106 protein-coding genes (1 of these 106 running past the window's edge) are annotated in these 112,990 nt (G+C 64.1%); 85 read left to right on the forward strand and 21 right to left on the reverse strand.

The window, feature by feature from the left end; translation table 11 throughout:
• The 27 genes from HGI30_RS10115 to HGI30_RS10245 all read left to right on the forward strand — a co-directional run.
• Positions 1 to 313: the 3' portion of a UbiX family flavin prenyltransferase gene (locus HGI30_RS10115; RefSeq protein ID WP_407945022.1), read on the forward strand. 317 nt of this gene lie to the left of the window's left edge; 313 of the gene's 630 nt are visible here — the last part of the coding sequence; its start codon lies beyond the left edge, outside the window; the stop codon is at positions 311 to 313.
• Positions 300 to 1,154 (forward strand): menaquinone biosynthesis protein, encoded by an 855-nt coding sequence (locus HGI30_RS10120; protein WP_168909820.1) that lies wholly within the window; start codon positions 300 to 302, stop codon positions 1,152 to 1,154. The genes HGI30_RS10115 and HGI30_RS10120 overlap by 14 nt, the downstream gene beginning before the upstream one ends.
• Before the next feature lie 4 nt (positions 1,155 to 1,158).
• Positions 1,159 to 2,133, forward strand: coding sequence for a polyprenyl synthetase family protein (locus HGI30_RS10125; protein ID WP_168907448.1), 975 nt, complete (start codon positions 1,159 to 1,161; stop codon positions 2,131 to 2,133).
• A gap of 62 nt (positions 2,134 to 2,195) precedes the next feature.
• Positions 2,196 to 2,639 (forward strand): nucleoside-diphosphate kinase, encoded by a 444-nt coding sequence (gene ndk, locus HGI30_RS10130; RefSeq protein ID WP_168907449.1) that lies wholly within the window; start codon positions 2,196 to 2,198, stop codon positions 2,637 to 2,639.
• Positions 2,611 to 3,432: a CheR family methyltransferase gene (locus HGI30_RS10135; RefSeq protein ID WP_168907450.1), complete on the forward strand. Its 822-nt coding sequence runs from the start codon at positions 2,611 to 2,613 to the stop codon at positions 3,430 to 3,432. Before ndk ends, HGI30_RS10135 begins: the two co-directional genes overlap by 29 nt.
• A gap of 254 nt (positions 3,433 to 3,686) precedes the next feature.
• Positions 3,687 to 4,856, forward strand: a complete 1,170-nt coding sequence (aroC, locus tag HGI30_RS10140) for a chorismate synthase (protein ID WP_168907451.1) — start codon at positions 3,687 to 3,689, stop codon at positions 4,854 to 4,856.
• Position 4,857: 1 nt separating this feature from the next.
• Positions 4,858 to 5,961, forward strand: coding sequence for a 3-dehydroquinate synthase (aroB, locus tag HGI30_RS10145; protein ID WP_168907452.1), 1,104 nt, complete (start codon positions 4,858 to 4,860; stop codon positions 5,959 to 5,961).
• Complete coding sequence (gene aroH, locus HGI30_RS10150) at positions 5,958 to 6,332, forward strand: chorismate mutase (RefSeq protein ID WP_168907453.1); 375 nt, start codon at positions 5,958 to 5,960, stop codon at positions 6,330 to 6,332. Before aroB ends, aroH begins: the two co-directional genes overlap by 4 nt.
• Positions 6,333 to 6,677: 345 nt before the next feature.
• Positions 6,678 to 8,252: an anthranilate synthase component I gene (gene trpE / locus HGI30_RS10155; protein ID WP_168907454.1), complete on the forward strand. Its 1,575-nt coding sequence runs from the start codon at positions 6,678 to 6,680 to the stop codon at positions 8,250 to 8,252.
• Entirely contained in the window at positions 8,249 to 9,304 is a 1,056-nt protein-coding gene (gene trpD / locus HGI30_RS10160) for an anthranilate phosphoribosyltransferase (RefSeq protein WP_407945023.1), read from the forward strand. The genes trpE and trpD overlap by 4 nt, the downstream gene beginning before the upstream one ends.
• Complete coding sequence (gene trpC, locus HGI30_RS10165; protein ID WP_168907455.1) at positions 9,294 to 10,091, forward strand: indole-3-glycerol phosphate synthase TrpC; 798 nt, start codon at positions 9,294 to 9,296, stop codon at positions 10,089 to 10,091. The genes trpD and trpC overlap by 11 nt, the downstream gene beginning before the upstream one ends.
• Positions 10,088 to 10,825 carry a phosphoribosylanthranilate isomerase gene (locus HGI30_RS10170; protein ID WP_168907456.1) on the forward strand — a complete coding sequence of 246 codons (738 nt, stop codon included), beginning with the start codon at positions 10,088 to 10,090 and terminating at the stop codon, positions 10,823 to 10,825. The genes trpC and HGI30_RS10170 overlap by 4 nt, the downstream gene beginning before the upstream one ends.
• A complete protein-coding gene (trpB, locus tag HGI30_RS10175; RefSeq protein WP_168907457.1) occupies positions 10,822 to 12,027 on the forward strand; it encodes a tryptophan synthase subunit beta in 1,206 nt (401 codons plus the stop codon). Before HGI30_RS10170 ends, trpB begins: the two co-directional genes overlap by 4 nt.
• Positions 12,014 to 12,820, forward strand: a complete 807-nt coding sequence (gene trpA / locus HGI30_RS10180; RefSeq protein WP_168907458.1) for a tryptophan synthase subunit alpha — start codon at positions 12,014 to 12,016, stop codon at positions 12,818 to 12,820. The genes trpB and trpA overlap by 14 nt, the downstream gene beginning before the upstream one ends.
• A gap of 99 nt (positions 12,821 to 12,919) precedes the next feature.
• Positions 12,920 to 14,017 (forward strand): histidinol-phosphate transaminase, encoded by a 1,098-nt coding sequence (hisC, locus tag HGI30_RS10185; RefSeq protein WP_168907459.1) that lies wholly within the window; start codon positions 12,920 to 12,922, stop codon positions 14,015 to 14,017.
• Positions 14,018 to 14,021: 4 nt separating this feature from the next.
• Positions 14,022 to 15,113 carry a prephenate dehydrogenase gene (locus tag HGI30_RS10190; RefSeq protein WP_168907460.1) on the forward strand — a complete coding sequence of 364 codons (1,092 nt, stop codon included), beginning with the start codon at positions 14,022 to 14,024 and terminating at the stop codon, positions 15,111 to 15,113.
• Between the two features lie 677 nt (positions 15,114 to 15,790).
• Positions 15,791 to 16,384 (forward strand): RNA polymerase sigma factor, encoded by a 594-nt coding sequence (locus HGI30_RS10195; protein WP_168909822.1) that lies wholly within the window; start codon positions 15,791 to 15,793, stop codon positions 16,382 to 16,384.
• On the forward strand, positions 16,381 to 16,971 hold the full coding sequence (locus HGI30_RS10200; protein WP_168907461.1) for an anti-sigma factor: 591 nt from the start codon (positions 16,381 to 16,383) through the stop codon (positions 16,969 to 16,971). Before HGI30_RS10195 ends, HGI30_RS10200 begins: the two co-directional genes overlap by 4 nt.
• Positions 16,972 to 17,048: 77 nt before the next feature.
• Positions 17,049 to 17,636, forward strand: a complete 588-nt coding sequence (locus tag HGI30_RS10205) for a histidine phosphatase family protein (RefSeq protein WP_168907462.1) — start codon at positions 17,049 to 17,051, stop codon at positions 17,634 to 17,636.
• Positions 17,637 to 17,766: 130 nt separating this feature from the next.
• Positions 17,767 to 18,951 (forward strand): hypothetical protein, encoded by a 1,185-nt coding sequence (locus HGI30_RS10210; protein WP_168907463.1) that lies wholly within the window; start codon positions 17,767 to 17,769, stop codon positions 18,949 to 18,951.
• A gap of 186 nt (positions 18,952 to 19,137) precedes the next feature.
• Positions 19,138 to 19,320 carry an IDEAL domain-containing protein gene (locus tag HGI30_RS10215; protein WP_168907464.1) on the forward strand — a complete coding sequence of 61 codons (183 nt, stop codon included), beginning with the start codon at positions 19,138 to 19,140 and terminating at the stop codon, positions 19,318 to 19,320.
• Positions 19,321 to 19,444: 124 nt separating this feature from the next.
• On the forward strand, positions 19,445 to 19,849 hold the full coding sequence (locus HGI30_RS10220) for a DUF2487 family protein (RefSeq protein WP_168907465.1): 405 nt from the start codon (positions 19,445 to 19,447) through the stop codon (positions 19,847 to 19,849).
• A 266-nt stretch (positions 19,850 to 20,115) separates the two neighbouring features.
• Positions 20,116 to 20,649, forward strand: a complete 534-nt coding sequence (locus HGI30_RS10225) for a ubiquinol-cytochrome c reductase iron-sulfur subunit (RefSeq protein WP_168907466.1) — start codon at positions 20,116 to 20,118, stop codon at positions 20,647 to 20,649.
• An 18-nt stretch (positions 20,650 to 20,667) separates the two neighbouring features.
• The gene (gene qcrB / locus HGI30_RS10230; RefSeq protein ID WP_028599752.1) at positions 20,668 to 21,339 is read left to right on the forward strand and encodes a menaquinol-cytochrome c reductase cytochrome b subunit; all 672 of its coding nucleotides are present in this window, start codon (positions 20,668 to 20,670) and stop codon (positions 21,337 to 21,339) included.
• A gap of 18 nt (positions 21,340 to 21,357) precedes the next feature.
• Entirely contained in the window at positions 21,358 to 22,236 is an 879-nt protein-coding gene (locus HGI30_RS10235) for a menaquinol-cytochrome c reductase cytochrome b/c subunit (RefSeq protein ID WP_168907467.1), read from the forward strand.
• Positions 22,237 to 22,320: 84 nt separating this feature from the next.
• The gene (locus HGI30_RS10240; RefSeq protein ID WP_168907468.1) at positions 22,321 to 22,968 is read left to right on the forward strand and encodes a DUF1405 domain-containing protein; all 648 of its coding nucleotides are present in this window, start codon (positions 22,321 to 22,323) and stop codon (positions 22,966 to 22,968) included.
• A gap of 79 nt (positions 22,969 to 23,047) precedes the next feature.
• Positions 23,048 to 23,959 (forward strand): sporulation protein YpjB, encoded by a 912-nt coding sequence (locus HGI30_RS10245; protein WP_168907469.1) that lies wholly within the window; start codon positions 23,048 to 23,050, stop codon positions 23,957 to 23,959.
• Positions 23,960 to 24,039: 80 nt separating this feature from the next.
• Here the strand turns inward: HGI30_RS10245 and HGI30_RS10250 are convergent, their stop codons facing one another.
• Complete coding sequence (locus HGI30_RS10250) at positions 24,040 to 24,912, reverse strand: YitT family protein (protein WP_168907470.1); 873 nt, start codon at positions 24,910 to 24,912, stop codon at positions 24,040 to 24,042.
• 123 nt (positions 24,913 to 25,035) lie between these two features.
• On the opposite strand from HGI30_RS10250, the gene HGI30_RS10255 reads away from it, so the two are divergent.
• The 24 genes from HGI30_RS10255 (at position 25,036) to HGI30_RS10370 (ending at position 47,822) form a co-directional block, all read left to right on the forward strand.
• A complete protein-coding gene (locus HGI30_RS10255; protein ID WP_168907471.1) occupies positions 25,036 to 25,374 on the forward strand; it encodes a nucleotide pyrophosphohydrolase in 339 nt (112 codons plus the stop codon).
• 51 nt (positions 25,375 to 25,425) lie between these two features.
• The gene (locus tag HGI30_RS10260) at positions 25,426 to 25,941 is read left to right on the forward strand and encodes a tetratricopeptide repeat protein (RefSeq protein WP_168907472.1); all 516 of its coding nucleotides are present in this window, start codon (positions 25,426 to 25,428) and stop codon (positions 25,939 to 25,941) included.
• A gap of 42 nt (positions 25,942 to 25,983) precedes the next feature.
• A complete protein-coding gene (gene dapB / locus HGI30_RS10265; RefSeq protein ID WP_168907473.1) occupies positions 25,984 to 26,790 on the forward strand; it encodes a 4-hydroxy-tetrahydrodipicolinate reductase in 807 nt (268 codons plus the stop codon).
• A 64-nt stretch (positions 26,791 to 26,854) separates the two neighbouring features.
• On the forward strand, positions 26,855 to 27,268 hold the full coding sequence (mgsA, locus tag HGI30_RS10270) for a methylglyoxal synthase (protein WP_168907474.1): 414 nt from the start codon (positions 26,855 to 26,857) through the stop codon (positions 27,266 to 27,268).
• Between the two features lie 4 nt (positions 27,269 to 27,272).
• The gene (gene bshB1 / locus HGI30_RS10275) at positions 27,273 to 27,980 is read left to right on the forward strand and encodes a bacillithiol biosynthesis deacetylase BshB1 (protein ID WP_168907475.1); all 708 of its coding nucleotides are present in this window, start codon (positions 27,273 to 27,275) and stop codon (positions 27,978 to 27,980) included.
• 180 nt (positions 27,981 to 28,160) lie between these two features.
• Entirely contained in the window at positions 28,161 to 29,327 is a 1,167-nt protein-coding gene (gene bshA, locus HGI30_RS10280) for an N-acetyl-alpha-D-glucosaminyl L-malate synthase BshA (protein WP_206110059.1), read from the forward strand.
• A complete protein-coding gene (locus HGI30_RS10285) occupies positions 29,315 to 30,622 on the forward strand; it encodes a CCA tRNA nucleotidyltransferase (protein ID WP_168907476.1) in 1,308 nt (435 codons plus the stop codon). The genes bshA and HGI30_RS10285 overlap by 13 nt, the downstream gene beginning before the upstream one ends.
• Before the next feature lie 5 nt (positions 30,623 to 30,627).
• Positions 30,628 to 31,608: a biotin--[acetyl-CoA-carboxylase] ligase gene (locus HGI30_RS10290; RefSeq protein ID WP_168907477.1), complete on the forward strand. Its 981-nt coding sequence runs from the start codon at positions 30,628 to 30,630 to the stop codon at positions 31,606 to 31,608.
• 319 nt (positions 31,609 to 31,927) lie between these two features.
• Positions 31,928 to 32,779, forward strand: coding sequence for a 3-methyl-2-oxobutanoate hydroxymethyltransferase (panB, locus tag HGI30_RS10295; RefSeq protein ID WP_168907478.1), 852 nt, complete (start codon positions 31,928 to 31,930; stop codon positions 32,777 to 32,779).
• A complete protein-coding gene (gene panC / locus HGI30_RS10300; protein WP_168907479.1) occupies positions 32,776 to 33,693 on the forward strand; it encodes a pantoate--beta-alanine ligase in 918 nt (305 codons plus the stop codon). The genes panB and panC overlap by 4 nt, the downstream gene beginning before the upstream one ends.
• 5 nt (positions 33,694 to 33,698) lie before the next feature.
• Positions 33,699 to 34,082 (forward strand): aspartate 1-decarboxylase, encoded by a 384-nt coding sequence (gene panD / locus HGI30_RS10305; RefSeq protein ID WP_168907480.1) that lies wholly within the window; start codon positions 33,699 to 33,701, stop codon positions 34,080 to 34,082.
• 150 nt (positions 34,083 to 34,232) lie between these two features.
• Complete coding sequence (locus tag HGI30_RS10310) at positions 34,233 to 35,078, forward strand: tetratricopeptide repeat protein (protein WP_168907481.1); 846 nt, start codon at positions 34,233 to 34,235, stop codon at positions 35,076 to 35,078.
• Positions 35,079 to 35,101: 23 nt separating this feature from the next.
• Positions 35,102 to 37,969, forward strand: a complete 2,868-nt coding sequence (gene dinG, locus HGI30_RS10315) for an ATP-dependent DNA helicase DinG (RefSeq protein WP_168907482.1) — start codon at positions 35,102 to 35,104, stop codon at positions 37,967 to 37,969.
• Entirely contained in the window at positions 37,966 to 38,628 is a 663-nt protein-coding gene (locus HGI30_RS10320) for a redox-sensing transcriptional repressor Rex (protein ID WP_168907483.1), read from the forward strand. The genes dinG and HGI30_RS10320 overlap by 4 nt, the downstream gene beginning before the upstream one ends.
• Entirely contained in the window at positions 38,603 to 39,907 is a 1,305-nt protein-coding gene (locus HGI30_RS10325) for an amidohydrolase (protein ID WP_168907484.1), read from the forward strand. Before HGI30_RS10320 ends, HGI30_RS10325 begins: the two co-directional genes overlap by 26 nt.
• Complete coding sequence (locus HGI30_RS10330) at positions 39,907 to 40,434, forward strand: cell wall elongation regulator TseB-like domain-containing protein (protein ID WP_168907485.1); 528 nt, start codon at positions 39,907 to 39,909, stop codon at positions 40,432 to 40,434. The genes HGI30_RS10325 and HGI30_RS10330 overlap by 1 nt, the downstream gene beginning before the upstream one ends.
• 151 nt (positions 40,435 to 40,585) lie before the next feature.
• Positions 40,586 to 41,122, forward strand: coding sequence for a hypothetical protein (locus tag HGI30_RS10335; protein ID WP_168907486.1), 537 nt, complete (start codon positions 40,586 to 40,588; stop codon positions 41,120 to 41,122).
• Positions 41,115 to 42,617 (forward strand): AAA family ATPase, encoded by a 1,503-nt coding sequence (locus HGI30_RS10340; protein WP_168907487.1) that lies wholly within the window; start codon positions 41,115 to 41,117, stop codon positions 42,615 to 42,617. Before HGI30_RS10335 ends, HGI30_RS10340 begins: the two co-directional genes overlap by 8 nt.
• Positions 42,618 to 42,943: 326 nt before the next feature.
• Entirely contained in the window at positions 42,944 to 43,816 is an 873-nt protein-coding gene (locus HGI30_RS10345) for a 3-hydroxyacyl-CoA dehydrogenase family protein (protein ID WP_168907488.1), read from the forward strand.
• A complete protein-coding gene (locus HGI30_RS10350) occupies positions 43,813 to 45,030 on the forward strand; it encodes an acetate kinase (protein ID WP_168907489.1) in 1,218 nt (405 codons plus the stop codon). Before HGI30_RS10345 ends, HGI30_RS10350 begins: the two co-directional genes overlap by 4 nt.
• 42 nt (positions 45,031 to 45,072) lie before the next feature.
• Positions 45,073 to 46,371, forward strand: coding sequence for an asparagine--tRNA ligase (gene asnS / locus HGI30_RS10355; RefSeq protein WP_168907490.1), 1,299 nt, complete (start codon positions 45,073 to 45,075; stop codon positions 46,369 to 46,371).
• Positions 46,371 to 47,063 (forward strand): DnaD domain-containing protein, encoded by a 693-nt coding sequence (locus HGI30_RS10360; RefSeq protein WP_168907491.1) that lies wholly within the window; start codon positions 46,371 to 46,373, stop codon positions 47,061 to 47,063. Before asnS ends, HGI30_RS10360 begins: the two co-directional genes overlap by 1 nt.
• The gene (locus HGI30_RS10365) at positions 47,060 to 47,290 is read left to right on the forward strand and encodes a DUF1450 domain-containing protein (protein ID WP_168907492.1); all 231 of its coding nucleotides are present in this window, start codon (positions 47,060 to 47,062) and stop codon (positions 47,288 to 47,290) included. Before HGI30_RS10360 ends, HGI30_RS10365 begins: the two co-directional genes overlap by 4 nt.
• Positions 47,291 to 47,318: 28 nt before the next feature.
• Complete coding sequence (locus tag HGI30_RS10370; protein ID WP_168907493.1) at positions 47,319 to 47,822, forward strand: ferritin; 504 nt, start codon at positions 47,319 to 47,321, stop codon at positions 47,820 to 47,822.
• A gap of 156 nt (positions 47,823 to 47,978) precedes the next feature.
• Here the strand turns inward: HGI30_RS10370 and HGI30_RS10375 are convergent, their stop codons facing one another.
• Entirely contained in the window at positions 47,979 to 48,947 is a 969-nt protein-coding gene (locus tag HGI30_RS10375; protein ID WP_168907494.1) for an AraC family transcriptional regulator, read from the reverse strand.
• 107 nt (positions 48,948 to 49,054) lie between these two features.
• Here HGI30_RS10375 and HGI30_RS10380 point away from each other — a divergent pair, with 107 nt between their 5' ends.
• From HGI30_RS10380 to HGI30_RS10430, 11 genes are all read left to right on the forward strand, one after another.
• Positions 49,055 to 49,906: a sugar phosphate isomerase/epimerase family protein gene (locus HGI30_RS10380; protein WP_168907495.1), complete on the forward strand. Its 852-nt coding sequence runs from the start codon at positions 49,055 to 49,057 to the stop codon at positions 49,904 to 49,906.
• Positions 49,903 to 50,922 carry a Gfo/Idh/MocA family protein gene (locus HGI30_RS10385; RefSeq protein ID WP_168907496.1) on the forward strand — a complete coding sequence of 340 codons (1,020 nt, stop codon included), beginning with the start codon at positions 49,903 to 49,905 and terminating at the stop codon, positions 50,920 to 50,922. Before HGI30_RS10380 ends, HGI30_RS10385 begins: the two co-directional genes overlap by 4 nt.
• A 133-nt stretch (positions 50,923 to 51,055) precedes the next feature.
• Positions 51,056 to 51,943, forward strand: coding sequence for a sugar phosphate isomerase/epimerase family protein (locus HGI30_RS10390; protein ID WP_168909824.1), 888 nt, complete (start codon positions 51,056 to 51,058; stop codon positions 51,941 to 51,943).
• Positions 51,944 to 52,205: 262 nt separating this feature from the next.
• Entirely contained in the window at positions 52,206 to 54,428 is a 2,223-nt protein-coding gene (locus HGI30_RS10395) for a helix-turn-helix domain-containing protein (RefSeq protein WP_168907497.1), read from the forward strand.
• A gap of 264 nt (positions 54,429 to 54,692) precedes the next feature.
• Positions 54,693 to 55,553, forward strand: coding sequence for an ABC transporter permease (locus tag HGI30_RS10400; RefSeq protein ID WP_168909825.1), 861 nt, complete (start codon positions 54,693 to 54,695; stop codon positions 55,551 to 55,553).
• Between the two features lie 16 nt (positions 55,554 to 55,569).
• The gene (locus HGI30_RS10405) at positions 55,570 to 56,430 is read left to right on the forward strand and encodes a carbohydrate ABC transporter permease (RefSeq protein ID WP_168907498.1); all 861 of its coding nucleotides are present in this window, start codon (positions 55,570 to 55,572) and stop codon (positions 56,428 to 56,430) included.
• A 27-nt stretch (positions 56,431 to 56,457) separates the two neighbouring features.
• Positions 56,458 to 57,996, forward strand: coding sequence for an extracellular solute-binding protein (locus tag HGI30_RS10410; RefSeq protein ID WP_168907499.1), 1,539 nt, complete (start codon positions 56,458 to 56,460; stop codon positions 57,994 to 57,996).
• A 3-nt stretch (positions 57,997 to 57,999) separates the two neighbouring features.
• A complete protein-coding gene (locus tag HGI30_RS10415) occupies positions 58,000 to 59,064 on the forward strand; it encodes an amidohydrolase family protein (protein ID WP_168907500.1) in 1,065 nt (354 codons plus the stop codon).
• A 25-nt stretch (positions 59,065 to 59,089) separates the two neighbouring features.
• The gene (locus HGI30_RS10420) at positions 59,090 to 59,440 is read left to right on the forward strand and encodes a Rieske (2Fe-2S) protein (protein ID WP_168907501.1); all 351 of its coding nucleotides are present in this window, start codon (positions 59,090 to 59,092) and stop codon (positions 59,438 to 59,440) included.
• 165 nt (positions 59,441 to 59,605) lie between these two features.
• Entirely contained in the window at positions 59,606 to 59,902 is a 297-nt protein-coding gene (locus tag HGI30_RS10425) for a PNPOx family protein (protein ID WP_168907502.1), read from the forward strand.
• Between the two features lie 53 nt (positions 59,903 to 59,955).
• Entirely contained in the window at positions 59,956 to 60,339 is a 384-nt protein-coding gene (locus HGI30_RS10430) for a winged helix-turn-helix transcriptional regulator (RefSeq protein ID WP_168907503.1), read from the forward strand.
• Here HGI30_RS10430 and HGI30_RS10435 read toward each other — a convergent pair.
• Positions 60,334 to 60,897: an NAD(P)H-dependent oxidoreductase gene (locus tag HGI30_RS10435; RefSeq protein ID WP_168907504.1), complete on the reverse strand. Its 564-nt coding sequence runs from the start codon at positions 60,895 to 60,897 to the stop codon at positions 60,334 to 60,336. The two genes, HGI30_RS10430 and HGI30_RS10435, sit on opposite strands and share 6 nt — an antisense overlap.
• A 190-nt stretch (positions 60,898 to 61,087) precedes the next feature.
• Positions 61,088 to 62,011 (reverse strand): DMT family transporter, encoded by a 924-nt coding sequence (locus HGI30_RS10440; RefSeq protein ID WP_168907505.1) that lies wholly within the window; start codon positions 62,009 to 62,011, stop codon positions 61,088 to 61,090.
• 97 nt (positions 62,012 to 62,108) lie between these two features.
• On the opposite strand from HGI30_RS10440, the gene HGI30_RS10445 reads away from it, so the two are divergent.
• Positions 62,109 to 63,548 (forward strand): aminotransferase-like domain-containing protein, encoded by a 1,440-nt coding sequence (locus HGI30_RS10445; protein WP_168907506.1) that lies wholly within the window; start codon positions 62,109 to 62,111, stop codon positions 63,546 to 63,548.
• Between the two features lie 243 nt (positions 63,549 to 63,791).
• Here the strand turns inward: HGI30_RS10445 and mtnB are convergent, their stop codons facing one another.
• From mtnB to HGI30_RS10485, 8 genes are all read right to left on the reverse strand, one after another.
• A complete protein-coding gene (gene mtnB / locus HGI30_RS10450) occupies positions 63,792 to 64,454 on the reverse strand; it encodes a methylthioribulose 1-phosphate dehydratase (RefSeq protein ID WP_168907507.1) in 663 nt (220 codons plus the stop codon).
• A complete protein-coding gene (locus HGI30_RS10455) occupies positions 64,451 to 65,146 on the reverse strand; it encodes a 2-hydroxy-3-keto-5-methylthiopentenyl-1-phosphate phosphatase (protein ID WP_168907508.1) in 696 nt (231 codons plus the stop codon). The genes mtnB and HGI30_RS10455 overlap by 4 nt, the downstream gene beginning before the upstream one ends.
• A 54-nt stretch (positions 65,147 to 65,200) precedes the next feature.
• Positions 65,201 to 66,421 carry a 2,3-diketo-5-methylthiopentyl-1-phosphate enolase gene (locus HGI30_RS10460; protein ID WP_168909826.1) on the reverse strand — a complete coding sequence of 407 codons (1,221 nt, stop codon included), beginning with the start codon at positions 66,419 to 66,421 and terminating at the stop codon, positions 65,201 to 65,203.
• Between the two features lie 19 nt (positions 66,422 to 66,440).
• Entirely contained in the window at positions 66,441 to 67,340 is a 900-nt protein-coding gene (proC, locus tag HGI30_RS10465; protein ID WP_235680377.1) for a pyrroline-5-carboxylate reductase, read from the reverse strand.
• A 31-nt stretch (positions 67,341 to 67,371) separates the two neighbouring features.
• Positions 67,372 to 68,655 carry a glutamate-5-semialdehyde dehydrogenase gene (locus tag HGI30_RS10470; RefSeq protein ID WP_328805264.1) on the reverse strand — a complete coding sequence of 428 codons (1,284 nt, stop codon included), beginning with the start codon at positions 68,653 to 68,655 and terminating at the stop codon, positions 67,372 to 67,374.
• Between the two features lie 59 nt (positions 68,656 to 68,714).
• Positions 68,715 to 69,818 (reverse strand): glutamate 5-kinase, encoded by a 1,104-nt coding sequence (gene proB / locus HGI30_RS10475; protein WP_168907509.1) that lies wholly within the window; start codon positions 69,816 to 69,818, stop codon positions 68,715 to 68,717.
• Positions 69,819 to 70,217: 399 nt separating this feature from the next.
• Positions 70,218 to 71,420, reverse strand: coding sequence for a pyridoxal phosphate-dependent aminotransferase (locus tag HGI30_RS10480; RefSeq protein WP_168907510.1), 1,203 nt, complete (start codon positions 71,418 to 71,420; stop codon positions 70,218 to 70,220).
• Between the two features lie 126 nt (positions 71,421 to 71,546).
• Complete coding sequence (locus HGI30_RS10485) at positions 71,547 to 72,110, reverse strand: hypothetical protein (RefSeq protein ID WP_235680378.1); 564 nt, start codon at positions 72,108 to 72,110, stop codon at positions 71,547 to 71,549.
• Between the two features lie 146 nt (positions 72,111 to 72,256).
• Between HGI30_RS10485 and HGI30_RS10490 the strand changes: the two genes are divergently transcribed.
• Positions 72,257 to 73,066 carry a carbon-nitrogen family hydrolase gene (locus HGI30_RS10490; protein WP_168907511.1) on the forward strand — a complete coding sequence of 270 codons (810 nt, stop codon included), beginning with the start codon at positions 72,257 to 72,259 and terminating at the stop codon, positions 73,064 to 73,066.
• 165 nt (positions 73,067 to 73,231) lie between these two features.
• Here HGI30_RS10490 and HGI30_RS10495 read toward each other — a convergent pair whose 3' ends face one another.
• Positions 73,232 to 74,137 (reverse strand): LysR family transcriptional regulator, encoded by a 906-nt coding sequence (locus tag HGI30_RS10495; RefSeq protein ID WP_168907512.1) that lies wholly within the window; start codon positions 74,135 to 74,137, stop codon positions 73,232 to 73,234.
• Between the two features lie 151 nt (positions 74,138 to 74,288).
• Between HGI30_RS10495 and leuC the strand changes: the two genes are divergently transcribed.
• From leuC to HGI30_RS10545, 11 genes are all read left to right on the forward strand, one after another.
• Positions 74,289 to 75,710 (forward strand): 3-isopropylmalate dehydratase large subunit, encoded by a 1,422-nt coding sequence (leuC, locus tag HGI30_RS10500; protein WP_168907513.1) that lies wholly within the window; start codon positions 74,289 to 74,291, stop codon positions 75,708 to 75,710.
• A 46-nt stretch (positions 75,711 to 75,756) separates the two neighbouring features.
• Entirely contained in the window at positions 75,757 to 76,356 is a 600-nt protein-coding gene (leuD, locus tag HGI30_RS10505; RefSeq protein ID WP_168907514.1) for a 3-isopropylmalate dehydratase small subunit, read from the forward strand.
• Between the two features lie 1,636 nt (positions 76,357 to 77,992).
• Entirely contained in the window at positions 77,993 to 79,459 is a 1,467-nt protein-coding gene (locus tag HGI30_RS10510) for an N-acetylmuramoyl-L-alanine amidase (RefSeq protein ID WP_168907515.1), read from the forward strand.
• Positions 79,460 to 79,474: 15 nt separating this feature from the next.
• A complete protein-coding gene (locus HGI30_RS10515; protein ID WP_168907516.1) occupies positions 79,475 to 80,119 on the forward strand; it encodes a GerMN domain-containing protein in 645 nt (214 codons plus the stop codon).
• Between the two features lie 45 nt (positions 80,120 to 80,164).
• Entirely contained in the window at positions 80,165 to 82,870 is a 2,706-nt protein-coding gene (locus HGI30_RS10520; RefSeq protein WP_168907517.1) for an S-layer homology domain-containing protein, read from the forward strand.
• A 131-nt stretch (positions 82,871 to 83,001) separates the two neighbouring features.
• The gene (nth, locus tag HGI30_RS10525) at positions 83,002 to 83,709 is read left to right on the forward strand and encodes an endonuclease III (protein WP_168907518.1); all 708 of its coding nucleotides are present in this window, start codon (positions 83,002 to 83,004) and stop codon (positions 83,707 to 83,709) included.
• Positions 83,710 to 83,726: 17 nt separating this feature from the next.
• The gene (locus HGI30_RS10530) at positions 83,727 to 84,008 is read left to right on the forward strand and encodes an NAD/NADP transhydrogenase alpha subunit (protein WP_168907519.1); all 282 of its coding nucleotides are present in this window, start codon (positions 83,727 to 83,729) and stop codon (positions 84,006 to 84,008) included.
• Between the two features lie 135 nt (positions 84,009 to 84,143).
• Positions 84,144 to 86,240 carry a dynamin family protein gene (locus HGI30_RS23575; protein ID WP_168907520.1) on the forward strand — a complete coding sequence of 699 codons (2,097 nt, stop codon included), beginning with the start codon at positions 84,144 to 84,146 and terminating at the stop codon, positions 86,238 to 86,240.
• Positions 86,132 to 87,838 carry a dynamin family protein gene (locus HGI30_RS23225; protein ID WP_328805285.1) on the forward strand — a complete coding sequence of 569 codons (1,707 nt, stop codon included), beginning with the start codon at positions 86,132 to 86,134 and terminating at the stop codon, positions 87,836 to 87,838. The genes HGI30_RS23575 and HGI30_RS23225 overlap by 109 nt, the downstream gene beginning before the upstream one ends.
• Positions 87,839 to 88,202: 364 nt before the next feature.
• Complete coding sequence (locus HGI30_RS10540) at positions 88,203 to 89,978, forward strand: ABC transporter ATP-binding protein (RefSeq protein ID WP_168907521.1); 1,776 nt, start codon at positions 88,203 to 88,205, stop codon at positions 89,976 to 89,978.
• Between the two features lie 47 nt (positions 89,979 to 90,025).
• Positions 90,026 to 91,837, forward strand: coding sequence for an ABC transporter ATP-binding protein (locus tag HGI30_RS10545; RefSeq protein WP_235680428.1), 1,812 nt, complete (start codon positions 90,026 to 90,028; stop codon positions 91,835 to 91,837).
• 167 nt (positions 91,838 to 92,004) lie between these two features.
• Here HGI30_RS10545 and HGI30_RS10550 read toward each other — a convergent pair whose 3' ends face one another.
• The gene (locus HGI30_RS10550) at positions 92,005 to 92,439 is read right to left on the reverse strand and encodes an SRPBCC family protein (RefSeq protein WP_168907523.1); all 435 of its coding nucleotides are present in this window, start codon (positions 92,437 to 92,439) and stop codon (positions 92,005 to 92,007) included.
• A gap of 52 nt (positions 92,440 to 92,491) precedes the next feature.
• Positions 92,492 to 92,809: an ArsR/SmtB family transcription factor gene (locus tag HGI30_RS10555; protein WP_168907524.1), complete on the reverse strand. Its 318-nt coding sequence runs from the start codon at positions 92,807 to 92,809 to the stop codon at positions 92,492 to 92,494.
• Between the two features lie 127 nt (positions 92,810 to 92,936).
• Here HGI30_RS10555 and purT point away from each other — a divergent pair, with 127 nt between their 5' ends.
• The 6 genes from purT to gyrA all read left to right on the forward strand — a co-directional run bounded on the left by purT (position 92,937) and on the right by gyrA (position 101,738).
• Entirely contained in the window at positions 92,937 to 94,121 is a 1,185-nt protein-coding gene (gene purT, locus HGI30_RS10560) for a formate-dependent phosphoribosylglycinamide formyltransferase (protein WP_168907525.1), read from the forward strand.
• 218 nt (positions 94,122 to 94,339) lie between these two features.
• Positions 94,340 to 95,161, forward strand: coding sequence for a GDSL-type esterase/lipase family protein (locus HGI30_RS10565; protein ID WP_168907526.1), 822 nt, complete (start codon positions 94,340 to 94,342; stop codon positions 95,159 to 95,161).
• A 55-nt stretch (positions 95,162 to 95,216) separates the two neighbouring features.
• Positions 95,217 to 96,254, forward strand: a complete 1,038-nt coding sequence (locus tag HGI30_RS10570; RefSeq protein WP_235680379.1) for an ABC transporter ATP-binding protein — start codon at positions 95,217 to 95,219, stop codon at positions 96,252 to 96,254.
• Positions 96,251 to 97,237 (forward strand): ABC transporter permease, encoded by a 987-nt coding sequence (locus HGI30_RS10575; RefSeq protein ID WP_168907528.1) that lies wholly within the window; start codon positions 96,251 to 96,253, stop codon positions 97,235 to 97,237. Before HGI30_RS10570 ends, HGI30_RS10575 begins: the two co-directional genes overlap by 4 nt.
• 52 nt (positions 97,238 to 97,289) lie before the next feature.
• Positions 97,290 to 99,269 (forward strand): DNA topoisomerase IV subunit B, encoded by a 1,980-nt coding sequence (parE, locus tag HGI30_RS10580; RefSeq protein WP_168907529.1) that lies wholly within the window; start codon positions 97,290 to 97,292, stop codon positions 99,267 to 99,269.
• 12 nt (positions 99,270 to 99,281) lie between these two features.
• Positions 99,282 to 101,738, forward strand: coding sequence for a DNA gyrase subunit A (gene gyrA / locus HGI30_RS10585; RefSeq protein ID WP_168907530.1), 2,457 nt, complete (start codon positions 99,282 to 99,284; stop codon positions 101,736 to 101,738).
• Positions 101,739 to 101,878: 140 nt separating this feature from the next.
• Here gyrA and asd read toward each other — a convergent pair whose 3' ends face one another.
• Both asd and HGI30_RS10595 read right to left on the reverse strand, forming a co-directional pair.
• Positions 101,879 to 102,970 carry an aspartate-semialdehyde dehydrogenase gene (gene asd / locus HGI30_RS10590; protein ID WP_168907531.1) on the reverse strand — a complete coding sequence of 364 codons (1,092 nt, stop codon included), beginning with the start codon at positions 102,968 to 102,970 and terminating at the stop codon, positions 101,879 to 101,881.
• A gap of 107 nt (positions 102,971 to 103,077) precedes the next feature.
• Complete coding sequence (locus HGI30_RS10595; RefSeq protein ID WP_168905837.1) at positions 103,078 to 103,257, reverse strand: hypothetical protein; 180 nt, start codon at positions 103,255 to 103,257, stop codon at positions 103,078 to 103,080.
• 197 nt (positions 103,258 to 103,454) lie between these two features.
• Here HGI30_RS10595 and HGI30_RS10600 point away from each other — a divergent pair, with 197 nt between their 5' ends.
• Positions 103,455 to 103,865 (forward strand): MarR family winged helix-turn-helix transcriptional regulator, encoded by a 411-nt coding sequence (locus HGI30_RS10600; RefSeq protein ID WP_168907532.1) that lies wholly within the window; start codon positions 103,455 to 103,457, stop codon positions 103,863 to 103,865.
• 175 nt (positions 103,866 to 104,040) lie between these two features.
• On the opposite strand, the gene HGI30_RS10605 is transcribed toward HGI30_RS10600, so the two are convergent.
• The 3 genes from HGI30_RS10605 to HGI30_RS10615 form a co-directional block, all read right to left on the reverse strand.
• On the reverse strand, positions 104,041 to 104,799 hold the full coding sequence (locus HGI30_RS10605) for an RluA family pseudouridine synthase (RefSeq protein WP_168907533.1): 759 nt from the start codon (positions 104,797 to 104,799) through the stop codon (positions 104,041 to 104,043).
• Between the two features lie 4 nt (positions 104,800 to 104,803).
• Complete coding sequence (locus tag HGI30_RS10610; protein WP_168907534.1) at positions 104,804 to 105,667, reverse strand: class I SAM-dependent methyltransferase; 864 nt, start codon at positions 105,665 to 105,667, stop codon at positions 104,804 to 104,806.
• Between the two features lie 244 nt (positions 105,668 to 105,911).
• Complete coding sequence (locus tag HGI30_RS10615) at positions 105,912 to 106,253, reverse strand: helix-turn-helix domain-containing protein (RefSeq protein ID WP_328805265.1); 342 nt, start codon at positions 106,251 to 106,253, stop codon at positions 105,912 to 105,914.
• Positions 106,254 to 106,444: 191 nt separating this feature from the next.
• Here HGI30_RS10615 and HGI30_RS10620 point away from each other — a divergent pair, with 191 nt between their 5' ends.
• The 3 genes from HGI30_RS10620 (at position 106,445) to odhB (ending at position 112,360) form a co-directional block, all read left to right on the forward strand.
• Complete coding sequence (locus HGI30_RS10620) at positions 106,445 to 107,893, forward strand: aldehyde dehydrogenase family protein (RefSeq protein WP_407945024.1); 1,449 nt, start codon at positions 106,445 to 106,447, stop codon at positions 107,891 to 107,893.
• 336 nt (positions 107,894 to 108,229) lie between these two features.
• Positions 108,230 to 111,082, forward strand: coding sequence for a 2-oxoglutarate dehydrogenase E1 component (locus HGI30_RS10625; protein ID WP_168907535.1), 2,853 nt, complete (start codon positions 108,230 to 108,232; stop codon positions 111,080 to 111,082).
• A 6-nt stretch (positions 111,083 to 111,088) separates the two neighbouring features.
• The gene (gene odhB / locus HGI30_RS10630) at positions 111,089 to 112,360 is read left to right on the forward strand and encodes a 2-oxoglutarate dehydrogenase complex dihydrolipoyllysine-residue succinyltransferase (protein ID WP_168907536.1); all 1,272 of its coding nucleotides are present in this window, start codon (positions 111,089 to 111,091) and stop codon (positions 112,358 to 112,360) included.
• A gap of 117 nt (positions 112,361 to 112,477) precedes the next feature.
• Here the strand turns inward: odhB and HGI30_RS10635 are convergent, their stop codons facing one another.
• Positions 112,478 to 112,750 carry an exonuclease gene (locus tag HGI30_RS10635; RefSeq protein WP_168907537.1) on the reverse strand — a complete coding sequence of 91 codons (273 nt, stop codon included), beginning with the start codon at positions 112,748 to 112,750 and terminating at the stop codon, positions 112,478 to 112,480.
• Between the last annotated feature and the right edge of the window lie 240 nt (positions 112,751 to 112,990).

The raw sequence follows: 112,990 nt of genomic DNA on the forward strand, positions 1-112,990 counted from the left end.
CTCGATGGGGACACTGTCGGCGGTCGCCCACGGCTCCTCGGACAATCTGATGACCCGCGCCGCGGACGTCATGCTCAAGGAGGGGAGGCGGCTGCTGCTCGTCCCCCGCGAAACGCCGCTGCATGCCATCCACCTGGAGAACATGCTCAAGCTGTCGAGGCTCGGCGTCTCGATCGTGCCGGCGATGCCGGCGTTCTACTACGGACCTCGAACGATGGAGGACCTGATCGATTTTCTGGTGGGCAAGCTGCTGGATCTGATGGGCTTCGAGCATGACTTGTTCCGTCGGTGGGGAGATGATGGGCGTGCCTGACAACAGACCGATCGGCGTCGGCAGAATCGACTACACGAACGCCTGGCCGCTGTTCCACTATGTGCCTGAGGAGACCGAGGACTACCGCATCGTCCGCCGCGTCCCGTCAGGGCTGAACCGCATGCTGCAGGAGGGGGAGCTCGCCGTTTCGGCCGTCTCCTCCTTTATTTACGGGATGGACCCCCAGAGCTACGCGCTGCTGCCCGGACTGTCGGTCGGCACAGTCGGCCCTGTGCGCTCCATTCTGCTGTTCCTCAAAAAGCCGCTCCGCGAAGCGCTGCGGGGAAGGATCGCGCTGACGGACACGTCGGCGACGTCGATCAATCTGCTCAAGATGATCCTCGCGCTGCGGTACGACGGGAATCCTGACTATACGGTCATGCAGCCGGATCTCCGGGCGATGCTCCAGGACAACGACGCGGCGCTGCTCATCGGAGACAGCGCCATCCGCGCCAGCTGGGAAGAGCATGGCCTGGAGGTCATGGACCTCGGGGAGGAATGGCATCGGTGGACGGGACTCGGCATGACCTATGCGGTCGTCGCCGCGAGGCGGGACGCGCTCGCCTCCCGTCCGGCCGAGGTGCTGCATCTGCATCGCGACCTGCTGGAGAGCCGCCGCCGCAGCGTCGCCGATCCCGAGCCGCTCGTCGAGCGCGCGACCGCTTCGGTCGGCGGCAAGGCCGCTTACTGGAGAGAGTATTTCGGCGCTCTGCGCTACGACTTCGGTCCGGAGCTGCGCGAAGGATTGGAACTGTACTACCGCTACGCGCATCAGCTCGGACTTATCGGCGAGCCGGCGTCGCTCGCATTCATGGATCCGCAATTATCGACAGGCAGGTGAACGAATGAAACTGCTAGACCTGTATGCCAAAATGAAAGGCGAGCTGAACGGCATCGAGCGCCAGCTCGAGGCGGCCGTAGCCGATGACGACAGCCTGCTGGGCGAGTCTTCCCTGCACCTGCTGCAGGCGGGCGGCAAGCGCATCCGTCCGGTATTCGTGCTGCTTGCCGGCCGCTTTGGAGAGTATCGGCTGGAGGAGCTCCAGCGCGTCGCGGTCTCGCTGGAGCTGATCCATAGCGCGAGCCTCGTCCATGACGACGTCATCGACAACGCGCGCACCCGGCGCGGCCAGCCGACGGTCGGAGCGAAGTGGGACAACCGCATCGCGATGTACACGGGAGACTTCATCTATGCCAAGGCGCTTGGACTGATGACCGAAGCGCGGGAGCCGGAGCTGCACCGCATCCTCGCGCGGGCGATGGTGCAGATGTGCATCGGAGAGATGGAGCAGGTGCGAGACTTCTTCCATACGGAGCAGTCCGTCCGAAATTATTTGCGGCGCATCCGGCGCAAGACCGCTTTGCTCATCGCCATCAGCTGCGAGATGGGCGCGGTCGCGGCGGGAGCGGACCGCTGGACGAGCAGCCTTCTCTATCGGTTCGGGTACAATACGGGCATGGCGTTCCAGATCCGCGACGATCTGCTCGACCTGCTCGGCACGGAGAAGCAGATCGGCAAGCCGCCTGGTTCGGACATCCGCCAAGGCAACATGACGCTGCCGGTGCTGCTGGCGCTCCAGGAGCAGGACCGCCGGGAGCCGCTGCTGCATGAAATCCGCGCCATCCGCGAAAGCGAGGGACGCGCCGACACGCATGCGGCCATCCAGCTCATCCGCGGCAGCCGGGGCGTCGCCACCGCGGAACAGATGGCGGAGACGTTCACGGCAAAAGCTTTGTCCGCGCTGGCAGGACTTCCGGATCTTCCGGCGAAAAAGAACTTGACCGACATCGCACATTTCATCAATAAACGCAGCTATTGACGCGAACAGGCCGCAGTCGGACCGAAAGCATCGGCAGCCGCATCGATCCAGGAGGGAAGCGCATGGAAAGAACGCTCATCATGGTCAAGCCGGATGGCGTGCAGAGAGGGCTGGTCGGCGAGATCATGTCCCGCTTCGAAAAAAAAGGACTGCAGCTCGCAGCCGCCAAGTTCATGAAGGTGAGCCAGGAGCTCGCGGAGACGCATTACGCCGAGCACAAGGGCAAGCCGTTCTACGACAAGCTGATCGTATTCATTACCGCAGGTCCTGTCTTCGCCATGGTATGGGAGGCGGACAACGCCATCGCCCTCACGCGCGCGATGATCGGCAAGACCGACGCCGTCGAGGCGGCGCCCGGCACGATCCGCTCCGATTACGCCGTACATACGAACCTCAATCTCGTGCACGGCTCCGATTCCGCCGAAAATGCCGAGAGGGAGATCGCACTTTGGTTCGCGCCGGAGGAGATCGTCGACTATGACCGGACCATCGCACGCTGGATCTGATTCCGCGGCGGCGCTGGCGGACCCGGACTTCGCCCGCTTCATCGAGCAGATCCGCGCTCATACCCGCATCGACCTGTCGCAATATAAGGAAAACCAAATGAAACGGCGGCTCACGACGCTGCGGCTCCGCCACGGCTTCACCACTTTCGACGCCTATTGGCAGGCGCTCAGCCGCTCGTCGGAGCTGATGGACGAGTTTCTGGACCGGATGACGATCAACGTCTCCGAATTCTGGCGCAATCCCGGTCGATGGGAGGTGCTAGGCAGCCGCTTCCTGCCGGAGCTGCTCGGGCAGAGCTCCCGCTTGCGCTGCTGGAGCGCCGCCTGCTCTACGGGAGAGGAGCCCTATACGCTATCGATTCTGCTGGAGGAGCTGGGGGCTGCCGGACGCTCCGAGATCGCGGCGACCGACCTTGACCGAGGCGTGCTCGCCAAGGCGGAGGCGGGCGAATACCATTCCCGTTCGGTCAAGGATGTGCCGAGGCGTCTGCTGGACAAGCATTTTGCCGCCATTCCAGGCGGCTATGCCGTTCGCCCGGAGCTGCGCCGCATCATCCGCTTCCGCCAGCATAATCTGCTGGACGACCGCTTCGACGGGCCTTATGATCTCATCATCTGCCGCAACGTCATGATTTATTTCACGGAAGAGGCCAAGACGCTCCTCTATCGCAAGTTCGCGGAAGCGCTGCGCCCGGGAGGCATCCTGTTCGTCGGGAGCACGGAGCAAATCTTCTCTCCGAGCGACTATGGACTGGAGTCGGCCGACACGTTCTTCTACCGCCGCAAAGCCTGACCATCGCCAAGCCCGGCCGCCTTCGGCCGGGCTTGTTTCTTGTCAAACGGACAAACCTTATACTATAATGGGCAAAGAAACTGGGACGGGACGGCCTTCAAGCCGATCAGGGCTGCACGCGCCGAAGCGGGAATCATCCCCTGCCGGCTGGTCGCCAGCCCACCTTGACGCAGCATGGCGCTTGTGTTCTTAAAAGCGTCGCTGTGGTAAAGCGATCGCAAATCCGGGCCTGAATACGAGGGGGAAGATCTGGCATGAGTTTACGTTATTTGACAGCGGGAGAGACGCACGGCCCCCAGCTGACGGCGATTATCGAAGGGCTTCCGAGCAATCTCCAGCTTGATTTCGAGGAGTTGAACTTCCAGCTGCACCGCCGCCAGAAGGGCTATGGCCGCGGCCGCCGGATGCAGATCGAGAAGGATACGGCGCAGATCGTCGGCGGCGTGCGCCACGGACGGACGACCGGGGCGCCGGTGGCGCTCGTCGTCGCCAACAACGATTGGAAGCATTGGACGTCGGTCATGAACATCGAGCCGATCGAGGGCGGAGACGAGGCCAAGCGGCGCGTGCACCGTCCGCGTCCCGGCCATGCCGATCTGAACGGAGGACTCAAATACGATCTGAAGGACCTGCGCAACGTGCTCGAGCGCTCCAGCGCCCGCGAGACGGCGGCGCGCGTCGCCGTCGGCGCGATGGCCAGGCAGCTTCTGGCCGCCTTCGGCATCAAGGTCGCCGGTCAGGTCATCCGCATCGGGGAGATCGAGGCTCCGCCCAACCGCTTGCCGGCCGAGGAGCTCGCGCGCTTGACCGAGGCGTCCTCGGTCCGCGTCGTGGACAAGGAAACCGAAGCCCGGATGGAAGCTTACATCGACCAGATCAAGGCGGACGGAGATTCCATCGGAGGCATCGTCGAATGCGTCGTCGAGGGCGTGCCGGTCGGTCTCGGTTCTCATGTGCAGTGGGACCGCAAGCTGGACTCCCGCATCGCCGGAGCCGTCGTCAGCATCAACGCCTTCAAGGGCTGCGAGGTCGGCATCGGCTTCGAGGCCGGCATCCTCCGCGGCTCCCAGGTCCATGATCCGATCCTGTACAGCGAGGAACGCGGCTACCACCGCGCCTCCAACAACGCAGGTGGCTTCGAGGGCGGCATGACGACCGGCGAGCCGATCGTCGTGCGCGGCGTCATGAAGCCGATTCCGACGCTGTACAAGCCGCTCGCCAGCGTCGACATCGACACGCGCGAGCCGTTCACGGCGCAGGTCGAGCGCTCCGACAGCTGCGCCGTGCCGGCCGCCAGCGTCGTGATGGAGCATGTCGTCGCCTGGGAAGTGGCCAAGGCGTTCCTGGAGAAGTTCGGCGGGGACTCGATGGAGGAGATCCGCCGCAACTACGACAGCTACCTCGAGCAAGTCCGGAGCTACTGACATGCGCGAGCTCATGGTGAATCTCGGAGAGCGCTCGTATCCGATCCGCATCGGATCGGGCCTGCTCGCCCGCGCCGGGGAGCAGCTGCTCCAGGCCGGCCTCAGCGTCAAGTCGCCGCTGCTCGTCGTAAGCGACGATGCGGTAGCGCCGCTTTATCTGGACGGGCTGCTGGAGCAGCTTCGCTCCTCGGGCTTCCGCGCCGCGTCCTGCATCGTGCCGGCCGGCGAGCCGTCCAAGTCGCTCGCCCGCTTCGAGGAGATCATGACGAAGGCGCTCGAGCATGGGCTCGACCGCAAGTCCGCGATCGTCGCGCTCGGCGGCGGCGTCGTAGGGGATCTGGCGGGCTATGCCGCCGCTTCCTACATGCGGGGGATTCGGTTCGTCCAGATGCCGACGACGATCCTCGCCCATGACAGCAGCGTCGGCGGCAAGGTGGCGGTCAACCATCCGATGGCCAAAAACATCATCGGCGCGTTCCATCAGCCCTCGCTTGTGCTGTATGATCTGGACACGCTAAAGACGCTACCTCGGCGCGAAGTCAGCTCGGGGCTGGCGGAGGTCGTCAAGCACGGCCTCATCCGCGACGCCACCTTCGTCGACTGGTGCATCGACAACGCGGAACGGCTGCTCGCGCTCGACGCCGAAGCGCTCGGCTATGCGCTTTACAAGGGCTGCGCCGTCAAGGCGGACATCGTATCCTCCGACGAGACGGAGCAGGGCGTGCGGGCGATCCTCAATCTGGGCCATACGATCGGGCACGCGCTCGAGGCGGTGGCCGGCTACAACGAGCTTCATCACGGCGAAGCGATCTCGATCGGCATGATCGGCTCGGCGATGCTCGGCGTGCAGCTCGGCGCGCCGCAGGAAGTGTACCTCCGGACGCGCGAGGCGCTTGGCAAGGCTGGGCTTCCGGTCTCCTTGCCGGAGCATTTCGATACCGATCGGATCATGGAAGCGATGATGCACGACAAGAAATTCGGTGAAGGCAAGATGGTGTTCATCGTGCCGACTGCCATCGGAGAGGTCGAGATTCGCCAAGACATCCGCCAGCAGTGGGTCCGGGACATCGTCGAACGGCTGAAACGGGAGGCGAGCTGGCCATGAGCGTAAGGGGAATACGCGGCGCCATCACGGTGGACCGCAACGAAGAGCAGGAAATCCTGCAGGCGACGTCGGAGATGCTGCGGGCGATCGTCGCGGAGAACGGATTCGATCCGGAGGACATCTGCAGCGTGCTCATCACGGTGACGACGGATCTGGACGCGGCTTTTCCGGCTAGGGCGATCCGCGGCCTCCAGGGCTGGGACCTCGTGCCGCTCATGTGCGCGGTCGAGGTGCCCGTCAAAGGCAGCCTGGAGCGTTGCATCCGGCTCATGGTCACGGTCAACACGGAGCTGACGCAGAAGGAGATCAAGCATGTCTATCTGCGCGGAGCGGGCGTGCTGCGTCCCGATCTGAGCGGTTCCAAGGGTTGACGGCTCGCCGGAGCCCTTGTATAGTGAGGGTAATGTATAGTGCTAGCGCCTATTGAGGGCGGAGCAGGCAGTCCCCGATCATGTCCGGCGGCAAGAGGGCTTGGAGTGGCGGGGAGCCTGAGAGAGATGAGTCGAGATGAGCTTAGCTGAGTTTGAGGAGCCTGCTTCGCCGCAGAGGATTGTGCCGCGCATCGCCAATAGGGCGGCGTAGACGGCCGATGTCCTGCGCGTCATGCAGCTGCTGCTCATTAAGCCTATTCCTTTCATCGCTCTCGTCCAGCTCCCGCCTATGGCGGGAGCTTTTTGCTTGGAGCTTATCCATCTGATGCCAAGGAGACGATGAAGATGAATCGAGAGCTGCAGTCCGTGCTCCGCCTCGCGGGACGGTACAACCTGATTCCGATCGCGCGCTATTTGCTCGCGGACACCGAGACGCCGATTCGGCTGTTCCAGCATTTCGCCGGCGAGAAGAGGGCTTTCCTGCTGGAGAGCGTCGAGGGCGGAGCGAAATGGGCCCGCCATTCCTTCATCGGCATGGATCCGTTCATGATGCTCTACGGCAAGAACGGACGTATGGTGCTGGAGAAGCGCGGAGAGCGGATCGAGCTGGACGAGAGCCGTCCGCTGGAGCTGCTGAAGGCTCATCTGCGGGCGTACCGCAGTCCGGAGCTTCCGGGCATCCCTTCGTTCAGCGGGGGCGCCGTCGGCTTCTTCGGCTACGATCTGCTGCAATACTACGAGAGCTTGCCGAAGCATCGCCATGACGATCTGCAGATGAACGACCTTCAGTTCATGTTTTGCGACTCGATGATCGTGTTCGACCACTTCAAGCAGCAGATCGGCGTCATCGGCAACGTGCATGTGCCGGACGCCGCGACCGACCGCGAGATCGAGCAGGCATACGAGGCGACGGTGGAGCGGATCGAGCGCACGCTCGAGAAGCTGCGCCAGCCGGTGCCGCTGCTGACGACGGCGGGCGATCCGCTGCCGGACGATCCGGAGCTCGGCGACATCCGCTCCAACCTGACCCGAGACCAGTTCATCGCCAACGTCAATTCGGCCAAGGAGTTCATCCGCGCCGGAGACATCTTCCAGGTCGTGCTGTCGCAGCGGTTCCACATCGAGACGGATGTCGATCCCCTCCACGTGTATCGGATCTTGAGGACGCTCAACCCGTCTCCTTATATGTACTATCTGAAAATGGACGACGAGGTCATCGTAGGCACCTCCCCCGAGGCCTTGGTCAAGGTGTCCGACGGCAAGGTCGAGACGAGGCCGATCGCCGGGACGAGGCCGCGCGGCCGCACCGAGGAAGAGGACCGCGAGCTCGAGGCGGACCTGCTCGCGGACGAGAAGGAGCGCGCCGAGCATCTGATGCTCGTCGACCTCGGCCGCAACGACATCGGCCGGGTAGCCGAGTTCGGCAGCGTCCGCTGCGATTCGTTCATGGAGATCGAGCGCTACTCCCATGTCATGCACATCGTCTCCAACGTGACAGGCGCGATGCGCGAGGACAAGGATTTCTTCGACGCCTTCATCAGCTGCCTGCCGGCCGGCACCGTGTCGGGCGCGCCGAAGCTGCGGGCGATGGAGATCATCGCGGAGCTCGAGACGGAGGCGAGAGGGGCTTACGCCGGCGCGATCGGCTACTTCGGCTTCAGCGGACGCAGCATGGATACCTGCATCACGATCCGCACGATTATCTTCAAGAACGGCAAAGCCTACGTGCAGGCGGGCGCAGGCGTCGTATGGGATTCCGTCCCGGACAAGGAATACGAGGAGACGGTCAACAAGGCCAAGGGCATGCTGAAGGCCATCCGCACGGCCGAAGCGGCTTTTCCGCGGCGCGCCCGCGAGGCCGTTACGGCTGCGATCAACAGCGACTATTTCGTACCGGCAGGAAAGGAGGAGCGGGCATGATGGAAGCGATTCGCACGACGACGATGCAGGGAGCGCTCGACAAGCTGATCGGAGGAGGCCATCTGACGCGCGCGGAAGCGGGCGACGTCATGCGCCTCATCATGGACGGAGCGGCGACGCCGGCTCAGATCGCCGGCGTGGCGACGGCGCTGCGGATGAAGGGCGAGACGATCGACGAGATCAGCGGCTTCGCCGAGACGATGCGCGGCTTTTCCCGGCGCGTGGAAACGGTGCAGGAGGGGCTGCTCGACACCTGCGGCACGGGAGGCTCGGGCATCCACAAATTCAACATCTCCACGGCGTCCTCCATCATCGCCGCCGCCTCCGGCGTGCGGGTCGCCAAGCACGGCAACCGCGCGATGAGCGGCAAGGCCGGCAGCGCGGACGTGCTCGAGGCGCTCGGCGTGTCGATCTCGCTGGATGAGCGCCAGGCGGCGGCATGCTTGCAGGAGATCGGCATTTGCTTCATGTTCGCCCAGCTCTACCATCCTTCTCTCCGCCATGCGGCGGCTCCTCGCCGGGAGCTCGGCGTGCGCACCATCTTCAACATGCTCGGACCGCTCGCGAATCCGGCCGGAGCCGACCGGCAGCTGCTCGGCCTGTACGACCGCGCGCGCACCGAGACGGTGGCGAGCGTCCTTCATACGCTCGGACTCAAGCGGGCGCTCGTCGTCTCCAGCCATGACGGCCTCGACGAGATCAGCATCAGCGCGGCGACGACCGTGTCGGAGCTCGGCGAGGACGGACAGGTGCGCACATACGATTTGACGCCGGAGGAGATGGGCATCCGGCGGCAGCCGCTGTCGGCGATCCAGGGCGGCTCGCCGGAGGACAATGCGGCCATCATCCGCCGCATCTTCGCCGGGACGGAGGACGGGGCCTATCGCGACATCGTGCTGCTCAATGCCGGCGCCTGCATCTATACCGCAGGCGCAGCCTTGACGCTTCAAGGCGGCGTCGAAGCCGCCCGTCATGCCGTCGACAGCGGCGCCGCGGGCGCCAAGCTGGAGCAATTGATCCAAAAGACAGGAGAGCTGTCCCATGTTTCTTGACCGAATCGTCCATACGAAAAAAAGCGAGGTCGAGGCGCTTGCGAGCCGCTTCAGCCTGTCCGCTTACGAAAGAGAAATTTCCGGCATGGAGCCGTGCCGCGGATTCGTCGGCGCCGTCACCGAGCGCCGACGGCGCGAAGTCGGCCTGATCGCGGAGGTGAAGAAGGCCTCCCCTTCAAAAGGGCTGATCCGTCCGGATTTTCATCCGGTCGACCTCGCCCGGACGTACGAGCAGGCCGGAGCGGACTGCATCTCGGTGCTGACCGACCGCGAATATTTCCAGGGAGCGCCGGAATTCTTGACTGCGATCCGCGAGGCGGCAAGCGTGCCGCTGCTGCGCAAGGACTTTCTCGTCGACTATCGTCAGGTCTACGAGGCGCGCGTCATCGGAGCGGACGCCGTGCTGCTCATCGCAGCGATTCTCGACCGCGCCAGGCTCAAGGAGCTGCATGAGATCGCCGAGGCGCTCGGCATGGACGTGCTCGTCGAGGTGCATGACGAGCGCGAGCTGGACGGAGTGCTGGACGCGGGCATCGCCAAGCTGATCGGCATCAACAACCGCAATCTGCATACGTTCGAGACGAGCCTGGAGACGACGGAGCGGCTGATGCGGATGGTGCCGGCCGGTACGCCGGTCATCAGCGAAAGCTCGATCTCCTCTCCGGCCGACGTCGCCTACGTCCGCGCGGCGGGCGCGGCCGGGGTGCTCGTCGGCGAGCATTTCATGCGCCAGCCGGAGCCGGGAGAGGCGGTCGAGCAGCTGCTCGGTCCGGTGTCCGTCCGATGAGCGGCCATGCGCAACGCGGTCCAGGAGCCGGTGCCGGCTCGCAGGATAGGCTGACCGGCACGTCGGCTCCGCTGCTCAAGATTTGCGGCGTGCGGGACGAGGCCACGGCCAGGCTGCTCGGGCAGCTGCCGGTCGATTACGCCGGCTTCGTATTCGCGCCGAGCCGGCGCCAGGTCGCTCCGGCGGAGGCGGCCCGGCTCATTGCCGCGATGAAGGCGGCGGCTCAGGAGGCGGGCCGTCCCGCGCCGCTGGCTGCCGGGGTGTTCGTGGACCTGCCGGCAGCGGAGCTGGCGGCGGCGGCGGCCGAGGGCGGACTCGACCTCGTGCAGCTGCACGGATCGGAAAGCCCGGAGGATTGCCGCGCGGCGGCGGTGGCGACCGGACTCCCCGTCTGGAAGGCGCTGCACGCGGGCCGCGCGGCGGACGGACCGGCAGCTCCGGACGCCGAAGTCGCACGCTATGCGGCCGCCGGCGTCGCCGGGCTGCTGCTCGATACGGCGGGCGGAGGCACCGGCCGCACGTTCGACTGGGAGATGATTCCCGGCTACAAGGCTGCGGCGGCGGCAGCGGGCCTGCCGCTGCTCGCCGCAGGCGGCCTGCATCCGGACAACGTGCGGGAGCTGATCGACGGCTATTCGCCGGACGGGATTGACGTTTCGAGCGGAGTGGAGCACGATGGACAGAAGTCGCCGGAACGGATCCGGTCATTTACGGAAAGGGTGAAGCAGCGATGAATCAGGTTCCAGACGAGAACGGACGCTTCGGCAAGTTCGGGGGGCGGTATGTGCCCGAGACGCTGATGAACGCGCTCTTCGAGCTGGAGGAGGCTTACAAGCGCTACTCCAAGGACGCCGACTTCCAGGAGGAGGTGCGTTACCTGCTCCATAAATATTCGGGAAGGCCGACGTCGCTGTACTACGCGGAGCGCCTGACGAGCCATCTCGGCGGCGCCAAGATCCTGCTCAAGCGAGAGGATCTCAACCATACCGGCGCCCACAAGATCAACAATACGATCGGCCAAGGCGTGCTGGCCAAGCGCATGGGCAAGAAGAAGATCATCGCCGAAACGGGAGCGGGCCAGCACGGTGTCGCCTCGGCGACGATCGCCGCGCTGCTCGGCCTCGAGTGCAAGGTGTTCATGGGCGAGGAGGATACGAAGCGACAGCAGCTCAACGTGTTCCGCATGCAGCTGCTCGGCGCCGAGGTCGTGCCGGTCCTGTCGGGCACGCGCACGCTCAAGGACGCCTGTAACGAGACGCTCCGCTACTGGGTGAGCCATGTCGACGATACCTACTACATCCTCGGCTCCGTCACCGGTCCGCATCCGTATCCGATGATGGTGCGCGACTTCCAGCGCATCATCGGCGACGAGGCCCGCGAGCAGGTGCTTCGGGACGAAGGGCGGCTGCCGGACTACGTCGTCGCGGCGGTCGGAGGCGGCAGCAACGCGATGGGCATCTTCTATCCGTTCGTCGGCGACGAATCGGTCAAGCTGGTCGGCGTCGAGGCGGCGGGAAGAGGCGTCGACACGGACGAGCATGCGGCGACGATGACGCTCGGCCGCCATGGCGTCTTCCAGGGCTCGATGAGCTATGTGCTGCAGGACGACAGCGGCCAGGTGCTGCCGGCCCACTCGATCTCCGCTGGCCTCGATTATCCGGGCGTCGGACCGGAGCACTCCTATCTCAGGGACTCCGGCCGGGCGGAATACGTCCCGATCACGGATGCGGAGGCGCTCGAGGCGCTGCAGCTGCTCAGCCGCACGGAAGGCATCATCCCGGCGCTGGAATCGGCTCATGCGATCGCGCAGGTGATGAAGCTTGCCCCGACGCTGCCGAAAGACAAGACGATCGTCGTCTCGCTGTCGGGCCGCGGCGACAAGGACGTCGAGGCAATCATGGGATATTTGGGGGTGAAGCCGCATGAATCGCATTGACGAGACGTTCGCGGCGCTGAAGGCCGAGGGCCGCGCGGCCCTCATTCCGTTCGTCACCACGGGCGATCCGAGCCTGGACGCGACGGTCGACATCGTCCTGGAGCTGGAGCGCAGCGGCGCCGACATGGTCGAGCTCGGCGTTCCTTACTCCGACCCGCTGGCCGACGGTCCCGTCATCCAGCAGGCATCGGAGCGTGCGCTGCGCGGACCGGTGACGCTCGAAGCCTGCGTCTTGGTGGCGGAGCGCGCCCGCGCGGCCGGCTGCCGCATGCCGTTCATCCTGTTCAGCTATTTCAACCCGGTGCTGCAGTACGGGCTGGAGCGCTTCTTCACGCTCATCCATGAGAAGGGCATCAGCGGCCTCATCATCCCGGATCTGCCCATCGAGGAGGATGGAGAGGTGCGCGAGATGGCCGCCGAGGCCGGCATCCACCTCATTCCGCTCGTCGCGCCGACGTCCAAAGCGCGCGTGCAGCGCATCGCGTCGACCGCGCAAGGCTTCGTCTACTGCGTCAGCTCGCTCGGCGTGACGGGCATGCGCAGCGAGTTCCACAGCGGCATCGAGGAGTTCCTGCAGTCGGTGCGCGAGGCGGCGCCGGTGCCGATCGCGGTCGGCTTCGGCATCAGCAGCCGCGACCAGGTCGAGCGGATGAGCCGCCATGCCGACGGCGTCATCGTCGGGAGCGCGATCGTGCGCCAAGTCGAGGAGGCGCTGCCGCTGCTGGCAGAGCCGTCGACCTATCGCGACGGCATCGCGCAGATCGGCCGCTTTGTCGCCTCCCTGCGAGTCTGACTTGGTGCACCGCTTTAAAGTGCTTTCAACTTCCCTGAAACTGTGAGACAATAGAGGGCATGACGCGGGAAGCGGACTTTACTTTTTATGAGGTGAACCATGAATACAAAACGCCATATCGTGGACCTGCCCGTCTACCAGCCGGGCAAGCCGGTGGACGACGTCAAGCGCGAGCTCGGCCTCAGCGAGGTCATCAAGCTCGCCTCCAACGAAAACCCATACGGAAGCTCGCCGCTTGCCAAGCAGGCGATCCTGACCGAGATCGAGAACAGCAACATCTACCCGGACGGCGCGAGCGTCGAGCTGACGGCCGCGACAGCAGGCCATCTCGGCGTCCGTCCCGAGCAGCTGATTTGGGGCAACGGCGCCGACGAAATCATTCTCATGCTCGCCCGCTCGTTCCTGGAGCCGGGCGACGAGACGATCATGGCCGACCTGACGTTCTCGCAGTACCGCCACAACGCGGTCGTCGAGAACGCGGCCATCGTCGAGGTGCCGCTCGCAGACGGCAAGCAGGATCTGCCGGCGATGCTGGCGGCGGTCACCGATCGCACCAAAATCGTCTGGATCTGCTCGCCGAACAATCCGACCGGCACGATCGTGACCGAGCGGGAGCTCGTTTCCTTCCTGGACGCATTGCCGAAGTCTGTTCTCTGCGTGCTCGACGAGGCCTACTGCCACTTCGTGGACGACCCGGACTATCCGGACAGCATCCGGCTGCTGGACCGCTATCCGAACCTCGTTTCGCTGCGGACATTCTCCAAAATCTACGGACTTGCCGCGCTGCGGATCGGCTACGGCATCGCCCATCCGGACGTCATCCATGCCATCAACCTCGTGCGCGAGCCGTTCAATACGGCACGCGTGTCGCAAGCCGCGGCCAAGGCCGCCCTGTCCGACCAGGCGTTCGTCGACAGCTGCCGCGAGAACAACTTGCTCCAGCGCGACTATTTGCAGGGCGAGTTCGACCGGCTCGGACTGGCTTACTTCCCGACGCAGGCCAACTTCATCCTCGTGGATGTCGGCATGCCTTCCCGCGAGGCGTTCGACCGGCTGCTGCGCCGGGGCTTCATCACTCGGGCCGGCTGGTCCAAGTATCCGAACCGCTTGCGGGTATCCATCGGCACGGCGGAGGACAACATCAAGTTCGTCGCCGCCCTGGAGGAAGTGCTGAAGGAAGCGACGGTGCGAAAGTAGATCGATGACCAAAATCGCCATTATCGGAGCGGGCCTCATCGGGGGCTCGCTCGCGTTGTGCTTCAAGGGACAGCCCGGTCTTTTCGTAACGGGCTACTCCTATCGCCAGGAATCCGCCGACAAATACGTCCAGCTCGGCGTCGTCGACGAAGCGACGACCTCGCTCGAGGATGCCGTGCGCGGAGCGAATTTCATCTTCCTGTGCGTGCCGGTCGGCCTGCTCGCTGATTACGCGCGCCGCATCAGCCTCCTGCCGCTCGCGCCGGGCTGCGTCGTCACCGATGTCGGCAGCACGAAGTCCGGCGTCGCCGAAGCTGTATCGGGCATCGATTGGCAAGGCGCTGTCTTCATCGGCGGCCACCCGATGGCGGGCTCGGAGCGGGCGGGAGTAGAGGCGGCCAGCGCCATCCTGTTCGAGAACGCCTACTACGTGCTTACGCCGGAGGCGGGCACGCCGACGGATGCCTTGGAGCGGCTGACCGAGCTGCTCGGCCACACCCGCGCCAAGATCGTGCATATGGATCCTTCGGAGCATGACGAGATCGTCGGCGCGATCAGCCATCTGCCGCATCTGATCGCGGCCGGGCTCGTCAACCAGGTGCGCCGCTACAACGAGTCCAACGACGCTTATGCGATGCTGGCCGCCGGCGGCTTCCGCGACATCACGCGGATCGCCTCGAGCGATCCGGTCGTCTGGCGGGACATCCTGCTGGCGAACCGCGAGATCGTGCTGCGGCTGTTGGGGGAGTGGGGGGCAGAGCTGGACCGGCTCGCCGACATCCTGCGCAAGCAGGACGGCGAGGCGATCAGCGATGCGTTCCGCGCTGCGGGAGCGTTCCGAAGCAGCTTGCCGGAACGCCGCAAGGGCGTGCTCCAGTCCATCTACGAATGCTATATGGACGTGCCCGATCATCCCGGCATCATCGGTAAGATCGCGACGGAGCTCGGCAACCGCCGCATCAACTTGAGCAACCTGCAGATCATCGAGAGCCGGATGGACGCACCCGGCGTGCTCCGCCTCAGCTTCCGCACGCAAGGCGATCTCGACCAGGCGCTTGAAGCGCTGGAGCAGCTCGGATATGCCGTGAAGAGCTGAACTGCGACGCATCAAACGCCTCCCGGATGCAATCCGTCCAGCGATGGCCAGAGCTTCCGCCACGCGAGGCGTCTTCTTCGGCTCCGTGCAGCCCCTTGCCTTTTTTTGGCGAGGGGCTTTGCTTTAGCCGAAACCACGCGCCTTGAGACCGCTTCAATCTTTTTAAAGGGAAAATGAAAACGCTTATTGACAGATTGAAAACGGATACATATAATAAAAGTACAGTATGGTTTCTCTCCACTCCTATCCAACTATAGCGCTCATCATGAACGCTGCCACCCTTCGGGGTGGTTTTTTTTTTTTGGCGCATGGTTGAAACAAAACCACTCCCCGTCGGGGAGTGGTTTTTGTTTGAGACGACAGAGATGAACATGCGGCAGGTTTCTTAGAACTTCCTCATATTCGCTCCCTCTCGCATCCCCCATGATACAATACGGGGAGTTTGCGGCCATCCAGCTTTTGGGTAATTCTCCATGATGTCGAAGCAAGCAGGAATTTGGCGCCGGCTGGCGAATAAGTATTCTTCAGAATGGTTGGCAGGATGCCGAAATACACTTTATCGTCGTTCATTCTTTCTTCAGTCTTTTTTGCGCGGCAGCGCAACTTTCTGCATCCGTTCCGGTACAACTATTTACCGGACGGAAATCGCTGCAGGTGAGGAGGTAAAGCCGCCTGTCATGGATGATTCCGATCTGATCCGGCAAATCAAACATGGAAATGTAGAGCTCTATTCCGAACTCATGAGGCGTTACCAGCGTAAAATCATGGCCTTTATCCTTCACATGCTCCGAAGCACCAAGATGGAGCTCGTCGCAGAGGATCTCTGCTCCGAGACCTTCTACAAAGCTTACCGCAGCCTGCACTCGTTCCGCGAGGTGGACGCGCAGTTCTCCACCTGGCTGTATACGATTGCGCGCAACACGGTGCTGAGCGAGCTTCGCAAGCAGCGGAGCGTACATATTCCCCTTGAGGAGAGCGGCGTCATGCCGATGGCTCCGATGGACGCCGCTCCGGAGCAGAGGCTGCTGCAGGGTGAGCGGATGGCGCTTGTCCGGGACGCGATCAACGCTCTCCCCGAGAAGCAGCGGTCCGCGCTCATTCTGCGCGAGTATGAAGGATTGGACTATCAGGAGATTGCCGATGTACTGGGCGGGACCGTCAGTTCGGTCAAATCGCTGTTGTTCCGCGCCCGGGGCAGCGTCAAGGTCCAGCTGGAACCCTACTTCGAAGAAACGGAGAGCGAAGCGTTCGAAGGGATGAAGCTGCGATGAAATGCGAAGAAGTGCAGGATGCGCTCGCGCTTTATTGGGATGTGCCTGAAGGCGATCCTTTGAAGCAGTCTGTCGACCTGCATTTGAAGCATTGCATAGCCTGCAGACAGGAATACGAGCTTTGGGAGGAGAGCGAGCGCCTCATCCAAGAGCTGTCCGGTGCGGAAGCATACGAATTGGCCGAGAGGGCCGAGGAAGTGAACCGCACCGTCATGGATCGAATTCATGCCGAGGACCATCTGGATTGGACGCTGAGGAGAAGGTTCTCGCTGAACCGCGCTCTCGGAGCGAGGCTGTCCGCCGCTGTGGCGGCGTGCCTGGCGATGTTTTGCACAAGCTTGCTCTACGTTCTTTTTGGCCGGAGCGGCGGAGCCGACGAGTCCAAAGGAATGATGGATACGGCAAGCGCGTCTTCGTCTCCCGTATTCAAAGCGTCGATCTCGGGCGACATTCCCGTCGCCACGGTCAGCGACCCGCTGCTGCTCAGCCTCGTCCCCCGCGAGCCTCAATACTGGATCATTCTTTCCGTGCTTGGGCTCGTCATGACGATGCTCATGACGGGATGGCTGTCCCGCATTCGAAAATAACGCTCTCCGGCTGCCTCGCGGCCGGTTTTTTGTTATACTCGGACCTAACGACTTGAAGCAGGAAGGAAGGCAGGACGATGAAACTGGGTCTGATCCGGCATGGCCGGACCGATTGGAATGCGCTTGGCCGCATTCAAGGGATCACCGACATCCCCCTGAACGAAGAAGGAAAACGCCAGGCGCTGCTGCTCGCAAGCCGGCTTGCGGGAGAGGAGCAGCGCTGGGACGCGGTCGTCACGAGCGGCCTGTCGCGCGCGGTCGAGACGGGGAAAATCATCGCGGACAAGCTCGGCGTTCCGCTGCTGGAGCCGGAGCCGCTGCTCGTCGAACGCAGCTTCGGCAAAATCGAGGGCACTTCGGAGGAAGAGCGGCTGGCGACGTGGGGCCAAGGCTGGCGGACAAATCCCGAAGCCGGGGTGGAGAGCGACGAAAGCGTCCGCCTGCGTGCAGCCCGATTCCTTGAAACGTATACGGCCAAGATGCCCCGCAGCAATCTTCTTGCCGTGACGCATGGGAGCTTTCTCGCTCAAATGCTTGGCGTCATGGTCGAAGGGCTGGATCAGCCCTATTTGCACAATATGTGCTATTCCGTGCTGGAGCATGGACCGGGCGGCTGGCAGTCCCTGCTGCATAACTGCACGCTCCATCTGCAAGAAATCTCATGAACCGAACCGACCCGCCGATCCGGCGGGTTTTTTTGTTGCCCGGCATGTCTTAAATCTTTTGGATCGTCCCATAATGGTAGTACAAAAAAGCAGCTAGAAGGGAACAGGCCGATAGAAGGAGGGAAGAGAGATGAATTTCTCGGATATGCTGGGTTATGCGGACATCGCCCAGCTGAGCCGGATCGCGCAAGGATATGATTGCCGCTGCAACGGCAATTCCAAGCATGAGCTGATTCAAGCCATTCTTTCCAAAGCCGGATCGCGTGAAGGCTTCGAGGCTCGAATCGGAGCCATGAAGCTGGAGGAATTGAGGTTCATGAACGCCTTGATTTTCGACAGCCGGGAGCTGTTCAGCCTCGAGGAGCTGGTAGCCCGGGCGCAATCGAGCCGGTCCGAACCCGGGCCCGAGCCCGACCCGGTGAAAGCGAAGGCGAAGGCGCGCGGCAAAAAAGGAAAGCAGCCGGAGGCGGCGGAAAGCCCGCGGGACATGATCGTGCGCTTCAAGCATTACGGCTGGCTGTTCAACGGCATCTCAGGCCCCGACCGGTACCTGTTCCGCATGCCTCGGGATCTCAAGCTTCGCTTTCGCGAGACGCTCAAGCGGAAGTTCAGCGAACGGCTTGTCTTCACGGACGAGCCGCCCGTGTACCGCGACGAGCAGGAGCTGCTCGCGGGCGACGTCAAAGCGCTGCTGTCCTACGTACGGCATCACGAGGTGCCGCTGACGCGAGAGGGCTTCATGCACCGGCGCAGCATGCTGCAGGCAATGGAAAGCTTCGGCGTACGCGAGGAGCCGCCGGCCAAAGCGGCATGGAGGTTCGGCTACGGGCGCCGCTTCCGCGATTATCCGGAGCGATTTTCGCTCGTCTACGATTTTTGCTTCTATAATAAGTGGCTGGAGGAGACGGAGAGCGAGCTGCTGCTTACGACGCTGGGCGAAGCCGCCCTGTTGGGAGGGCAGCCGTACGGCACGGAGCAGCTGTATCGGTTCTGGCTGCGGCTGTACAAAGGCCCGGTGCCGAATCTTGCCTCGCTGGTCCATTGGGTGGACGAGCTGGCCGACCGCTGGGTGACGGCGGACTCCCTCCGCGAGGTTCTGATGCCTTACGTGAAGCCTTATTTCTATGACACGGCAGAAGCGGTCCTGGATACGCGAATTCTCATGATGATGCTGCATCTCGGCTTGCTGAGAATCGGAGAAGAAGAGCATCGGGGAACGGTGCTGCGGATGACGCGGCTCGGTCGGGCGGTCATCGCCGGGGTGAGCGTGGAGCACGGAGACGTGCTGCGGATCGAGGAGGTCCGCCAAGTCTAGCGCGGCGCAGGCAGGAGCATATTATTCTAGCTGGCAGGTCAGCCGCCTCTCCCAGCAGCCGCTAGGGCGAATACAATAGATGGAGATCGCGGCGACAGGTTGGCGTCGATTCTATACCTGGCGGCACTACCGGCACGAACTGCAGCAAGAAAGGTATAGGTGCACAAATTAGCGGAGGTGCATCCAATGGACAAAATGAAGGCGAATTACGAGGTCATGCTCGGACTGGCCGCGGAGATGCTTCTCGATGAAGCTCTGATCCGGTTCCGGAAGGAAAAAATCTATGCGGCCATCGACGATGCCTTGGAATCAGGCGACAAGGAAAGCTTCGAGAAGCTGGCCGCCCAATGGAATACGCTGCAGCGCTGACGATGTCGGCGCATCCTATGCCCCCCGCCGAACCGGTACGCCGGTTCGGCGGGGGGTTCGTGCTTGGCAAACGTGCCGCTAAAAGGTACCATAGTAAAGGTTATGGCGCTAAAGGAGGTGCGAGATGAAATTCAGCGAAATCGAGGAATCGCGCTGGCCCGAGCTGCAGCCGTTCGTCGATACTTGCCTGCTGCCGGTAACAGGTTTGAGCGGAGCCGAAAACCCGTGGCAGGCCGCAGCCGCGCTTGAAAGGCTGCGCGATGTGATGGATGCGATCGAGATTCCGTTCCGGGGACGGATCGTCGCGTATCCGGCCGTCCAGTACGGCAGCGAGGAGACGGCGGCGGCGCTCGGTCCGCTTGTCCACAACTTGAAAAAAGCGGGCTTTCGCTATGTGGTCGCGGCTTCGGCCGCGCTGAGACTGGACGGGCTGACCGAGGCGGATCTGACGATCGGTCCCGGCGAGGATGGCGTTCTTCCGGATGCGGAGCGGATCCGCGGCGAGATCCGCCGGCTCTGGAACGCCTGAGCTGGAGGCATGCAAGCCGCGGGGAAAGCGTATAGAGTCGGCCCGTTTGGGGGAAACCATGTCTCAGGGAATGATTGTTAACTGCACGTGTCGAAAGCAGGGGCAATTGTGACAAATTAGCAACAAACATGGGAGCGATTTTTGAACATTGAACTTCCAAATTCTTGACGCTCCTATACGACTGACGTATGATAGGAATTGCTTGGTTCGACACGGAATGTCTGGCGGACAAGGCATCCGAAATGGTTGCAAAGGGGGTTGAACAGATGAGTAATCACGAGTATCAGGAGACCGCGCATACTCCCGTAAAACGCAAGGAAATGTCCCGCAGGCAGTTTCTCGCGTACACCCTCGGAGGAGCAACTGCCTTCATGGCAGGCGGCGCCGTGCTGCCGATGATCCGGTTCGCCGTTGATCCCCTCTTGGAGAAGCGCGCGGGCGGCAGTTTCGTGAAGGTCGTGGAAGAGAGCAAGGTGAAGGTCGGAGAGCCGACCGAATTCAAGTTCAAGATCCATCAGGTGGATGCTTGGTATGTAAGCGATCCCGAGCAGGCGGCCTGGATCATGAAGGACGACAACGGCAAGATTTTCGCCCTTTCGCCGGTGTGCAAGCACCTCGGCTGCACGATCGGATGGAACACGACGACTGCTAATCAATATGTGTGTCCTTGCCACGGCGCGCATTACACGGTAGATGGCAAAAACCTGAGCGTGGCGCCGGCTCCGCTTGACGAGTACCAGGTCAAGGTCGAGAACGGGTTCGTCTACTTGGGCGATATCATCCCCAACACGCGGGTTTAATGGGAGGCGTTAGTTCCAATGTTTAAAAGCGTATACAACTGGATCGACGAGCGTCTTGACGTTACGCCGCTGTGGCGGGATGTAGCGGACCATGAAGTGCCGGAGCATGTCAACCCGGCGCATCACTTTTCCGCGTTCGTCTATTGCTTCGGAGGACTGACGTTCTTCATCACGGTCATCCAGATTCTATCCGGCATGTTCTTGACGATGTATTATGTGCCGGACATCATCAATGCCTATGCCAGCGTCGACTACCTGCAGCACAAGGTGCCGTTCGGCTCGATCGTCCGCGGCATGCACCACTGGGGCGCGAGCCTCGTCATCGTCATGATGTTCCTACATACGCTGCGTGTCTTCTTTACGGGCTCCTACAAGGCGCCTCGCGAGATGAACTGGGTCGTAGGCGTGCTGATCTTCTTCATCATGCTCGGCCTCGGCTTTACGGGCTACCTGCTGCCGTGGGACAACAAGGCTTACTTCGCGACCAAGGTCGGCATCCAGATCGCGGACTCCGTCCCGTATATCGGGGAGTATATCAAAATCTTCCTGCAAGGCGGCGAGATCGTTGGCGCGACGACGCTGACGCGCTTCTTCGCAATCCACGTGTTCTTCCTGCCAGGCGCCCTGCTGGCTCTGCTGGCCGCGCACTTCCTGATGATCCGCAAGCAAGGTATCGCGGGTCCTCTATAACCGAGAGGAGGGACCTAAATGGCTCACGGAAACAAAAACGAAAAGGTCGTTTATGTCGGCGACTCCCGGGTGCGCAAGCCTTCTGGAGTCGTATCGGTGCCGCCGGACTACACGTCCTTCCCAGGCCGTTCGGAGGCGTTCATCCCGAACTTCCTGCTCAAGGAATGGATGGTCGGCTGCGTCGTCCTGGTCGGATTCCTCGTCCTGACGATCGCACACCCGGCTCCGCTCGGCTATCCGGCGGACCCGACTAACTCGGCGTTCATTCCGATTCCGGACTGGTACTTCCTGTTCCTGTACCAGCTGCTCAAGTATCCTTGGGTATCCGGCGATTATGTCGCTTGGGGCGTCGTCGGCATTCCCGGCGTCGCATTCGGCTCGCTCATGCTGGCTCCGTTCCTGGACACCGGCAAAGAGCGTCGCTTCTACCGCCGTCCGATCGCGAGCGCGCTCATGCTGCTCTCGCTCGTCGCGTGCTTCTATCTGACCAAGGTGAGCTGGGACTTCTACCAGCATGAGCTTGAAGTCACGGGTACGGTGCCGGAGCATCTCACCCGCGAGGAAGAGGCGCGCGAGGCGGCCATGTCCGGCAAGGAACCGCCTTCGGCGACGAAGCCGGTCGAGGAGGTCGCCCTGGTCGATGCGGACAACGCGGACATCAAGGCAATCATGGAAAAGGCCGGCTGCCTGCAATGCCACGGCACCGACCTGAAAGGCCAAGCCGGAGCGAAGATTCCTTCGCTGCGTGGCGTCGGCGACCTGCTGACGAAGGAAGAGCTGGCTGACATCGTCACGAACGGCAAAGGTTCGATGCCGGCGTTCGGCGAGCAGCTCTCCTCCGAAGAGATCAATACGCTGGCCGACTGGCTGGCGAAGCAAAAAGCTGCCGGCGAATAAGCCTCGGCTATGCGATAGGCCTGACTGTCCAACGGCAGTCAGGTCTTTTCTGCATCGATTTCCGCACCAAAGGAGGAACTTACGATGGGATTCAAGCTGGACCGCAGCCTCCTGCTGTACCGGCCGTTCCTGTGGACGCTGTTCATCGTCAATGCGCTCGGGACCGTCTACGGCTATTATTGGTATGCCTATCAGCTTGAGCAGACCGTCAGCGACGGGCACCCCTGGTGGCAAATCGTCTTTGTGCCCGACAGTCCGACCGCGAGCCTGTTCTTCACGCTGGCGCTGCTCTACCTGCTGTTCCCGCCTGCATCGCCCGGACGCGGCGCGCGGCTGCTGCGGTCGGGGATCGAGGCGCTCGGCGTCGTCACCTCGATCAAATACGGCATCTGGGCGGTCGCGATGATATTGGCCGGCGCTTCCCAAGGGGAGCCGCTGGAGCCGCAGCACTACATGCTAATGGCCTCGCATCTCGGCATGGCGGTCCAAGCGCTGCTCTACCTGCCTTTTTTCCGGTTCCGCAAAGCTGCCGCTGCTTTCGCGCTGCTCTGGCTGCTGTTCAACGACTACAACGATTACGCCTTCGGCATTTTCCCTTATTTGCCGTCGCCTTTGTACGACCATGTGCCCGAGGTACGGACGTTTACGGTCGGGCTGACCGTATTCAGCTTCCTCGTCACGCTGCTCGGACTGGCCTTATTGAGGCGGGGAAGCGACGGCCGCGACCGCTGACGAGCTTCGGAACGCCTGGATTGGCCATCATAAACCTGCCTGTCCCCGCATAAAGTAGGACAGACAGGGAGGGATAAGCATGTCGAGACGATGGTGGGCGGCGTTGACAGCGGGCTTGGCGGCTGCCCTTCTGCTGCACGGGGCCGCGCTGGCGGCCGCGGCAAGCCGGGAGTATGCCGCGAGCGAGGACGAGCTGCGCCTTCGCGCCAAGCAGGAGAGCTTCCGAGCTGCCGCCGACCAGCTCTATGAATCCGTCATGGCGGCGGACCGCAACGGCATTTTCTATACGCTCCGAGATGCGGAGGCGGCAGCCGGCGACGAGACGTTGCGGTCGAGCGGCGGAGAGCTCGGCTGGATCGCCGTGGATGAGGCGCTCCGGCAAGCTTCCGCAGCGGCAAGCCGGCAGTCGGATACGGACGGGCTGCTGGCGGCAGCGTCCAAGGTGCGGCTGGCAGCCGACAGCCTGACCGGAGGCGACGATGCCCTATGGCTGCAATATCGTCCGATCCTCAAGGAGGACGCGCGTCAGCTCATTATCGCTTGGACGACGTCCGGCGCGTCCGACAACGGGACGGCGGAGGCTCGGATGAAGACGCTTCAGCAGCACTGGGAGCTGATCGAGCCCTCCGCGCTGCTCATGCGGGACAAGGCGCTCGCCGAAGCGATGCGGGACAGCATCGCTTACAGCTCCAGGCTGCTGACGTCGAGGGACGGCACCCGGACCGGCTGGGCGGTGCAATCGTTCGAGTCGCTGTCCGGCACCGCGGACCGGCTGTTCCTCGCCGGCGGCGGGGGAGGGGACCTGCCTGCCGAGGCGCTCCCGCTCCCCCCTCGCGCAGGCGGAAGCTGGCTGATCTATGCGATCGTGCCGCTTATCTGCGCCTTGCTCACGTACGTCGGCTGGTCGAACTACCGACAGGGCCAGCATGGCGTCATTGTCCTCCCGGCGCGTCCGGAGCGGCCTAGCCGCAACGGAGTCGTCCGCAAATAAGCCTAAAAGCCCTACCGTCTGCGCAGACGGTAGGGCTTTTGGGCTTCATGAGACCGAACGAGAGAAGAGGAGAGTCAGAATCAGGCCTCTTCCTTGAAGCCCTCTCCGAGCACGTCGTGCACGTCGCTGATGACGATGAATGCGCGCGGATCGATCGTTTTCACGATCAAGCGGAGCGCCCGGATCTCGCTGCGGGAGACGACGCAATAGATCATGTTGCGCTGCGCCTTGGAATAGGCGCCGACGGCAGGAATAAGCGTCACTCCTCGCTCGAGCTCGACGGTGATGCGATCCGCGATCTCCTCGCCTTTTTCGCTGATGATCGAGAACGCTTTGGCGGCATAGGCGCCTTCCTGGATGAAGTCGATCAGCTTGGAGGCGATGAAGACGGCGACGAGCGTGTAGAGGACATTCTGCTTCGGGATGTACAGCAGCGAAATGCCGATGATGATGGCGTCGAACGACAGGATGATCTGGCCCATGCTCCAGCCTTTGGCGCGGTTGATGATGCGGGCGGCGATGTCGACGCCGCCGGTCGTGCCGCCGAAGCGAAATACGATGCCGAGGCCGCCGCCAAGCGTCACGCCCGCGTACAGGGCGGCAAGGATGAGGTCATTCTCGGCGTAGAACGGCTCGATCCAGCCGGTTTCGATGCCCTTTTCAAAAATAAAAAGGAACAGGGAGAGGCTGAGCGTGCCGACGATCGTCATGACCATCGGCAGCTTGCCCAGAATGCGCAGACCGACGAAGAAGAGCGGAATGTTGAGCAGCAGCGTCGTGATCGACAGCTTCCAGCCGAACGCATAGTTGAGCAGGACGGCGATGCCGGTCACGCCCCCCTCCATGAGCTGGTTGGGCAGAAGGAAATACTGCAGGCCAAAGGCGTAGATGGCCGTTCCGAGCAGGACGGGAAGGATGGACTTGTACAGATAGCGGTAAGCAAGATTGGACATGGCGGTATTCTCCTTGGCTTCACAGTGTGAGCGGGCAGCCTCGCAGCGGCTTTCCCTATATTGTGTTCAAAACTGCTTTAGGATAACATAGGTAAAGATACGTTGCAAAAAGGGGACCGTCATATGGAGGAAAAATCCCTCGCTGAAATCCAGCGCGAGGTAGACCGCTACATAGGTCAGTTCAAGGAAGGCTACTTCAGCCCGCTGTCCCTCGTGGCGAGACTGGCGGAGGAAGTCGGCGAGCTGGCGCGGGAAGTGAACCATGCGTATGGCGAAAAGCCGAAGAAGCCGGACGAGGCGGACAACTCCATCGAAATGGAGCTCGGCGACATCCTGTTCATTCTGAACTGCTTCGCCAATTCGCTGGACATCGACCTGACGAAGGCGCATGACGCCGTCATGCACAAGTTCAATACGCGCGATGCCGATCGCTGGACGCGTAAAAACGGCGAACCGCAATAAAGCCCCGGGCATATGCTGTTACCATCACCCTAGCGCAAGGAAGGTGGGCGGATGGACGGGGAAGGCTGCATCAAAAAAGCGTACGAATGCATCTTGAACGGCGATTTCGATGGAGCGATCGAGTGGTTCCTGCAGGCCATCCAGCTGGAGCCTCGCAACGCTTCCTTTCATTATAAGTGCTCGGTCTCCTGCGCTCGAAGCGGACGGTGGGAGCTGGCTCTCCACCATGCAACCCAAGCCTGCCAGCTGAAGCCGGACCACGAGGAATACCGCTATCATCTGGACGTCGTGGAGGCAAGGCGGCTCGTCTCCGACGCCAAGCTGCTGCTCGCATCCGGAGAAGGCTCCGCGGCGGAAGCGATGGAGTTCCTGCAGGAAGCGCGCATCCTCGACCCGCTGCAGGCCGAGGCCTGCTACCTCGCCGCAGTATGCTGCAAGCAGCTCGGGCGGCTGCGGGAAGCTCGGCTGCTCGCCACAGAGGCTTGCCGGCTCGAGCCGGCGATGGAGGAAGCGAGGCAGCTGAATCGTCAGCTCAAGCGGATGCTCAGGCGGCGTGGGAATGAATGACCGTCCCGGCCGCCTTTTATTTCTGAACCGAGGTGAACCAACATGACAACCCCTATCAAAGTGGCGGTGGCCGGCGCATCCGGCCGCATGGGGCGCGAAGTCGTCAAGCTCGTGCTCCAGGAAGAAGGGCTTCAGCTCGCCGGAGCGATGTCTCCATCGGCGGGCTCCGTCGACGCGGGGCGGCTGGTCGGACTGGACGAGGCCGGCATCAAGGTCGCGCCTACGCTCGAGGCGATGCTGTCCTCTGCCGACATCGACGTGCTCGTCGATTTCACCGTGCCGCAGTCCGTCTATGCCAACACGCTGGAAGCCGTCACGCGCGGCATCCGGCCGGTCGTCGGGGCGACCGGCTTCACTCCGGCCCAGATCGAAGAGCTGGACGAGCTGTGCAAGCAGCAGAAGATCGGAGGGCTGATCGCGCCGAACTTCTCGATCGGAGCCATTTTGATGATGAAATTCGCCGCGGAAGCAGCGAAATATTTCCCTCATCTCGAAATCATCGAGTATCACGGGGACCAGAAGCTTGACGCTCCCTCGGGGACGTCGATCAAGACGGCCGAGCTCATCTCCGCGGCCCGCAACGAGCTGCGCCAAGGCAATCCGATGGAGGAAGAGACGATCGAAGGCTCGCGCGGCGGCTACTACGACGGATTCCGCATCCATAGCGTGAGGCTGCCGGGCGTCTTCGCCCAGCAGGAGGTCGTCTTCGGCGCGTTCGGACAGTCGCTCAAGATCCGGCATGACTCGTATGACCGCGCCGGCTACATGCCGGGCGTCGCGCACGCCGTCCGCAAAGTCATGACCTACGAAGGCATGGTGTACGGCTTCGAGCATATCATGGACGGGTAGCGCACGATTGCCCTCTCATTCATCCCTACTTTCTGTCTGTCAGACCATAAAGGAGCTGGGAAAGATGCTGCAAATCGCATTCATCGCGCATGACCGCAAAAAGGATGAAATGGTCAATTTCATCACCGCCTATGAGGAGGCGTTCAAAGACGCCAAGCTGTATTCGACCGGGACGACGGGCTCTCGCATCATGGAAAAGACGAACCTGAACATCCAGCGCTTCATGAGCGGTCCGCTCGGCGGAGACCAGCAAATCGGAGCGCTGGTCGCCGAGAACGAGCTCGACCTCATCATCTTCCTGCGCGATCCGCTTATGGCGCAGCCGCATGAGCCCGACATCACGGCCCTGCTACGCCTCTGCGACGTGCAAGGCATCCCGGTGGCGACGAACATCGCGACAGCGGAGCTGCTCGTGAAGTCGATGATGCGCGGCGACTTCGCTTGGCGCGAGCTCGTGCACAAGTACAAGCCGGAGTAAGCGCATGAATCCAGATACGCAAGTCGATCTGCTCGTATTCGGCGCTCATGCGGACGATGCCGAGATCGGCATGGGCGGCACGATCGCCCTGCATGCCCGGCAAGGGTTGCGCGTCGGCGTCTGCGACCTGACCCGCAGCGAGATGAGCTCCAACGGAGACCCCAAGCTCCGGGCCGAGGAAGCCGCAGAGGCCTCCCGCATCCTAGGCCTGTCCTACCGGGGCTGTCTCGGCCTGCCGGACCGCGGCCTGACCGGAGACGCGGAGCAGCTTGCCGCCGTTACTCGCGAGATTCGGCTTCGCCGGCCGCGCGTCGTCTTCGCGCCGTATTGGCAAGACCGCCATCCCGACCACAACGCATGCAGCGCGATTGTCGAGGAGGCCGTCTTCAATGCCAAGCTGCGCCGCTACATGCCGGAGCTGCCGCCGGTCCAGGTGGAGCGGCTCGTCTATTATTACATCAACGATCAGCGGGACATCGCCCTGACGGTCGACATCTCGGCGCAGATCGAGACCAAGCTCGATGCCCTCGCCGCCTACCGCTCGCAGTTCGATGCCGCCGGAGGCGACCGCGTAGAGACGCCGCTGACGCAAGGCTACGTGCAGCGGGTGGAGCATCGGGACTATTTGACCGGACAAGCCGCCGGCTGCCGACATGCGGAAGGCTTCGCGCTGAAGCGGCCTTATCCGGTGTCGGGCTTTATCGAAGCTTGATGCTTAACGGCCCTGCGCCTCGAATATAATGGTAGCATCAGGCATCCATGCCGATTCCGCCGCGGATTCAACGGAAAGACAAGAGAGGAGGAGCGGATCGCTCTCCTTGTCTTTCTCGGAACGGATTGGGATGGCCATCAGATGACGGGCGAATGCCGTTTCGCCCTGGGAGGAACCATCATGTCCAGAAAACTTAAAATCGGCATTACCTGCTACCCGACGCTCGGCGGTTCGGGAGTGGTGGCGACCGAGCTCGGCAAGCTGCTCGCGGAAAGAGGCCATGAAATCCATTTCATCACGCACAGCATCCCGTTCCGCCTCGGACAGTTCCACAAGAACATCTTCTATCACGAAGTGGAGGTCAACCAGTATTACGTCTTCCGCTATCCTCCCTACGATCTGAGCCTCGCGAGCAAGATGGCCCAGGTCGCCGCGATGCAGAATCTGGATCTTCTGCATGTGCATTACGCGGTGCCGCATGCTGTGTGCGCTTTCCTTGCCAAGCAGATGATGAACGGTTCCGGCCTCAAGACGGTGACGACGCTGCACGGGACCGACATCACGGTGCTCGCCCAGGACGAGTCGCTCAAGAGCCTGATCCGACTCGCTATCAACGAAAGCGACGCCGTGACCGCCGTATCCAAGGATCTCATCCGCGAGACGCGCGAGCTCATGGACATTACGCGCGACATCGACCTGACCTACAATTTCGTCGACAAGCGCGTCTACTATCCGCGCAACACCGGCACGATGCGGAGCGATTACGCGCTGCCGCAGGAGAAGATCCTCATGCATATCTCCAACTTCCGTCCGGTCAAGCGCGTCAGCGACGTCATCGATATCTTCCGGCGGGTCAACGAACATGTTCCATCGAAGTTGCTTTTGGTCGGAGAAGGGCCTGAACTGTCGCGAATTCAGTTTCAGATTCAGGAAATGGGCCTGGAGAGCCGCGTGCACTTCCTCGGCAAGCAGGAGGACGTGGCGCAGATCATCTCGCTGGCCGACCTGCTGCTGCTGCCCTCCGAAAAGGAAAGCTTCGGCCTCGTCGCCCTCGAGGCGATGGGCTGCGGCGTCCCGACGATCGGCTCCAACGCAGGCGGCATCCCCGAGCTCGTGGCGCATGAGCAGACCGGCTTCCTGTCGGCTGTCGGAGACACGGCCGACATGGCCCGCAATGCCGTCCGCCTGCTGACGAACGAGGCGATGTACGAGCAGTTCCGCGAGGCGTGCATCAAGCGCTCCTGCGAGGAGTTCTGCAACGACCGGATCACGCTTGAATACGAGAAAATCTACTATCGCGTGCTCGGGCTCGAGACGGAGCTGCCCGTGCCGACATGCCGCGGATGAGCGGCGTCAGCCGCCTCGACCCGCAGATGCAAGCGGCGCTGCCGGTGCTGCTTCGGCTCGAGGAGGCCTGCTACGAGGGCGTTTTTGTCGGCGGCTGCGTGCGAGACCTGCTGCTCGGCCTGCCGCTGCATGACGTGGACATCGCTTCCTCGGCGACGCCGGCGGAAGCGATGGAGCTTTTTCCCGATGCGATCCCGACGGGGCTGCAGCATGGGACGGTGACGGTGCGGCATGGCGGGAGGCTCTACGAGCTGACGACCTACCGCACGGACGGCGAGTACGCGGACTCGAGGCGTCCGGACAAGGTCGAGTTCGTACGGAGTCTGGAGCAGGACCTGCAAAGGCGGGACTTCACCGTGAATGCGATGGCGATGGACCGCAGCGGCAGGCTGATCGATCCGTTCGGCGGCCAAGCGGATTTGCAGCGAAAGACGCTGCGCGCGGTCGGGACAGCCGGGGAGCGCTTCGCCGAGGACGCGCTGCGACTCGTGCGCGGCATCCGCTTCGCCTCCGTCTACGGCTTGAGCTTTGCTCCGTCCGCTTGGCGCGGACTGATCGCAAGCCGCGAAGGATTGCGGCAAATCGCGATGGAGCGGATCGGCGCCGAGCTGGACAAGCTGCTCGCCGGAGGCGGGCTTGCCCGCGGCGCGGCGCTGCTTGCCGCGTCGGGGCTGGCGTCGCGCTTCAAGGAGCCGCTGCCAAGCCTCGCAGGCGCGGCGGCCGCATGCTCCGCGCGCGGCGGCGCGCTGGCTGCCTCTATGCAGGCAGCTAGCCGGCTGCAGCGGCCGGACGACGGTTGGGCGGCGCTGCATCTGCTGTTGAAGCAGACGCCGGAGCAGGCGCGGCAAAGCTTCGCGACGCTGCGGTTCAGCACGGCCAGGCAGGAGCGGCTGGCCGCCGTTCTTTCAGTCCACGGCGGACTGCTGCGGCTCGACGGGGCCGCCGGACGGGTCGAGATGGCGAGGCTGGTACTGGAGCTCGGCGAGGACGCGGTCCGCCATGGACTCTCGTTTCTCGCAGAGGCGGAGAAGACGGGGCTCGCGCCGCATTTGTTTGCCGGCGGCGAGGCGCCCTCGACCGGCCGCTTGATCGGCTGGCTGGAGGAGCTGCCGGCTCGCTCGCTCAAGGAGCTGGCGATCGACGGCCGCCGGCTGCAGCATGAGCTCGGCCGCCGGCCCGGACCCTGGATGGGCCTGCTGCTGAAGCGGCTGCTGGAAGCGGTCATGCTCGGCGAGGTGCCGAATGAGGCGGAGGCGCTGGCGATGCTGGCCGCTTCCTGGATGGAAGGAGAGTAAGGGACATGGATTTGGACAGGCTGCTGGAGCTGTTCGAGGAATCGGCCGGCCGGTTCCGCTCGGGCGAGGAAGTGAGCCGCGAGCTCGGCGTCAGCCGGACCGCGGTGTGGAAGGGCATCCGCCGGCTGCAGGAGCAAGGCGTGGAGTTCGAGGCTTCGCGGAAGCTCGGCTATCGGCTCGTCGGACGGCCCGAGGCGCTGGATGCCGAGTCGATCGGCGCGCTGCTGCGCACCGAGAGCTTCGGCCGCCGGCTCGTCGTGCTGGACAAGGTCGATTCGACGCAGAACGTCGCCCAGCAGCTCGCGCTGCAAGGAGCGGAGGAGGGCACGCTCGTCATCGCCGAGCAGCAGCTGAGCGGGCGCGGGCGCATGGGACGCGGCTGGGTGTCGCCCTATGGCAAAGGACTCTGGATGAGCCTCGTGCTGCGGCCTCAGCTGCCGGTCGGCAGCGCGCCCCAGCTGACGCTGCTGACGGCGGTCGCGCTCTGCCGGGCGCTGCGCGGCGAGACCGGGCTCGACATCGGCATCAAGTGGCCCAACGATCTGCTCGTCGGCGGCCGCAAGCTGAGCGGCATCCTGCTGGAGTCGGCCGCCGAGGACGAGCGGCTGCGGCATGTCGTGGCCGGCATCGGCATCAGCGTCAACCTGAGCGAGGCCGACTACCCGCCGGAGCTGCTGGACAAGGCCGTCTCGCTGCGGATGGCCGCCGGCCGCATGTTTTCGCGCGGCGAGCTGGCGGCGGCGTTCCTGCTCGAATGGGAGCGGCTTTATCGGCTTTATGTGGAGGAAGGCTTCGGTCCGGTGCGTTTGCTTTGGGAGGCGCTCTCGGTGTCGCTTCATCGGGAGATGTCGCTGCGGACGCCGCAAGGAGAGCTGGTCGCCACTCCGCTCGGACTCCATGAATCCGGAGCGCTCCTGGTCCGGCTGCCGGACGGAACGGAACGGACGCTGTTTTCGGCCGAGATGGGGGAACCGGTCGGAACGTAGCCCTGCAAGCGCCTTCGTCCCCCTCGTTTACGGGTGAAGCCCGATCTGCTATACTGGGGGGGACCGGGCGGTATCAGCGGCCGATAGGCCGGAACCGCACTGGCGCAGCCTGGCAGACGGCTCCACAGTCTGCTGTTTCATAAGAGGCATGGACACGGAGGCGAGGACTCGGCGCGCGGAGCCGCATGGCGGACCGGGACGGCGAGAGGAGCGCAGCCGGCAGGACATCCTTTTTCGGGCTGGACTTTTTAGCGGAGGCTAAAAGGTTTTTTTGTGTTCACACTAAGCCAAGAGGTAGCGCCGAAAGGGGAAAACGAACATGAAACAAGCGTTGACGGTAACCAAGCTGCAGCGGATGAAAAAGGAGGGCGTGCCGATCACGATGCTGACGGCGTACGATTATCCTTCCGCCAAGCTGGCCGAGGAAGCGGGAGTCGATACGATTCTGGTCGGCGACTCGCTGGGCAATGTCGTGCTCGGCTATGACACGACCGTGCCGGTCACGCTGGAGGATATGATTTATCATGCGCGATCCGTCGCCCGCGGGGCGGCGAATACGTTCCGCATCGTCGATATGCCGTTCATGACGGCGCGCGTCAGCCGCGAGCTGACGCTGCAGGGCGCGGCGCGGCTCATGCAGGAAGGGCATGCCCATTCGGTCAAGATCGAAGGGGGAGCCGAGGTGGCGGAGCAGGTCAAGGCCTGCGTCGATGCCGGCATCCCCGTCATCGGCCACATCGGATTGACGCCGCAGTCGGTCCATCAGATGGGCGGCTACAAGATCCAAGGCAAGCTCGAGGCCGAGGCGGCCCGGCTGCTGGACGACGCGCTGGCGCTGCAGCAGGCCGGCGCCTATGCCGTCGTCCTGGAGCTCGTGCTCGGGCCGCTTGCCGACGACATCTCGAGCAAGCTGGACATTCCGACGATCGGCATCGGCGCCGGCGCGGGCTGCGACGGCCAGGTTCTGGTCTATCACGACGTCATTCAATATGCTTCACCCTATACGCCCAAGAAGTTCGTCAAGACGTATGCCGATGTCGGCTCGCAGATTCGCGAGGCGCTGGGCGGCTACGTCGAGGACGTCAAGGCCCGCCGCTTCCCGGCGGAGGAGCACACGTTCGGCATCGCCGCGGCGCAGCCGGCGGCCGTATACGGAGGCGGCTCCAAATGAGCGTGCTGACGCAAGCGAAGCCGAAGACGCCGATCGTCGCGCGCACGGTCGCCGAGCTGAAAGGGCTGCTGCGCGAGCGCCGCGAGCAAGCGCCGGGCCTGCAGACGGGCCTCGTGCCGACGATGGGCTATCTGCATGACGGACATGGCAGCCTCATTCGACGCAGCGCCGCCGAGAACGGTCTGACGGTGCTGTCGATCTTCGTCAATCCGCTGCAGTTCGGACCGACGGAGGACCTCGACCGGTATCCGCGTGACGAAGCTCGCGATCTGGAGGTCGCGCGCCGCGAAGGAGCGGATATCGTCTTCCTGCCGAGCGTCGAGGAAATGTACCCGAGGCGTCCGCGGACGAGGGTGCTTGTCAGCGGCGTGACGGAGGCGCTGTGCGGCGCTTCCCGCCCGGGCCACTTCGACGGCGTCGGCACCGTCGTCGCCAAGCTGTTCCACCTCGTCGCGCCGACCAGGGCCTATTTCGGCCTCAAGGACGCGCAGCAGGTGGCCGTCGTGCGGCAGATGGCCGACGATCTCAATTTCGACGTCGAGATCGTGCCTTGCCCGACGCTCCGCGAGCGGGACGGGCTTGCGCTGAGCTCGCGCAACGTGTACCTGTCGCCCGAGCAGCGCGCGGAAGCCCTCGTGCTGTCGCGGACGCTGAGCAAGGCGAAGGAGTGGGCGGAGGAGCCCGGGATGACCGCAGGCGAGCTGCAGCGCCGCGCGCGGGAAGAGATCGCCCGCTCCCCGCTGGCGGACATCGACTACGCCGAGCTGCGCCTGTATCCGTCGCTGGAGGCCATCCCTTCGGAGCGGCAGCTGAGCGGCGTGCTCTTGCAGTCGGAGGCGCTGCTGGCGCTCGCCGTCAAGTTCGGCGGCACCCGCCTCATCGACAACGCGATATTTCCCAAGAAGGGAGCCTGAATACGATGCAGCGCATCATGATGAAGTCCAAGCTCCACCGAGCCACCGTGACGGAAGCGAACCTGAACTACGTCGGCAGCATCACGATCGACGAGGACCTGATGGACGCGGCCGATCTGTGGGCCAACGAAAAGGTTCAGATCGTCAACAACAACAACGGCGCTCGCCTGGAGACCTATATCATCCCCGGACCGCGCGCAAGCGGGGTCATCTGCCTGAACGGCGCCGCAGCCCGGCTCGTGCAGCCCGGCGACAAGATCATCATCATCTCCTACGCCTCGATGGAGGAGGCGGAAGCGCGGACGTATCGCCCGCGGGTCGTCATTCTCGACGAACGCAACCAGCCGGCCGAAGTGATGGATCATGAGGTGCATGCCGTCATTCGGTAAGCGCGCTTCCTGATGCGTCCGCTCCAGGGAACTGCCGCCGCCGGGTATAGGGGGGATGGATCGGAAGCAAAATGAGGGTACGGCTTCAAGAGCCGGGCACTTATGACGATTCCTTTCCCCTCATTCCATAGCCGAAGGCGGTGTGAACGGATGTTTGAGCCGATGTTTGCCGTCATGAACGAAATGCTGGACGACATCATGCTTCGCTGTCCCGGCTGCAGTCCGGACGAACGCGAGCAGCTGCTGAAGCAGCTGATCCACCTTCGCTCGGCAAGCGATCAATTCATCGAAGAATGGCTGGCGTTCGAGGAAAAGCTGGCGGATTTCCAGGATGCCTATCCGCAAGAAGCGGCGGCGGCGGGCTTCCACGGTCCGGCCGGCCTTCCGCGAGACGCCGCGCCGCAGTCCGGTCGCAACGGCCGCAGCCGCGGCGGCGCTCACGAGCCGACGTCCCGCTTGGGCAAAGCCAAGCTGCCGCTCATGCAGGAGCCGCCGGAGCTTGGCGGCTCGCCTGCGTACGGAGGAGGCGGATATCCCCCGACCGCCTGGGGACATGCGGCGGCGGATGCGCCCCGTCCGGCCACGGACGAGGAGATCGCCGCCTGCGTCGCCAAAGGCCAAGGCTATTTCAACCTGTTCATGTTCCCGCAGGCGATCGGCCAGTTCCAGGAAGCGGTGTGGCTCGCGCCGGAATTCAATCTGGCGCGGCTGTACCTGGCGATGTCGCTCATGCACACGAAGCAGTGGAGCGATGCCGAGCTGCACTTCAAGCTGCTCGCCACGCTGTCGGAGCATCCGCGCTGGCAGGCGATCAGCTTCAACGCCCTCGGCTGCATCCAGGCGGTGCGGCTGAACATGGAGCTTGCGGAGCGGCTGTTCCGCCAGGCACTCAAGATGGATCCGAGCTTCGAGGATCCCGCTATCAACCTCAAGTCATGCCTTAATCAGGCGCAAGGGCCATTATCCCTTTATTTCGGAAGCGCGGAGCTGACTTGATCGGAGAGGAAGATCGGCAGTCAATGAATTATGCGGTACTCGACGTGGAAACGACCGGGACGAACGCCTCGGAAGATGATCTCATACAAATCGGCCTCGTGCTGATGGACGAAGAGTTCAATGTCGTGCAGACACTGAACTCTTTCGTGCGTCCAAGCATCCCGATCCCCGCCTTCATCACCCAGCTGACAGGCATCGACGACGAAATGGTGCGGGACGCTCCGGAGCCGGACGACCTGCTGCTGGAGCTCATTCCGCTGCTGAATGATGCGGTGCTGGTCGGGCATAACGTCGGCTTTGACGCCGGCTTCCTTAATATGGCGCTCGACCGCGCCGGCTATTCGCCGTTCACCGGCCGCAGGCTCGATACGGTCGAGCTGCTGCGCATGCTGTTCCCGTCGCTCCCGTCGTACCAGCTCGGGGCCGTCTCGGAGCAGTTCGGCATCCGTCACGACCAGCATCACCGGGCGGACAGCGACGCGATGGCGACGGCGATCCTGTTTTCGGAATGCCTGAAGAAGCTCCGGGAGCTGCCGCTGCTGACGGTGCAGCATCTGGCGTCCTTCATCCAGGACGGCGACCTCGGCTGGATGCTGTCGCTGGAGCTTGAGGCCAAGCAGCTGCGCTCCGCGCTCGACACGGAATCCCACAAGTACTATCGGGGCGTGGCGATGAAGGCCGGCGACTGGACGGAGGAGGAGCCCGCCCGCGAGGAGGATGCCTCTAATCCGCTCACGGACGCCAGCTTCGAGGATTACTTGGAGATGGTCAAGACGGGCTTCGAGACGCTGTTCCCCGACTACGAGGAGCGCGAGGCGCAGACGTCGATGTTCCGGGAGGTCAACGACGCCTTCGAGAACAACCGGCATCTGCTGATCGAGGCGGGCACCGGTACGGGCAAATCGCTCGGCTATCTCATTCCTTCGCTCTATTTCGGAATCAAAAACGAGCGCAAGATCGTCATAAGCACGCACACGATCAATCTGCAGGAGCAGCTTCGCCAACGCGACCTGCCGCTGCTGCGCGACGTGCTGCCGTTCAAGTTCCGCGCGAGCGTCTTCAAGGGCCGGGGCAACTACATGTGCCTGCGCAAGTTCGAGACGCGGCTGCAGACGCTGGAGCTGGCCGCGGGCGGAGAAGAGCGCCAGACCGCTTCGCAGATGCTCGTCTGGCTCGGCGAGACGGAGACGGGCGACCAGGAGGAGCTGAGCTTCGGCAACCGTGGAGCGGAGTTCTGGAATTCGGTCTCGAGCGACGCCGATTCCTGCCTCAACCGCGCCTGTCCTTGGTTCAAGCGCTGCTTCTACCACCGGGCCAAGCAGGAGTCCAATCTCGCCGACGTCGTCATCACGAACCACTCGCTGCTGTTCACCGACATCCGCGCCGACCACCGGCTGCTGCCGTCCTACGACTATCTCGTCATCGACGAGGGCCATCAGCTCGAAGAAGTTGCCGGCAAGCATCTGGGCCAGCAGCTCGGCTTCTACGGCTTCTTGAATCTGGCGAACCGTCTGGCCAAGGACTCGAGGAACGGCCTGCTGCCCCAGCTGCGGATGCAGATCCAGGGCGAGGATGCCGACGAGGTGTCCAAATGGACCGAGCAGCTCGACGAGGTCATCCCGCGCTTCGGCTCGCTCAAGGATACGTGGGAAAAGCTGTTCGAGCTGCTGCAGGCGCTCGCATCGCCGAGCGCCGGAGGCGGCGCGGCCGAGGCGGGACAGACGATCCTGCGGCTCAAGCCGGGAGCGCTCCCGAAGGCATGGGAAGCGATCGAGTTCGAGGAGTCGCTGTTTTTCAAGGAAATGAACCAAGTCGTCAAGGTGCTGGACAAGATGAGCTCGGACATGAAGGACAAGCTCGACGACCTGTCGCTGCAAGGCATGATTACGGATCTGGCCGGGGCCGTCAAGGACGCCGGGCGGATCCGCGACGAGCTCAAGGTGTTCGTGCGCGCGGACAAGCCGGAGATGGTGTACTGGATCGAGTCGTATCAGAGCGCGAGGACGAAGAGCGTGCAGCTCCATACGGTGCCGGCCGACGTAAGCGCGCAGATCAAGGAGCATTTTTTCGACAGCAAGAAAAGCGTCGTCATCACGTCGGCGACGCTCACCGTCGGCAAGACGTTCCAATACGCGGCCGAGCAGCTCGGACTGGGCCTCGGCGACGAGCGCCGGGCGCGCACGGTGCAGCTGCCGTCGCCGTTCCAGTACCGCTCGCAGGCGCTCGTCATGATCCCGAGGGATTTCCCCAAGGTGAAGGGAGCCGCGGCCGATCCGGCCTACTTGGCCAAGCTGGTCGGCTCGCTGGCCGCGTCGGCGATCGAGACGGGCGGTCGGATGCTCGTGCTGTTCACCAGCTACAGGATGCTCAAGGAAGTCTACGAACCGCTGCGCGAAGCGCTTGCCGGAGCGGGCATCCAGGTGCTCGGCCAAGGCGTGGACAGCAGCAACCGCAGCAAGCTGACGCGGCTGTTCCGCCAGCAGCCGGCTTCGGTGCTGCTCGGGACGAGCAGCTTCTGGGAAGGCGTGGACATTCCCGGCGACGCGCTCGTCTGCCTCGCGATCGTGAGGCTGCCGTTCCAGCCGCCGAACCATCCGCTGCAGGAGGCCAAGGCGGAGCTGCTGCAGGAGGCGGGACAGAACCCGTTCATGAAGCTGTCGGTGCCGCAGGCGGTCATCCGCTTCAAGCAGGGCTTCGGCCGGCTCATCCGCACCACCCGCGACAAGGGCATCGTGCTGCTGTACGATACGCGCGTCATCGACACGTTTTACGGAAAGCACTTCCTCTATTCGCTGCCAGGGCCTAAAATTGAAACGATGCATGCCGAGCAGTTCACCTCCCGCATGAGGGAGTGGCTGCAAAACGAACCGAAGGAGGCCGAGCAGCCATGAGCAAGCAGGGCAAACCGATATCCGAGGCCGTCGTGCGGAGGCTGCCGGTCTATCTGCAGGTGCTGAACGACCTGCATGTGCGCGACGTGCAGACCGTGAGCAGCCAGGAGCTCGGGCGCAAGCTCGATCTCAATCCCGCCCAGATCCGCAAGGATCTGGCCTACTTCGGCGAATTCGGACGCAAGGGCGTCGGCTACGACGTCAACTATCTGATCGAGAAGATCCGCGGCATCCTCAAGCTCGACCAGCCGATGAAGGTCGCGCTCGCAGGGGCGGGCAACCTCGGCCACGCGCTGTGCAACTACAGCAGCTACGTCAAGGACAACATGAAGATCACGGCCGTGTTCGACGCGAGCCCGGCCAAGATCGGCAAGCGCATCAACCGGCTCGAGGTGCTGCCGATCGAGCTTCTTCAAGAAAAGGTGCGAGAGGACGGCATCCAGATCGGCATCATCACGGTGCCGGCCGCAGAAGCGCAGAATGTCGCCGACCGGTTCATCGAAGCGGGCGTGACGGGCATCCTCAACTTCGCGCCGGTCGTGCTCAAGGCTCCGGACAAGGTCCGGATCCATTACGCCGACTTCACGACGCAGCTGCTGAGCTTGGCCTATTACATGGATAAGGACGGGACGGATGAACATGAGCAAATGGTGGATTGAGAACGGAACCTTCGTCACGATGGACGAAGCCCAGCCGGTCGTGCGCGGGCATATGGTCGTCGACGGCGACCGGATCGCCTATATCGGGGAGGAGCGTCCGCAGGATGCCGACGACATCGCCGTCCGGATCGACGGCAGCCGCCGCATCTATATGCCGGGACTCATCAACACCCACGGCCATGCGGCGATGTCGCTGCTGCGCGGCTACTCGGACGACGAGGCGCTGCAGACCTGGCTGCAGGACTACATGTGGCCGATGGAGGCGAAATTCACGGACGCCGATGTCAAGTGGGGGACATCGCTGGCCGTGCTGGAGATGCTCAAGAGCGGCACGACGACGTTCGTCGACATGTACGACCGGATGGACCAGGTCGCCCGGGTCGTCGAGCAGTCCGGCATGCGCGGGGTGCTGATGCGCGGCGCGATCGGACTCTGTCCGGAAGAGGTGCAGCGCGAGAAGCTGGCGGAAGCGGTCCAGTTCGCCAAGGACTGGAACGGCGCCGCGGACGGCCGCATCATGACGATGATGAGCCCTCATGCGCCTTATACATGCCCGCCGGCGTTCATCGAGTCGTTCGTGCAGGCGGCGCATGACCTCGACCTGCCGATGCACACGCATATGTCCGAGACGCAGGCCGAGGTCGAGCAGAACGTGCGCGAGTACGGCCTGCGCCCGGTCGCTCATCTCGACCGCCTCGGCCTGTTCTCCCGTCCGAGCTTCGTCGCCCATGCGGTGCATCTGACGGACGAGGAGATCGCGCTGCTCGCCGAGCGGGGCGTCGCCGTCTCGCATAATCCGGCCAGCAACCTGAAGCTCGCGAGCGGCGTGGCGCGCGTGCCGGAGCTGCTCAAGGCGGGCGTCGCCGTCTCGCTCGGCACGGACAGCGCGGCGAGCAACAACAACCTCGATCTGTTCGACGAGATCCGCCTTGCCGCGCTCATCCACAAAGGCGTCAGCGGCGATCCGACCGTCATGCCGGCGCATCAGGCGCTGCAGCTCGCGACGCTCGGCGGCGCGGCGACGATCCGTCAGCCCGAGCTGGGCGCGCTGCAGGCCGGCCTCAAGGCCGACTTCATCGCGCTCGACGCCGACCAGCCGCATTTCTACCCGCGGACGGACCTCGTATCCCACCTGGTTTATGCCGCTTCGGGACGCGACGTGCGCGACGTCTGGGTCGACGGGCGCCAAGTCGTGCAAGGCGGCGTCTGCCTGCTGCTGGATGAGGAGAAGATCCTGGCCGAAGCCGAAGCCTGCTACCGCAGGCTCGCCGGAGCCTGATGGCCCGCAGCCGCAGCCCTCGCTGGTACTTTACCCGCCGGGGCTGGACGGTCGTCGCGCTGCTGATGCTGGCGGTGCTGGCGGTGCTGCTCCATGCCGAGCTGCGAAGCGTCCAGCGTCCGGTATGGGAAGGCGAGGCGCAAGCGGAAAGCCAGGCGAAGGAGCAGGCGGGGCTGGCGGAAGTAACCTCGGCCGAGAAATACGTCTGGGACGAGCCGCTCTGGATCGTGCGCGGAAGCACGGCCGAAGGCCGCGAGCTCGTCGTCTGGCTGTTTCCGGAGCGGGCACCCTACGCCGAGAACGCGGCCGACGGCGCCTCGGAGGCGGACATCCGCGCGAAGCTGCTCGCAGCCAAGCCGGACGCGCAGGTCATCCATGTGCGTCCCGCATGGCAAAATGGCTCGCCGGCGTGGGAAGCCTACTACGCGCGCACGACGGACCAAAAGCGTTATTACTATGATTTCTTTGACTTCAAGACCGGCGCCGAGCGGGCGTCCTATACGTTGACCGCAAAACGATCTTCCTGATTTGTTCACAATTGCCTGCCCTCTATCGAAATCGAAGTGATATACTCATCGTATAGCATTTGTGATATACTAGAAGCCATCACAAAGCGCATGCACGCATGAGGATGGTCTGCCTGCAGGCCGCTTCGATTCCAAAAGGGGGCTTTTTGCATTGATCAAATGGAGGTTGCTGCCTTTCTTCGCGACGGTATTCGTGACGGCCGCGCTGCTGTTCGGAGGGTGGTACGCGTATCAGCAGACCGCTGTCGAGCGTCCGCTCATCAAGGCTGTGCAATCGCTGCCGGGCGTCGCTTCCGCCGATCCTTCCCTGAGTCGAGACGTCGTAACGGTCAAGCTCACGCTGAACAGCGGAGCCGATCTTCGAACCATATATGAGCAGATTTCCCGGCAAGGCGCATCGGTCATCGGCTCCCGCAAGCTGATGCTGCAAGTCGAAGGCCCGACGAGCCCGAAGCTGGAGGAGATTTGGTCGAGCCAGCTGTTCACGATCGCGGAAGCGATGGAGAATCGGGAATACTCCCGCATTCCGGACGCGCTGGCGGCCATGCAAAAAAGCCATGAAGGACTTCGGGCGAAGTCTTCCATGGACCAGGCGAACGTTTATGTAACGCTGGAATACGGTACGGACACGAAATATATCCTTCTGCCCCGCGCGGGCGAGACGATGGGGGTTTGGCCCAATGCCTAAGTACAGCGCCGAGATCGGCGCAGGCTTTTTGACCGCTCTGCTGGCCTTTCTGGTATTCCGCGGCGTGAACGTCGTGCCGCTGCTGCTTGCCTTGTCGCTTGTCGGCGTGCTGTTTTTCGCCCTGCGCTCCAAAGGGCAGCTTGCGGCGGCCGGAGGCAGGAGGGACGCGACGGTCAAGACATCCAAGCCGCTGTCCTTCGACGATATCGGGGGCCAGGACCGCGCCAAGGGCGAGCTGATCGAGGCGCTCGACTTTCTCGTCAAGTATGAGGAGATCAGCAAGCTCGGCATCCGTCCGCTCAAAGGCATCCTGCTCACAGGCCCTCCGGGCACCGGCAAGACGCTGATGGCCAAAGCCGCGGCGCAGTACACGGATTCGGTCTATCTCGCCGCCTCGGGCAGCGAGTTCGTCGAAATGTACGTCGGCGTCGGAGCGGGAAGGATCCGCGACTTGTTCAAGGACGCACGCAAAAAAGCGCAGAAGGCCGGCAAAAAGAATGCCGTCATCTTCATCGACGAGATCGACGTCATCGGCGGCAAGCGCGACGGCGGACAGCATCGCGAGTACGATCAGACGCTCAACCAGCTGCTGACCGAGATGGACGGCATCCATACGAACGACGCTCCGCGCATCCTCATCATGGCGGCGACGAACCGCAAGGAGATGCTCGATTCCGCCTTGCTCCGGCCGGGCCGCTTCGACCGCCATATCGGCGTCGAGCTGCCGGACAAAAAAGGCCGTCTTCATATCTTAACCATCCATGCCAAGAACAAACCGCTCGACGAAGCGGTCAGCCTCGACAAGATCGCCGAGGAGTCGTTCGGCTTCTCCGGCGCGCAGCTGGAGAGCGTGCTGAACGAGGCGGCGATCTACGCGATGCGCGAGAGCAGCGAGCGCGTGCGCCAGCAGCATCTGTCGATGGCGATCGACAAGGTAATGATGGGCGAGAAGACCGACCGCGAGTCCACCAAGGAAGAGCGCGAGCGGGTCGCGATCCACGAGCTCGGACATGCCATCGCCGCCGAGCTCGTGCGGCCGGGCAGCGTCTCGCAGGTCGCGCTGTCGCCGCGCGGCGGCGCGCTCGGCTACGTGCGCCACAATCCCGCGCAGGATCATTATCTGTATACCAAGGACTACCTGGAGGCGCAGATCATGATCGCGCTCGCCGGAGCCGCCGCCGAGGAGATGTTCTACGGCGGACGCAGCACGGGGTCCAAGGGCGATTTCGAGCAGGCGCTGAACATCGTGCGGACGATGGTCGAATGCGGGCTTACCGAAGCCGGCATCGTCGAGGACCGGATGCTGACCCCGGACCGCTGGGCGCAGATCACCGGCGGCGTGCTGGAGGATCTCATGGCGCGCACGAAGGAGATGCTCGGCTCGCGCCGTCCGCTGTTCGAGCACAGCCTCGCCATCCTCATCGAGAAGGAGACGCTCGGAGGCGAGCAGTTCCGCGAGCTGCTGCGCGACGAGCCGCAGCCGATCGGAGCGTGAGCCTTCGGGGCTCAAGTCGCATCTTTTCTTAGACGTATGAGTTGCAGACGGGCCGCAGGCCCGTCTTTTTATGTTGTCCGGAGGGCTTTCGGGCAGGCGCGGGAGCGCTGCGGCCAAGCCTGCGCCACACCGGGCAGGAATGAGGCGGAACGATGTCTTCCCATCGCCGCGCTGTCGCGGAAAAATCCAGCAGCGGCGCGGATTTCCGGTCACCGGATTGTGCAAAATACAAATTCGGAAACATTGTGTAACCGTCCCTTGGAAAGGTATAATAAGGGGCGGCTATAGAGACAATAGAAGCTTTTTTAGATTGGAGCGGACCTACTGTGAATTTTAGAAAGATTGGTGTCATCGGTGCCGGTACGATGGGCCAGAGCATTGCCGAAATGCTCGCGTACAAAGGCATGGACGTATTCCTGATGGAGCTTACCCCGGCCAAGCTGGAGCAGGGACTGCGCAGCATCGAGATCAGCCTGGACAAGCAGATCGAAAAATGGGCGCTCACGCAAGCGGAGAAGAAGCTGATCCTGAACCGCATCCACGGAGTGTCGGACATGAACGACTTCTCCCAATGCGAGCTCATCATAGAGACGATCACGGAAGACCTGGAGCGCAAGAAGGCGATCATCGCCGCGGCGGACCGCGCCTGCCCTCCGGACGTCATCCTCGCGAGCAATACGTCGACGCTGTCGCTCACGGAGCTCGCAAGCGCGGCCTCGCATCCGGAGCGCGTCATCGGCATGCACTTCGTCTATCCGGTGTTCAAGGTCGATCTCGTCGAGATCGTGCGCGGCCTGCGCACGTCGGACGCGACGTTCAAGTCGACCAAGGGCTTCGTCGAGCAGGTCATCGACAAGAAGGGCGTCATGGTGTTCGAGTCGCCGGGCTTCATCACGACCCGGCTCATCTGCCTGTTCATCAACGAAGCGCTCCATATCCTGGAGGAGGGCGTCGCTTCGGTCGACGACATCGACAGCGCCATGCGGATCGGCTATTCGTTCCAGCACGGGCCGTTCGAGATGGCCGACCGGTTCGGCCTCGACTCCGTGCATGCCGCGCTGGAGTCGATGTTCCGCGAGTACGGCGAGCTGAAATATCGCCCGTCGTTCATTCTCAAGAAGATGGTGCGGGGCGGCCAGCTGGGCGTCAAGAGCGGCGCAGGCTTCTTCACGTACGATGAGGACGGTGACCGCGTATGAACATTCTCGTCATCAATGCGGGCAGCAGCTCGCTGAAGTACCAGCTGTACGACATGAAGGACGAGTCGGTGCTCGCGAGCGGGCGCGTCGAGCGGATCGGCATGGATTCCTCGATCGTCACCCATGAGCCGGAAGGACGTCCCGAGGTGCGGATCGTCGACGAGATCCTGGAGCATACGAGCGCGATCAAGCGCGTGCTGGACATGCTCACCCACAAGGAGCACGGCGTGCTGAAGTCCGTCGAGGAGATCGACGCCGTCGGCCACCGCGTCGTGCATGGCGGCGAGGCGTTCCAGGAGTCGGCCGTCGTCACGCCGGAGACCAAGCTGGAGATCCGCAAGCTGTTCGATCTCGCGCCGCTGCACAACCCGGCCCATATGATGGGCATCACGGCGGTCGAGGCGGTGCTTCCGGGCGTCACGCAGGTCGTCGTGTTCGACACGGCGTTCCACCAGACGATGCCGCAGCAGTCGTACCTGTATCCGGTGCCGATGGTGCTGTACAAGCGCCATGCGATCCGCCGCTACGGCTTCCACGGGACGAGCCACGCCTATGTCAGCGAGCGCGCCGCGGAGGTGCTGGGGCGTCCGCTGGAGGAGCTCAAGCTCGTCAGCTGCCATATCGGCAACGGCGCGAGCGCGACGGCGATCCTGAACGGCAAGTCGTTCGACACGAGCATGGGCATGACGCCGCTCGAGGGCCTCATGATGGGCACGCGCAGCGGCGATCTGGACCCGGCGATCGTGCCGTACACGATGAACAAGGAAGACTTGACCCTCTCCGAGGTCAACTCGATGCTCAACAAGCACAGCGGCCTGCTCGCCATCTCCGGGCTCAGCAGCGACATGCGCGAGATCACCGAGGCGATGTTCGACGGGGACAAGAACGCGAAGCTCGCCTTCGAGATGTACGCCTACCGGGTCAAGAAGTACATCGGCGCCTATGCGGCGGCGATGAACGGCATCGACGTGCTGCTGTTCACGGCCGGCGTCGGCGAGAACTCCGTCGTCCTGCGCGAGCATGTGTGCGAGGGACTGACCTTCCTCGGCATCAAGCTCGACAAGGAGCTCAACGCCCAGCGCAGCAAGGAGGCGCGGGTCATCTCCACGCCGGATTCGTCGGTGGCCGTCATGGTCGTGCCGACCAACGAGGAGCTGCTCATCGCGCGCGATACGTTCAAGCTGGCCCGTCAGCGCGGCGCGGAGCAGGCTTGATTCAAACTATTTTCCGTTGAACGAAAGGGGCCAACCTCCATCATGAGCGATTCACTCGTCACCATCCGAGAAGTATCCGGCCACGTCGGCCAAAGCGTGCGCATCGGCGCATGGCTGCAGCGCAAGCGCTCCAGCGGCAAGATCGCCTTCCTGCAGCTGCGGGACGGCACCGGCTTCATCCAGGGCGTCGTCGCCAAGACCGAGGTCAGCGAGGACACGTGGGAGCAGGCGGGCAAGCTGACGCAGGAGAGCTCCCTGTACGTGACCGGCCTCGTCAAGGAGGAGCCGCGCAGCCCGTCCGGCTACGAGCTCGTCGTCGAGGGCATCGAGATCATCCAGGTGACCCAGGACTATCCGATCACCCCTAAGGAGCATGGCGTCGACTTCCTGATGGACCACCGCCATCTGTGGCTGCGCTCGCCCAAGCAGCGCGCCGTGCTCACGATCCGCGCCGAGATCAAGCGCGCGGTGAACGAATATTTCGATACGAACGGCTTCACGCAGGTCGATCCTCCGATCCTGACGCCGACGTCGGCGGAAGGCACGACGAACCTGTTCCATACGAAATATTTCGACGAGGACGCCTACCTGACGCAAAGCGGACAGCTGTACATGGAAGCGGCGGCGATGGCGCTCGGCAAGGTGTACAGCTTCGGCCCGACGTTCCGCGCCGAGAAGTCCAAGACGCGCCGCCATCTGATCGAGTTCTGGATGATCGAGCCGGAGATGGCCTTCGTCGATCTCGAGCAGTCGCTGCGCATCCAGGAGCAGTTCGTCGCGCATGTCGTCCAGAGCGTCGTCCAAAACTGCCGTCCGGAGCTGACGACGCTGGAGCGCGACATCTCCAAGCTGGAGGCGATCCAGGCGCCGTTCCCGCGCATCACGTACGACGAGGCGATCGAGTTCCTCAACCAGAACGGCTTCGAGGTGCCTTGGGGCGAGGACTTCGGCGCTCCGCACGAGACGGCGATCGCCCAGGCGCATGACCGTCCGGTGTTCATCACGCACTACCCGGCCTCGATCAAGTCGTTCTACATGAAGCCCGACCCGAACCGTCCGGAAGTGGTGCTGTGCGCCGACATGATCGCGCCGGAAGGCTATGGCGAGATCATCGGCGGCTCGCAGCGGATCGACGATCCGGAGCTGATGGCGCAGCGCTTCGAGGAGCATAAGCTGCCGCTCGAGGCCTACCAGTGGTACATGGACCTGCGCACGTACGGCACCGTGCCGCACTCCGGCTTCGGCCTCGGTCTCGAGCGTACGGTCGCCTGGATTTGCGGACTGGAGCATGTGCGCGAGACGATCGCATTCCCGCGCACGCTCTACCGGCTGTATCCTTGATGCGGCCCGACGACCGCGTCCGGGGCGGCGGCAGCGCCCACGCCGAGGCGCTCGCCCGCGTCATGGGCGAGGGCGGCGTTTTCCTGCCGGCGCTGCTGCTCCGCTCGTATCGCGAGCTCGGGCTCGGCGACGCGGACTTCATGCTGCTGCTGCAGCTGATGGCGTTCCGCGACACGGAGCGCAATGATTTTCCGACGCCGGAGGAGCTGGCTGCGCGGCTCGGCATCTCGCCGCGCTCGGTGCAGCAGCAGCTCGGCCGCCTCATGAAGGAGGGCTTGCTCCGCATCGACGAGGCGCTCGACGGCGTCAGCGGCATCCGCTACGAGCGCTACAACTGGCAGGGCTGGCTGGAGCGCTCGGCCGAATGGGCGGCGGAGGCGGATCGATCCGCTCCCGCTTCTGCGGCTCCGGTCCCGCGGCCTGCTGCCGCCGTGACGGACCTGTTCTCGGTGTTCGAGCAGGAGTTCGGACGGCTGCTCTCGCCGATGGAATGCGAGCGCATCAGCATGTGGCTGGACCAGGACCGGTACAGCGAGGAGCTGATCCGCTTCGCGCTGCGCGAGGCCGTTTTCTCCGGCAAAGTGCACTTCACCTATATCGAGCGCATCCTGCTGGAGTGGAGCCGCAACCGGGTCAGCACGCCGGAGGAAGCACGCGTCCATAGCCGCAAGTTCCGCGGCGGAGCCAAGTGAAGATCCGGTTTTGCCGGCGTAACCTGAACCGTCTGTCCAAGCCCGCCTACCGCAGGCTCAAGGACGAGCCCGGCCTCGAGCTGCGCAAGTCCGACTGCCTCGGCAGCTGCCGGCTGTGCCGCGAGCGCTGCTTCGCCGTCGTCAAGGGCCGCGTCGTGCACGCGGGCAAGCCCAAGAAGCTGGCGAGACGCGTGCTCGAGCAGGTCGAGAAGGAGCGCCTAATCTAGCTCTATCCGCAACCGAGGAGGAATTCCGATGAATGACAAGCTAGCCGCATCGCTCAACGACCAGATGAACTTCGAGTTCTACTCCGCCCATGTGTATCTCGCCATGGCGGCGTATTGCTCGGGCCAGAGCCTGGAGGGCTTCTCCAATTTCTTCCTCGTTCAAGCCGAGGAGGAGCGCTTCCATGCGATGAAGATCTACAAGTTCCTCAACGACCGTGGCCGCCGCGCCACGCTGCAGGCGATGGGCGAGCCGAAGAACGAGTACGGATCGATGCTGGACGTCTTCGAGCACGGCTACCGCCACGAGCAGCAGAACACGAAGAACTTCTACCATCTCGCCGACCTGGCGCTCGACGAGCGCGAGCATGCGACGATCTACTTCCTGAAGTGGTTCATCGACGAGCAGGTCGAGGAGGAAGCCCTCTTCGACGGCATCATCCAGAAGCTCAAGCGGATCGAGTCGGACAGCAACGCCTTCTACATGCTGGACGCCGAGTTCGCGAACCGTTCGTTCACGCCTCCGGCGGAGTAGAACCGAGGAAGACAAAAGCCAAGCCCGCCTCCTTTCGGAGCGCGGGCTTGGCTTTTTTTCAAAGATTCCGAGACGTACGGCGGATGAGCGCGAGCAGCAGCAGGATGATGATCCATGGCGCCGCGTAATCGCCAAAACGATCGCTCCTCTCCTAAGTCAGACCTTCCCCGGTCCCGGCTGCGGAAGCAAGCCCGCGGCGGCCAAGGCGGTGCGCCCGTATTCGGACGGGGCCATGCCGGTCAAGCGCTTGAAGTCGCGCGAGAAATAATGGAGGCTCGAGTAGCCGAGCCGGTCGGCGATCTCGGTGAGGCTGTAGCGCCGCTCGCGGATCATCGACTTGGCCGCGTCGAGCCGCAGCCGGCGCACGAGCTCTGTCGGCCCGGTGCCGGCATGCTGCTGCGTCAGCTCTCGCAGACGGCTGCGGCCGAGATGGGCGGAGCGGCACAGCTCGTCGAGCGTCGGAGCCTCGCCGAGCTGCAGCCGCTCGACGATGTACGCCTGCAGCCGCTCCATCGCGTCCGAGCCTTCCGCAGGCAGCGGCTGGGCCGCGTGCGCGGCTGTCCGGCGCTGCGGCTCGCCGCTCTTGCGGATCTGGCTGAGCAGCAGCAGCTCCAGCGACAGGCGCAGCATCTGCTCCGACGCCGGAGGCGCGTCCGGCGCGCGGCGCAGCTCATGCACGAGCGGGTCGTGGTAGGGAGGCTGGAAGCTCGCGAAGCCTTCGCGCAGCAGCATCGACAGCCACGCCCGTTCCGTTTCCTCCAGCGCGGCGGTCCGGTCCCGCAGGCGGTCCATCAGCGGGCTGCGGCAGACGAAGGCGACGACGATCAGGTTCGGCGGCCGATGCTCCTCGCCGACCCGGACCGTATGGAACTCGCCGGGCTTGTGGAAGACGATGCTGCCTTGGGCCAAGCGGAGCAGACGGTCGTCCGCACGCACCTCGACCTCGCCTTTGTCCACATAGAGCAGCTCCCAGAAGTCATGCGACTCTCCCTCGAACAGATAGCCCTTGGGGTATTCGAAATAGTGGAAGGAGACAAGCTGCTCGACGGCCAGCTCCTGTCTCAGCGTCAGCGGGTGGAACTCCAGGGCGACCGCTCCTTTCCATGGCGCAGCATGTGCTCCCATCTTACCACAAAAATGCAAATCCGGCGGCGCTGGAGATAAAGCGGTTTCTTTGCGTCGGAGCTATACTCAAGGCGGATGGACATGACGCTTGGAAGAGGAGCGATTCGATGAAAAAAGGAATCAACGCCTGGTCGTTTCCCGGCGGAACGACGGTGGAACGAAGCTTGAGGCTCGCCAAGGAGGCCGGCTTCGACGGCATCGAGCTGGCGCTGGAGGAAACCGGAGAGCTCAGCCTGGACAGCACGCCGCAGCAAATCGAGGCCATCGCGAAGCTGGCGCGGGAAATCGGCATCGAGATCGCCAGCCTGGCCAGCGGCTTGTATTGGACGTACCCGCTCACAAGCGGCGAGGCGCAGACGCGCGCCAAGGCGATGGAGATCGTGCGCCGGCAGCTGGAATTCGCCGCCTTGCTGGAGGTCGATACGATTCTCGTCGTGCCGGGCGCGGTCGGCGTCGACTTTCTGCCGGATGCTGAGGTCGTCCGCTACGATGTCGCGCACGAGCGCGCGCTGGAGGCGCTTCGGGAGCTGGCGCCGGATGCCGAGCGGCTGGGCGTGAGCATCGGCATCGAGAACGTGTGGAACAAGTTCCTCCTGTCGCCGCTTGAACTGAGAGGCTTCCTCGACGCCGTCGGCTCGCCTTGGGTCGGCAGCTATTTCGATGTCGGCAACGCCCTGCTCGCGGGCTATCCGGAGCACTGGATCCCGATTCTCGGCAAGCGCATCAAGAAGGTCCACTTCAAGGACTACCGGCGCGCCGCCGGCGGCCTGCACGGCTTCGTCGACCTGCTGGCCGGAGACGTCGACTACCCGGCCGTCGTGCGCGAGCTGTCAGCGATCGGGTACGACAGCTACGTGACGGCGGAGATGATTCCGCCTTACGCCCATCACGGCGAGCAGATCGTCTTCAATACATCGGCGGCGATGGACGCCATCCTCGGAAGGAGCGTGCGGGCATGATCCGGATCGGCATCATCGGCATGGGCTTCATGGGCAAGGCGCATCTGGACAATTACCGGCAGCTGGAGCGGGCCGGGCTCGCCGTGAAGGTCGCTGCGATCTGCGACGCGGATCCGGCCAAGCTGCGGGGAGAAGGGAGCGGCGGCAATCTGGCCGCAGGCGGGAGCGTCGGCGACTTGAGCGCCTATCCGGCCTACGAGTCGGTCGCCGACATGCTGGCCAAGGAAGAGCTGGATGCGGTGGACATCACGCTGCCGACCTACCTGCATAAGGACGTGACGATCCAGTGCCTGCAGGCGGGGCTTCATGTCCTTTGCGAGAAGCCGATGGCGATGGACGTGGCGGAGTGCGAGGCGATGATCCGGGCCGCAAGCGCTGCGGACCGATCGCTCATGATCGGGCAGTGCCTGCGCTTCTGGCCGGCCTATGTCGAGCTCAAGCGTCTGGTCGACGCCAAGGCGCTCGGCGAGGTGACGTACGCTTCGTTTTGCCGCGGGGGCGGCACGCCGAGCTGGGGACCGTGGGTGCTGGACAAGGACAAGGGAGGAGGCGCGATTCTCGACATGCACGTGCATGACGCCGATGTCGTCCACTGGCTGTTCGGCAAGCCGGAGGCGGTGTCGGCGGTCGGGCTCAACCGCATTGCGGGCAGCGGCTACGACATCGTCTCCACGCATTACCGGTATGCCGAGCCGCGGATCGTGCACGCCCAGGTGGATTGGACGCGGAACGGCGACTACGGCTTCGAGATGGGCTTTCAAGTGACGTTCGAGCGCGGAAACGTCCAGTTCGCCGGCGGCAAGCTGCGGGTCAACCCGGACGGCGCTCCGGGCTACGAGGCGGCGCTGGCTCCGGGAGAAGGGTACTACTACGAGCTCCGGTATTTCGTCGAGCAGCTGCTTGCCGGCGCTCCGATCGAGGAGGCAGCTCCCGAGAGCACGAAGGAAACGATCCGGATCGTCCGCGCCGAGATCGCTTCGGCCGACCGGCGCGGGGAATGGGTGGCGGTCCGCTAGAGCGGGCCGCACAAATGTCCAACTCGGCCGCATCGACGTTCTAGCCCCTTTTGCCGAGCACCCTTTACAATGAGAATCAAGCGGCCTGCCGACGAGGCAAGCCCGAGTGAAAGAGGCAAAGGAGCGGATGGACATGGGCATCAACAACCCGATCGGCGTCATCGTCGACAGCTTCCAGGTCGGCGTGCGCGAAGGACTGCGCAAGGCGAAGGAGGTCGGCGCGGACGGCGTGCAGATTTATGCCGTATCCGGCGAGATGGACCCGGACCGGCTCGACGCGGCGGCTCGAAGGGAGCTGCGCGATTATATCGATTCGCTTGGCCTGAAGATTTCCGCGCTCGTCGGCGATCTGGGCGGACATGGCTTCCAGGACCGCCGGGAAAACGGCTGGAAGGTCGAGAAATCCAAGCGTATCCTCGACCTGGCGCTGGATCTCGGCTGCTCGATCGTCACGACCCATATCGGCATCGTGCCGGACGACGAGCAGAGCGACATCTACGCGGCGATGCAGGACGCCTGCGAGGAGATCAGCGTGTACGCGACAAGCCGCAACGCCTACTTCGCGATCGAGACGGGACCGGAGCGCGCGGCCCATCTCAAAGGCTTCCTCGACAAGCTGAGCACCGACGGGCTGTCCGTCAACTTCGATCCGGCGAACATGGTCATGGTGACGGGAGACGATCCGGTGCAGGGCGTGTACACGCTCGGCCGCTACATCGTGCACACGCATGCCAAGGACGGCATCAAGCTGAAGGACGAGGTCGATCCGCGCCGGGTGTACGGCATGCTCGGGTTCGAGTTCGAGGCGATGAGCCATGAGAAGCTTGCCGAGGCGGCGGAGAAGGGCGAGGACTTCCGCGAAGTGCCGCTCGGCGAAGGAAGCGTCGATTGGCCGAACTACCTCCAGGCGCTGCAGGACATCGGCTATGCCGGCTACCTGACGATCGAGCGCGAGGTCGGCGTCCAGCCGGAGCAGGACATCGCCGCGGCCGTGCGGTTTTTGAAGGCGTTCCGCGATTAAGCATGCAGCAGGCGGCCATTCCTCGGAATGGCCGTTTTTGCATTTTCGAAGAACGAATCGAGAGGGGCCTCTCCGTTCCGCGACGGCCTAAATGTTATTTTCATAAACTTAACATTTTGTTGATAATAAATTACAGCTTGTCTATACTTTTAGCTAGATTCCCCCGCGAAGGGCAAGCTCGGCCGCGCCGCTGCCCTTTCCGCAATCCGCATCCGCAATCCGCATTCTGCATCCGCATGCCTGCTTGCCGACCCTTCCCAAGGTGGTGAGAACGATCGACCTGTCGACCCGCATGCCCTCTTTCAAAGCCTCCTTGTTCCGCCGGCACTTTGCCGTCTACCTGCTGCTCATCCTGGTTCCCGTGCTCGCCGCCGCCGCGCTCGTGCAGATGCTCGTGCTGCAGCTCATTACGGACGACGCCGAGAAGCTCAACGAGCTTCTGCTTGGCCGCGCCTCCGAAAAGACCGAGGCGTCCTTCGAATCGCTCCAGACGTCGATGATCGCGGTCCTGTCCTCGGTTACGCCAGACAGCCTCCTGCCGCCGGCCGGCGCGGAAGGCAAAAAAGCCCGGCAGGCCGAAGCCCTTTTCGCCTTGCGCGAGCGGCTCCAGCGCCTGGAGAGCCATCCGCTCGCGGAAAAGGCGTTTGTCGTCTCCGCCCGCAGCGAGCTGATCGTCGACGCCGATCTGTACACCGACCGATCCTACTATTTCCGCTTCGTGCATCCGATGGACGAAGCGCTTCGCTACAAGCTGCTGTCGTCGCTGCAGGGCAGGATGATGATGGATCTCGTCCTGCCGGGCACCGGCCAGCTGGCTGCGGTCGCCAGCTATCCGTTCCACAGCGCCGATCCGGATCGCTATCTGGTCGTCCGCCTGAGGCAGCCGGAGCTGCTTCGGCTGCTGGACATCCCGGAGCGATGGTCCGCGGGCACGGCGCTCGTCGACCGGGACGGCGAGCTCGTCGCCGGCTCCTATCTCGCGGACGGGGTCGGACCGGAGCAGCTTCGCCGGCTGAGCGCTGCTGCAGGCAGCGGCGGGAGCGGCGGCGCATTCGAGACGGAGCGGGCAGGCGACCACCTGCTGCAGGCTGCGGCCATGCGCTTCCACGAGGGATACCGGATCGTCAGCCTGGTCGATCTGCCCCAGCTCATGAAGCCGGCCCGGCAGCTGCGGCTCGGCATCCTGCTGTTCGCGGCGCTGTTCCTGCTCGTCGGCAGCGTCGTCTCCTATTGGCTCAGCCGGCGCATCTACCGGCCGCTGGACTCGACCGAGCGGCTGCCCTCGGCTTCGCACCCGCCGCCCGATGCCGTTCCTGCCCTGAAGCAATCGCTCTTCGAAGGACTGCTGTCCGGAAGATGGAGCGATGCGGAGCAGCTGCGCCGCGAAGCCGAAGCCCTCGGCATCCGGATGGACCTGCCCGCCTCCGGCTATGCGTTCTGCATCCGGCTGCACGACGGACCGGACGGTCCGCTGGCCAAGGAGCCTTGGCCGGATCGGACCGGCCTGCTGGAGCGCGTCGCGGCGATGCTTCCGGCGCAGGTGCTGCCGTGCCGTCCGGCAGCGGATACGCTCGCGATCGTGGCCGGCGACGATCCGCTGCTGCTCGTCACCGGCGGCGAGCTGGCCGAGATGATTCGGCTCGCGGTGCGCCGGGAGCTGCCGACCGGCCGCGCGACGATCGGCGTCGGCGGCCGCTTCGACACGCCGGACGGCATCGCGGACTGCTGGCGCGAAGCGGTAACCGCCATCGGCGGGCGGCTCGTCGGCAGCGAGCCGATCGCCGTCTGCGCCGCTCCGGAGCGCGGCCTGCCCGCCGCCGAGCCTTCCGTTCTTCTGAGCGCGCAGGAGCTGGCGGTCGTCTTTAACCGCAGACGGACCGGCGATCATGCGGCGATGCTGGAGAGCGCGCTCGACGGCGCCGGCAAGCTCGCCGCTGCGGGCATTTCCTGCGCGCGCCTGCGGGAGCGCTGCCGCGATACGCTGCGCGCTTGGCAGCGGACGCTGCAGGCGGCCGAGCAGCCCGGCCCGGCCGCCGAGGCGCGGCTGCTTGCCGGGCTGGAGCGCTGCTGGAGCGAGGCGGAGTTCCGGGAGTGGCTGCGCATGGCGCATCGGCAGCTCGTCGGGCAGGCTGCGGAGGCGGGGCCGTCCCGCCACGCGAGGCTCGGCGAGATCCTGTCCTACATCCATGCCCATTATGACAAGGAGCTGTCCATCGACGCGTTCGCCGCCAGGCTGAACATGTCGCCCGGTTATTTCAGCCGCGTCTTCAAGGAAGAGATCGGGGAGAAGTACGTCGACTACATCGCCAGGTACCGTCTCGAGAAGGCGAAGGAGCTCCTGCTCGGCACGGATCTGCGCATCGACGACATCGCGGAGAAGGTCGGGTACTGGGGGCGCAACTCGTTCCATCGGGTGTTCCGCAAGCACGAGGGCATTACCCCGACCCAATACCGCGATACCGCCCGTGCCTCGGCGGGCCGATGACCGCAGCCTGACGCGTCGCCATTTTTTCGGCGTCGCTTTTTTTTCGCCAGAAGCCGCCTGCCAGGCGGCTTGGCGGGTTTCGCCGCTGCGATGCCACGCGAAAAAAGCGTCTCTTTCCTTCCTGACCAGGCGTCCCCTAAGCTGAAGGCAAGCCTCCGCTTCAGACCGCCGCGGAGAGCGGACACCGGAAAGGGGGAGTTCGGCTTGGCGCGAGGCAGCCGGCTGCTGGCCGCCCTGAGCAAGCATCGGGCGCTGTATCTGCTCATGCTGCCGGGAGTGCTTTACTACGTCATCTTCAAGTACGTTCCCATGTACGGCATCATCATCGCGTTTCAGGATTTCTCCATCGGTCGGGGCATTCTCGGCAGCGAATGGGTCGGCTTCAAGCATTTCGTGGATTTCTTCTACTACACGCCGGATGCCTGGAAGCTGATCCGCAACACCGTCCTGCTCAATCTGTACGATCTCATTTTCCACTTCCCGCTGCCGATCCTGCTCGCCGTGCTGTTCCACGAGCTGCGCAGCGCCCGCTTCCGCCGCTTCATCCAGAGCATCAGCTACATGCCGCACTTCCTGTCCACCGTCGTCATCGCCGGCATCCTCGTCACGTTCCTGTCGCCGACGACTGGCATCGTGAACGCGCTGCTCGTCCGGCTGCTCGGCCTGGAGCCGATCGCCTTTCTCGGCATGCCGGAGTGGTTCCGGACCGTCTACGTCGGCTCGGAGATTTGGCAGAAGCTCGGGTGGGGGACGATCCTGTACATGGCGGCCATCGCCGGCATCGATCCCGCGCTCTACGAGGCGGCCAAGATCGACGGAGCGAGCCGCTTCCAGCAGATCCGCCACATCACGCTGCGCGGCATGGTGCCGATCATGATCGTGCTGTTCGTGCTGACGCTCGGCAACTTCCTCGAGGCGAGCTTCCAGAAGATCCTGCTACTGTACAATTCGATGAACTACGAGACGAGCGACGTCATCAACACGTTCGTCTACCGACGCGGCATCCTCGACGCCGACTTCAGCTTCGCGACCGCCGTCGGGCTGTTTCAGTCCGCGATCGGCTTCGTGCTCGTCGTCGCGGCCAACCGCTTCGTGCGGAAGCATTCGGATACGAGTCTGTGGTAGGGAGGAGCAAGCTGCCGTGAAAATTAAGCCAAGCTTCGGCTCGCGGCTGTTCGACGCCTTCAACGTCGTCGTCATGCTGCTGCTGGCCGCCGTCATGCTGTACCCGATGCTCTACGTCTTCTCCGCCTCGATCTCGGACAACGCGCTCGTCGCGAGCGGCCAGGTGCTGCTCTGGCCGAAGCGGATCACCTGGATCGCCTATGAGCAGCTCATCGCCCGATCGGAGCTATGGACCAGCTATTGGAATACGATCCGCTATACGGCCGTCTTCGTCGTGCTGACGCTGCTCGCCACCGCTTCGATGGCGTACCCGCTCTCCAAGCGGTGGCTGCCGGGGCGCAGGACGATCCTGCTGCTGGCCGCCTTCACGCTGCTGTTCAGCGGCGGCATCATCCCGACGTTCCTCGTCGTCCAGAAGCTCGGCCTGCTCGATACGCTCTGGGCGATCGTGCTGCCGCCGCTCATCAGCACGTGGTATCTGTTCATCATGCGCACGTTTTTCGAAGCGATGCCGGAGGAGCTGGAGGATGCGGCGAGGATCGACGGCTGCGGCCCGCTGCAGGTGCTGGTGAGGATCGTGATGCCGCTCTCCCTGCCGGTCCTGGTGACGATCGGCCTGTTCAGCGCCGTCAACCAATGGAATTCGTTCTTCGACGCGCTCATCTATCTGAACGACCGCGACCGCTACCCGCTCCAGCTCATGCTGCGCAACATCCTCATCGCCGGCGAGACGGTGCAGGGAGAGGGCGACCTGTCCCATCTGGAGACGACCAAGTACGCCATGATCATGCTGGCGACCGTGCCGATCCTGTGCGTCTATCCGTTCACGCAGAAGTACTTCGTGCAAGGCGCCATGATCGGCGGCATCAAGGGCTGAGCCTAATCGAGAAGGGGGTTTTCGTTCATGAATCCGAATTCGAAACGCGCGTCGCTGCTGCTCGCCGCGGCGCTTGCCGCAAGCGCCATGGCCGGCTGCAGCGGAGAGGACGGGGGGACGACCGACGGGCCGATCTCCTACAGCTGGCTCGTTTATGACCGGCCGGAGGGCAAGGTCCGGTCCGACTGGGAGATTTTCAAGGAAATCGAAGCGAAGACGGGCGTGAAGCCCGAGTTCCAGGTCGTCAGCCAGGAAGGGCTGGCCGAGAAGAAGCAGATCATGATCGCGACGAATACGGTAACCGACTTCATCCAGGTGACCAATCAGGAAGGCCGCGAGAACGGCCCGGAGAAGGTGTTCCTCAATCTCGCCGACTATTTGGACGAAGCGCCGAACCTGAAAGCGTTTTACGACAAGTATCCGGAGGCGAAGGCGGTGGCGACCGGAGCGGACGGCGGCATCTATACGGTGCCTGTGCTGGAAGGGGACGCGGAGGGCAAGGGCTTCAACTTCATCTGGTACGCGAGAAAGGACCTCATGGTCAAGCACGGCCTCCAGGCGCCGGGCACGCTGGACGAGTTCTACGCGCTGCTGAAGTCGCTCAAGGAAAAGGAGCCGGACAGCTATCCGCTCATCACGAGCGCGATTACGGGGGACACGGGCCTGTATACGGTGTTCGGACGCATGTTCACCGGCATCGAGGGCTATTTCAACATCGATCCCGAATCGGGCGACTACGCGTTCGCTCCTTACCGCGACGGCTACAAGGAGATGATCCGGTTCCTGAACAAGCTCTACGCGGAGAAGCTGCTCGATCCCGAGTATGCGATCCTGACGCCGGCCCAGTGGGAGGAGCGGCTGCTGCGGGGGAAATCAAGCGTCACGTACTTCTGGAAAGCCGACCGCGAAACGCTCATCGACAAGGGCAAGCAGGCCGGCACGGCGGCGTTCGAGCTCGGCGCGATGCCGATGTTCGCCGCGGACGGCGTCAAGCCGTACCAGTTCTCTCGCCCGGTCGTCGGGGCGGTCGGCCGCGCGGTCTCCGCCAAGGTGAAGGACAAGGAGCGGGCGGTGAAATTCCTCGACTACCTCGCCGGAGAGGAAGGAAGCGACTATCTGTCGCTCGGCATCGAGGGCAAGACGTACGAGCTGGCGGACGGAGCGCCGGTCTACAACAAGGACTTCGGCCCGTCGCCGTTCACGACGCTGCGCAAGGACTGGGGCGTCTGGTACGACATGATTACGCTCAACAACGCCAAGTCCCGCGCGGCATGGGAGCAGGGCCTGAGCGATGAGGCCAAGGCGATCAACGAGTCGTACGCCTCGTTCATCGTGCCGGCACCCAAGCAGCTCGTCAAGACGCAGGAGGAGCTGGAGCTCGAGAAGTCCAAGCTGACCAACCTGACCAAGCATATCGACCAGAAGCTGACCGAGTTCATTACCGGCAAGACGCCGATGACCGACGAGGCGTTCGCCCAGTTCACGGACCAGCTCCAGAAGCTCGGGGCCGACGAGCTGCTCGGCATGTACCAGACCGCCTACGACCGCACCTACGGAGGAGGCTGAGCGATGGCCTCGAACGCAGCCGATCCGATTATCGACGCGGACGTGCACAACGAGCAGGACGACCGGGCGCTGCTGCCTTATCTGCCCGAGCCGTGGCGCTCGCGCGTGGCGAGCTCCGGCATCGGCTACGCGATGTCGGGCTACTGGTCGCCGGTCGGCGTCATGCGCAAGGACGCGCTGCCGCCGGATGGAGCGAGAGCGGGATCGGTGCCCGAGCGGATCGTCGAGCAGCTGATCGAGCCGTACCGGGTGGAGACCGCCGTCCTCACCGGCGTCGTGTACAATATCGCGACGACCCATGACCCGGACTATGCCGCCGCCATCTGCAGCGCCTACAACGATTATGTCGCGCACGAGTGGATCGGCAAGCATCCCAGCTTCAAGGCGGCGATCGCCGTCTCGACGCTCGATCCGGAGCTGGCGGCGCGGGAGATCGACCGACTCGCCGGACATCCCGGCTTTGTCGAGGTCATCATCTCCAGCGCCGCGAGATTTCCGCTCGGCCAGCGCTACTACCATCCGATCTACGAGGCCTGCGAGCGGGCGGGCTTGCCGCTGGCCGTCCATCCCGGCGCGGAGGGCGGCGGACTGTCGGCGGCTCCGACGGCGGCGGGTTATCCGAGCCGCTATCTCGAGTGGCATACGAACCTGTCGCAGACGTTCATGGCGCATCTGGTCAGCTTCGTCTGCGAGGGCGTCTTCGTCAAATTCCCGAGCCTGAAGCTCGTGCTCGTCGAAGGCGGCGTCGCCTGGCTCGCGCCGCTGCTGTGGCGGCTCGACAAGAACTACAAGGCGCTCCGCTCCACGGTGCCTTGGCTGACGCGCCTGCCGAGCGAGTATGTGCGCGACCACTGCTACCTGACGACGCAGCCGATCGAGGAGCCGGACAACCCGCAGCATCTGGCCGATCTGTTCGACATGATGGATGCCGAGAACATGCTGCTCTACTCCAGCGACTACCCGCACTGGGACTTCGACGCGCCGGACAAGATCCTGCGCAAGCTGAAGCCCGAGGCGAGGCGCAAGGTGTTCTACGACAACGCGCGCCGGCTGTACCGGCTTGGATGATCGGCGGCGGGAGGAGGAAAAGCGCATGACCGTGCATGTCGTCTTCCGCGAGGAGGAGCTTGCCATAGGCGAAGCCCGCCTGACGCGGATCGGCGAGCGGGAGCTCGTCGTCTACCGCCTGCAGGACGGCTACTACGCGCTGAACAACTATTGTCCGCATCAAGGCGCGCCGATGCTTGCCGGCCGCGTGGCCGGCACGAACGTCCCGTCGGACGTCTATTGCTACCGCTACGACCGCGACGGCGAGATCGTCCGCTGTCCCTGGCATGGCTGGGAGTTCGACATCAAGTCCGGGCGATCGCTGTTCAGCGACCGTGTCCGCGTGAAGTCGTATCCCGTCGTCGTCGAGGACGGGGCAGTCGGAATCGTGCTCTAGGGAAAAGGACCTCCCGTGCCGCCAAGCGGACAAGGAGGCCCTTTTTTCATGGACAGCGCCAGGAGCCGCGTTGCGTCCCGCTCCATTCGATAGACAAATCGAAGACGGAGAGCTTATGATGACGGGTACAAGCTGCAATTCCGATGGTCAAGAAAGGATGCCGCAATGAAGCCTTATTTCAATGGAAAAGCCTGGATCGTGAAGGATCCCGAACGCTTGCGGCCGCTCGCCGCTTTCGGCAAAGTCCCGCTGCTCGGCATCGGCATCGAGGTGGAGGAATGCTACATGCACTGCGCCAAGGCGTTCAAGCGCTCCCATGCCTGGGAGCAGCAGCATTGGCTGCCTGCGGAGGAGCGGCCGCGCTCGGCCGAGATCATCTCGGCGCATGTGCGGCAGCTCGGACTGTCGCCGGAAGACATCGCCGCCTCGCAGCGGGAAAGCTTCACGAAGCGGCTTTATTGAACCCGACGGCGAAGGCGAGCCGACCGAAACAAGCAGAGAAGCGAGGCGAAACGATGGACAAACCGACCCGGGACACCTGCGTGCCTACCGGAGTGAAGCTGGGCGATACCGGCTTCGGCTACACGCTGTCCCTGATCAGCGGCAAGTACAAGATCATCGTGCTTTACTGGCTGGCCGAGAACGGAATCATGCGCCACAACGAGCTGCAGCGCAGCATCGGCACGATTTCGTTCAAGACGCTGGCCGTCACGCTGAAGGAGCTGGAGGCCGAGGGCCTCGTCTTCCGCAACGAATATCCGCAGATTCCGCCGAAAGTGGAATACGGCTTGACCGAGCGGGGCCGCTCCCTCCTTCCGCTGCTGGACCTGATGTGCAGATGGGGAGAAGCGAACCGGTCCGATGCTCCGCAGGAGGATGGACAGCCCTCTCGCTCATAGGGAGTCGAGGAACGCGATGTAGTCGCGCGCGCTCTGCTCCAGCTTGCCGGCGGGCAGCTCGGCTTCGCCGTTCTCCTCATTCCCGCCCTGCTCGGTTTCCTGGCCATAAAAGGCGAAGAGGGACCTATAATCCGCTTTGCAGTAGCGGAAGCTGACCTCGAACGGAGCCATCAGCTGCGGCAACGTATACCGGTACGTTCCGTTTTCCGCGTAGTCGCTTTCCTGGATGCCTGCGGATACGGCGAGCCCGACGCGGCGGTTTTCAAGCTTGTTTCCCTTCCTGCCGAAAGCCCACCCGTACAGAAGCACCTCGTCCAGCCATTTTTTCAGCAGCGGCGGCCCGTGGAACCAGTAGACCGGGAACTGGAGAACGAGATTGCCGTGGCTTTCGATGAGCTTCTGTTCGGCCTGGACGTCGATCTTCTCGTCCGGATAGGCTTCATGCAGCTCGTGGACGGTATAACGGTCCGGATGCTTTCTCAGCTCCTCGACCCATCTCTTATGGACGACGGAAGCGGTGGCCAGAGCAGGGTGGACGACGATGACGAGCGTTTTCATGGGACATGCCTCCTCGAATTCGGTGGTAGAGAGAGTATAGCCGAGATGGAGGCAGCGGGATAGAACGCACGTTCACGCGGGGTACTTACCTGAAGGTTCGCGCTCGTCGCATGCGCCGCTCCCGTCGCAGCATCCGCCCGCCTCGGCCGCAATCCGATGCGGGCTTCGGTGCTGCCGGAAATCAAGCGGATCAAGCCGCCTCCCGCTCGCTCCTCTTGGACGGACGCAGCTGCGTCTTCAGCTCCGGCAGCCGCAGCAGCGCGATGCCGGCCAGGACGAGCAGGGCGCCTGCGGCCGTGAGGCCGTTCAGCCGCTCGCCGTAGAGCGCGGCTCCGAGCCCGAGCGCCAGCGCCGGCGAGACATAGAGCCAGGTGGACGGGAAAAAGGCATTCGTCGCTCGGAGCAGCCAGGCGTACAGGCTGTGGCCGAGCATCGAGCCGACGGCGATCAGATAAAGCAGCGAGGCGACCGCCGGAACCGCATCCACGGATGCCGTGTCGATCCGTTCCGTGAACAGCGACAGCAGCGTCATGCCCGCGCCGCCGGCCAGCATCTGGCCGGCGTTGAGCGCGATCGGAGAGAGCGACGGCTCTTTTGCCAGCAGATGGCGCTGCAGCAGGCTGCCGGAGGCGTAGCCGAGCTGGCCGAGCAGCACGAGCAGGCAGCCGATCAGCCACGGCGTGCTCGGATGGGCCGCTGTCAGGCTCGGGAGCAGCAAGACGACGACGCCGGCGAAGCTGACGACCGTGCCGCGCCGTTCCAGCTTCGTCGAGCGCTTGTTCCAGACGGCGGACTGGAGCCAGAGGATCGCGATCGGAGCGGTGGCCGACAGGACGGCGGCCGTGCCGGAGTCGAGATGCTGCTCCGCCCAGTAGAGCGTCGCGAACGTGATGAACGTGCTGCCGAAGCCGATGAGCCACGTTTCTTTTCGCGCCAGCAGACGGAAGGAAGGCTTGCCGCGAAGGCGAAGCCAGAGCAGCAGCAGCGCTCCGGCCGCGAGAAACCGCGCTCCGGCCGAAAGCAGCGGCGGCAGGCCGGCCTCAACGCCGAGCTTGATGGCGAGGAAGGTCGTGCCGAAGATGGCGCACATGAGGGAGTAAAGCAGAACGACCATGGAAGCAGCCTCCTTTTGGCCTTCATCATACGATTGACAAACCGACCAGATGCGGCAATAGTAGAACAGATGAAGGCAAGATCGGGAGGGATGGCGGATGCGTCAAGCGGCGACGGCCGACGGGGTCGGCTCCAAAGGAAGGCGAGTCGAGGAGGCGCTGCGCAGCGGGCTGCGGCATGGACGCTGGGCGAAGGGGGAGAAGATTCCGTCGGTGCGCGCGATGGCGGAGGAGCTGGGCGTTCACCGCCTGACTGTGCTCAAGGGCTACCGGCTGCTGGAGGAGGAGGGGCTGCTCGAATCGAGCTATCGGAGCGGCTATTATGTGCGGATGGAAATCCCCTCCGGCGAAGCGTCCGGCAGCGGCGTCCGCTGGAGCTATGGCGCCGAGGCGGGCTGCGTTGCCGAGAGCCGGCTGGCGGAAATCCATGGCCGGGCTGTCCGCTACCGGATGTCCGAGGCGCTGCTCGATCCGACGCTGCTGCCGAACCGTTTTCTTGCCAAGCACGCGCAGGAGGTCATCGCGAACCACCCGCTGCTGCTCAGCACCTACTCGACCGTCATGGGAGACGAGGAGCTGAGGGAGGCGATGGCAGGCTACATGCGGGACCGCCGGCTGGAGCTGTCGGCCGAGGAGCTGATGGTCACGACCGGCGCCCAGCAAGGCATCGATCTGGCGTTCCGGGCGCTGCTGCAGCCGGGCGACAAGGCGCTGATCGAGCGGCCGACCTACAGTCCGGCCATCGACTTGCTGCGCCAGCGGGGCGTCTGCGCGCTGCCGGTGGACATCCGGCCGGACGGCTACGACCTGGAGCAGGTGGAGAACCTCCTGGCGACGGAACGCCCGAAGCTGTTCTATCTCAACCCGACGTTCCACAATCCGACGGGGTACACGGTGCCGGTCCGGCAGCGCAAGGCGCTGCTCGAGCTGGCCGAGCGATACCGGTGCATCTTGGTCGAGGACGACGCGTACTCGGACCTCTATTTCCGCGAGCCTCCGCCGCCACCGCTGTTCGCCTACGATACCGAGGGCTGGGTCATTTACTTGCGTTCGTACAGCAAGTACATCGCGCCGGGACTGCGGATCGCCTTCCTTGCGGCGAGGCCTCCGCTCCTGTCGGCGATCCGTCCGCTCAAGGCGCTGTCGGACGGCGGCACGCCGCTGCTCGGGCAGAAGCTGTTCCAGTCCTTTTTCTTTTCGAGCCGCATGCAGGAGCATTTGGCCAAGCTGCGCGTAGCGGTCTCGATGCGCAAGGAAGCGATGGAGCGAGCGCTGTCGCCTTCCGGCTGGAGCTGGGAAAGTCCGGCCGGCGGGCTCAATCTGTGGGTGCGCCTGCCGCAGGGCCTGCGAGCCTCGCAGCTGCTGGAGCACAGCCTGGAGCTGTCCGCCGCCTTCGTGCCGGGACCGATCTGCGATCCGCTGGAAGCGATGCACGACCGCATCCGGCTCAGCTACTCAATGCTCGACGAGCGCAGGCTGGGCGAAGGGGTGGCGAAAGTCATCGAGGCGGCGGAGGGGGCTGCGGCAGGGAACGGCTGATCGCCGCTCTCCTGGTCCAGGCGTCATGCAGGACGGAAAGCTGGTTTGACCGGCTTTCGGACCGCCAGGACGGGATGCGGGGCTTGCAGCTTGAAACGGGCGTAAAGGCTCCTCTGTGCACAAGCGCCGATGGACATGGAAAAAAGCACCGGTCTGTCCCTTCCCGAACTCGGCTGAGTTCGGGGATGGGACGGACGAGGTGCTTTATTTGGGTTCCAAGCTTGATTGCTCGGTTCGTGCCGCTCAGCGGCGGCTGCCCTGCAGCAGCTCCCAGCGGTAGACGTATTCGAACAGGAACTCGAACGACTCGAGATGGCGCTTCGCCTCGAAGGCGTCCTTGCCCCAGGCGTAGATGCCATGCTTGCGCAGCAGCACGCCCGGCAGGCGCGGCTGGAGCGCGTCCGTGATCTCCGGGACGATGCGCGGGATGTCGGCGTAGTTCGGCACGATCGGGATCTCGATGTGCGCTTCTTCCTCCCAGATGCCGAGCCCCTTGATGAGCTCGACGCCTGTGACCGGGACGGAGCGGCGCTCCCAGAACCACTCCGAGATGACGTTGCTGTAGACGGAATGGATATGGAAGATGGCGCCCGCCCCGGTGAGGCGGTAGATCTCGCAGTGGATCAGCGTCTCGGCGGACGGCTTCAGCGCCGTCGGCTCGCTCGGCTTGCCGTTCTGGTCGACGAGCAGGAAGTCCTCCGCCGTGCGCTTGGACTTGTCCTTGCCGCTCGCCGTGATGGCGAACTGGAAGTCGCCGGGCTCGAAGCCGCCGACGCGCACCGACAGGTTGCCGCTCGTGCCGGCGAACCAGCCGCGCGAGGCGAACAGCTCCTTGACCTCGGCCAGCTCGGCGTAGGCGCGCTGCTTTTCCTCCAGCCGCGCGAGGTGCTCTTGATACTCGCTCATCGTACGTTCCTCTCTTTCTTGGCTTGCTGACGCTCCTCAAGGCCGCGCACGACATCGTGAAACGTCGAGAACTCCAGATGCGGCAGTCCGAGCTCCCGGCACTTGGCCGTGAGATGGGCGCGCGAGAAGACGAGATCGGCGAGCCTCGCCCCCTCGAAGTCGGTCACGCTGTCCCCGATCAGGATGCGCTCGTACCGGTCCGCCGGAAAGCGGCGGATGACGGCCGTCTTGCACATGCCGCAGCTGCCGTTCGGACAGTCGCCGTCGCAGCGGTGCGGCCATAGGATCTCGATGCGCTCCCCTCCGAAGTCGGCGCCGTTGCAATAGATATGGTCATGCGGGATGCCGAACGGCTCCAGCAGCGGATAGACGAAGAAGTCGATGCCGCCGCTCGTGACGAAGAACTCGATGTCCTGATCCCGGCAATAGTCGAGCAGCTCGCGGAAGCCGTCCCGGATGACGGCATTGCCGATCGCGTAGCGGACGACCTCGTCCTTCATCGAGGCGGGGAGAAGGCGGAACAGCGAGCCGACGCCCTCCTGCACGGAGATGCGCTGGTCGATCGTATCCTGCACGAGCTGCTGCCAGCCTTGCGGATCGAAATGCTTGATGATCGCGACGATGTTGTCGTTCTCGGTGATCGTGCCGTCGAAGTCGCAGAACAGCACTTGTTTTTTCGGTTCCAAGCTCATCGCTCCATGCCTTCTTTCTCGGTTGCGAAAATCGGTGGAGAGGGGGGCGTGGCGTTACGCCTCGCGCACTCCCCAGGCGTCCACGGCGGCGCGCAGCGCCTCGCGTCCCGGCTCCTGCGCCGCCTGCTGCAGCGGAATGCCCGCCATGGAGGCATCGATCGCCTGGCGGAACGCATGGCCGCCGGCGGCAGCGCCGCCGGGATGGCCGTGCACGCCGCCGCCCGCGTTGACGACCGACTCGATGCCGAAATCGCGCAGCAGCAGCGGCACGAGGCCGGGGTGGATGCCGGCGGACGGCACCGGGAAGCTCGTCCGCATCGGACGGGTCGGATCGAGCAACGCCGCAGTGATCGCGAGATTCTCTTCCTTGGGCATGACGACCGAGCCGTACGGCGAAGGGAAGAGCACGAGGTCGGCGCCGGCGAGCCGCATCAGCTTGCCGAGCAGCAGCGGGGCGGCGATGCCGTAGTGCGGCGACGGATAGAACGCGCCGGCCATCGCCGGATGGGCGGCGATCGGCACATTCACGGACGGATCGGCCGCCAGCTCATGCAGCGCGTCGTAGCCGTAGGCGAGCGCGTTGAACAGCAGCGCGTTGGCGCCTTCGGCGATCGCCCGTCGCGCCTGCTCATGCAGCCGCGACGTCGGGCCGGTCAGGTTGACGGCATAGAGCAGCTTCTGTCCCGTCTGCTCGGATGCCCGGCGGGCGGCCTCCATGCACACCGCGACGCGGCGGTCGATGCCGATCTCCTCGTTCTCGAACAGGATCTCGTCATCCTTGATCAGATCGACGCCGCCGAGAGCCTGCTGGTAGAACTGCTCCTCGAGCCCGCGCAGATCATGGCCGATGACGGATTTGAAGATGCTCATCAGCAGCGGACGGCCGTGGACGCCGAGCTGCTCTCGCACGCCGGCGATGCCGAACTTCGGTCCGGCGAACGCGCCTTGGAAGCCTTCCGACACGTCCAGATCCAGCAGCTTGACCCGTCCGTCCATCGACAGCTTGCCAAAGACGGTGACGAGCAGCGCGGGAATGTCGCGGCTGAAGTTGAGATCGGGGTAGGCGATGCGGATGTCGGCATGCCGGCTGCCCGGAGATCCGTCTCCTTCATGCTCCTCGATGGAGAGGACGCGTCCGAGATGCTTCTCCATCTCGGCCTTGCGCAGCTCGGGCAGATCGGTCCAGCTGCCTACCGTCAGGCCGACCGCGATGGACTGGGCCTTTTCGGCGAAATCGGCCTTGTCGTCATGGACGCGGTACGTCGCGACGCACATGCCGGCGGGAATCGTCGTCTCACTCACCTAGAACGCTCCTTTCCAGATCGCGGCCGATTTCGGAAGCGCGCTCGGCCGATTTTTTCATTCCTTGGCGGAAATGCAGGCCGACCCCATGCTCCTCCATGAGCGCGATCGCCGCCTGGGTCGTGCCGCCGGGACTCGTCACCTGGCGGCGCAGCTCGGCCGGCTCCTCGCCGGTAACCCGCATCATCTCGGCGGCGCCGAGCATCGTCTGCACGGTCAGCTCGCGCGCGAGCGCGCTGTCGAGACCGAGCTCGACGCCGGCCTGGATCATCGATTCCATGATGTAGTAGAGATAAGCCGGGCCGCTGCCGGACACGCCGGTCACCGCTTCGAGGAGCGGCTCCTCGACCGTGACCGTCATGCCGACGGAGCGGAACAGCTGCTCGCCGATGCGGCGCTGCTCGTCGCTGGCCTCGCCGGAGAAGCTGAGGCCGGTCGCGCCGAGGCCGATCGAGCTGGACGTGTTGGGCATCGTGCGCACGACCGCCAGCGGCTGCCCCAGCAGCGCCTGGATCGTCCGGATGGAGAGTCCGGCGATCATCGAGACGATCAGCTGTCCGGGCCGCAGCGTGGCGGCGACGGAGCGGAGCGCCTCCTCGGCGTCCTTGGGCTTCATGCTCAGGATGACGACATCGGCCTCGGTCAGCAGCCGATCCTTGTCCTCCGGCGTCTCGGCGGTCGTCACGCCGTACAGGGCGCGGAGGTCGGCCAGGCGCTGGCCGCCGCTGCGGTTGAACATGCCGATCTGCTCCGGCGGGCACAGCTGGCGGCCGGTCATGCCGCGGGCGACGGCTTCGGCCATCGAGCCGGCTCCGTAAAAGCAGAAGCGCAGCTGCTGGAGCGGCGCATCGGGAGCGGCCGGCGTAGCGCCGGCCGCGGATTGCATCGTCATATCGGTTCAGTTGCCTCCTCAGGTGGCGGAATCAGCCGCGGATCTGGCCGGTTCCGCGGATGCGGTACTTGGTGGATGTCAGCGCCGGCAGCCCCATCGGGCCGCGCACATGGAGCTTTTGCGTGCTGATGCCGATCTCCGCGCCATAGCCGAATTCGAACCCGTCCGTAAACCGGGTCGAAGCGTTGTGGTAGACGGCGGCCGCATCGACGCGGTCGAGGAACTCGCCCGCAGCCTCCGCGCTTTCGGCGACGATGCACTCCGAGTGGCGGGTGCCGAAGCGATCGATATGCTCCAGCGCCTCCTCGAGGTTGTCGACGATCCGGATGTTGAGCACGTAATCGTTGTACTCCGTGGCGTAGTCCTCGTCCGTCGCCGGACGCGCCGCGCCGCTTCCCAGCAGGGAAAGCGCCTCGGGGCAGCCCTTCAGCTCCACGCCGGCTTCCTTCATCGACGCGGCGATCCGCGCGAGTCCGCGCTCGGCGAAGCGGCGATGCAGCAGCAGCGTCTCCATCGAGTTGCATACCGACGGCCGCTGGGCCTTGGCGTTGACGGCGATGGCGACGGCCATGTCCGCGTCCGCATCCTCATGCACATAAGTATGGCAGATTCCGGCGCCGGTCTCAATGACGGGCACCGTCGCGTTCTCGACGACGTTGCGGATGAGCGCAGCCCCGCCGCGCGGGATGATGACGTCGAGCAGGCCGCTGAGCTTGAGCATCGCGTCGGCCGAGGCGCGGCTCGGATCCTCGATCAGCTGCAGCGATTCGGGCGGAATCGCGGATGCCGCGAGCGCGGAGCGCAGAATCTCCGCCGTCTTGAGGTTCGTCTGCAGCGCGGCGCTGCCGCCGCGCAGCACGACGGCGTTGCCCGTCTTGAGCGAAAGAGCCGCCGCGTCGACGGTCACGTTCGGCCGCGCTTCGTAGATCATGCCGATGACGCCGAGCGGCACGGTCACCTGCTCGATCGACAGGCCGTTCGGCCGCTCGATGGCCTGCACGGTCCGGCCGACCGGATCGGGCAGGCCGATCACCTGGCGCACGCCCTCGGCGATGGCTTCGATCCGCTCCGGGGTCAGCCTCAGCCGGTCAAGCAGGGAGGGGGCGGTGCCGTTCTCCTCGCCTCTCTTCAGATCGATCGCGTTGGCCTCGATCAGCTCGGCGGCGCGCTCCAGCAGCGCGTCCGCCATGCGTCCGAGCGCCTCGTCCTTCTGCTCCGTCGTCAGCACGGCGAGGCGCGATGCGGCTTTGCGCGCCGCGGCAGCCTTGCGGGTGGCTTCCTCCTGCGCGGCGGACAGGTTGGCTTGCATGTTCATATCCATTCCTCCTTGCGGATTGTGTTTGTCCTCGTTCGTTGCGGTTCTTTTGATGCCCGTCAGGCGAGCGTGATCCATTCGTCGCGGTGGATGACCTCGATGCGGGAGACGTCGACGCGCCGCCGCACCTCCTCCGAGCCGAGGCCGGCGGCCGCCCGCAGCTGCCAGCAGTCGTAGTTGACGATGCCCCGGCCGATCAGGCGGCCGGCGGGGTCGGTCACCTCGACGACGTCGCCGGGATGGAAGTCTCCGCTCACGGCGGTTACTCCGGCGGGCAGCAGGCTCTTGCCGCCGCTGACGAGCGCGCGCTCGGCTCCGGCGTCGACGGCGATGCTGCCGCTCGGCATCGAGTGGAAGCCCAGCCATTGCTTTTTGACGGGCAGATGATGCTCGCGCGATTCGAAATACGTGCCCTTGCCGCTGCCGGAAGCGGCGAGCAGCAGCTCGCCGGGCTCGAGCACGCGGCCGATGAACGCCGGCACGCCGCCGCGCATCGCGATGCGCGCGGCCTCGATCTTGGAGCGCATGCCGCCGGTGCCGACGCTCGAGCCGGCCCCGCCGGCGAGGCCCATCAGCTCGCCGGTGATCGCCTCGACGCGCTCGATCTTGCGCGCGGCCGGATCGCGGCGCGGATCGGCCGTATAAAGGCCGTCCGTATCAGTGACGATGATGAGCTGGCGCGCTCCGACCAGATTGGCGACGAGCGCGGACAGCATGTCGTTGTCGCCGAACTTCAGCTCGTCGGTGGATACCGTATCGTTCTCGTTGATGATCGGCACGACGCCCTGCCGCAGCAGCTCGTCGATCGTCATCATCGCGTTGCGCCCCCGGCCGCGGGCAGTGAAGTCCGGCCGCGTCAGCAGCAGCTGCGCGCAGCGGATGCCCTCGGCCGCGAGCGCCTCCTGGTAGGCCTGCATGAGCAGCGCCTGGCCGACGGCGGCCGCGGCCTGCTTCTCGTGCAGCAGCTTCGGCCGCGACTCGTAGCCGATCACCTTGAAGCCGGCGGCGACGGCGCCCGAGGTGACGAGCAGCACCTCGCGGCCTTGCCGGTGGAGGTCGGCCAGCTCTCCGGCATAGAATGCCAGTCTTTCCTTGTTCAATCCGCCTTCGGGACTTGTCAGCGAGCTGCTCCCGATCTTGACGACGCGTCTGTCAGCGCTCATGCGGCATCTCATCTCCTGCTCGGCGAAAATAGCGTGGCCGCGGCGGCAAAAAAACAAAAAAGCTTTCGTCCTCTAAAGGACGAAAGCTGCTGCTTCCGCGGTACCACCTTAACGTTGGACGGCAGACGCCGTCCCTCTCGGTGCCCTTGTAACAGAGGGCGCTGTCCGGCTCCTCGCCGGGCGCTCCGGGACGGGTGCAGAAGGCTGTCGCCGCAGTCTCTCCCAGCCGATGGAGACCGCTCTCTGATGCGCAGCGGGATTCTGTCGTTTCCCTTCACAGCGTCTAACGTGTTGAATTGAACCCAGCATACCATGACGCCCGGGCACTGTAAAGCCGTAAAGAGCCCCCGGCAGGGACGAATGCCGCCGCCGGCGGGGGAGAAGGCCGCCGGGCCGGGCTCAGCCGAACAGGCCGAGCTTGCCGATGCGGGCCGCCGCTTCGCGCAGGCGGTCCTCCTCCGTCAGCAGGCCGAGCCGCACGTAGCCTTCGCCATGCTGGCCGAAGCCGATGCCGGGCGCGACGACGACGTCGGCCTGCTCCAGCACGATGTCGGCGAACGACTCCGACGTCATGCCCTTCGGCACGGGCAGCCAGCAGAAGAACGAGCCGCCCGGGCGCTCCGCCTGCCAGCCGATGCGCTCCAGCTCGCCGAACAGCGCCTCGCGGCGGGACTCGTATCTGGCGCCGAGCTCGCGCACCGACTGCTGGGAGCCGGTCAGCGCCGCCGCCGCCGCTTCCTGGATGCCGCCGAACAGGCTGCAGTAGTAGTGGTCCTGGATCAGGTTGATGAGCTCGATGACGCGCGCGTTGCCGAGCGCGAAGCCGACGCGCCAGCCGGCCATGTTGTACGTCTTGGACAGCGTGTAGAACTCCACGCCGACCTCCTTGGCTCCCGGCGTCTCGAGGAAGCTGATCGGCCGCCGGCCGTCGAAGCCGAGCGCGCCGTAGGCGAAGTCGCTGGCGGCGACGATGCCGTTCGCCGCGGCGAACTCGACCGTCTCGCGGTAAAACTCCGGCGTCGCGACCGCTCCGGTCGGATTGTTCGGATAGTTGAAGAACATCAGCTTGGCGTCCCGGCGGTCCTCCGCGCTGATGCGGCTGTAATCCGGCAGAAAGCCGTTCTCCTCGCGCAGCGGCATGAACGACATGCGCGCGCCCGAGAGCGCGACGCCGGACCAGTAGTCCGGATAGCCCGGATCGGGGACGAGGCACAAGTCGCCGGGATCGAGCAGGCACTGGCTGATCTCGATGAGGCCGGTCTTGCCGCCGAACAGGATCGCGACCTCGGTCTCGGGGTCGAGGTCGACGCCGTAGTCCTCCTTGTACCGCAGCGCGACCGCTTCCTTCAGGAACGGAAAGCCGCGGAACGGCGGGTAGCGATGGTAGCGAGGGTCGGCGGACGCCTGCTGCATCTTCTCGACGATATGGGCGGGCGTAGGGGTATCCGGGTTGCCTTGGCCGAGGTTGATTACGTCCCGGCCGAGCGCGGCGCGGGCGTTCGCCTTGCCGACCAGCTTGGCGAAAAACTGCTCCGGCAGCCCTTGCAAGCGGCGCGCGGGCACGAGGCCCGGCGCCGCCGCGCTGAAGCGGCTGTTGCTCATCTTGTCATCACTCCATCATCATCCTTGGCCGGACCGCTGCGGCTCGCGCGCTCGCTTCCGGCTTGCTGCAACCATGGTAGCAGAGGAGGGACGGACTGTCGAGCGCGCGCCGGGGCGAACGTCCGCTCAGGGCTCGAAGCCGATCCGCTCGAAGAACGGACGCAGATCCGGACGGGCCGTCAGCAGGTACGGCTTCTTGCGCTCGTCGAACACGAGCAGCTCCGGCTCGCGCTCAGGACAGTAGAACAGGAACACGTCCTCGGCTCGCAGGTGCAGGCGGCCGACCTTCAGCGAGGCGGGCTCTCGCAGCGGGATGCGGAACACATAGCCGCAATCGTCGTCCGGTGACAGGTTGGGCGACAGCCCCTCGGCCGCGTCCAGCCAGGAGCGGGCGATCTGCTGGTAAGCGTCCTCGTTCGGAAACGACTGCACGACCTTCCCGGCGCGAACGTCGAACACCTGGACCGGACGGTCGGACTTGGCCGGAGCCGAAGCGGACGCCGCCTGCGGAAGCAAGCCCGCGAGCAAGAGGAGGACGAGCGCGGCCGTGGCCAGCCGCACGGCATTGCGGGAGCGGCCGGCATGGCGCAGCAGCGGAAGGCGGAGCGCGGCGCGGGCGGCGGAGTGGAGGAAGTGCAGGCGCGTTGGCGCGGCAGGCGCGGCCGGCGGGAGAGAGGGAGGGAATCGCATCGGGAAAAGCATCTCCTTTCGGGCCGCCTCGGGGCAGCCCGTCGTTTGCTTTTAACCTGTCCATCTTGACAGCGCCCTATGACGCGGCAAGAATAGTAGCATTGATGAAGCATCCCGAAGCGGATGCGCGGAAAGGGGTTGGAGGCATGAGCGGAAACGGAGGCAAGCTGCGCATCTCGGCGCTGCAGCTTCATATAGACGCGGGAGAGCCGGAGCTGAACTTTGCCCGGGTGCGGTCCCGGCTGCAGGAGGCGGCCGCGGCGGCGGACAAGCCCGACGTGATCGTGCTGCCGGAGATGTGGAACACCGGCTACGCGCTCGACCGCATCGGCGAGCTGGCCGACCCGGACGGGGAGCGGACGCGCGCGATGCTGTCGGCGTTCAGCCGGGAGGCGGGCGTGCATGTCGTCGGCGGTTCGATCGCCGAAAAAAGGGCGCAGGAGGTGTACAACGCCGCCTACGCCTTCAATCGGGAGGGAGAGCTGGCCGGACAGTACGAAAAAATGCATCTGTTCCGGCTGATGGAGGAAGAAAAGCATCTGGCGGCCGGCTCGCGCCTGGGACTGTTCCCGCTGGAAGGGGCGGACGCGGCGATGATGATCTGCTACGACATCCGTTTCCCGGAGCTGGCTCGCTCGCTCGCGCTCGCGGGAGCGAAGGCGCTGTTCGTGCCGGCGGAGTGGCCGAAGCCGCGCCTGCATCACTGGCGCTCGCTGCTGATCGCGCGCGCGATCGAGAACCAGATGTACGTCATTGCGTGCAACCGCACGGGCACGAGCGGGGAGACGGAGTTTTTCGGCCACTCGATGATCGTCGACCCATGGGGCGAGGTGCTCGCCGAAGCCGGGGAAGAAGAGACGATCCTGAGCGCCGACATCGATCTGGCCCTTGTCGACGAGGTGCGGGCCCGCATCCCCGTCTTCGAGGACCGCAGGCCGCAGCTCTACCGGCTCTAGGGAGTAGACGCGCAGCCTCGCCCTGGGGCAGCCTGCACCGCCTTCTCGCCCTCTGCCTTGTCGCCTAGGCATGAGGCGCCTCCGATGAGTCTTCGCCTGCAATCCACGCAGGGAAGGAAGCGGACATTCGGCGCCATCTGATCCCTCCGAAGCTGTAAGCACGCGCTAGTCCTGTCCGCCGTAATGGCGGCTGACGGAAGCCTTCATCGTCTCGATGAAGGCTTCCGCCGCTTTGGACAGGTAGCGGCCCTTGCGGCTGGCGATGACGAGCGTCCGCGACGGCTTGCCCTTGATCGGGATGAAGGACGGTGTGAACTCGGTGCGGCGCCCTTGCGCGATCATCTGCGGGATGAACGAGACGCCCATGCCCGCCGCGACGAGCGACTGCACCGTCTCGATGTTGCTGCTCTCGAACACGATGCGCGGCTGGAAGCCGGCGCCCGCGCACAGGTCGAGGGCGATCTGGCGGAAGCCCTGGCCTTTCTTGAGCACGATGAACGGCTCGTCCTTCAGCGTCTCCAGCCCGATCGGCTCCCGGCGGCCGGCCAGCGGATGGCTCGGCGGCACGGCGAGCGTGATCTCCTCGCGGATGAGCGGCTCATAGACGAGGGTCGGATCGATGAGCGGCAGCGTCAGCAGGCTGATGTCGGTCTGACCGCTTCCCGCGAGCTGCTCGAGCTTGGCGGTCGTATCCTCGACGAGCACGAGCTCGATGTCGGGGAAGCGCTGGCCGAACTCCGGCAGCACGATCGGGAGGATGTGCGAGCCGGTGATCGGCAGGCTGCCGATGACGAGGCGTCCCCGTTTCATCTGGGCCATGTCCTCCATCTCGGTCTTGAGCTGCTCGATGCGGTCGAGGATGTCCTGGGCCTTGTCCACGAACACTTCCCCCGCATGGGTGAGCTCGACGGAGTTGGTCGTGCGGCGGACGAGCAGCACGCCGATCTCCTTCTCGAGCTTGGACAGCTGCTGGCTGAGCGACGGCTGGGCGATGTGGAGCTTCTCGGCCGCGCGCGAGAAGTTCAGCTCCTTGGCGATCTGGATGACATAGTGCAGCTGGCGTAATTCCATCGTTCGGCTCCTTCGGCCACTCGGGGCCGGGTGATTTATAATAGCATCCTATAATGATTATAGATATTATATCTTGGAACAATCAACCCCGGACGTGTATGCTGGATGCAGATCAAGAAACGGCACCGATACTCATACGGGGTGATAACTTATGAAAAAGCGCACCATGTTCGAAAAAATCTGGGACAATCACGTCATTCACGCGGAAGAGGGCAAGCCGAGCATCCTCTACATCGACCTGCATCTCGTCCACGAGGTCACGTCGCCGCAGGCGTTCGAGGGCCTGCGCCTTTCGGGACGCCAGGTCCGCCGTCCGGACCGCACGTTCGCGACGATGGACCACAACGTTCCGACCAAGGACCGCTTCAACATCAAGGACCCGATCTCCAAGCAGCAGGTCGACACGCTCACGCAGAACTGCGCCGACTTCGGCGTCAAGCTGTTCGACCTGAACAATATCGACCAAGGCGTCGTGCATGTCATGGGGCCTGAGATCGGCCTCACCTGGCCGGGCAAGACGATCGTCTGCGGCGACAGCCACACGAGCACGCATGGCGCGTTCGGCGCGCTGGCGTTCGGCATCGGCACGAGCGAGGTGGAGCATGTGCTCGCGACCCAGTGCCTGCAGCAGTCCAAGCCGCGGACGATGGCGATCCGCTTCAAGGGCAGCCGCAAGCCGGGCGTCACCGCCAAGGACATGATCCTCGGCCTGATCGCCCAGTACGGCACCGACTTCGCGACCGGCTACGTGCTGGAGTATACGGGCGAGTCGATCGCTTCGCTGTCGATGGAGGAGCGCATGACCGTCTGCAACATGAGCATCGAGGGCGGAGCGCGCGCCGGCCTGATCGCTCCGGACGAGACGACGTTCGAGTACCTGCGCGGCCGCGAGTACGCGCCGCAGGGAGCGGACTTCGACCGGGCGATCGAGGCCTGGCGTCAGCTGACGACCGACGAAGGCGCGGAGTACGACACCGTGCTCGAGTTCGACGTCAACAGCCTGATCCCGCAAGTCACCTGGGGCACGAGCCCCGGCATGGGCACCGACATCACGTCGGCCGTGCCGAATCCGTCCGACCTCCCGACGGAGAACGAGCGCAAGGCGGCCGAGAAGGCGCTGGAATACATGGATCTGAAGCCGGGCACGCCGATGGCCGACATTCCGATCGACTACGTGTTCATCGGCTCCTGCACGAACGGGCGCATCGAGGACCTGCGCGCCGCCGCCGAGATCGCGCGGGGCTACCAGGTCAGCGACCGCGTGACCGCGATCGTCGTGCCGGGCTCCGGCCGCGTCAAGATGCAGGCGGAGAAGGAAGGGCTCGACAAGGTGTTCGTCGAGGCCGGCTTCGAGTGGCGCGAGGCAGGCTGCTCGATGTGCCTCGCGATGAACCCGGACGTGCTGCAGCCGGGACAGCGCTGCGCCTCCACGTCCAACCGCAACTTCGAGGGACGCCAGGGACGCGGCGGCCGCACGCATCTCGTCTCCCCGGCGATGGCCGCAGCGGCCGCGATCGAGGGCCGCTTCACGGACGTGCGCGACTGGAAGATCAAGCAGGCGGTAGCGAACTAATACCAGCGGCCGAGGCCGTTTCTATAAGAGGGGAGATTCACCGACCATGGAACCATTCGTGAAGCATACGGGCATCGTCGCCCCCGTCGACCGGGTCAACGTCGATACGGACGCCATCATTCCCAAGCAATTCCTCAAGCGCATCGAGCGCAGCGGCTTCGGCCAGTTCCTGTTCTTCGAATGGCGCTTCGACGAAGAAGGCAACGTCAATCCGAACTTCGAGCCCAACAAGCCGCGCTATCAGGGCGCTTCCGTCCTGATCTCCCGCGCCAACTTCGGCTGCGGCTCTTCCCGCGAGCATGCGCCATGGGCGATTCTCGACTATGGCTACAAGGTCGTCATCGCGCCGTCTTACGCGGATATCTTCTACAACAACTGCTTCAAGAACGGCATCCTGCCGATCAAGCTGAGCGAGGAGCAGGTCGAGGACTTGTTCCAGCGCACCGCTGCTCATGAAGGCTACGAGCTGAGCGTGGATCTGGAGAGCAAGCTGCTGACCGACGCGCACGGCCTGCGCATCGAGTTCGAGCTCGACGAGCATCGCCGCCAGTTCCTGCTCCAGGGGCTGGACGACATCGGCTTGACGCTGAAGCATGCGGACGAAATTTCCGCATACGAAGAGCGCCGTCAAGGCTCGTTCGCCTGATCCTTCGCCCGTCTGCGGAATCCGCAGGCGGGTTTTTGCATTTGTTGGGCAGGGAGGGGGGCGCGAAGCGGAAAAGCATGGGGACAAGCAGTGGCTGCGCGAGTCGAGCCTTTGTCGGCAGGGGAGCAAGACAAGCAAGCATGTTGGACAAGCAGTGGCTGCGGGAGCCGAGCCTTTCTCGATGCGAAAGCCGGCAAACGAAGCAAGTTGGACAAGCATTCGCTGCGCGAGCCGAGTCTTTCTCGATGCGAAAGCCGGCAAACGAAGCAAGTTGGACAAGCAGTCGCTGCGGGAGCCGAGCCTTTCTCCGATTCCACTGGAAGCCGGATGCCCGGATCGCCTATCCTCCTATTCGGAGGCCATCCGTCTTCCAAGAGGACCGCTGCCGCTTCTCCGAAAGGCATCGACTCGCTCCGCTCTGCCTTTTCCCAGCCGCTTTCTCCCCCTTTTTAATGGGGAGGAGGCGTCTCCCGTATACCCGAGAGACGGCAGCCTCTCACGCTCCCGAATGACCGGCAGCGACAGCCTTGCGCTCGCGTCTAATCGGTATCGACAGCCTTATGCGCTCGCGCCTAACCGGTAACGAAAGACTTGCTCGCTCGACAGCCTCGCGTGCCTCCCGAATGACCGGCAACGAAAGCATTACATGCGCCCGGATGACCGGCAACGAAAGCATTACGTGCGCCCGGATGACCGGCAGACGACAGATTTGCACGCCCCATATCAGACGGAACGATAGCCTCGCGCGCTCCTCAACAAAGGGGAGACGGCAGCAAGGTGTGCCGCGCTGGTTACGAAATCTTTGGCCACGACCAGCTCGCTCGTTCATTTTGTCTCTGACCTTCGCCCATCCAGCAAGCCTTGCCATCTAACGCGTCATCTTAGCAAGCTAGGAACCTAGCAGGTCAATCGATTGCTGGACGCACCCTCGTCGCCAAGCAATCTAATTTAGCTCGGATGAACGCCCTCATGCACGAAGTCGAAAAACTCGGTTAAAGAGTGGTTGGAGGCACGAAGTCGAGGCATTAAGTCGAAAAAATCGAGTTAGAGAGTGGTTGGAGGCACGAAACCGAGGCATTAAGTCGAAAAAATCGAGTTAGAGAGTGGTTGGAGGCACGAAACCGAGGCATTAAGTCGAAAAAATCGAGTTAAAGAGTGGCTAGAGGCACGAAGTCGAGGCAGCAAGTCGAATTAATCGAGTTACTCGTGTGCCCAGAAGGCGAAACGACTGGAGTTGCGCGGAAAAACCGAGTAACTCGGGTACACGGAAGGCGAAACGACTGGAGTTGAGCGGAAAAACCGAGTAACTCGGGTACACGAAGGCGAAACGATCGGAGTTGCGCGGACTAACCGAGTAACTTGGGTACATGCAGTCTGGACGCGCGCTTCGTCTTGCAGAGCGACCCGGTCCCGCCTGGTTCCGACAGCATGCGAAGAGGCAACCTCGCGTATACGCAAAAAAGTTGCCACGGTTCCCTTTTTTTCGCAACTTTTCGGGATAGATCGCGTCTAATCGATTGCCTGACTTTGCCAACGTCCACTGCCGCCGGGCGGGCAAGGCGGGTGAATCCGTTTTTCGAGGTGAATGATGAAAAAAGCAGTTCTGATGCTGGTGTTTTTCGTAGCAGCGTTATCCATGTTCGCTTCGGTCACTTCCGCAGCGAGCAAGGCTCCAAAGCTGTTCCTGAACGGCCTGGAGCTTCAGTCGGCATCGGCGCCGCGGATCGACAAGAGCACGACGTTTATTCCGATCCGTACGGTAGCCGAAGGGATGGGCTTTGACGTAACGTGGGACAAGGCGGCAAAAAAGGCAGTCATACATAACGGAGACAGCCTCATCGAGCTCGTCGTCGGCAGCAAGTCGTCCGTCGTCAACGGCTCGAAGATCGTGCTGGCGACGCCGGCGAAGATCGTCGGCAGCGGAGCGGCCAGCACGACGATGGTGCCCTTGCGGTTCGTGAGCGAGAACATGGGCCTGGAAGTGTACTATGACGCGCCTGCCAAGTCGGTCTATCTGTTCCAGCCGTCGACGCAGGAGCCTACAGCTCCAGGCACGGACGGCGGCACGGGCCAGCCCGGCACCGGCGGCACCGGCAGCCAGCCGGATCCCGGCACTGGCGGCACGACTCCGGGCGACGGCGACGGGGGCAGCTCCGGCGGCGGCACGATTCCGGCTGACGCGCAGGCGCTCGTCACGTCGATCCAGTACGACGGCATCGGCACGACGAGCATCGCCTATCAGGGCATCGCGACCGTAGGCGAGCCGCAGGTCCTCAGCGGACCCGACCGGATCGTGCTGGACATTCCGGCAGCTGCGTTCGCGGATGCGTTCACCCCGGGCTACTCGGCGACGACGGCCAAGATGGGCGAGATCGTCACGGACAATTCGCTCGTGACCAAGATCCGCTTCTCCCATTACTCGGACAAGCCGTCCACGGTCCGGGTCGTCTGGGATCTCCAGGCTGCGGCGCAGTATACGCTCACCAAGTCCGAAGGCCTCCTGCAGCTGAGCGTCCTCGGCGCGAGCGAGCCGGTTCCTCCGGTTCCGACGACTCCGTCGGGCGACAAAATCTTCAAGGTCGTCATCGACGCGGGACACGGCGACCAAGATCCGGGCGCGATCGGCATCACCGGCAAGACGGAGAAATCGTTCAATCTGGCGATCGCCCTCAAGGTGAACGAGCTGCTCAAGAAGGAAGCTCGCATCGAGCCCATCCTGACGCGCTCGGACGATACCTTCATCCCCCTGGAAGAGCGGGCGGCCATCGCCAACAGGCTGAACGCGGACGTGTTCATCTCGATTCACGCGAACGCGCTCAAAGGCTCCTCGGCTTCCGGGACCGAAACCTACTACAATCGAGCGGACAGCAAGACGCTCGCTGACATCATCCAAAAGCATCTGCTCGCTGCGACCGGGCTTCCGAACCGCAAGGTGCAGACGGCTGGCTTTGTCGTCATCAAGAAAACGACCATGCCGGCGGTGCTGACGGAATCCGGCTTCCTCACGAACAGCAAGGACAACGCGATCCTGTTCGACGAGAACAAGCAGAACGAGATCGCGCAAGCGCTCGTCCGCGGAATCAAGGAATATCTGAAGCTGTAAGGAGGCGACAAAGCCATGATGCAGCCGAAACGAAGGCTTGCGGCGCTGTTGGCCGCTGCTGCCGTCGCCGCCGCGCTCGCGGGCTGCGGCGCCAAAGCGCCGGAGAGCGGAGGAGCGGGGGCGTCCAGCCCGTCGCCTTCTCCATCTCCATCGCCTGCCGCGTCCGCGTCCCCATCGTTGCCGCCGTCTTCGCAGACGGCCGAAGGCTCCGGCGAAGGAGCTTCGGCCGGCGCAGGGACGGAGGCGGGCATGAAGAAAGCGACGATCAAGATTTACCAGACCGATGCCGAGCTGCTCGGGCTCAAGGAGTTCAAAGCGGAGATCGAATACGAAGACGCTGCGGGCAAGCTGGCCGCCGCGCTGAAGGCGCTCGCCGGAGCGGATCGCGACGGCCACCAGTCCTTATGGCAAGGCGTGGAGTTCCGTTCCGTGCAGCTCAAGGACGGCGCGGCGCAGGTCGATCTGACCTTGCCGGACGAAGCCCGCCTGGGCGGACCGGGAGAGCAGCTTGCCATCGACTCGCTGGCGCGCACGACGTTCCAATTTCCCGAGATCCAGTCGCTGGACGTGACCGTGGACGGCGAGGCCGTCGAGAGCCTGATGGGCCACGTCGAGCTGCAGCATCCGATCTTGCGCGATTCGTACGAAAGCACTCCATAAGCGCCGTTTTGTTTTCATTCCATTCATAGGGGAGAGCCGGAACAGATGCCACTGAGTACAAAAGCTTATCGATTCGCCACGGGCATGATCGCCCTCTCCCTCCTGGCTGGAGGACCTGCCGCTGCTAACGCAGCGGCTTCTTCCGTGTCCGGAGGGACAGCCGCGGCCGCAGCGGCCGGATCCTTTTTCTCCGACGTCAAGATCGGACACTGGGCGGAGCGCAGCATCATGAAGCTGGCTCTGCAAGGCATCATCGTCGGCAACCAGGGGCAGTTCCGCCCGTCGGCTTCCGTGAGCCGCCAGGAAGCCGTCGTCATGGCGCTGCGCTTCATGGGCAAGGAGAAGGAGATCGACGCCTCGCAGGCGGTCGTCTTCCCGGATTCGTTCCGGGTGAACAACTACTACAAGCCGTATGTCGTGCTGGCGCTGAAGCTCGGCCTGCTGAGTCAGGAAGAGGAGTTCAAGCTGGCCGACTCCCAGCCGAAGCAGGAGTGGGGCGCCTCTGCGGCATCGCGCGAATGGATCACGAAGCTCATCGTTCGCGCCGCGGGCAAGCAGCAGCTGGCCCAGGAGCTGGCCGCCAAAAGCTCCGGCTTCCAGGACGCCTCCGCCATCAGCGCCGGTTATGCCGGCTATGTCAACGCCGGCGTATCGCTCGGACTCGTCAAAGGCGTGACGGCGCAGAAATTCGACCCCGTCTCGGCGGTCAACCGCGCCTCGGCGGCTACGCTGTTCAGCCGAGCGCAGACGCTGGCTCCCGTTTCCTACCCAGGCGAGACGGAGGGCGTGCTCACGGCAGTTAGCGGAACGACCGCGACGGTGTATACCGATGACGGATTCCGTACGTTCAATCTCGCCGCGGATGCCCGCTTCTACCGCTTCGACGGCGAGACGGCGCTGAAGTCCTCGGCCGAGCTGCAGCTGTACACGCATGTGCAGGTGCTGGGCGGCGGCACGGACGCGCTTTACGTGGAGCAGACCGACACGGAGCAGCAGGTCAAGTCGACCGAAGGCACGATCAAGCAGATCGCTGCGGGCCAGAATACGATATGGCTGTGGGACGGACAGAACATGATCGGCGTCACCTACGACTCGTCGCTCGCGATCAAGTCTCAGGAAGGCGCGAAGCTGGAGCTGGCCGATCTCAAGACGGACAGCCAGGTCATCGTCAAGACGGATACGTTCCGCGACAAGCCGGGCGCGCTCGAGATCGTCGTCAAGTCGGCTCCGGTCTCCAAGGAAGGCAGCGGCACCGTCGCGGCCGCGGCCAGCGGCATGCTGACGGTCAAGACGTCGACGGGCGCCGACGAGACGTGGCCGGGAGCGGCAGGACTCGTCGTGCTCGGCTGGGACGGCCGCGCGCTGGAGGGAGGCCTGGCCGGCCTGACGGCGGGCGATGCGGTAAGCTACTCCGTCAAGGACAGCCAGGTCGTGTCGGTCAAGGTGACGGATACGACGGTGCGCGGCGCGAGCGGCTCGTTCAGCGCGTTTACAGGAGACATCCTTACCTACACGTCCAACGGCAAGCTGCAGTCGAGCTATCTGGCGGACAACGTGACGCTGACGATTCCGGGCGTGGAGCAGCCGGTGCTCGGCGACCTGTACAAGGATGACCAGCTGGAGCTGTCGCTCGACGCGGCAGGCAAGGTGACGTCGATCACGGTCAAGAACCGTTCGCTGACGACGCTGACCGGGGCGGAGGTGCTTAGCTACAGTCCCGAGCAGAAGGCTCTTACCGTCAAGGGCACGAACGGCAAGCTCGCGGCGCTGCAGGTGACGGACAAGACGCGCGTCGAGCTGAACGGCACGACCGTGCCGCTAGCGACGGCGACAGGTATGCTCCGCCAGGGGCAGCGCGTGACGGTCGGCTATTCCGGCAGCGACGCCGTGCTCATCCGTTTCGTCTACCAGTACTCCGGCACGATCGGCCTGCTCAACACGGCGACCAAGACGCTGGCGCTGTCGCTGGACGACGGCACGTCGGCGACGCTTCCGTTCGACGCGCTCTCGGTCGACTGGTACGGCAAGAGCGGCGCGACGATCGCCGACGTCAAGGTCGGCATGCGCGTTACCGCCAGCCTGGACACGAACCAAGCCAAGGCGACGAGCCTGCGGGTCCATCAGGGCGTGCAGTACAAAATCTCGTCGGTCGATGCGGCGAACAAGATCCTCGGCCTGCAGCCGGCGTCCGGCAGTGGCATCGCGCTCAGCGCGGGCAGCCTGCCGCTCCGAGGCGACGACGGCGCGACGGTTCCATTCGCCTCGCTGGCGGCGGGCGGCACGGTCAACGTCACCTATGCGGGCCAGACGCCTTCGTCGCTCACGCTTGTGACGGTCCGCTACGGCGTCGTCACGCAGGTCGGTGGCAGCTCCGTCACCGTGCAGGAATACGGCGGCTCGGCACGCACGATCGAGCTCGGCAGCGGCTACAGCATCGTTAAGAACGGAGCCGTTAGCGGCAGCGTCGCGGCGCTGGCCGCAGGCGATCGTGTCGAGACTCGCAAAAGCGCCGACGGAGCCGTCGTCATCGAAGCGAATGCGGGCGTCAAGAAGACGTTCTGGAAAATGGAGAACGGCCAGCTGCTCGTGAAGCGCGCCTCGCTGACCGACAACAGCTACCGCTTCACGCTCGCCGAAGGCGCGGCCGTCACCGCCAGCGGGCAGCCAATCGCGCTCGGCGCCCTAGCCGATGGCGACGCCGTCACGCTGTATGTGTTCGGAGGCAAGCTGCTGGAGGTCGTCAAAGGCTGAAAACCGAAGATTTTCGCAACAAAGCGCCGCGAGGCGCTTCTTTTTTTGCGCGTAAAGCCTTTTTCGGTTGCGCCGGACGGACAGATTCGGTACACTTTGAACGATAGTGCAACTAGGGAGAGAGCGTTCCAATGAAAGCTTCCGATAAAATCCGGTTCATTCTAGACACGATGGCCGAGCTGTTTCCGGACGCGCATTGCGAGCTGAACCACGAGAACGCGTTCGAGCTGACGATCGCGGTGCTGCTGTCCGCGCAGTGCACGGACGAGACGGTGAACCGCGTGACGGCGGATCTGTTCCGCAAATACCGCTCGCCGGAGGATTACCTTCAGGTCGAGCTGGCCGAGCTGGAGCAGGACATCCGGCGCATCGGCCTGTTCCGCACCAAGGCCGCGAACATCCAGAAGCTGTGCCGGATCGTGCTGGAGCGGCACGGCGGCGATGTTCCCCGCACGCATGAGGAGCTGACCGAGCTGCCCGGCGTCGGGCGCAAGACGGCCAACGTCGTCGTCAGCAACGCGTTCGGCGTGCCGGCGATCGCGGTGGATACGCATGTGGAGCGGGTGTCCAAGCGGCTCGGGCTGGCCAAGCCCGACGATTCCGTGCTTGAGGTCGAGAAGAAGCTGATGCGCCGCGTTCCCCGCGAGGAATGGACGCTGACCCATCATCGCTTCATCTTTTTCGGGCGCTACCATTGCAAGGCCCAGCAGCCCAAATGCGACATCTGCCCGCTCATCGAGCTGTGCAAGGAAGGCCAGCGGCGCATGAAGGCGGTCCCCGCTGCCAAGCCTAGATCCAAGAAGGAAGCCGCCGCGAGGCGCGAGGCTTCCAACCTTTAAGCGAAGGATGATGAACAATGAAATGCATCAGCGTATTCACGAATGACTTCGGTCTGTTCTCCGATATCTACGAGCAGGTGATGGAAGCTCCTCCGGGAGAGAACGAGGATCTCGTCATCGAAGGCGTCACGGTAAGCGGCTCCGGCGATCTGCCGGCCCAATACCTGGAGCGCATGCGCCAGAAGCCGGAGGTCGTCGTCATGCGCGAGAAGCAGCGTAACATCACGATCCTGCAGCACGGCAATGTGTTCGAGATCTGCATCCCGACGGATGAGGATGAGGAAGCGCCGGCCGTCTAAGCCGGAGCTGACGCCTGCCGATGCGCAGGCGGTTCGATTGCAGCATCAGCCGTCCCTGCCGCCCGGGGACGGCTGTTTTGCGCTTTTTGGGTCATAGACAGATCCGGCGGGCGAAGCGGAGAGGAGAATGGCGACATGGCTCATGGGGAAGCAGCAACGTTGCGCAAAGGCCAGGAGGAAGCCGAGCAGCTCGGCCGATCGGCGGAGAAGCTGGCTGCCTTGCTTCGCGAGCAGGGTGAACAGGAGCTGGCGGGAAGAGCCCGCCAGCTGGAGGAGAAGCTGGAGGCCGGACGGCTGTCGGTCGCGTTCTGCGGCCATTTCTCGGCGGGCAAGTCGACGCTCGTCAACGCGCTGTGCGGCGTGCGGCTGCTGCCGTCCAGCCCGATTCCGACCAGCGCCAACGTCGTGACGATCGCGTCGGGAGAGCCGGCGCGGGCGGTCATCCAGGCGGTCGTGGACGGGGAGGAGCGGACGATCGAGGCCGACCCGCTGCGGCTGGAGGACTATTGCAAGAACGGGGAGGTCTTCCGCAGCGTCGATCTGATCTACCCGGCGACCGGCTTCGGCCGGCAGACGACGCTGCTCGATACGCCGGGCATCGACTCGACCGACGACGCTCACCGGATGGCGACCGAGTCGGCGCTGCATCTGGCCGATGTCGTGTTCTACGTGATGGACTACAACCATGTCCAGTCGGAGATCAACTTCGAGTTCGCCAAAGGGCTGAAGGACTGGGGCAAGCCGCTCTATCTGATCGTCAATCAGATCGACAAGCATCGCGAAGAGGAGCTTCCGTTCGCCGAGTACAAGCGCAGCGTGGAAGAGGCGTTCCGCAGCTGGCATCTGGAGCCGGCGGGCACGCTCTATCTGTCGCTGCGCGAGCCGGACCATCCGCAGAGCCAGTTCGACGAGCTCAAGCGGCTGCTCGCGGAGCTGGAGGGGCAGCACTCGGAGCTGGCCGTCTGGAGCGTGCATGCCTCGCTCCGCCATCTCGCCCGCAGCTGGCTGAAGCAGCGGCTGGAAGGCGAAGAAGCCGAGCGGGAGCGGCTCGGGCTTGAGGCCGGACCGGAGGAGGAGCGTGCCGGCCTCGAAGCCGCGATGCGGGAGCTGGAGCAGGCCGCGGACGGAGCGGTGAGGGGTCCGCAAGCGCTGGAGGCTTCGCTGCAGGCGGACATCGGCAAGATTCTCGACAACGCCAACCTGATGCCGGCGGCCACCCGGGACATCGCCGCCTTGTTCCTGGAGAGCCGCAAGCCGGGGTTCAAGACGGGCCTGCTGTTCGCTGCGGCCAAGACGGCGGCGGAGCAGGAGCGGCGCGCTACGGCGTTCGAGGAGGAGCTCGGCCGTCAGGTGCAGGCGGAGGCCGTCTGGCATCTGGCCGATCTGCTGCGCAAGGCGGCGGATCGCGAAGGGCTGCAGGGACCGGAGCGCCAGCAGTGGGAAAGCGGCCTCGAGTCGGCGCTCGCCTGGCGGCCCGATGCCGCTTGGCTGGCGGCGCAGGTGAGCGGCGGCGCCGTGTTCGGGGGCGAGTACACGATCGTCTACTGCCGCGATGCCGCCGCGCAGATCAAGGCGCAGCTGAAGCGCGGCGCCTATGATGCGGCCGCGTCGCTCGCGGCTGCCGCGCGGCCGCGCTACGTCGCAGCGGCCGAGGCGGCGCGCGCCGAGCTGGCCGCGCTCGGCGGCCAGGCTGCGGCGCTCGCGGGCCTCGCCGCGCTCGGCGAGGCCGCCGCGCAGCGCGAGGCGCGCGCGCAGGCGCTGCTGCCTGCGGCGCCCGCGCGTCCGGCGCTGCCGGCGCGCCGCAGGCGCGCGACGCCGCAGCAGCAGCCTCCGCAGGCCGCGGCAGCGCCGCCGCGCCGGAGCCTGCGGCCGCCTCGGCGCCGGCCGCAGGCGCGCGCCGCGCCGCAGCGGCCGCCGGCGCAGCCGCCGCAGGCGCGCTCGCGCCGCAGCGTGCGGCCGCCGCGCGCCTGCGCGCGGCGGCGGAGCTGCTCGCGCCGGAGCCGGCGCTGGCCGCGGCGGCGGAGGCGATGCGCGCCCGCGCCGAGCGCCTCGGCGCGAGCCGCTTCACGATCGCGCTGTTCGGCGCGTTCAGCGCGGGCAAGTCCTCGCTCGCCAACGCGCTCATCGGCGAGCGGGCGCTGCCCGTGTCGCCGAATCCGACGACCGCGGCGATCAACCGCATTCTCGCGCCGACGGAGGAGCAGCCGCACGGCACGGCCCGCGTCAGCATGAAAGGCCGCGAGGCGATGCTGGACGATCTGCGCTTCTCGCTGTCGCTGCTCGGCGAGGACGCCTCCGGCATCTCCGAGCGGGAGGTGCTGAAGCGGATCGCCGCGCTCCGACCGGACGGCATCCATGCCGCCGGGCGGCCGCATTACAGCTTCCTCAAGGCGGCCGAGGCCGGCTGGGACGAGCTGGCGCCGCAGCTCGGCGAGGTACTGCGCGTCGGAGAAGAGGAGTACCGCCGCTACGTCGCGGAAGAGAGCCGCTCCTGCTTCGTGCGCGAGATCGAGCTGTTCTACAGCTCGCCGCTGACGGACCAGGGCATCGTGCTCGTCGACACGCCGGGCGCGGATTCGGTGAACGCCCGCCATACCGGCGTCGCCTTCAACTACATCAAGAACGCCGACGCGATTTTGTTCGTCACGTACTACAACCATGCGTTCTCGCAGGCGGACCGGCAATTCCTGATGCAGCTGGGGCGGGTCAAGGATCAGTTCGAGCTCGACAAGATGTTCTTCCTCGTCAATGCTGCCGACCTCGCCGCATCGCCGGAGGAGCTGGACGACGTGCTGAAGCATGTCGAATCGAACCTGCTGCAGCACGGCATCCGCCGACCGCGCCTGTTTCCGGTGTCGAGCCTGCTCGGGCTCAAAGGCAAGCAAGGAGCGCACGAGGCGGCGCTCGAGGCTTCGGGCATCCCGGCCTTCGAGCAGAGCTTCCTCGGCTTCACGCGCGGCGAGCTGGGCCGGCTGGCCGTGCAGGCGGCAGACGGCGAGCTGGAGCGCGCCGCGCATACGATCCGCGGCTGGATCCAAGCGGCGGAGGGCGATGCCGACACGCGGCGCCGCGAGCGCGAGCGGCTCGAGGAGCTGCGCGTCCCTGCCGCGGACGCCGCCGCCGTCATCGCCGACGCGCCTCCTGCGGCCGAGCTGGAGAAGGAGCTGCGCGAGCTGTTCCACTATATCCAGCAGCGGATCCGGTACGGCTTCGGGGACTTCTTCAACTATGCCTTCAATCCGTCGAGCCTGCAGGACGACGGCCGCGACCTGAAGAAGGCGGTCTGGACGTCCTGGCTCGAGCTGCAGCGGCTGCTCCAGCTGGAGCTGAGCCAGGAGCTGCTCGCGACGACGCTGCGGCTCGAGACGGCCGCCTCCGCGCTGATCCGCGTCCGTGCGGAAGCGGCGGCGGCAAGGCTGGCCGTGCTGCTGCCGGGCTTCCAGGCGCCGCCGTGGGAAGCGCCGGGATTCGCCGCTCCGCCGGAGCCGGCCGCATGGCAGTCCGTCTCCGTGCAGCCCAAGCGGCTGCAGAGCCTGTTCCGCAGCCCGCGCTCCTTCTTCGAGGGAGAAGGCAAGAAGGCGCTGCGCGAGGAGCTGGAGGAGACGATCTCCCCGGAAATCCGCCACTGGATGGAAGATGCAGCGGCGCAGTGGCTTGCCCACTACCGCTTCGGCCTCGAATCCGGCCTCGCCGCGGCGGCCGAAGCGCTGCGCCTGTCGTTCCAGCGCGAGCTGGACGGCCGCCTCGGCTCGATGCGCGATGGCGGGAGCCTCGATTCCCTGCGCGGGCTCGAGCGGCGTCTCGCAGAGCTGCTTCGCGAGGCGGGCTGATCCAAGCCGCCTCCGGTCCAACCCAAAGAGGATGTCCTTCCGAGCCGCCTTGCGCGGCGGAGAGGACATCTTTTTTTGCGCTTCCTGGGCCTGCCTGTGCGAGCGGATTTCAAAGCGGGGTAAAATTTTTTTTCTCCTTTTCTTCTGAAACAGATAAAAACGCGCAAATGTGTCGCAAACGTGACGATTCATCGAGGAAAAAGAGAATAATCCCCCTCACGCTCCGTTTCTTCCCTTTTAGCGGAGCAGAGTGCTGAATATGGCCGCTGATGGCGTTTGCCGCCCCTGGAGGATGCTGATAACATACGTCCATGTCAGCACTGAAATCGGAACTAAAACCTAACTAACGGGGGAGAGAGCAAACTTGGAGGTTTTCAGGCAACTCAAGCCTTACTACTGGGTGGAGCGGAAATTCATCTTCGCGTCCATCCTCTGCCTGGCCGCAGCTACCGCGCTCGGACTGGTCTATCCGAACCTGCTGCGGTACCTGATCGATGACGTCGTCAAGCCGCAAAACTGGGAGCCGGTGCCGCTGCTGTCGCTGGCCGTCGTCTTCGTGGTCTCGCTGAAAGGCTTCATGAACTTCCTGAGCGGCTTTTTCGGCGGCCGGCTCGGCAACCGGGTCGCCTATCGGCTGCGGAACGCCAGCTACGCCAAGCTGCAGGAACTGAGCTATCCGTATTACGACACGGCCAAGACGGGCGACTTGATGAGCCGCCTGACGGCCGATCTGGAGGCGATCCGCCAGTTCATCGGCTTCGGCTTCGCGCAAGTGCTCAACGTCTTCCTCATGATCCTGTTCGGCGGCATCATGATGCTGACGATGGACTGGCAGCTGACGCTCGTTACGCTCGTCGCGATTCCCTTCCTGGCCTTCACCGCCGTGCGCTTCGAGAAAAACATCCATCCGGCGTTCCGCGAGATGCGCCAGGCGCTCAGCCACATGACGACGGCCGTCCAGGAAAACATCACCGGCGTCCGCACGGTCAAGTCGTTCGCGCGCGAGTCCCACGAGGTCGAGAAATTCTCGGCGCGCAGCGCGGAATATCAGACGAACCAGGTCGGCGCGGCGACGATCTGGGCCCGATACTTCCCGCTGATGGAGCTGCTGGCCAACGTAAGCGTCGTCATCCTGCTGATCTTCGGCGGCATGCGCGTCATCGACCAGCATCTGACGCTCGGCGAGCTGGTCGCGTTCTTCAGCCTCATCTGGTACATCATCGGCCCGATGTGGGGCATCGGCTTCCATATCAACAACTACACGCAGTCCAAGGCGTCCGGCGAGCGGGTGCTGGAGCTGCTGAACCAGTTCGTGCATGTGAAAAGCGTACCCGACGCCGTCGTGCTCGACAAAGACCATGTCAAAGGGCATGTCCGCTTCGAGAACGTCACGTTCAATTACGCGGACAAGGAGCCGGCCGTAGTGGACATCAGCTTCGACGCGCCTCCGGGCACCGTCATCGGCCTGCTCGGCGGCACCGGCTCCGGCAAGAGCACGATCATCCAGCTGCTCATGCACGCCTACAACGTCAAGCAGGGCAAGATTTCCGTGGACGGACTCGACATCCGCCAGCTCGACGTGCACAGCCTGCGCAGCCAGATCGCGACCGTATTCCAGGAAACGTTCCTGTTCTCCGCCTCGATCCGCGACAACATCGCCTACGCCGACAAGGACGCGACGATCGAGGAGATCGAGCGCGCGGCCAAGCTGGCCAAGGCGCATGACTTCATTATGGAGCTGCCGCTCGGCTACGACACGCTGGTCGGCGAGCGGGGCATGGGCCTCTCCGGCGGCCAGAAGCAGCGCATCGCGATCGCGCGCGCCTTGATCCGGAACCCGCATATCCTCGTGCTCGACGACGCGACAAGCGCGGTCGACATGGAGACGGAGCATGAGATCCAAGCCGGCTTCAAGGAGCTGATGAAGGGACGCACGACGTTCATCATCGCCCACCGAATCAGCTCGCTCAAGGACGCCGACGAGATTCTCGTGCTCGACAAGGGCCGCATCGTCCAGCGGGGCAAGCACGCGTCGCTCATCCGCCAGAGCGGACCGTACCGCGACGTCTACAACATCCAGTACGCCGACCGTCCTCAGCAGGACGACGAGCCCGCGCTGGGCAAGGGAGGAACCGCCTGATGGCACGCAGCGCAAAAGGGCCGGCCGCGACCGGCCTCGACGCCTCCATGCAGGAGGCCGCGCAGGCTCAGCGCCAGCGCTTCAAGTATACCGATGACGAGGTCATCGAGAAGCCGTTCAACTGGAAGCAGGTCCTGCGCCTGCTCTCCTATATGAAGCCTTACCGCAAGCAGCTCGTGCCGATGGTCGTCATGATGCTGCTCGGCACGCTGACGCGGCTGGCCGCTCCGGCCGTCATCATCCTGGCGATCGACGAGGCCATCGACAAGGGCGGCGGGGACAAGGGCCTGCTGCTGACCTACGGCGGCATCATGCTCGGCCTGTACGTCGTCCAGTGGGCCGCCAACACGATCCGCATCAAGTACACGAACGTTATCGGCCAGAAGGTCATCTACGATCTGCGCCAGCAGCTGTTCGAGCATATCCAGAAGCTCAGCTTCCGCTTTTTCGACAAGCGGCCGGCAGGCTCCGTGCTCGTGCGCGTCACCAACGACGTCAACTCGCTGCAGGACCTGTTCACGAACGGCGTCGTCAACCTGCTCATGGACTGCATCCAGCTGATCGGCATCGCCGCGATCCTGCTGATCTGGAACTTCCAGCTCGGCATCGCCGTCATGGTGACGGTGCCGCTCATGTTCATCGTCTCGGGCACGCTCCGCAAGCGCATCCGCTTCGCCTGGCAGGACGTGCGCATCAAGCAGTCGCGCATCAATTCCCATCTCAACGAGGCGATCCAAGGGATGAAGGTGACGCAGGCGTACGTCCAGGAGAAGGAGAACTACCAGTTCTTCGACCATATGAACACGATCAACAAGAAAAGCTGGGACCGCGCGTCCGCGCTCAACCAGACGTTCGGCCCGATCATCGAGGTGACGGCGGCGATCGGCACGCTCATCCTGTTCTGGTACGGCTCGCATCTGCTGCAGACGAACGTCATCACCGTCGGCCTGCTCGTCGGCTTCGCCAACTACATCGGCAACTTCTGGGACCCGATCAACCGGCTCGGCCAGATGTACAACCAGCTGCTCGTCGCGATGGCTTCCTCCGAGCGGATCTTCGAGTTCATCGACGAGGAGCCGACCGTCAAGGAGAGCGGCCGGGCGCGCATGCTGACCGGCATCAAGGGCGACGTGTCGTTCGACCGCATCGTCTTCGAGTACGAGAAAGGCCGCCCGGCGCTCAAGGGCATCTCGCTGGAGGTGAAGGCCGGCCAGTCGGTCGCCCTCGTCGGCCATACCGGCTCGGGGAAGAGCACGATCATCAACCTGCTCTGCCGGTTCTACGATCCCGTGGAGGGCGCCGTCCGCATCGACGGCCAGGACATCCGCGACGTGACGATCGAGAGCCTGCGCTCGCAGGTCGGCATCGTGCTGCAGGACACGTTCATCTTCTCCGGCACGATCCGCGACAACATCCGCTTCGGGCGGCTGACCGCGACCGACGAGGAGGTCGAGATGGCCGCCCGCGCGGTCAACGCGCATGAGTTCATCGTCTCGCTGCCCGACGGCTACGACACCGAGGTGCAGGAGCGCGGCAACGTGCTCTCGATGGGCCAGAGGCAGCTGCTCAGCTTCGCCCGCGCGCTGCTCGCCGATCCGGCGATCCTCATCCTCGACGAGGCGACGGCCAGCATCGACACGGAGACCGAGCTGAAGATCCAGGAGGCGCTCAAGACGCTCCTGGCCGGACGCACGTCGTTCATCATCGCGCATCGGCTCTCGACGATCCGCCATTGCGACAACATCGTCGTGCTGGACCATGGCCGCATCGTGGAGCAAGGCGACCATGACGCGCTCATGCGCCACGGAGGCACGTACCACGGCCTCATCGAGGCGCAGTACCGGTTCCTCAGCGCCTGATGCGGGGCAAGACAAAAAGCTGGCCTGCCCGTCCTGGAAAGGACGGGCAGGCCAGCTTTTTTCGGCATGCGGCAGCTTGCGGTTCGAAGACGTGTTGAAGTCCCTTTACGATGAGGCGGACAAGAAGGCGTCGAGGCGATCGAACGTGCCGCCAAAGCCTTGCTCGATCATGCTGGAGGAGGCGCGGAACAACGCAGCTTCCTCCGGCGTAGGCTCGCGGGGCTGCCGGTCATCCTAAGGCGCGTTCCGCCGTCCTCCTCGTCGAGCACGATCGTGTTGCGGATGAGCAAAGGCCAGTTCTCGTCGAAGAAGGCTCGCGCAATCCGTCCTTCCTCGTCGGAAAAGGCGTTGGTGAAGACGAGCCGCCCCGGACTCTCGATCTCCTTGAATTGAAGCACCCCCCACAGCGTCTGCCCTTCAGGCGAGGTCTGGCGGTAATGGAAGCGGCCGCCGGGCTCGATGCGGGCGGCGATCGCCGTCGTCTCGAAGCCGGCTGGCCCCCACCATTCGAGGAAGCGGTCCGATTGCGTGAAGGCTTGGAAGACGGCTTCGCGCGAGGCGCGGAAATGGCGGGTCAGGCCAAGCTCGGAAGAATCGGTCATGGCATGGCCTCCTTGAATTGGAAAGGAACGATGCGGACGAAAGATGCCGACGTCAATCGGGGGACTGCTGAAGCCGCTGCAGGTATCCGTCAAGCCGGTCCATCCGCTCTTCCCAGTCTCGGCGGAACGAGGAAGCCCAGGCTTCGAGCTCCTGGAAAGGCTTCGGCGCGAGCCGATAGATGCGGCGGTTGGCTGAAGCTTCCACCAGCAGCAGCCCGGCCTCGCTCAGCACCTTGAGATGCTTGGATGTCTGCGGCTGATTGAGGGAGAGCCGCTCCGCGATCTCCCCCACCGTGAGCGGGCCGGAGCGGAGCAGCTCGACGATCAGCAGCCGATTCGGCTCGGCCAGCGCTTGAAGGATCGATTTCATGCCCTAAACATACTTCCGGAGGAATATATCTGTCAAGGAAAACGCTTGTGTTCGCTTGATTTTTCAATAGACAGCGTCCAAAATGATAGGGATCATGTACCGGAAAATGGGAACAGGGGGAACTGAAATGTCGTATGGACCGCCGCTGTCTGAAGGGGCGCGCAAGCTGCTGCTGCTGGGCTCCGGAGAGCTCGGCAAGGAGGTCGTCCTCGAAGCGCAGCGGCTCGGCGTGGAGACGGTCGCTGTCGACCGTTATGCCAACGCTCCCGCGATGCAGGTGGCGCATCGCTCGCATGTGATCGACATGCTGGACCCGGAGCGGCTGCGCGGGCTGATCCTGCAGGAAAAGCCGGATCTGATCGTGCCGGAGATCGAAGCGATCGCCACGGGCACGCTCGTCGAGCTGGAGCAGGAAGGCTTCAAGGTGGTGCCTACGGCGCGAGCCGCGCGGCTGACGATGGATCGCGAGGGCATCCGGCGGCTGGCGGCGGAGACGCTTCGGCTGCCGACCGCATCGTACCGCTTTGCCGATTCGCTGGAGGAGATGCGGGCCGCCGTGCTGGAGCTCGGCCTGCCATGCGTCGTCAAGCCGATCATGAGCTCCTCGGGCAAGGGCCAGAGCGTCTGCCGTTCCGAGGCGGAGATCGAGAGCTGCTGGAACTACGCGATGGAGGGCGGCAGGGCCAAGAAAAAACGGGTCATCGTCGAAGGCTTCGTGCGCTTCGAGTCCGAGATTACGCTGCTGACGGTTCGTTCCGTCTCAGGGACGGCGTTCTGCCCTCCGATCGGACATGTGCAGCAGGACGGCGACTACATCGAGTCGTGGCAGCCGCATGCGATGAGCGAAGCGCAGCTGCGCGAGGCCGAGCGGATCGCGCTGGCCATCACCGAAGCGCTCGGGGGATGGGGGCTGTACGGCGTCGAGCTGTTCTTGACGGAGGACGGCGTCCTGTTCAGCGAGGTGTCGCCGCGGCCGCATGATACCGGCATGGTGACGATGGCGACGCAGGACCTGTCCGAGTTCGCGCTGCATGTCCGCGCCATCCTCGGCCTTCCGATCCCAGGCGTCCGGCTGCTGTCGCCAGGCGCGAGCCGCACGCTCAAGGCTGCTCGCGACAGCCGCTCGTTCGCCGTCGAAGGGCTGGAGCAGGCGCTCGCCGTACCGAGCGCGCAGGTGCGCGTATTCGGCAAGCCGGAGACGCGCAAAGGCCGACGCATGGCCGTCGCCCTCGCCTCCGGTCCGGATGCCGAGTCCGCGCGGGCCGCGGCTCGCCAGGCGGCGGAGTGCTTGTCGATTCGATACGATGGATAAGGGGGAGCAGGCCGACGCGGCCTGCTTTTTTCGTGCGCGCCCGACGCTCGATTCGGCCCTCGTCCGGCGGCTCCGCGATTCGCTGCTGAGGGAACAGACGCGCCGAAGGGATTGCGGACCGCATCATTTGCAAAAACTTGTCGCAAGCCTTATTTTTAGTAGATGATGCTATACCAAATGTTCACAATTCAAATTCGAGCAAGGGGAGCCGAAGAAAGATGAAGTCATCCGGCATATTATGGCGGGTCGTGGGTACGGCGGCGCTCGCCTCGACGCTGCTGCTCGCAGGCGGGTTCGCCTTCGCCATGCGCGACATGCTCGTCGTCACGCCTTCCGTGCAGCAGACGGCGCGCCAGGCTCCGGCAGAGGCCCGGTCCGGAGGCGAATACCTGCAGGCGGACGAGATCCTCGTGACGGCGCTCGGGGATTCCTTGACCAAGGGGGTAGGAGACAACAGCGGCCGCGGCTATGTCAAGCCGGTGCTCGAGCAGCTGGAGGCCGCGACCGGCAAGCCGGTGCAGCAGATCAACAATCTGGCCGTAAGCGGCTTGACCGCGGCGGAGCTCGACAAGATGCTGGCCGAGGACCGAGGCCTCGACAATCCGATCCGGCAGGCCAACCTGATCCTGCTGACGATCGGCGGCAACGACCTGTTCCGTCCCGTGCTGGAGGCGAGGGACGAAGGCGGCGGAGGCGACATCCCGCTGGACGAGATCGAGGCCCAGATTCCGGCAGCCGCAGCATCGCTCAAAAGCATCGTCGAGCGAATTCGCGCGGTCAATCCCAAGGCCACGCTCGTCTATGCCGGCCTGTACAATCCTTTCTACGACATCGCGGATCTGCGCGAAGGCAGCGCGGCCGTCCAGAAATGGAACGACGAGGCGTACCGCATTCTCGCCGAGGACGAGCATGCGGTGCTCGTCCCCGTCATGGATTTGTTCCAGCAGCGCTCGGCCGCCTATATGGCGTCCGATCATTTCCACCCCAATCAGGACGGCTACGCGCGCATCGCGCAGCGCATCGTGCAGGCGCTGACCTGACGGATGTCCGTCCCTGTCGGGCCAGATGAGCGAGAGACAAAAGGAGAGGACCTGCATGACGATTGATTACCCCGTTCGCAAAAGGACCCCGTCCCGCCCTTCGGCCGCCGCGCGGAGCGCCGCTCCGCAAGCGGGCGTCGCCTCCGGCGAGCCCGTGCTGGACGTGCGCGGCCTGAAAAAGAAAATCCGCCGAAAATGGATCATCCATGAAGTCGGCTTCCAAGTGTATCCCGGCGAGATTTTCGGCTTCCTGGGACCGAACGGCTCCGGCAAGACGACGACGATCCGCATGCTCGTCGACCTCATCAAGCCGACCGAAGGCGAGATTCGGATCGGCGGACACGATCTCGGCCGCGATCCGGAGAAAGCTCTGGCCGAGGTCGGCTGCATCGTGGAGAATCCGGAGATGTACCCTTACCTCACCGGCTGGGAGAACCTCGAACAGTTCGCCCGCATGCAGCCGGGCATCGGCGAGGACCGCATCCGCGAAGTCGTTGCGATCGTCCGTCTGGAGGATCGCATCCACGACAAGGTGCGCACATACTCGCTCGGCATGAGGCAGCGGCTCGGCATCGCGCAGGCGCTGCTCGGAAGCCCCAAGCTGCTCATTCTGGACGAGCCGACCAACGGTTTGGACCCGAAGGGCATCAAGGAGCTGCGGGAATTCATCCGCATGCTGTCGGAAACCGGCCTCAGCCTGTTCATCTCCAGCCATCTTCTGAGCGAGATCCAGCTCATGTGCGACCGCGTCGCGATCATCAGCGAAGGCCGGGTGCTCTCGGTCGGCCGGGTGGACGAGCTCGTCGGGCAGGCCGCGAGCTACGTCATGTGGCAGACCGATCGTCAGGAGGAGGCGAGAGCATTGCTCGCGGAGCAGCCGTCCGTCCGGCTGTACGGCGAGGACGAGCATCGGGTCGACGAGAGCGCGCTCGCGCATCTTCCCGGAGCGATCGTGACGACCGTGGACGATGAGGCGCTCCCGGATGTCGTGGAGCTGCTCGTGCGGCGAGGCATCGGCATCGAAGCGGTGCAGCGCGTCGCTCCGACGCTCGAGGAGCTGTTCTTGAGGCTGACGGAGGTGGAGGCCAGGTGAAGGGGATGCTTCCGCTCGTGCAGAACGAGACGCTGAAAATTTGGAAAAAGAAGCGGTTCTATGTTATCCTTCTAATCCTGCTGGTGCTCGTGCCGCTGTTCACCTATGCCCAGCTCCGGGTATCCCAGACGAATGCCGCCAACTTCAAGGATTGGCGCAACCAGATCCAGCAGCAGATCACCGACCTGCAAAATACGCTCGCGAGCGACCGCATGCCGGAGGAGTGGAAGAAGTACGACCGCATCAAGGTGCAGCAGCTGCAATATTACCTGGATCATGACATCAATCCGAACAGCCCGGACGCGGCCACGTTCACCCGCCAGTTCATGGCGAGCTCCGTGTCGATGTTCTTCCCGCTGCTCATCCTCGCGCTCTCGTCCGACCTCGTGTCGGGCGAGAGGACCGGAGGCACGATCAAGATGCTGCTGACCCGTCCGGTACGGCGCTGGAAAATCCTGATGAGCAAGCTCATCGCCTTGACGCTGTACGTTTCGCTGGCTATCCTGGCGACCGGCGCGGTATGCTATCTCATATCCGGAATCGTCTTCGGCTTCGGCGGCTGGACGATGCCGGTGTTCACCGGGTTCGTCATCGACGGCGCCTCGTTCGACTCGACGGGCGTGCACGCCGTTCCCCAGTGGGCATACATGCTCATGCAGAGCGGCCTCATCTGGATCAGCTGCATGACGATCGCGATCCTGTCCATGATGGTGTCGGTGCTCGTCCGCAGCACCGCGGCGAGCATCGTGACGATGATGGCGGCGGTCATCTCCGGCAGCATCCTCGCGGGCATGGCCTCCTCGTGGGAGACGGCGAAATATATCTTTTCCGTAAATATCGACCTGACCGACTATCTCGAGGGCACGCCGCCTCCGATCGCAGGCATGGACATCGGATTTTCCCTGACGGTGCTCGGCATCTGGGCGGCAGCCGCGCTCGCCGTATCGTTTGGCGTCTTTACGAAACAGGACATCTTGAATTAAAATAGCGTGAGTTATGGGCAGGAACAGCAAGGAACAGAAAAGGGGGACGCGTATGGCCGAACAACTGGACCTTTACGCAACCGAATCGGCGAATACGGCGAAAAGCCCTTCCTATGAAGCGGACGACATCCAGATTCTCGAGGGCCTGACCGCGGTGCGCAAGCGCCCGGGCATGTACATCGGCAGCACGACGAGCTCGGGCCTGCACCATCTCGTGTGGGAGATCGTCGACAACGCCGTGGACGAGCATCTGGCCAAGTTCTGCACGGAAATCGCCGTCACGCTGCACAAGAACGGCTCCGTGACCGTGCATGACAACGGACGAGGCATCCCGACCGGCATGCACAAGAGCGGCATTCCGACGCCGCAGGTCGTGTTCACAATCCTGCATGCGGGGGGCAAGTTCGGCGGCGGGGGCTACAAGAAATCCGGCGGCCTGCACGGCGTCGGCGCTTCGGTGACGAACGCCTTGTCGGAATGGCTCGAGGTGGAGATATTCCGCGACGGCAAGATACATAAGCAGCGGTTCGAATACTGGGTCGACAGCCAGGGCAAGGAGCATGTCGGCGAGCCGGTGACGGGCCTCGACGTGGTCGGCAATACGCGGCAGACCGGCACCAAGGTGACGTTCAAGCCGGATACGCGCGTATTCCACGGCAACACCTCGCTGAGCTTCGATACGCTCAGCGACCGGCTGCAGGAGATCGCCTTCCTGAACTCGGGGCTCAAGGTGACGATCCGCGACGACCGCAGCGGCCATGAGAACGTGTTCTACTACGAGGGCGGAGCGAAGCAGTTCGTCGAGTTCCTCAACGAGGAGAAGTCGGTGCTGCACGAGGCCGTGCGCTTCGCGGCGGAGAAGGACGACATCGAGGTCGAAGTCGCGCTGCAGTACAACGACGGCTATACGGAGACGATCGTCAGCTTCGTCAACTCGATCCCGACACGCGGGGGCGGCACGCACGAGACCGGCTTCAAGACGGCCTATACCCGCGTGCTCAACGATTACGCCAGGCGAGCGGGCCTTCTCAAGGAGAAGGACAAGAACCTCGAGGGCGGCGACCTGCGCGAGGGGATGATGTGCGTCATCAACATCAAGATGGCGGAGGTCGAATTCGTCGGGCAGACGAAGGACCAGCTCGGCAGCAGCTCCGCGCGCAGCGCGGTCGACTCCGTCGTCGCAGACAAGATGGCGGTCTTCCTGGAGGAGAATCCGCAGATCGGCCAGATGCTGCTCAAGAAGGCGATCCAGGCTTCGCGCGCTCGGGAAGCGGCTCGCAAGGCGCGCGAGGAGATCCGCAGCGGCAAGAAGCGCAGCGAGTCGTCCAATCTCGGCGGCAAGCTGACGCCGGCGCAGTCCAAGGATGCCTCTCGCAACGAGCTGTTCATCGTCGAGGGCGACTCCGCGGGCGGCTCCGCCAAGCAGGGCCGCGACTCCAAGTATCAGGCGATTCTGCCGCTCAAGGGCAAGCCGATGAATCCGGAGAAGGCCCGCCTCGCCGACATCCTCAAGAACGACGAGTACAAGGCGATCATCGCCGCGATCGGCGCGGGTGTCGGTCCGGAGTTCGAGGCGGAGGAGTGCAACTACAGCAAGATCATCATCATGACCGACGCCGATACGGATGGCGCGCACATCCAGGTGCTGCTGCTGACGTTCTTCTACCGGTACATGAAGCCGCTCATCGACACGGGCCGCATCTACATCGCCCAGCCGCCGCTCTACAAGATGTCCCGCAAGACCGGCAAGCTGCAGACGGTGCGGTATGCCTGGACCGACGAGCAGCTGCAGAACTACGGCAAGGAGATGGGCAAGGGCTTCGAGCTGCAGCGCTACAAGGGGCTCGGCGAGATGAACCCCGACCAGCTGTGGGAGACGACGATGAACCCCGAGTCCCGCACGCTGCTGCAGGTGCAGATCGACGATGCGGCCAAGGCGGAGCGGCGCGTATCGACGCTCATGGGAGACAAGGTGGACCCGCGCAAGCGCTGGATCATCGACAATGTCGACTTCACGGAATACGAGGAATAGGAGGAGAGGCTCATGAGTTTGAACGAGCAGTTTCTGCCGGCATTCCTCGAGGAAGTCGTCGGCGACCGGTTCGGACGCTACTCCAAATACATCATCCAGGACCGCGCCATCCCTGACGTGCGCGACGGCCTGAAGCCGGTGCAGCGGCGCATCCTGTACGCGATGTACGACGCCGGCAATACGCCGGACAAGCCGTACCGCAAGTCGGCCAAGACGGTCGGCGACGTGATGGGCAACTACCATCCGCACGGCGACTCCTCGATCTACGAGGGCATGGTGCGGATGGCGCAGCCGTGGAAGATGGGCCATACGCTCATCGACGGCCACGGCAACTGGGGCTCGCTCGACGACGATCCGGCGGCCGCGATGCGCTACACCGAGGCGCGCCTGTCGCCGATCGCGATGGAGCTGCTGCGCGACATCGAGAAGCGCACCGTGCTGTTCAAGGACAACTTCGACAACAGCACCAAGGAGCCGGTCGTGCTGCCGGCCCGCTACCCGAACCTGCTCGTCAACGGCGTCAGCGGCATCTCGTCCGGCTTCGCCACCGAGATTCCTCCGCATAACTTGCGCGAGGTGATCGATGCCTGCATCGCGCTCATGAACGACGGCACCCTGCCGCTCGAGGCGCTGATGGGCATCCTGAAGGGGCCGGACTTCCCGACGGGCGGCATCATCATGGGCGAGGAAGGCATCCGCGACGCTTATTCGACCGGCAAAGGCCGCATCCACCTGCGGTCGAAAACGGCCGTCGAGGAGCTGCGAGGCGGCAAGAAGATGATCGTCGTGACCGAAATTCCGTACCAGGTCGTCAAGTCGCGTCTCGTCACGGCGATGGAGAACATCCGCCTCGAGAAAAAAGTCGACGGCATCGCCGAGGTGCGCGACGAGAGCGGCCGCGACGGCCTGCGCATCGTCGTGGAGCTCAAGAAGGACGCGGATGCGGACGGCATTCTGGCTTACCTGCTCAAGAAGACCGACCTCCAGGTGACCTACAACTTCAATATGGTCGCGATCGTCAACAAAGCTCCTCGCCAGCTCGGCGTCAAGGAGATGCTGGCGGCGTACATCGACCATCAGAAGGAAGTCGTCACGTTCCGCACGCGCTATGAGCTGGAAAAGGCCGAGGACCGCGCGCATGTGCTCGAAGGACTGGTCAAGGCGCTGAACATCCTCGATGACGTCATCGCGGCGATCAAAGCGTCCAAAAACCGGTCTGACGCGCAGGACAACCTCGTCGCCAAGTTCGGCTTCAGCGAGCGCCAGGCCGATGCGATCCTGACGCTCCAGCTGTACCGCCTGACCAACCTCGAGATCACGTCGCTCGAAAAGGAGCTGCGCGAGATCGCGAAGCGCGTGCAGTACCTGCGCTCCATCCTGGACAGCGAGAAGAAGCTGCTCAAGGTCATCCAGGACGAGCTGCTGGAGATCCGCGAGAAGTACGGCATCGACCGCCGCTCCGAAATCCGCGGCCAGGTCGAGGAGCTGAAGGTCGGCCTCGAGGTGATGGTGAGCGCCGAGGACGTGCTCGTGACGATCAGCCGCGAAGGCTACGTCAAGCGGACGAGCCGCCTCAGCTTCGCGCGCAGCGGAGGAGAGCTGGATGCCTCCGGCCTCAAGGAAGGCGATGCGCTCCGCCATGTGCTGGAGTGCAATACGATCGACAGCCTGCTCGTCTTCACGCGCAAGGGCAGCTACTACCTGCTGCCGGTGTACCAGATTCCGGACTTCAAGTGGAAGGACGCGGGCACGGCGATCGTCAACGTCATCCCGATTCCGAAGGAGGACGGCATCGTCGCGGTGCTGCCGGTCAAGGACATCCAGCAGCCGGGGCAGTCGCTGTTCTTCTTCACGAAGCGCGGGCAGGTCAAGCGGACCGAGCTCAAGGACTATGCGACGAACCGCTCGACCGCCATCGCGGCCGTCAAGCTGGCGGAAGGCGACGAGGTCATCCAGGTGCTGCAGACAGCCGGGGAGCGCCATCTCGTGCTCGTCTCGCGCGCGGGAGCGGCAATCCGCTTCCCGGCGGCCGAGGTGAGCTTGATGGGCCGCGTCGCCGGCGGCGTGCGCGGCATCCAGCTCAAGGAAGGCGACGAGCTCGCCGCCGCGCTGGAGGCCGGACCGGACGACGAGGGCGAAGTGCTCGTCATCAGCGACCTCGGCTATGCCAAGCGCAGCCTGCTGGCCGATTATCCGGTCCAGGGCCGTGGGGGCAAAGGGGTCATCACCTTCGAATTCAAGGAAGGCAAGCGGGTCAAGCCGAACGGCTCGGCGCTCGTCGGCGCCTTCTACTGCAAGGAGCCGCGCGAGCTGAGCGCCTTGCTCTCCGGTGGCGGCGAGCAGCGCTTCCAGAGCGAGAAGACGCCGCTTGACGACCGCAAATCGGTCGGGCGCGCGATGGTCCAGGTCGACAAGAACGACGCCGTCCTGCAGCTGTTCCCGCGGCCGGAAATCAGCCAGGAGGGCTGATTCGGCGGCGGCAGTCCAGCGGACAGCGCCGCGAGGGCCTCGTCTGGCTGCCTCCGGCCTGTCAGCAAAATCAAAAGGGACGAAGCGGAGAGTTCTCCGCTTCGTCCCTTTTGGCTTGTTGAGGGCCGTACAATCGCTCCCTAGGCTTGGCGGGCGACGATGTAGCCCTCGGCCTTGAGCAGCTCGGCGATCAGCACGGCGCCGCCGGCTGCCCCGCGAAGCGTGTTGTGCGAGAGGCCGACGAACTTGAAGTCGTAGAGCGAATCCTCCCGCAGCCGTCCGGCGCTGATGCCCATGCCGTTCTCGATGTTCCGGTCCAGGCCGGTCTGCGGGCGGTTGTCTTCCTCGAAGTAGGTGATGAACTGCTTCGGCGCGCTAGGCAGCTCGAGCTCCTGCGGACGGCCGCTGAAGGAGGCCCAGCGGTCCAGGATGTCCTGCTTGCTCGGCTTGGTCTCGAAGGTCACGAAAACGGTCGCCAGATGGCCGTCCGCCACCGGGACGCGGATGCACTGGGTCGTGATGGCCGGCTCGGACGCCTTGACGATCGCGCCGTCCTCGACCTTGCCCCAGATGCGCAGCGGCTCCTGCTCGCTCTTCTCTTCCTCTCCGCCGATGTAGGGTATGACGTTGTCGATCATCTCCGGCCAGTCGCCGAACGTCTTGCCCGCGCCGGAGATCGCCTGATAGGTGCTGGCGACGACCTGCTTCGGCCCGAACTCCTGGAGCGCGGTCAGCATCGGAACGTAGCTCTGGATGGAGCAGTTCGGCTTGACGGCGATGAAGCCCGTCTCCGTGCCGAGGCGCTGGCGCTGGGAGGCGATGACCTCCAGATGCTCCGGGTTGATCTCGGGAATGACCATCGGGACGTCGGCCGTCCAGCGATGGGCGGAGTTGTTGGAGATGACGGCGACGCCGGCTTTGGCGTAGGCCTCTTCGAGCTGCTGGATTTCCTGTTTCTTCATGTCGACGGCGCAGAAGATCACGTCGAGCTCCGCGGCGACCTCCTCGACCTTGGACGCGTCCTGCACCTGGATCGCCTTGACGGCTTCGGGCATCGGCGATTCGAGCTTCCAGCGGCCGCGCACCGCTTCCTCATAGGACTTGCCGGCGGAGCTCGCGCTGGCCGCGATCGCCGTCACCTCGAACCAAGGATGCTGGTCCAGCAGGGCGACGAAGCGCTGGCCGACCATGCCGGTTCCGCCTACGATACCGGTTCTGAGCTTTTGTGTCATGGACATTCAACCCTCTCTATGCGAACGGAATAAATGTAATGATTATACCAAGCAAGCCCGCAAGGGTTCAATGCTTTACCGAAAAAAAGAGGCTCGCAAGGAGCCTCTCAGTCATACGGCCGATCGTCGGAAGGCTCCAGCCGGTCGATCACATGCAAGAGCGCTTCCAGCAGCACCCATAGCGGAACCGGCTCGTCAGGGCGCTCCAGCAGCTCGGGATCCTTGATGATGCCATAAGCACGGATTTTGCGGATCACCGCTTCCTTGTGCTCTTCCATGATGATCACCCTTTCGCCTTCTGTCGCCTTCATCTCTTGCATCCTATGTCAACCTCTGTCTAATGGTTCGGAAAGAGATCGATTAAGGTCTAGAATTATTAATCCAATTAACCTTTCTTTCGACAAAGTCGGATGGTATAATCAGGAATTAGCAGAGGACAGACCTGTCCTGTCGGCCAATCAATTCTAGAAAGCGGGTGCAGGCATTGATTACAGAGGATTTCGCAAGGCTGTGGATCAAGATTTCGAAGGAATGGAAGCATCATCTGGAGGAACAGCTGCTTCCCCAGCTGACGGAAGGACAGCTGAACGTGCTCGAGCTGCTGCAAAGGCATCAGCCGATGAAGCCGTCGGAGCTGCTCCAGCACCTGCAGACGACGCCGGCCGCGATCACGACCTTGCTCGACCGGATGGAGAAGGGCGGCTTGATCGAGCGCAGCCGCGATTCTTCCGACCGGCGCATCGTCTGGGTGAAGATGACGAGCCACGGCGAGAACGAGGTCAAGCGGGGCGTGGAGATCCGCGAGGAGTTCCTCAAGGGAGCGCTCGACCGCATCTCCTCCCATAATCAGCAGCTGCTCGTCTACCTGCTCGGCAAGGTCGCCAACGCGGGATGATCGCCTGCATGCCGCGGTTCCCGTGCGGCTAGGACAGGCAGCGAGGGCGCTGATCGCCTGCGCCGTCTTTTATATCAGCCGCACGCCAAAAGGCCGAGCCGGCTTCCCCTTTCAGGGAAGCCGGCTCGGCCCTTCTTGCGTTGATGCTGGGATTCCGCCGGTGCTGCGGCGTCCGTCAGCCAGGCGCATGCTGGACGGCGGACGCCGCCTGCTCCAGCTGCTCCTGCGTCCATGCCGTCCAAGGCGGGATGCGCGGCGGAAGCGAGCGGAACTCCAGCCATTCCTTGGTCACCGGGTGCGCGATGCCTGCCGCGGCCGACCAGAGCGCGATGTCGGCGTGGCCGCCGCGAGCGGCCGCTTCGCGTCCGGAGGAACCGTATTTGCGGTCGCCGGCGAGCGGACAGCCGATCGCGGCGAACTGGGCGCGGATCTGATGGGGACGGCCGGTATGCAGCCGCACCGCCGCCAGCGGCGAGCCGTCCGCTCCGGGCCAGGTCCGGTAGCTGAGGCGCGCCTCCTTGGCGTCGCCCGTCGGCTGGGCATGAGCCGTCACGACGTTGCGGGAGACGTCCTTCTGCACATAGTGGAGGAGGCTGCCTGCGGGCGCGTCCGGCGCAGCCGTAAGCACGGCGAGATACGTCTTGCGGAACGCGCGCGTGCGCACCGCATCGGACAGCCGGCTCGCCGCCTTGGACGTCTTGGCGAACAGCATGACGCCGCCGACGGGGCGGTCGAGCCGATGCACGAGGCCGAGGAACACGTTGCCCGGCTTGTCGTAGCGGCGCTTCAGATCGGCCTTGAGCAGCGTGAGCATGTCCGGATCGCCGCTCTCGTCCTCCTGGGAGGGCACGCCGGGCGGCTTGACGACGACGAGCAGATGGTTGTCCTCGTAAAGGATCGGGAGATCGGGCGTGCTGCCGGAGCGACCGCTCACCGGATCAAGCCTCCCAGCGGCCGAGGATGCCGCAAGGCAGCATCATGCCGGACGCGGTGATTGGCAGGCCGATCTCGCCGCAATGGATGGACCCGCCGAAGCGCTTGCGGGCGGTCATCTCGAGCAGGTTGTGCAGCACCTGAGGCGACAGTCCCGTCGTGTAGGAGTTGAGCAGCAGGAAGAGCGGCTTGTCGCTCAGGATGTCCAGGCACGACTCGAGGAACGGGAACAGGCTCGATTCAAGCTTCCACATCTCGCCTCCAGGTCCGCGGCCATACGAAGGCGGGTCCATGATGATCGCGTCGTACTTGCTGCCGCGGCGCTGCTCGCGCTGCACGAACTTGAACACGTCGTCGGTAATGTAGCGCACCGGGCGCTCGGCCAAGCCGGACAGGGCGACGTTCTCTTTGGCCCATTGCACCATTCCCTTGGCGGCGTCCACATGGCATACCTCCGCGCCGGCGGCGGCGCAGGCCACGGTCGCTCCGCCGGTGTAGGCGAACAGGTTGAGCACGCGGATCGGCCGTCCCGCGGATCGGATCTTGTCCATCATCCAGCTCCAGTTGACGGCCTGCTCGGGGAACAGTCCCGTATGCTTGAAGCTGGTCGGCTTGATATGGAAGCTCAGCTCGCCGTAGCGGACGGTCCAGCGCTCGGGCAGTGCCTGGCGGTAGTCCCAGCTGCCTCCGCCGGAGCTGCTGCGGTGGTAATGGCCGTCTGCGGACGTCCAAGCCTTGCGGTCGCCCCGGAACGGCCAGATGATCTGCGGGTCGGGACGGCGGAGCGTCACGTCTCCCCAGCGCTCGAGCTTGTCTCCGTCGCCGGTGTCGATCAGTTCATAATCTTTCCATTGGTCTGCAGTATACATCGATGAATTCTCGGTCCCTTCTGTCATGCGATCGTCCATTCATTATATCGGGAGCGATGCGCCGAATCAATGAAGGCAAAGGACGTCGAACGCGGAGGAACGCAAGGGGAGCGGCGCGGATAATCGGAAGGAGAGGCGGGCGAAGCAGGCGATAGCGGGGAGAACGGAGGTCGGCCGAAGCGGCGGGAAGCGCAGCGGCTTCCGAATGACGGGGAGCCGGATCGCCGGCAAGCGGAGCAAGCCGCTACCCGGCGGATTCGGTCTGCCGCAGAAGCTTCATCATCTGCTCGATATAGAGCTTCCGCTTGTCCGGCTCCATCCGGTTCAATGTCTGGAGCAGGTCGAGCGTGTCCTTGTTCAGTTGCTGAGAGTCGCTTTGATTTTGGTCGCCGCCGATCATATAATCCAGGGAGACCTCGAAGAAGGCGGCCAGCTTCATCAGCGTTTCGTAGACGGGCTGGCGGTTGTTGATTTCATAATGGCTGTAAGCGGATCGGGTGATGCCGATATGGCGGGACACCTCCTCCTGGGACAGGTTCTTGCTGAGTCGCAGCTCGCGCAGACGGTCGCCCATGGTCATGGTCATGTCGGTGGCTCCTTACATCAGACTGAACCTTGGCGGTTCAAAAAAGGCTTGCCTTGCAAGCTCTATATCAAACTTTATGATACAAATTGTATCATGTCAAGCGATGGGGCTTGAAAATCGTGGCATTTAAGCCCGATTTCGGAAGGTCGAGATTGACTTCTATCATGATAAGAGTATCGGAGGGATACAATATGTCGCAAAAGATGCGATTATGGATCGACGGCGCGTGGGAGAAGGGCGCCGGAGAGCTGCCGCTGCGGGCGCCCTTCGGCGGAGCGGAGATCGCCGTCGTCGGCATGGCGTCGCCGGAGCAGGCTGCCCGCGCGATCGAAGCGGCGGACCGGGCGTTCCAAAAGCATCGCCGCATGCCGGCGCATCAGCGCAGCTCCATTCTGTATCAAGCCGCCGACTTGCTGGAGCGAAGGGCGGAGGAGGCGGCGCGGATCGTCGCGCTCGAGGCGGCCAAGCCGATCCGAGCGGCGCGCGCCGAGATCGCGCGCACGGTGCAGACGTATCTGTTCGCGGCCGAAGCGGCCCGCAACCTGACCGGAGAGACGGTGCCGATGGACGCCGCTCCTCGCGGCGAAGGCCGGACCGCCCACGTCCGTCGGGAGCCGGTCGGCGTCGTCAGCGCGATCACGCCGTTCAATTTCCCGTTCAATCTCGTCGCCCACAAGGTCGGCCCGGCGCTGGCCGCGGGCAATGCGGTCGTGCTCAAGCCGGCCGAGCAGACGCCGATCTCCGCCCTGTTCCTGGCAGAGCTGTTCGAGGAAGCCGGCCTGCCGGCCGGGCTGCTGAACATCGTGCCCGGAGACGGCCGCGAGCTCGGGCCGACGCTCGCCTCGCATCCGCTCGTCTCGTTCGTTTCGTTCACGGGCAGCCCCGAGGTCGGCCTGCAGATCCGATCGCTGGCCGGGCTGCGCCGCTCGACGCTGGAGCTCGGCAGCAATTCGCCGCTGCTCGTCGACCGGGGCTTCACGGAGGAGGAGCTCGCCCGCATCGCCGACGAGGCTGCGGCGGGGGCGTTCGCTTACAACGGACAAGTCTGCATCTCGGTGCAGCGCGTGTTCGTGCATGAGGAGCATGCGGATCGATTCGCCGCCATGCTCGCCGAGCGGGCCGAGGCGCTCGTCGCCGGCGACCCGCTGTCCGAGCAGACCGACATTACGCCGCTCATCAGCGCCAAGGCGGCGGATCGATTGAAGGGATGGCTGGATGATGCGCTGAAGCGCGGGGCGGAGCTGCTGTGCGGCGGCAGCTTCGAGGGCAGCCTGATGCGGCCGGCCGTGCTGCGCGGAGTGCCGGAGGACGCCGAGCTCAGCTGCGGAGAAGCGTTCGGCCCTGTCGCCGCGATCGCGCCTTTCCGCGACTGGGAGGAGGCGGTGGCCGCGGCCAACCGCTCCCGATTCGGGCTGCAGGCGGGCGTGTTCACCAAAGACGTGGAGCACGCGCTCCATGCCGCCGCCGAGCTTACGGCCGGCGGCGTCATGATCAACGACGTGCCGACGTTCCGGCTCGACCATATGCCGTATGGAGGGCGCAAGGACAGCGGCAGCGGACGGGAAGGCGTTCGATACGCCGCCGAGGAGATGACCGAGGCCAAGCTCGTCAGCTTCCGCAGCGGCTTTTACCGCTCCTGAGCCGGCATGCGGGTGGACCGCCCCAGGGGACAGAGCGTCCGTTTTAGTCCCTGACCGGGGCCTACGCTGCGTTTGTGCTGTCGGCAATTGTCCCAAACCAAACGGTTTTGTGAACGATCCCGTCACAATTTCGTAAAGGTTGTCGCGAAACGTTGAATAAGCGCTTTATTTTCTTTATAATAGAGGCACAATCGACGCCGAACCTGTTCAATGATTCGTTGTTGTCAGCCGCCCGGTACTCTGCCGGCGGCTTTTTCACGGGCTTGACGCGAGGTTCGGCAGCGCTTGGGTATCATCCGTACCAACCTTTTTCCACTTAACGGAGGTAGTTGGCAAATGACCGACGAATCAAACACGAAAAGGCAATGGAAAGACTTTTTCGGACCTAACCTGGGCTACATCCAGGAACAGTACGAACAGTTCAGCAGCGACCCCGAATCGGTCGACGCTTCCTTCCGCGAGCTGTTCGCCGAATTGGGAGCGCCGCCGGCCGAACTCGGCGTCGAGGCTAGCCGCACGGCTCCGGCCGCAGTGGGACAGGTCGCTGTCGACGCGACGCTGCTCAAGAAGCTCGTCGCTGCCGAAAAGCTGGTGGGCAACATCCGCACCTACGGCCACCTGGCCGCCAACACCGATCCTCTCGGCTTGCGCGCATCCTCGGATACACGCTTGCTCGAGCCATCCACTTTCGAGCTGAACGAATCGGATCTGAGCCGATTCCCGGCTTCCCTCCTCTGGGATCACGCGCCCGCCGGTGTCGCCAACGGCTGGGAAGCGATCCAGAATCTGCGCAATTCGTATACCCAATCCATCGGCTTCGAGTTCAGCCACGTCCACGACGAGACGGAACGGGACTGGCTCAGCGCGAAGGCTGAATCCGGCATTGCCAACGCCTCCCTGAATGTTGAAGAACGCAAGTCCCTGCTGAACCTGCTCGTTCATGTCGAACAATTCGAGTCCTACCTTCACCGCACGTTCGTCGGCCAGAAACGGTTTTCCGTGGAAGGTGTCGACATGCTCATTCCGGTTATCGACGAGATCGTCCGCCAAGCGGTGCAGGACGGAGCCCGTCACATTCTGATGGGCATGGCGCACCGCGGCCGGTTGAATGTGCTTGCGCATGTCTTGGGCAAGCCGTACGAGAAGATCTTCTCCGAATTCCACCATGCGCCGAACAAGGAGCTCGTGCCGTCCGAAGGCTCCGTCGGCATCAACTCCGGCTGGGCGGGCGACGTGAAGTACCATCTCGGCGCGGACCGTTCCGTCGCCGGAGCGCGCATCCTGCTGGCCAACAACCCGAGCCATCTGGAGTATGTCAACTCCGTCGTCGAAGGCTTCTCGCGCGCCGCGCAGGAAGACCGCTCGCAGCCGGGCTACCCGCGTCGCGATTCGAGCAAGTCGCTCGCCATCCAGGTGCACGGCGACGCCGCGTTCCCGGGCGAGGGCATCGTCGCCGAGACGCTCAACTTCACCGGCCTCGACGGCTTCACGAACGGCGGCTCCATCCATATCATCGCCAACAACCGCATCGGCTTCACGACCGACAGCAAGGACTCCCGCTCGACGCATTATGCGAGCGACCTCGCCAAGGGCTACGAGATTCCGATCGTGCATGTCAACGCCGACGATCCGGAGGCCTGCATCGCCGCCGTCCGCCTCGCCTGCGAGTACCGCGACAAGTTCAAGAAGGACTTCCTGATCGACCTCGTCGGATACCGCCGTTACGGCCACAACGAGATGGACGATCCGGAAGGCACGCAGCCGCTCGTGTACGAAAAGGTGCGCGCCCACAAGACGGTCGCGACGCTGTACGCCGAGCGCCTGAAGGCAGACGGCTCCCTGAGCGCCGCCGACATCGACAGGATGATCCAGGACACGCAGGCCGAGCTGCAAAAAGCCTATGATGTCATGAAGGAGCAGGCCGCGAAAGGCAAGCGCCGCGACGAGGGCTCGATCCCGGTCGCGCCGGAGACGACCGAGACGGCCGTGCCGCTCGAGCGCCTCAAGGAGATCAACGCCGCGCTGCTGCAGGTTCCGGACGGCTTCACCGTCTATCCGAAGCTGCAGCGCATCCTGCAGCGCCGCGGCTCGATGCTCGACGAGGGCGAGAAGGTCGACTGGGCGCTGGCCGAGACGCTCGCCTTCGCGACGATCCTCGCCGACGGCAAGCCGATCCGCATGAGCGGCCAGGACGCCGAACGCGCGACGTTTTCGCATCGCCACATCGTGCTGAACGACCACAAGACGGGCGAGAAGTACTCGCCGATGCACAGCTTCCCGCAAGCGAAGGCGAGCTTCGCGGTGCACAACAGCCCGCTGACCGAAGGCGCGGTGCTCGGCTTCGAGTACGGCTACAACGTCTTCTCGCCGGAGACGTTCACGATCTGGGAAGCGCAGTACGGCGATTTCGCCAACGCGGCGCAGGTCATCTTCGATCAGTTCATCTCCGCGGGCCGCACGAAGTGGAAGCAGCGCTCCAGCCTCGCGATGCTGCTGCCGCACGGCTACGAAGGCCAAGGACCGGAGCACTCCAGCGCCCGTCTGGAGCGGTTCCTGCAGCTGTCCGCCGAGAACAACTGGACCGTCGCCAACCTGAGCACGGCCGCCCAGTATTTCCACCTGCTGCGCCGCCAAGCCGCCTGGACGGAGCATGAGGGCGCGCGTCCGCTCGTGCTCATGTCGCCGAAGAGCCTCATCCGCAATCCGCGCGTCCTTTCGCCGGGCTCGGAGCTGGCGAGCGGCTCGTTCAAGCTCGTGCTGGAGCAGGAAGGCCTCGGCAAGAAGGCGTCCGCCGTGCGCCGCCTGATCCTCTGCACCGGCAAGGTCGCCGTCGATCTCGAGGAAGCGCTGGAATCCGCCAAGGATCAGGATATGAGCTGGCTGCACATCGTGCGCGTCGAGCAGCTGTATCCGTTCCCGGACAAGGAAATCGCCGAAATCATCTCCCGCTACAGCAAGCTGGAGGAGATCGTTTGGGTCCAGGAGGAGCCGAAGAACATGGGCGCCTGGACATTCATGGAGCCTCGCATCCGCGAGGTGGCCGCCGGCAAGGCCGTCCATTACATCGGCCGTCCGGACCGCTCGAGCCCGGCCAGCGGACATCAGGAAGTGCACGCCGCCGAGCAGCAGTCCATCCTTTCGCTCTCGCTGCAGCAAAAAGCTCTGAACACGATCTTACTTGGGAGGTAGAAGCAAGTGTCTGACATCAAAGTTCCCGATCTGGGCGAATCCATCTCAGAAGCGACCATCACCAAATGGCTCAAGAAGGAAGGGGACGCCGTAAGCCAAGGCGACCTGCTGCTCGAGCTCGAAACCGATAAAGTCAACCTGGAAATCAGCGCGGAATCCGGCGGCGTGCTCACGAGCATCCTCAAGGGCGAAGGCGACACGGTGCTCGTCGGCGAATCGATCGGCGTCATCGGCGAGGGCGGCGCGGCCGCAGCGCCGGCGCAGCCGGTCCAGACGGAAGCGCCGGTCGCCCCGGCGGCTGCTCCGGCGGCTCCATCGACCCCGGCTGCCGCGGCTCCGGCCGCTCCGGCTCCGGCCAACGCATCCTCCGAGGGCGACCCGATCGCGTCTCCGTCGGCACGCAAGCTGGCCCGCGAGCGCGGCATCGACCTCAACCAGGTGAAGGGAACGGATCCAAGCGGCCGCATCTACAGCCAGGACGTAGCCAGCCACGGCTCCGCTCCGGCGCCTGCGGCCAAAGCTCCGGCAGCCGCTCCGGCTCCAGCCGCGAAGCCGTCGTTCACCGAGCAGCCGGGCAAGCCGGTCGAGCGCACCAAGATGTCGCGCCGCCGTCAGACGATCGCCAAGCGACTCGTCGAAGCTCAGCAGACGGCCGCGATGCTGACGACGTTCAACGAAGTCGACATGACGGCGATCCTCGACGTGCGCAAGCGCCGCAAGGATGCCTTCAAGGAGAAGAACGACATCGGCCTCGGCTTCATGAGCTTCTTCACGAAGGCCGTCGTCGGCGCGCTCAAGAAATTCCCGCTGCTCAACGCGGAAATCGACGGCGACGATCTGATCGTCAAGAAATACTATGACATCGGCATCGCCGTAGCCGCTCCGGACGGCCTCGTCGTGCCGGTCGTGCGCGACGCCGACCGCCTCGGCTTCGCCGGCATCGAGAAGTCGATCTCCGAGCTGGCCGGCAAAGCCCGCAAAAACTCGCTGGCGCTGTCGGACCTGCAAGGCGGCACGTTCACGATCACGAACGGCGGCGTATTCGGCTCGCTGCTGTCGACGCCGATCCTCAACGCGCCGCAGGTCGGCATCCTCGGCATGCACAAGATCCAGATTCGTCCGGTCGCGACGAGCGACACGGAGATGGAGAACCGCCCGATGATGTACATCGCGCTCTCCTACGACCACCGTATCGTGGACGGCGCCGAGGCGGTCCGCTTCCTCGTCACGGTCAAGGAGCTGCTGGAGGATCCGGAATCGCTGCTGCTCGAAGGCTGATCCGCTTCAACTTTACCCTCGAGCGGCGGGCGGGCATCGTACCGTCGCCGCTTCATGAAGACAAGCCCTGGATGAACCTCATCCAGGGCTTGTTGGTTTGCGCAGAAGCGGACGAACCTACATGCTGCGGTTGCAGTACAGGAGCAGCACGATGTACCCGCAGCCGATGAGCACGAGCAGATGCGACAGCTCCGGCAGGTTGATGACGCCGACGAAGAAGACGATGACGCAGGCGATCAGATTATAGAGGGAGACGGTTCGGAACAGCTTGTCGCGGTTGCGGATCCTGCCGGGCGCGAACGCGGCCAGCAGCCACGGCGTGCGCTTGACGCCGGTGAAGAAGGCGATGAGATACATGAACAACGACAGCACGATCAAGTAGAGGTTCATGATGGTCTCCCCTTGAAGGTTCGGATGGGCCAGCCCTCGGCGGTCGAGAGCGTAGTTCTTATTATACGTGGGCGGCTTGGGATGTGGGAGAGCTTTTTTGCCAGGAAAAGGAGAATATCCTGCGTCGCGCCCGCATAGTCCTAGTACGGGGAAACCGATTCCGCGCCGCTCATGGGAGAGGAAGCCGGCCGATAGAAGCCCACGCTTCAGGAGGCGGTTTTCATGAGTACGGATACGCTG

It is taken from the genome of Paenibacillus albicereus (genome assembly GCF_012676905.1).
GTDB classification, from domain to species: Bacteria; Bacillota; Bacilli; order Paenibacillales; family Paenibacillaceae; genus Paenibacillus_O; species Paenibacillus_O albicereus.

Excerpts from the sequence above, each read along its gene's own strand:
- HGI30_RS10570 (WP_235680379.1), top strand. The coding sequence starts at position 95,217 with ATGACGATTGATTACCCCGTTCGCAAAAGGACCCCGTCCCGCCCTTCG.
- HGI30_RS10485 (WP_235680378.1), bottom strand. The coding sequence starts at position 72,110 with ATGCGATTCCCTCCCTCTCTCCCGCCGGCCGCGCCTGCCGCGCCAACG.
- HGI30_RS10410 (WP_168907499.1), top strand. The coding sequence starts at position 56,458 with ATGAATCCGAATTCGAAACGCGCGTCGCTGCTGCTCGCCGCGGCGCTT.
- aroC (WP_168907451.1), top strand. The coding sequence starts at position 3,687 with ATGAGTTTACGTTATTTGACAGCGGGAGAGACGCACGGCCCCCAGCTG.
- proB (WP_168907509.1), bottom strand. The coding sequence starts at position 69,818 with ATGAGCGCTGACAGACGCGTCGTCAAGATCGGGAGCAGCTCGCTGACA.
- HGI30_RS10515 (WP_168907516.1), top strand. The coding sequence starts at position 79,475 with ATGATGCAGCCGAAACGAAGGCTTGCGGCGCTGTTGGCCGCTGCTGCC.
- dapB (WP_168907473.1), top strand. The coding sequence starts at position 25,984 with ATGACAACCCCTATCAAAGTGGCGGTGGCCGGCGCATCCGGCCGCATG.
- HGI30_RS10495 (WP_168907512.1), bottom strand. The coding sequence starts at position 74,137 with ATGGAATTACGCCAGCTGCACTATGTCATCCAGATCGCCAAGGAGCTG.
- HGI30_RS10205 (WP_168907462.1), top strand. The coding sequence starts at position 17,049 with ATGAAACTGGGTCTGATCCGGCATGGCCGGACCGATTGGAATGCGCTT.
- panD (WP_168907480.1), top strand. The coding sequence starts at position 33,699 with ATGCAGCGCATCATGATGAAGTCCAAGCTCCACCGAGCCACCGTGACG.
- HGI30_RS10220 (WP_168907465.1), top strand. The coding sequence starts at position 19,445 with ATGAAATTCAGCGAAATCGAGGAATCGCGCTGGCCCGAGCTGCAGCCG.
- HGI30_RS10350 (WP_168907489.1), top strand. The coding sequence starts at position 43,813 with ATGAACATTCTCGTCATCAATGCGGGCAGCAGCTCGCTGAAGTACCAG.
- HGI30_RS10215 (WP_168907464.1), top strand. The coding sequence starts at position 19,138 with ATGGACAAAATGAAGGCGAATTACGAGGTCATGCTCGGACTGGCCGCG.
- HGI30_RS10460 (WP_168909826.1), bottom strand. The coding sequence starts at position 66,421 with ATGTGCGTCGCGACGTACCGCGTCCATGACGACAAGGCCGATTTCGCC.
- trpB (WP_168907457.1), top strand. The coding sequence starts at position 10,822 with ATGAATCAGGTTCCAGACGAGAACGGACGCTTCGGCAAGTTCGGGGGG.
- HGI30_RS10225 (WP_168907466.1), top strand. The coding sequence starts at position 20,116 with ATGAGTAATCACGAGTATCAGGAGACCGCGCATACTCCCGTAAAACGC.
- trpA (WP_168907458.1), top strand. The coding sequence starts at position 12,014 with ATGAATCGCATTGACGAGACGTTCGCGGCGCTGAAGGCCGAGGGCCGC.
- aroH (WP_168907453.1), top strand. The coding sequence starts at position 5,958 with ATGAGCGTAAGGGGAATACGCGGCGCCATCACGGTGGACCGCAACGAA.
- gyrA (WP_168907530.1), top strand. The coding sequence starts at position 99,282 with ATGAGTTTGAACGAGCAGTTTCTGCCGGCATTCCTCGAGGAAGTCGTC.
- leuD (WP_168907514.1), top strand. The coding sequence starts at position 75,757 with ATGGAACCATTCGTGAAGCATACGGGCATCGTCGCCCCCGTCGACCGG.
- mtnB (WP_168907507.1), bottom strand. The coding sequence starts at position 64,454 with ATGAGCGAGTATCAAGAGCACCTCGCGCGGCTGGAGGAAAAGCAGCGC.
- asnS (WP_168907490.1), top strand. The coding sequence starts at position 45,073 with ATGAGCGATTCACTCGTCACCATCCGAGAAGTATCCGGCCACGTCGGC.
- HGI30_RS10545 (WP_235680428.1), top strand. The coding sequence starts at position 90,026 with ATGCAGGAGGCCGCGCAGGCTCAGCGCCAGCGCTTCAAGTATACCGAT.
- HGI30_RS10455 (WP_168907508.1), bottom strand. The coding sequence starts at position 65,146 with ATGAGCTTGGAACCGAAAAAACAAGTGCTGTTCTGCGACTTCGACGGC.
- HGI30_RS10615 (WP_328805265.1), bottom strand. The coding sequence starts at position 106,253 with ATGACCATGACCATGGGCGACCGTCTGCGCGAGCTGCGACTCAGCAAG.
- HGI30_RS10210 (WP_168907463.1), top strand. The coding sequence starts at position 17,767 with ATGAATTTCTCGGATATGCTGGGTTATGCGGACATCGCCCAGCTGAGC.
- HGI30_RS10255 (WP_168907471.1), top strand. The coding sequence starts at position 25,036 with ATGGAGGAAAAATCCCTCGCTGAAATCCAGCGCGAGGTAGACCGCTAC.
- HGI30_RS10480 (WP_168907510.1), bottom strand. The coding sequence starts at position 71,420 with ATGAGCAACAGCCGCTTCAGCGCGGCGGCGCCGGGCCTCGTGCCCGCG.
- hisC (WP_168907459.1), top strand. The coding sequence starts at position 12,920 with ATGAATACAAAACGCCATATCGTGGACCTGCCCGTCTACCAGCCGGGC.
- HGI30_RS10435 (WP_168907504.1), bottom strand. The coding sequence starts at position 60,897 with ATGAAAACGCTCGTCATCGTCGTCCACCCTGCTCTGGCCACCGCTTCC.
- HGI30_RS10510 (WP_168907515.1), top strand. The coding sequence starts at position 77,993 with ATGTTCGCTTCGGTCACTTCCGCAGCGAGCAAGGCTCCAAAGCTGTTC.
- HGI30_RS10200 (WP_168907461.1), top strand. The coding sequence starts at position 16,381 with ATGAAATGCGAAGAAGTGCAGGATGCGCTCGCGCTTTATTGGGATGTG.
- HGI30_RS10385 (WP_168907496.1), top strand. The coding sequence starts at position 49,903 with ATGATCCGGATCGGCATCATCGGCATGGGCTTCATGGGCAAGGCGCAT.
- ndk (WP_168907449.1), top strand. The coding sequence starts at position 2,196 with ATGGAAAGAACGCTCATCATGGTCAAGCCGGATGGCGTGCAGAGAGGG.
- HGI30_RS10555 (WP_168907524.1), bottom strand. The coding sequence starts at position 92,809 with ATGAAATCGATCCTTCAAGCGCTGGCCGAGCCGAATCGGCTGCTGATC.
- HGI30_RS10240 (WP_168907468.1), top strand. The coding sequence starts at position 22,321 with ATGGGATTCAAGCTGGACCGCAGCCTCCTGCTGTACCGGCCGTTCCTG.
- trpC (WP_168907455.1), top strand. The coding sequence starts at position 9,294 with ATGTTTCTTGACCGAATCGTCCATACGAAAAAAAGCGAGGTCGAGGCG.
- HGI30_RS10425 (WP_168907502.1), top strand. The coding sequence starts at position 59,606 with ATGAAGCCTTATTTCAATGGAAAAGCCTGGATCGTGAAGGATCCCGAA.
- bshB1 (WP_168907475.1), top strand. The coding sequence starts at position 27,273 with ATGAATCCAGATACGCAAGTCGATCTGCTCGTATTCGGCGCTCATGCG.
- trpD (WP_407945023.1), top strand. The coding sequence starts at position 8,249 with ATGATGGAAGCGATTCGCACGACGACGATGCAGGGAGCGCTCGACAAG.
- qcrB (WP_028599752.1), top strand. The coding sequence starts at position 20,668 with ATGTTTAAAAGCGTATACAACTGGATCGACGAGCGTCTTGACGTTACG.
- HGI30_RS10135 (WP_168907450.1), top strand. The coding sequence starts at position 2,611 with ATGACCGGACCATCGCACGCTGGATCTGATTCCGCGGCGGCGCTGGCG.
- HGI30_RS10610 (WP_168907534.1), bottom strand. The coding sequence starts at position 105,667 with ATGTATACTGCAGACCAATGGAAAGATTATGAACTGATCGACACCGGC.
- HGI30_RS10440 (WP_168907505.1), bottom strand. The coding sequence starts at position 62,011 with ATGGTCGTTCTGCTTTACTCCCTCATGTGCGCCATCTTCGGCACGACC.
- panB (WP_168907478.1), top strand. The coding sequence starts at position 31,928 with ATGAAACAAGCGTTGACGGTAACCAAGCTGCAGCGGATGAAAAAGGAG.
- HGI30_RS10430 (WP_168907503.1), top strand. The coding sequence starts at position 59,956 with ATGGACAAACCGACCCGGGACACCTGCGTGCCTACCGGAGTGAAGCTG.
- nth (WP_168907518.1), top strand. The coding sequence starts at position 83,002 with ATGAAAGCTTCCGATAAAATCCGGTTCATTCTAGACACGATGGCCGAG.
- HGI30_RS10530 (WP_168907519.1), top strand. The coding sequence starts at position 83,727 with ATGAAATGCATCAGCGTATTCACGAATGACTTCGGTCTGTTCTCCGAT.
- HGI30_RS10235 (WP_168907467.1), top strand. The coding sequence starts at position 21,358 with ATGGCTCACGGAAACAAAAACGAAAAGGTCGTTTATGTCGGCGACTCC.
- HGI30_RS10420 (WP_168907501.1), top strand. The coding sequence starts at position 59,090 with ATGACCGTGCATGTCGTCTTCCGCGAGGAGGAGCTTGCCATAGGCGAA.
- dinG (WP_168907482.1), top strand. The coding sequence starts at position 35,102 with ATGAATTATGCGGTACTCGACGTGGAAACGACCGGGACGAACGCCTCG.
- HGI30_RS10370 (WP_168907493.1), top strand. The coding sequence starts at position 47,319 with ATGAATGACAAGCTAGCCGCATCGCTCAACGACCAGATGAACTTCGAG.
- HGI30_RS10620 (WP_407945024.1), top strand. The coding sequence starts at position 106,445 with ATGTCGCAAAAGATGCGATTATGGATCGACGGCGCGTGGGAGAAGGGC.
- HGI30_RS10245 (WP_168907469.1), top strand. The coding sequence starts at position 23,048 with ATGTCGAGACGATGGTGGGCGGCGTTGACAGCGGGCTTGGCGGCTGCC.
- asd (WP_168907531.1), bottom strand. The coding sequence starts at position 102,970 with ATGACACAAAAGCTCAGAACCGGTATCGTAGGCGGAACCGGCATGGTC.
- HGI30_RS10310 (WP_168907481.1), top strand. The coding sequence starts at position 34,233 with ATGTTTGAGCCGATGTTTGCCGTCATGAACGAAATGCTGGACGACATC.
- HGI30_RS10400 (WP_168909825.1), top strand. The coding sequence starts at position 54,693 with ATGCTGCCGGGAGTGCTTTACTACGTCATCTTCAAGTACGTTCCCATG.
- HGI30_RS10625 (WP_168907535.1), top strand. The coding sequence starts at position 108,230 with ATGACCGACGAATCAAACACGAAAAGGCAATGGAAAGACTTTTTCGGA.
- HGI30_RS10520 (WP_168907517.1), top strand. The coding sequence starts at position 80,165 with ATGCCACTGAGTACAAAAGCTTATCGATTCGCCACGGGCATGATCGCC.
- HGI30_RS23575 (WP_168907520.1), top strand. The coding sequence starts at position 84,144 with ATGGCTCATGGGGAAGCAGCAACGTTGCGCAAAGGCCAGGAGGAAGCC.
- HGI30_RS10120 (WP_168909820.1), top strand. The coding sequence starts at position 300 with ATGGGCGTGCCTGACAACAGACCGATCGGCGTCGGCAGAATCGACTAC.
- HGI30_RS10125 (WP_168907448.1), top strand. The coding sequence starts at position 1,159 with ATGAAACTGCTAGACCTGTATGCCAAAATGAAAGGCGAGCTGAACGGC.
- HGI30_RS10320 (WP_168907483.1), top strand. The coding sequence starts at position 37,966 with ATGAGCAAGCAGGGCAAACCGATATCCGAGGCCGTCGTGCGGAGGCTG.
- HGI30_RS10470 (WP_328805264.1), bottom strand. The coding sequence starts at position 68,655 with ATGAACATGCAAGCCAACCTGTCCGCCGCGCAGGAGGAAGCCACCCGC.
- HGI30_RS10490 (WP_168907511.1), top strand. The coding sequence starts at position 72,257 with ATGAGCGGAAACGGAGGCAAGCTGCGCATCTCGGCGCTGCAGCTTCAT.
- HGI30_RS10190 (WP_168907460.1), top strand. The coding sequence starts at position 14,022 with ATGACCAAAATCGCCATTATCGGAGCGGGCCTCATCGGGGGCTCGCTC.
- HGI30_RS10195 (WP_168909822.1), top strand. The coding sequence starts at position 15,791 with ATGGATGATTCCGATCTGATCCGGCAAATCAAACATGGAAATGTAGAG.
- HGI30_RS10285 (WP_168907476.1), top strand. The coding sequence starts at position 29,315 with ATGCCGCGGATGAGCGGCGTCAGCCGCCTCGACCCGCAGATGCAAGCG.
- HGI30_RS10550 (WP_168907523.1), bottom strand. The coding sequence starts at position 92,439 with ATGACCGATTCTTCCGAGCTTGGCCTGACCCGCCATTTCCGCGCCTCG.
- trpE (WP_168907454.1), top strand. The coding sequence starts at position 6,678 with ATGAATCGAGAGCTGCAGTCCGTGCTCCGCCTCGCGGGACGGTACAAC.
- HGI30_RS10325 (WP_168907484.1), top strand. The coding sequence starts at position 38,603 with ATGAACATGAGCAAATGGTGGATTGAGAACGGAACCTTCGTCACGATG.
- HGI30_RS10260 (WP_168907472.1), top strand. The coding sequence starts at position 25,426 with ATGGACGGGGAAGGCTGCATCAAAAAAGCGTACGAATGCATCTTGAAC.
- HGI30_RS10250 (WP_168907470.1), bottom strand. The coding sequence starts at position 24,912 with ATGTCCAATCTTGCTTACCGCTATCTGTACAAGTCCATCCTTCCCGTC.
- purT (WP_168907525.1), top strand. The coding sequence starts at position 92,937 with ATGTCGTATGGACCGCCGCTGTCTGAAGGGGCGCGCAAGCTGCTGCTG.
- HGI30_RS10415 (WP_168907500.1), top strand. The coding sequence starts at position 58,000 with ATGGCCTCGAACGCAGCCGATCCGATTATCGACGCGGACGTGCACAAC.
- HGI30_RS10330 (WP_168907485.1), top strand. The coding sequence starts at position 39,907 with ATGGCCCGCAGCCGCAGCCCTCGCTGGTACTTTACCCGCCGGGGCTGG.
- HGI30_RS10565 (WP_168907526.1), top strand. The coding sequence starts at position 94,340 with ATGAAGTCATCCGGCATATTATGGCGGGTCGTGGGTACGGCGGCGCTC.
- mgsA (WP_168907474.1), top strand. The coding sequence starts at position 26,855 with ATGCTGCAAATCGCATTCATCGCGCATGACCGCAAAAAGGATGAAATG.
- HGI30_RS10390 (WP_168909824.1), top strand. The coding sequence starts at position 51,056 with ATGGGCATCAACAACCCGATCGGCGTCATCGTCGACAGCTTCCAGGTC.
- aroB (WP_168907452.1), top strand. The coding sequence starts at position 4,858 with ATGCGCGAGCTCATGGTGAATCTCGGAGAGCGCTCGTATCCGATCCGC.
- HGI30_RS10635 (WP_168907537.1), bottom strand. The coding sequence starts at position 112,750 with ATGAACCTCTACTTGATCGTGCTGTCGTTGTTCATGTATCTCATCGCC.
- HGI30_RS10170 (WP_168907456.1), top strand. The coding sequence starts at position 10,088 with ATGAGCGGCCATGCGCAACGCGGTCCAGGAGCCGGTGCCGGCTCGCAG.
- proC (WP_235680377.1), bottom strand. The coding sequence starts at position 67,340 with ATGACGATGCAATCCGCGGCCGGCGCTACGCCGGCCGCTCCCGATGCG.
- HGI30_RS10380 (WP_168907495.1), top strand. The coding sequence starts at position 49,055 with ATGAAAAAAGGAATCAACGCCTGGTCGTTTCCCGGCGGAACGACGGTG.
- panC (WP_168907479.1), top strand. The coding sequence starts at position 32,776 with ATGAGCGTGCTGACGCAAGCGAAGCCGAAGACGCCGATCGTCGCGCGC.
- HGI30_RS10360 (WP_168907491.1), top strand. The coding sequence starts at position 46,371 with ATGCGGCCCGACGACCGCGTCCGGGGCGGCGGCAGCGCCCACGCCGAG.
- leuC (WP_168907513.1), top strand. The coding sequence starts at position 74,289 with ATGAAAAAGCGCACCATGTTCGAAAAAATCTGGGACAATCACGTCATT.
- parE (WP_168907529.1), top strand. The coding sequence starts at position 97,290 with ATGGCCGAACAACTGGACCTTTACGCAACCGAATCGGCGAATACGGCG.
- bshA (WP_206110059.1), top strand. The coding sequence starts at position 28,161 with ATGTCCAGAAAACTTAAAATCGGCATTACCTGCTACCCGACGCTCGGC.
- HGI30_RS10445 (WP_168907506.1), top strand. The coding sequence starts at position 62,109 with ATGCGTCAAGCGGCGACGGCCGACGGGGTCGGCTCCAAAGGAAGGCGA.
- HGI30_RS10290 (WP_168907477.1), top strand. The coding sequence starts at position 30,628 with ATGGATTTGGACAGGCTGCTGGAGCTGTTCGAGGAATCGGCCGGCCGG.
- HGI30_RS10340 (WP_168907487.1), top strand. The coding sequence starts at position 41,115 with ATGCCTAAGTACAGCGCCGAGATCGGCGCAGGCTTTTTGACCGCTCTG.
- HGI30_RS10375 (WP_168907494.1), bottom strand. The coding sequence starts at position 48,947 with ATGGGAGCACATGCTGCGCCATGGAAAGGAGCGGTCGCCCTGGAGTTC.